104 protein-coding genes, 1 tRNA gene and 2 pseudogenes (2 of these 107 only partly in view) are annotated in these 114550 nt (G+C 65.3%); 28 read left to right on the forward strand and 79 right to left on the reverse strand.

From position 1 onward, the window contains the following. The 7 genes from MFF62_RS13890 to MFF62_RS13920 all read left to right on the forward strand — a co-directional run. Window positions 1–727: the 3' portion of an SDR family oxidoreductase gene (locus MFF62_RS13890; protein WP_238263714.1), read on the forward strand. Its footprint begins 29 nt before the window's first position; 727 of the gene's 756 nt are visible here — the last part of the coding sequence; the start codon falls outside the window, past its left edge; the stop codon is at window positions 725–727. 28 nt (window positions 728–755) lie between these two features. Then, window positions 756–2294, forward strand: coding sequence for a UxaA family hydrolase (locus tag MFF62_RS13895; protein ID WP_238263715.1), 1539 nt, complete (start codon window positions 756–758; stop codon window positions 2292–2294). A gap of 52 nt (window positions 2295–2346) precedes the next feature. Next, window positions 2347–3558 (forward strand): D-mannonate dehydratase ManD, encoded by a 1212-nt coding sequence (gene manD / locus MFF62_RS13900; RefSeq protein WP_238263716.1) that lies wholly within the window; start codon window positions 2347–2349, stop codon window positions 3556–3558. Between the two features lie 74 nt (window positions 3559–3632). Next, on the forward strand, window positions 3633–5177 hold the full coding sequence (locus MFF62_RS13905) for a mannitol dehydrogenase family protein (protein ID WP_238263717.1): 1545 nt from the start codon (window positions 3633–3635) through the stop codon (window positions 5175–5177). A 159-nt stretch (window positions 5178–5336) separates the two neighbouring features. Continuing rightward, window positions 5337–6641, forward strand: coding sequence for an MFS transporter (locus MFF62_RS13910; RefSeq protein WP_238263718.1), 1305 nt, complete (start codon window positions 5337–5339; stop codon window positions 6639–6641). A 14-nt stretch (window positions 6642–6655) separates the two neighbouring features. Continuing rightward, window positions 6656–7882: a metal-dependent hydrolase family protein gene (locus MFF62_RS13915; protein WP_238263719.1), complete on the forward strand. Its 1227-nt coding sequence runs from the start codon at window positions 6656–6658 to the stop codon at window positions 7880–7882. 170 nt (window positions 7883–8052) lie between these two features. Next, the gene (locus MFF62_RS13920) at window positions 8053–8955 is read left to right on the forward strand and encodes a LysR substrate-binding domain-containing protein (protein WP_238263720.1); all 903 of its coding nucleotides are present in this window, start codon (window positions 8053–8055) and stop codon (window positions 8953–8955) included. 20 nt (window positions 8956–8975) lie between these two features. Here the strand turns inward: MFF62_RS13920 and MFF62_RS13925 are convergent, their stop codons facing one another. From MFF62_RS13925 to MFF62_RS13970, 10 genes are all read right to left on the reverse strand, one after another. Then, window positions 8976–10079, reverse strand: coding sequence for a M14 family metallopeptidase (locus MFF62_RS13925; protein WP_238263721.1), 1104 nt, complete (start codon window positions 10077–10079; stop codon window positions 8976–8978). 82 nt (window positions 10080–10161) lie between these two features. After that, window positions 10162–10908, reverse strand: coding sequence for a hypothetical protein (locus tag MFF62_RS13930; RefSeq protein WP_238263722.1), 747 nt, complete (start codon window positions 10906–10908; stop codon window positions 10162–10164). A 240-nt stretch (window positions 10909–11148) separates the two neighbouring features. After that, complete coding sequence (locus MFF62_RS13935; protein ID WP_238263723.1) at window positions 11149–11976, reverse strand: M55 family metallopeptidase; 828 nt, start codon at window positions 11974–11976, stop codon at window positions 11149–11151. Beyond that, window positions 11973–12992: a DmpA family aminopeptidase gene (locus MFF62_RS13940; RefSeq protein ID WP_238263724.1), complete on the reverse strand. Its 1020-nt coding sequence runs from the start codon at window positions 12990–12992 to the stop codon at window positions 11973–11975. The genes MFF62_RS13935 and MFF62_RS13940 overlap by 4 nt, the downstream gene beginning before the upstream one ends. Window positions 12993–12996: 4 nt before the next feature. Further along, a complete protein-coding gene (gene gsiD, locus MFF62_RS13945) occupies window positions 12997–13899 on the reverse strand; it encodes a glutathione ABC transporter permease GsiD (RefSeq protein ID WP_238263725.1) in 903 nt (300 codons plus the stop codon). A 10-nt stretch (window positions 13900–13909) separates the two neighbouring features. After that, window positions 13910–14830 carry a glutathione ABC transporter permease GsiC gene (gene gsiC, locus MFF62_RS13950; protein WP_238263726.1) on the reverse strand — a complete coding sequence of 307 codons (921 nt, stop codon included), beginning with the start codon at window positions 14828–14830 and terminating at the stop codon, window positions 13910–13912. A gap of 338 nt (window positions 14831–15168) precedes the next feature. Beyond that, entirely contained in the window at window positions 15169–16719 is a 1551-nt protein-coding gene (gsiB, locus tag MFF62_RS13955) for a glutathione ABC transporter substrate-binding protein GsiB (RefSeq protein WP_238263727.1), read from the reverse strand. A gap of 66 nt (window positions 16720–16785) precedes the next feature. Continuing rightward, window positions 16786–18678: a dipeptide ABC transporter ATP-binding protein gene (locus MFF62_RS13960; protein ID WP_238263728.1), complete on the reverse strand. Its 1893-nt coding sequence runs from the start codon at window positions 18676–18678 to the stop codon at window positions 16786–16788. A gap of 1 nt (window position 18679) precedes the next feature. Continuing rightward, a complete protein-coding gene (locus MFF62_RS13965) occupies window positions 18680–19657 on the reverse strand; it encodes an isoaspartyl peptidase/L-asparaginase family protein (RefSeq protein ID WP_238263729.1) in 978 nt (325 codons plus the stop codon). A 26-nt stretch (window positions 19658–19683) separates the two neighbouring features. Next, on the reverse strand, window positions 19684–20571 hold the full coding sequence (locus MFF62_RS13970; protein WP_238263730.1) for a MurR/RpiR family transcriptional regulator: 888 nt from the start codon (window positions 20569–20571) through the stop codon (window positions 19684–19686). 272 nt (window positions 20572–20843) lie between these two features. Between MFF62_RS13970 and MFF62_RS13975 the strand changes: the two genes are divergently transcribed. Continuing rightward, entirely contained in the window at window positions 20844–22766 is a 1923-nt protein-coding gene (locus MFF62_RS13975; protein WP_238263731.1) for an ATP-binding cassette domain-containing protein, read from the forward strand. A gap of 90 nt (window positions 22767–22856) precedes the next feature. On the opposite strand, the gene MFF62_RS13980 is transcribed toward MFF62_RS13975, so the two are convergent. From MFF62_RS13980 to alr, 3 genes are all read right to left on the reverse strand, one after another. Then, entirely contained in the window at window positions 22857–23342 is a 486-nt protein-coding gene (locus MFF62_RS13980; RefSeq protein ID WP_238263732.1) for a disulfide bond formation protein B, read from the reverse strand. A 113-nt stretch (window positions 23343–23455) separates the two neighbouring features. Then, window positions 23456–24823, reverse strand: coding sequence for a DNA repair protein RadA (gene radA, locus MFF62_RS13985; protein ID WP_238263733.1), 1368 nt, complete (start codon window positions 24821–24823; stop codon window positions 23456–23458). Between the two features lie 53 nt (window positions 24824–24876). After that, complete coding sequence (alr, locus tag MFF62_RS13990; RefSeq protein ID WP_238263734.1) at window positions 24877–25986, reverse strand: alanine racemase; 1110 nt, start codon at window positions 25984–25986, stop codon at window positions 24877–24879. A 475-nt stretch (window positions 25987–26461) separates the two neighbouring features. On the opposite strand from alr, the gene lplT reads away from it, so the two are divergent. Further along, the gene (gene lplT / locus MFF62_RS13995) at window positions 26462–27781 is read left to right on the forward strand and encodes a lysophospholipid transporter LplT (protein ID WP_238263735.1); all 1320 of its coding nucleotides are present in this window, start codon (window positions 26462–26464) and stop codon (window positions 27779–27781) included. A 33-nt stretch (window positions 27782–27814) separates the two neighbouring features. On the opposite strand, the gene MFF62_RS14000 is transcribed toward lplT, so the two are convergent. The 4 genes from MFF62_RS14000 to tsaB are packed head-to-tail and all read right to left on the reverse strand — an operon-like array spanning window position 27815 to window position 31116. Beyond that, window positions 27815–28906, reverse strand: a complete 1092-nt coding sequence (locus MFF62_RS14000; RefSeq protein WP_404990750.1) for a DUF1853 family protein — start codon at window positions 28904–28906, stop codon at window positions 27815–27817. After that, window positions 28881–29813 carry a uracil-DNA glycosylase gene (locus tag MFF62_RS14005; protein WP_238263736.1) on the reverse strand — a complete coding sequence of 311 codons (933 nt, stop codon included), beginning with the start codon at window positions 29811–29813 and terminating at the stop codon, window positions 28881–28883. Before MFF62_RS14005 ends, MFF62_RS14000 begins: the two co-directional genes overlap by 26 nt. Beyond that, on the reverse strand, window positions 29810–30355 hold the full coding sequence (gene rimI, locus MFF62_RS14010) for a ribosomal protein S18-alanine N-acetyltransferase (RefSeq protein WP_238263737.1): 546 nt from the start codon (window positions 30353–30355) through the stop codon (window positions 29810–29812). The genes MFF62_RS14005 and rimI overlap by 4 nt, the downstream gene beginning before the upstream one ends. Beyond that, a complete protein-coding gene (gene tsaB, locus MFF62_RS14015; protein WP_238263738.1) occupies window positions 30352–31116 on the reverse strand; it encodes a tRNA (adenosine(37)-N6)-threonylcarbamoyltransferase complex dimerization subunit type 1 TsaB in 765 nt (254 codons plus the stop codon). Before tsaB ends, rimI begins: the two co-directional genes overlap by 4 nt. 179 nt (window positions 31117–31295) lie before the next feature. On the opposite strand from tsaB, the gene MFF62_RS14020 reads away from it, so the two are divergent. The 3 genes from MFF62_RS14020 to MFF62_RS14030 all read left to right on the forward strand — a co-directional run bounded on the left by MFF62_RS14020 (window position 31296) and on the right by MFF62_RS14030 (window position 33182). Further along, window positions 31296–31565, forward strand: a complete 270-nt coding sequence (locus tag MFF62_RS14020) for an acyl-CoA-binding protein (protein WP_238263739.1) — start codon at window positions 31296–31298, stop codon at window positions 31563–31565. 130 nt (window positions 31566–31695) lie between these two features. Continuing rightward, window positions 31696–32070 carry a hypothetical protein gene (locus MFF62_RS14025; protein ID WP_238263740.1) on the forward strand — a complete coding sequence of 125 codons (375 nt, stop codon included), beginning with the start codon at window positions 31696–31698 and terminating at the stop codon, window positions 32068–32070. Window positions 32071–32291: 221 nt separating this feature from the next. Continuing rightward, a complete protein-coding gene (locus MFF62_RS14030) occupies window positions 32292–33182 on the forward strand; it encodes an NAD(P)H-binding protein (RefSeq protein ID WP_238263741.1) in 891 nt (296 codons plus the stop codon). On the opposite strand, the gene MFF62_RS14035 is transcribed toward MFF62_RS14030, so the two are convergent. Beyond that, a complete protein-coding gene (locus tag MFF62_RS14035) occupies window positions 33179–34699 on the reverse strand; it encodes a DHA2 family efflux MFS transporter permease subunit (RefSeq protein ID WP_404990751.1) in 1521 nt (506 codons plus the stop codon). The two genes, MFF62_RS14030 and MFF62_RS14035, sit on opposite strands and share 4 nt — an antisense overlap. Next, window positions 34696–35166 carry an SRPBCC family protein gene (locus MFF62_RS14040; protein WP_238263742.1) on the reverse strand — a complete coding sequence of 157 codons (471 nt, stop codon included), beginning with the start codon at window positions 35164–35166 and terminating at the stop codon, window positions 34696–34698. Before MFF62_RS14040 ends, MFF62_RS14035 begins: the two co-directional genes overlap by 4 nt. 207 nt (window positions 35167–35373) lie before the next feature. On the opposite strand from MFF62_RS14040, the gene MFF62_RS14045 reads away from it, so the two are divergent. Beyond that, complete coding sequence (locus tag MFF62_RS14045; protein WP_238263743.1) at window positions 35374–35784, forward strand: VOC family protein; 411 nt, start codon at window positions 35374–35376, stop codon at window positions 35782–35784. Between the two features lie 87 nt (window positions 35785–35871). On the opposite strand, the gene aceB is transcribed toward MFF62_RS14045, so the two are convergent. Both aceB and MFF62_RS14055 read right to left on the reverse strand, forming a co-directional pair. Then, window positions 35872–37455 carry a malate synthase A gene (gene aceB, locus MFF62_RS14050; RefSeq protein WP_238263744.1) on the reverse strand — a complete coding sequence of 528 codons (1584 nt, stop codon included), beginning with the start codon at window positions 37453–37455 and terminating at the stop codon, window positions 35872–35874. A gap of 46 nt (window positions 37456–37501) precedes the next feature. After that, entirely contained in the window at window positions 37502–38227 is a 726-nt protein-coding gene (locus MFF62_RS14055) for a haloacid dehalogenase type II (protein WP_238263745.1), read from the reverse strand. 167 nt (window positions 38228–38394) lie between these two features. Here MFF62_RS14055 and MFF62_RS14060 point away from each other — a divergent pair, with 167 nt between their 5' ends. Beyond that, window positions 38395–39351 (forward strand): LysR family transcriptional regulator, encoded by a 957-nt coding sequence (locus tag MFF62_RS14060; protein WP_238263746.1) that lies wholly within the window; start codon window positions 38395–38397, stop codon window positions 39349–39351. Between the two features lie 148 nt (window positions 39352–39499). Next, window positions 39500–39934: a universal stress protein gene (locus MFF62_RS14065; protein WP_238263747.1), complete on the forward strand. Its 435-nt coding sequence runs from the start codon at window positions 39500–39502 to the stop codon at window positions 39932–39934. Between the two features lie 105 nt (window positions 39935–40039). Here MFF62_RS14065 and aceA read toward each other — a convergent pair whose 3' ends face one another. The 25 genes from aceA to MFF62_RS14190 form a co-directional block, all read right to left on the reverse strand. Continuing rightward, complete coding sequence (gene aceA, locus MFF62_RS14070; protein WP_238263748.1) at window positions 40040–41335, reverse strand: isocitrate lyase; 1296 nt, start codon at window positions 41333–41335, stop codon at window positions 40040–40042. A gap of 320 nt (window positions 41336–41655) precedes the next feature. Continuing rightward, complete coding sequence (locus MFF62_RS14075) at window positions 41656–42075, reverse strand: gamma-glutamylcyclotransferase family protein (protein ID WP_238263749.1); 420 nt, start codon at window positions 42073–42075, stop codon at window positions 41656–41658. 108 nt (window positions 42076–42183) lie between these two features. Continuing rightward, window positions 42184–43041, reverse strand: a complete 858-nt coding sequence (locus tag MFF62_RS14080; RefSeq protein ID WP_238263750.1) for a LytR/AlgR family response regulator transcription factor — start codon at window positions 43039–43041, stop codon at window positions 42184–42186. A gap of 7 nt (window positions 43042–43048) precedes the next feature. After that, window positions 43049–44206 carry a sensor histidine kinase gene (locus MFF62_RS14085; protein WP_238263751.1) on the reverse strand — a complete coding sequence of 386 codons (1158 nt, stop codon included), beginning with the start codon at window positions 44204–44206 and terminating at the stop codon, window positions 43049–43051. Window positions 44207–44453: 247 nt separating this feature from the next. Next, window positions 44454–45401 carry a CysB family HTH-type transcriptional regulator gene (locus tag MFF62_RS14090; protein ID WP_238263752.1) on the reverse strand — a complete coding sequence of 316 codons (948 nt, stop codon included), beginning with the start codon at window positions 45399–45401 and terminating at the stop codon, window positions 44454–44456. Beyond that, window positions 45398–46504 (reverse strand): sulfate/molybdate ABC transporter ATP-binding protein, encoded by a 1107-nt coding sequence (locus MFF62_RS14095; RefSeq protein ID WP_238263753.1) that lies wholly within the window; start codon window positions 46502–46504, stop codon window positions 45398–45400. The genes MFF62_RS14090 and MFF62_RS14095 overlap by 4 nt, the downstream gene beginning before the upstream one ends. After that, entirely contained in the window at window positions 46501–47388 is an 888-nt protein-coding gene (cysW, locus tag MFF62_RS14100) for a sulfate ABC transporter permease subunit CysW (RefSeq protein WP_238263754.1), read from the reverse strand. Before cysW ends, MFF62_RS14095 begins: the two co-directional genes overlap by 4 nt. 1 nt (window position 47389) lies before the next feature. Then, window positions 47390–48325 carry a sulfate ABC transporter permease subunit CysT gene (cysT, locus tag MFF62_RS14105; RefSeq protein ID WP_238263755.1) on the reverse strand — a complete coding sequence of 312 codons (936 nt, stop codon included), beginning with the start codon at window positions 48323–48325 and terminating at the stop codon, window positions 47390–47392. 108 nt (window positions 48326–48433) lie between these two features. Further along, the gene (locus MFF62_RS14110; protein WP_238263756.1) at window positions 48434–49099 is read right to left on the reverse strand and encodes an RBBP9/YdeN family alpha/beta hydrolase; all 666 of its coding nucleotides are present in this window, start codon (window positions 49097–49099) and stop codon (window positions 48434–48436) included. 71 nt (window positions 49100–49170) lie between these two features. Further along, the gene (locus MFF62_RS14115; RefSeq protein ID WP_238263757.1) at window positions 49171–49983 is read right to left on the reverse strand and encodes an EAL domain-containing protein; all 813 of its coding nucleotides are present in this window, start codon (window positions 49981–49983) and stop codon (window positions 49171–49173) included. A 40-nt stretch (window positions 49984–50023) separates the two neighbouring features. Then, window positions 50024–50920, reverse strand: a complete 897-nt coding sequence (locus tag MFF62_RS14120) for an ATP-binding cassette domain-containing protein (RefSeq protein ID WP_238263758.1) — start codon at window positions 50918–50920, stop codon at window positions 50024–50026. Window positions 50921–50958: 38 nt separating this feature from the next. Beyond that, on the reverse strand, window positions 50959–51753 hold the full coding sequence (ssuC, locus tag MFF62_RS14125) for an aliphatic sulfonate ABC transporter permease SsuC (protein WP_238263759.1): 795 nt from the start codon (window positions 51751–51753) through the stop codon (window positions 50959–50961). Window positions 51754–51767: 14 nt separating this feature from the next. Further along, window positions 51768–52931, reverse strand: a complete 1164-nt coding sequence (ssuD, locus tag MFF62_RS14130) for an FMNH2-dependent alkanesulfonate monooxygenase (RefSeq protein ID WP_238263760.1) — start codon at window positions 52929–52931, stop codon at window positions 51768–51770. A gap of 32 nt (window positions 52932–52963) precedes the next feature. Continuing rightward, complete coding sequence (locus tag MFF62_RS14135; RefSeq protein WP_238263761.1) at window positions 52964–54013, reverse strand: sulfonate ABC transporter substrate-binding protein; 1050 nt, start codon at window positions 54011–54013, stop codon at window positions 52964–52966. Window positions 54014–54252: 239 nt separating this feature from the next. Then, the gene (locus MFF62_RS14140) at window positions 54253–55260 is read right to left on the reverse strand and encodes a sulfate ABC transporter substrate-binding protein (RefSeq protein ID WP_238263762.1); all 1008 of its coding nucleotides are present in this window, start codon (window positions 55258–55260) and stop codon (window positions 54253–54255) included. Between the two features lie 382 nt (window positions 55261–55642). Continuing rightward, window positions 55643–56119, reverse strand: coding sequence for an OsmC family protein (locus MFF62_RS14145; protein WP_238263763.1), 477 nt, complete (start codon window positions 56117–56119; stop codon window positions 55643–55645). Between the two features lie 140 nt (window positions 56120–56259). Continuing rightward, window positions 56260–58848 carry an ATP-dependent chaperone ClpB gene (clpB, locus tag MFF62_RS14150; protein ID WP_238263764.1) on the reverse strand — a complete coding sequence of 863 codons (2589 nt, stop codon included), beginning with the start codon at window positions 58846–58848 and terminating at the stop codon, window positions 56260–56262. Between the two features lie 207 nt (window positions 58849–59055). Further along, window positions 59056–61236, reverse strand: coding sequence for a 3-hydroxybutyrate oligomer hydrolase family protein (locus tag MFF62_RS14155; protein ID WP_283205344.1), 2181 nt, complete (start codon window positions 61234–61236; stop codon window positions 59056–59058). A gap of 295 nt (window positions 61237–61531) precedes the next feature. Continuing rightward, on the reverse strand, window positions 61532–61912 hold the full coding sequence (gene crcB / locus MFF62_RS14160) for a fluoride efflux transporter CrcB (RefSeq protein ID WP_238263765.1): 381 nt from the start codon (window positions 61910–61912) through the stop codon (window positions 61532–61534). A gap of 22 nt (window positions 61913–61934) precedes the next feature. After that, window positions 61935–62432, reverse strand: coding sequence for a molybdopterin synthase catalytic subunit MoaE (moaE, locus tag MFF62_RS14165; protein WP_238263766.1), 498 nt, complete (start codon window positions 62430–62432; stop codon window positions 61935–61937). Window position 62433: 1 nt separating this feature from the next. After that, on the reverse strand, window positions 62434–62691 hold the full coding sequence (gene moaD / locus MFF62_RS14170; protein ID WP_238263767.1) for a molybdopterin converting factor subunit 1: 258 nt from the start codon (window positions 62689–62691) through the stop codon (window positions 62434–62436). Window positions 62692–62702: 11 nt separating this feature from the next. After that, entirely contained in the window at window positions 62703–63938 is a 1236-nt protein-coding gene (locus MFF62_RS14175) for a molybdopterin molybdotransferase MoeA (RefSeq protein ID WP_238263768.1), read from the reverse strand. Window positions 63939–64076: 138 nt separating this feature from the next. Continuing rightward, on the reverse strand, window positions 64077–65522 hold the full coding sequence (gene thrC / locus MFF62_RS14180) for a threonine synthase (RefSeq protein WP_238263769.1): 1446 nt from the start codon (window positions 65520–65522) through the stop codon (window positions 64077–64079). Window positions 65523–65546: 24 nt separating this feature from the next. Then, window positions 65547–66857: a homoserine dehydrogenase gene (locus tag MFF62_RS14185; protein WP_238263770.1), complete on the reverse strand. Its 1311-nt coding sequence runs from the start codon at window positions 66855–66857 to the stop codon at window positions 65547–65549. A gap of 52 nt (window positions 66858–66909) precedes the next feature. Next, entirely contained in the window at window positions 66910–68139 is a 1230-nt protein-coding gene (locus MFF62_RS14190; protein ID WP_238263771.1) for a pyridoxal phosphate-dependent aminotransferase, read from the reverse strand. A 274-nt stretch (window positions 68140–68413) separates the two neighbouring features. Between MFF62_RS14190 and MFF62_RS14195 the strand changes: the two genes are divergently transcribed. From MFF62_RS14195 to MFF62_RS14215, 5 genes are all read left to right on the forward strand, one after another. Further along, window positions 68414–68800 carry an Mth938-like domain-containing protein gene (locus MFF62_RS14195; protein WP_238263772.1) on the forward strand — a complete coding sequence of 129 codons (387 nt, stop codon included), beginning with the start codon at window positions 68414–68416 and terminating at the stop codon, window positions 68798–68800. Between the two features lie 166 nt (window positions 68801–68966). Then, a complete protein-coding gene (locus MFF62_RS14200; RefSeq protein WP_238263773.1) occupies window positions 68967–69428 on the forward strand; it encodes a peroxiredoxin in 462 nt (153 codons plus the stop codon). A 394-nt stretch (window positions 69429–69822) separates the two neighbouring features. Beyond that, window positions 69823–71520 carry a PhoH family protein gene (locus tag MFF62_RS14205; RefSeq protein WP_238263774.1) on the forward strand — a complete coding sequence of 566 codons (1698 nt, stop codon included), beginning with the start codon at window positions 69823–69825 and terminating at the stop codon, window positions 71518–71520. Window positions 71521–71688: 168 nt separating this feature from the next. Then, the gene (locus MFF62_RS14210; protein ID WP_238263775.1) at window positions 71689–72192 is read left to right on the forward strand and encodes a hypothetical protein; all 504 of its coding nucleotides are present in this window, start codon (window positions 71689–71691) and stop codon (window positions 72190–72192) included. Window positions 72193–72262: 70 nt separating this feature from the next. Beyond that, window positions 72263–72946 carry a C40 family peptidase gene (locus MFF62_RS14215; protein WP_238263776.1) on the forward strand — a complete coding sequence of 228 codons (684 nt, stop codon included), beginning with the start codon at window positions 72263–72265 and terminating at the stop codon, window positions 72944–72946. 68 nt (window positions 72947–73014) lie between these two features. Here MFF62_RS14215 and MFF62_RS14220 read toward each other — a convergent pair whose 3' ends face one another. The 8 genes from MFF62_RS14220 to MFF62_RS14255 form a co-directional block, all read right to left on the reverse strand. Then, a complete protein-coding gene (locus MFF62_RS14220; protein WP_238263777.1) occupies window positions 73015–74025 on the reverse strand; it encodes an inorganic phosphate transporter in 1011 nt (336 codons plus the stop codon). 13 nt (window positions 74026–74038) lie between these two features. Then, a complete protein-coding gene (locus MFF62_RS14225; RefSeq protein WP_238263778.1) occupies window positions 74039–74665 on the reverse strand; it encodes a DUF47 domain-containing protein in 627 nt (208 codons plus the stop codon). A 150-nt stretch (window positions 74666–74815) separates the two neighbouring features. Next, complete coding sequence (locus MFF62_RS14230; RefSeq protein WP_238263779.1) at window positions 74816–76207, reverse strand: replicative DNA helicase; 1392 nt, start codon at window positions 76205–76207, stop codon at window positions 74816–74818. Between the two features lie 122 nt (window positions 76208–76329). Next, the gene (rplI, locus tag MFF62_RS14235; protein WP_238263780.1) at window positions 76330–76782 is read right to left on the reverse strand and encodes a 50S ribosomal protein L9; all 453 of its coding nucleotides are present in this window, start codon (window positions 76780–76782) and stop codon (window positions 76330–76332) included. A 30-nt stretch (window positions 76783–76812) separates the two neighbouring features. Continuing rightward, a complete protein-coding gene (gene rpsR / locus MFF62_RS14240) occupies window positions 76813–77091 on the reverse strand; it encodes a 30S ribosomal protein S18 (protein ID WP_116320460.1) in 279 nt (92 codons plus the stop codon). 3 nt (window positions 77092–77094) lie between these two features. Then, on the reverse strand, window positions 77095–77394 hold the full coding sequence (gene priB, locus MFF62_RS14245; protein WP_238263781.1) for a primosomal replication protein N: 300 nt from the start codon (window positions 77392–77394) through the stop codon (window positions 77095–77097). A gap of 20 nt (window positions 77395–77414) precedes the next feature. After that, window positions 77415–77789, reverse strand: coding sequence for a 30S ribosomal protein S6 (gene rpsF, locus MFF62_RS14250; protein ID WP_150372059.1), 375 nt, complete (start codon window positions 77787–77789; stop codon window positions 77415–77417). Window positions 77790–77905: 116 nt separating this feature from the next. After that, window positions 77906–78940, reverse strand: a complete 1035-nt coding sequence (locus MFF62_RS14255) for an asparaginase (RefSeq protein WP_238263782.1) — start codon at window positions 78938–78940, stop codon at window positions 77906–77908. A 223-nt stretch (window positions 78941–79163) separates the two neighbouring features. On the opposite strand from MFF62_RS14255, the gene lexA reads away from it, so the two are divergent. Continuing rightward, a complete protein-coding gene (gene lexA / locus MFF62_RS14260; RefSeq protein ID WP_238263783.1) occupies window positions 79164–79820 on the forward strand; it encodes a transcriptional repressor LexA in 657 nt (218 codons plus the stop codon). A gap of 154 nt (window positions 79821–79974) precedes the next feature. Beyond that, complete coding sequence (locus MFF62_RS14265; protein ID WP_238263784.1) at window positions 79975–80139, forward strand: hypothetical protein; 165 nt, start codon at window positions 79975–79977, stop codon at window positions 80137–80139. Window positions 80140–80466: 327 nt separating this feature from the next. On the opposite strand, the gene MFF62_RS14270 is transcribed toward MFF62_RS14265, so the two are convergent. The 6 genes from MFF62_RS14270 to MFF62_RS14295 all read right to left on the reverse strand — a co-directional run bounded on the left by MFF62_RS14270 (window position 80467) and on the right by MFF62_RS14295 (window position 86595). Continuing rightward, window positions 80467–80542: transfer RNA gene (locus MFF62_RS14270), tRNA-His, on the reverse strand. Window positions 80543–80683: 141 nt separating this feature from the next. Then, a complete protein-coding gene (locus tag MFF62_RS14275; protein WP_238263785.1) occupies window positions 80684–80941 on the reverse strand; it encodes a hypothetical protein in 258 nt (85 codons plus the stop codon). A 780-nt stretch (window positions 80942–81721) separates the two neighbouring features. Continuing rightward, window positions 81722–82750, reverse strand: a complete 1029-nt coding sequence (gene dusA, locus MFF62_RS14280) for a tRNA dihydrouridine(20/20a) synthase DusA (protein ID WP_283205345.1) — start codon at window positions 82748–82750, stop codon at window positions 81722–81724. Between the two features lie 406 nt (window positions 82751–83156). Continuing rightward, entirely contained in the window at window positions 83157–83720 is a 564-nt protein-coding gene (locus MFF62_RS14285; protein ID WP_238263786.1) for an NADPH-dependent FMN reductase, read from the reverse strand. A 108-nt stretch (window positions 83721–83828) separates the two neighbouring features. Further along, window positions 83829–84911, reverse strand: a complete 1083-nt coding sequence (locus tag MFF62_RS14290) for an enoyl-CoA hydratase/isomerase family protein (protein WP_238263787.1) — start codon at window positions 84909–84911, stop codon at window positions 83829–83831. 115 nt (window positions 84912–85026) lie between these two features. Next, window positions 85027–86595, reverse strand: coding sequence for a methyl-accepting chemotaxis protein (locus MFF62_RS14295; RefSeq protein ID WP_238263788.1), 1569 nt, complete (start codon window positions 86593–86595; stop codon window positions 85027–85029). A 222-nt stretch (window positions 86596–86817) separates the two neighbouring features. On the opposite strand from MFF62_RS14295, the gene MFF62_RS14300 reads away from it, so the two are divergent. After that, on the forward strand, window positions 86818–87726 hold the full coding sequence (locus tag MFF62_RS14300) for a sterol desaturase family protein (RefSeq protein ID WP_238263789.1): 909 nt from the start codon (window positions 86818–86820) through the stop codon (window positions 87724–87726). A 48-nt stretch (window positions 87727–87774) separates the two neighbouring features. Here the strand turns inward: MFF62_RS14300 and typA are convergent, their stop codons facing one another. Next, window positions 87775–89595, reverse strand: coding sequence for a translational GTPase TypA (gene typA / locus MFF62_RS14305; protein WP_238263790.1), 1821 nt, complete (start codon window positions 89593–89595; stop codon window positions 87775–87777). A 193-nt stretch (window positions 89596–89788) separates the two neighbouring features. Here typA and MFF62_RS14310 point away from each other — a divergent pair, with 193 nt between their 5' ends. The 4 genes from MFF62_RS14310 to MFF62_RS14325 all read left to right on the forward strand — a co-directional run bounded on the left by MFF62_RS14310 (window position 89789) and on the right by MFF62_RS14325 (window position 94869). Continuing rightward, window positions 89789–90304 carry a MarR family winged helix-turn-helix transcriptional regulator gene (locus MFF62_RS14310; protein ID WP_238263791.1) on the forward strand — a complete coding sequence of 172 codons (516 nt, stop codon included), beginning with the start codon at window positions 89789–89791 and terminating at the stop codon, window positions 90302–90304. Between the two features lie 87 nt (window positions 90305–90391). Continuing rightward, on the forward strand, window positions 90392–91921 hold the full coding sequence (locus tag MFF62_RS14315; RefSeq protein ID WP_238263792.1) for an AdeC/AdeK/OprM family multidrug efflux complex outer membrane factor: 1530 nt from the start codon (window positions 90392–90394) through the stop codon (window positions 91919–91921). A 59-nt stretch (window positions 91922–91980) separates the two neighbouring features. After that, the gene (locus tag MFF62_RS14320; RefSeq protein WP_238263793.1) at window positions 91981–93234 is read left to right on the forward strand and encodes an HlyD/EmrA/EmrK family protein; all 1254 of its coding nucleotides are present in this window, start codon (window positions 91981–91983) and stop codon (window positions 93232–93234) included. A 27-nt stretch (window positions 93235–93261) separates the two neighbouring features. Then, window positions 93262–94869, forward strand: coding sequence for a DHA2 family efflux MFS transporter permease subunit (locus tag MFF62_RS14325; RefSeq protein WP_238263794.1), 1608 nt, complete (start codon window positions 93262–93264; stop codon window positions 94867–94869). Window positions 94870–94919: 50 nt separating this feature from the next. Here the strand turns inward: MFF62_RS14325 and truB are convergent, their stop codons facing one another. The 9 genes and pseudogenes from truB to MFF62_RS14365 all read right to left on the reverse strand — a co-directional run bounded on the left by truB (window position 94920) and on the right by MFF62_RS14365 (window position 105959). After that, a complete protein-coding gene (gene truB / locus MFF62_RS14330) occupies window positions 94920–95858 on the reverse strand; it encodes a tRNA pseudouridine(55) synthase TruB (RefSeq protein WP_238263795.1) in 939 nt (312 codons plus the stop codon). A 61-nt stretch (window positions 95859–95919) separates the two neighbouring features. Then, window positions 95920–96291, reverse strand: a complete 372-nt coding sequence (gene rbfA / locus MFF62_RS14335; protein WP_238263796.1) for a 30S ribosome-binding factor RbfA — start codon at window positions 96289–96291, stop codon at window positions 95920–95922. A 66-nt stretch (window positions 96292–96357) separates the two neighbouring features. Continuing rightward, a pseudogene (infB, locus tag MFF62_RS14340) lies at window positions 96358–98592 on the reverse strand (translation initiation factor IF-2); the annotation flags it as partial. Window positions 98593–99048: 456 nt separating this feature from the next. Continuing rightward, window positions 99049–99294, reverse strand: a pseudogene (locus tag MFF62_RS30895) (translation initiation factor IF-2 N-terminal domain-containing protein); the annotation flags it as partial. An 84-nt stretch (window positions 99295–99378) separates the two neighbouring features. After that, window positions 99379–100854, reverse strand: a complete 1476-nt coding sequence (gene nusA / locus MFF62_RS14345; RefSeq protein WP_238263798.1) for a transcription termination factor NusA — start codon at window positions 100852–100854, stop codon at window positions 99379–99381. Continuing rightward, window positions 100851–101339, reverse strand: coding sequence for a ribosome maturation factor RimP (gene rimP / locus MFF62_RS14350; protein ID WP_238263799.1), 489 nt, complete (start codon window positions 101337–101339; stop codon window positions 100851–100853). The genes nusA and rimP overlap by 4 nt, the downstream gene beginning before the upstream one ends. A gap of 339 nt (window positions 101340–101678) precedes the next feature. After that, entirely contained in the window at window positions 101679–103610 is a 1932-nt protein-coding gene (rluB, locus tag MFF62_RS14355) for a 23S rRNA pseudouridine(2605) synthase RluB (RefSeq protein ID WP_238263800.1), read from the reverse strand. Between the two features lie 28 nt (window positions 103611–103638). Further along, complete coding sequence (gene scpB, locus MFF62_RS14360; protein ID WP_238263801.1) at window positions 103639–104649, reverse strand: SMC-Scp complex subunit ScpB; 1011 nt, start codon at window positions 104647–104649, stop codon at window positions 103639–103641. A gap of 542 nt (window positions 104650–105191) precedes the next feature. After that, window positions 105192–105959, reverse strand: coding sequence for a sulfite exporter TauE/SafE family protein (locus MFF62_RS14365; RefSeq protein WP_238263802.1), 768 nt, complete (start codon window positions 105957–105959; stop codon window positions 105192–105194). An 85-nt stretch (window positions 105960–106044) separates the two neighbouring features. Between MFF62_RS14365 and fnr the strand changes: the two genes are divergently transcribed. Then, on the forward strand, window positions 106045–106770 hold the full coding sequence (gene fnr / locus MFF62_RS14370) for a fumarate/nitrate reduction transcriptional regulator Fnr (protein WP_238263803.1): 726 nt from the start codon (window positions 106045–106047) through the stop codon (window positions 106768–106770). A 75-nt stretch (window positions 106771–106845) separates the two neighbouring features. Here fnr and MFF62_RS14375 read toward each other — a convergent pair whose 3' ends face one another. From MFF62_RS14375 to MFF62_RS14415, 9 genes are all read right to left on the reverse strand, one after another. Then, window positions 106846–107091 (reverse strand): hypothetical protein, encoded by a 246-nt coding sequence (locus MFF62_RS14375; RefSeq protein ID WP_124684037.1) that lies wholly within the window; start codon window positions 107089–107091, stop codon window positions 106846–106848. Beyond that, window positions 107088–107297, reverse strand: a complete 210-nt coding sequence (locus MFF62_RS14380; protein WP_238263804.1) for a hypothetical protein — start codon at window positions 107295–107297, stop codon at window positions 107088–107090. The genes MFF62_RS14375 and MFF62_RS14380 overlap by 4 nt, the downstream gene beginning before the upstream one ends. A gap of 47 nt (window positions 107298–107344) precedes the next feature. After that, window positions 107345–108835 (reverse strand): cytochrome c oxidase accessory protein CcoG, encoded by a 1491-nt coding sequence (gene ccoG, locus MFF62_RS14385; protein WP_238263805.1) that lies wholly within the window; start codon window positions 108833–108835, stop codon window positions 107345–107347. Window positions 108836–108897: 62 nt separating this feature from the next. Then, window positions 108898–109824, reverse strand: coding sequence for a cytochrome-c oxidase, cbb3-type subunit III (gene ccoP / locus MFF62_RS14390; RefSeq protein WP_238263806.1), 927 nt, complete (start codon window positions 109822–109824; stop codon window positions 108898–108900). Window positions 109825–109829: 5 nt separating this feature from the next. Beyond that, on the reverse strand, window positions 109830–109988 hold the full coding sequence (locus MFF62_RS14395; protein WP_238263807.1) for a cbb3-type cytochrome oxidase subunit 3: 159 nt from the start codon (window positions 109986–109988) through the stop codon (window positions 109830–109832). A 4-nt stretch (window positions 109989–109992) separates the two neighbouring features. Further along, the gene (gene ccoO, locus MFF62_RS14400; protein WP_238263808.1) at window positions 109993–110688 is read right to left on the reverse strand and encodes a cytochrome-c oxidase, cbb3-type subunit II; all 696 of its coding nucleotides are present in this window, start codon (window positions 110686–110688) and stop codon (window positions 109993–109995) included. Window positions 110689–110707: 19 nt separating this feature from the next. Then, complete coding sequence (ccoN, locus tag MFF62_RS14405) at window positions 110708–112156, reverse strand: cytochrome-c oxidase, cbb3-type subunit I (RefSeq protein ID WP_238263809.1); 1449 nt, start codon at window positions 112154–112156, stop codon at window positions 110708–110710. Window positions 112157–112318: 162 nt separating this feature from the next. Further along, the gene (gene ccoS, locus MFF62_RS14410) at window positions 112319–112483 is read right to left on the reverse strand and encodes a cbb3-type cytochrome oxidase assembly protein CcoS (RefSeq protein WP_238263810.1); all 165 of its coding nucleotides are present in this window, start codon (window positions 112481–112483) and stop codon (window positions 112319–112321) included. After that, a protein-coding gene (locus MFF62_RS14415) for a heavy metal translocating P-type ATPase (RefSeq protein ID WP_238263811.1) crosses the window boundary here: on the reverse strand, window positions 112484–114550 show its 3' portion. Its footprint extends 522 nt past the window's final position; the window shows 2067 of its 2589 coding nt (coding positions 523–2589); the start codon falls outside the window, past its right edge — the gene reads right to left on this strand; it ends in the stop codon at window positions 112484–112486.

Below are 114550 nucleotides of genomic sequence, written 5' to 3' on the forward strand. Positions count from 1 at the left end.
ACTGGTAACGGCAGCGGGCCAGGGTATCGGCCGCGCCACGGCCGAAGCGTTCCTGCGCGAAGGCGCACACGTGTTTGCCGCCGATATCAATGCCGAGGCGCTGGCCGAGCTGGCCGCACTGCCCCACTGCCGGACGCTGCGGCTCGACGTGACCGACGGCGCGGCCGTGGCGGACGCCGCGCGCCAGATCGGGCGTATCGACGTGCTGTTCAACGGCGCGGGCTTCGTGCATCACGGCACGATCCTGGACTGCGACGATGACGCCTTCGACTTTTCGATGAACCTCAACGTGCGCGCGATGTACCGCATGATGCGCGCGTTCCTGCCGGCCATGCTCGACGCCGGCGGCGGGTCGATCATCAACATGGCGTCGGTGGCCGGCAGCATCAAGGGCGCGCCGAACCGCTTCGTCTACGGCGCCAGCAAGGCGGCCGTGATTGGCATGACCAAGGCCGTGGCGGCCGATTTCATCACGCGCGGCATCCGCTGCAATGCCATCTGCCCGGGCACCGTGGAGTCGCCGTCGCTGCGCCAGCGCATTGGCAACCAGGCTTCGGCCAGCGGCCGCACGCTGGCGCAGGTGGAAGCCGATTTCATCGCGCGTCAGCCGATGGGCCGCATCGGCACCGCCAGCGAGATCGCCGCACTGGCCGTGTACCTGGCGTCGGACGACGCGGCTTTCACCACCGGCACCGCGCAGGTCATCGACGGCGGCTGGTCCAACTGAATCTCATCACCCATCCGGGAGCCCACGCATGTCAGCACCGGCAGTGATCCGCATCCATCCCGCCGACGATATCGTCATCGCCTGCCGTCAGCTCTTGCCTGGCACCGTCCTGCACCAGGAAGGCGTGACCGTGGCCAGCATGGTGCCGCCCGGCCACAAGGTCGCGGTGCGCGCCATTGCCGAGGGCGCGCCCGTGCGGCGCTACAACCAGATCATCGGCTTTGCCCGCCAGGCCATCGCGCCGGGCCAGCACGTGCATACCCATAACCTGGCGATGGGCGACTTCGCGCGCGACTATGCGTCGGGCAGCGACGCGCACGCCACCGCCATGGCAACCGACGTGGCCACGTTCGACGGCATCGTGCGCGCCGATGGCCGCATTGCCACGCGCAACTACATCGGCATCCTGACGTCGGTGAACTGCTCCGCCACCGTGGCGCGCGCGATTGCCGATCACTTCCGGCGCGAGATCCACCCCGAGGCGCTGGCGCCCTACCCCAACGTGGACGGCGTGGTGGCGCTGACGCATGGCGCCGGGTGCGCCACCGACAGCGACGGCGAAAACCTGCGCGTGCTGCGCCGCACGCTGGCCGGCTATGCGCGGCACCCCAATTTCGCAGCGGTGCTGGTGGTCGGACTGGGATGCGAGACCAACCAGATCGACGGTCTGCTGGCCGAGCCGGGCCTGTCCACGCTGGCCGATGGTCCGTGCCTGCACAGCTTCAACATCCAGGACACCGGCGGCACGGCCAAGACCGTGGCGCGCGGCATCGGCGTGGTGCAGGCGTTGCTGGAGGATGCCAACCGCGTCACGCGCACGCCGGTACCGGCCCGGCACCTGATGGTGGGGCTGCAGTGCGGCGGCTCCGACGGCTATTCGGGCATCACGGCCAATCCGGCGCTGGGCGCGGCCGTCGACCTGCTGGTGGCCCAGGGCGGCACGGCCATCCTGTCCGAGACGCCCGAGATCTATGGCGCCGAGCACCTGCTCACGCGCCGCGCGGTGTCGGCCGCCGTGGCAGACCGACTGGTCGCGCGCATCCACTGGTGGGAGTCGTACACCGCGCGCAATGCCGGCAGCATGGACAACAACCCGTCGGCCGGCAACAAGGCCGGCGGGCTGACCACGATCCTGGAGAAATCGCTGGGCGCCGTGGCCAAGAGCGGCACGACCAACCTGGTCGACGTGGTCGAATTTGCCGAAGCCGTGCGCGCGCACGGCCTGGTCTTCATGGATACCCCGGGCTATGACCCGGTTTCCGCCACGGGCCAGGTGGCGGGCGGCGCCAACCTGATCTGCTTCACCACGGGCCGGGGTTCGGCCTATGGATGCGCGCCATCGCCATCGCTGAAGCTGTCCACCAACAACGCGCTGTGGCAGCGCCAGTCCGAGGACATCGACATCAACTGCGGCGACATCCTGGACGGCGATGCCACCATCGCCAGCAAGGGCGCGGAGATCTTCCGGCTGATGCTGGAAACGGCGTCGGGCCGCCGCACGCGCAGCGAGCAGCACGGCTACGGCCAGAACGAATTCGTACCCTGGGCGCTCGGCGCCGTGATGTAAAGCCGTGAACCCGTGAAACCGTGAACCCCCGCTGGATCTCCGGAGACCCCGCATGAAGATCACCAACGCGCGCGTCATCGTCTGCTGCCCGGGACGCAATTTCGTCACGCTCAAGATCGAAACCGACGAAGGCCTGACCGGCATCGGCGACGCCACGCTGAACGGCCGCGAGCTGTCCGTGGTCAGCTACCTCGAAGACCACGTGATTCCGTGCCTGATCGGGCGCGACGCGCACCAGATCGAGGACATCTGGCAATACCTGTATCGTGGCGCCTACTGGCGGCGCGGCCCGGTGACGATGAGCGCCATCGCGGCCGTCGACACCGCGCTGTGGGACATCAAGGCCAAGGCCGCCAACCTGCCGCTGTACCAGTTGCTGGGCGGCAAGAGCCGCACCGGCGTGATGGTCTACGGCCACGCCAACGGCAGCGACATCGCCCACACCGTGGAAGAGGTGCTGCGCTACAAGGAAATGGGCTACAAGGCCATTCGCGCGCAGTCGGGCGTGCCGGGGCTGAACAAGGTCTACGGCGTGTCGCGCGACCGGTTGTTCTACGAGCCGGCCGACGCCAACCTGCCGTCCGAACACGACTGGAGCACCGAGCGCTACCTGGACCATACGCCGAAGCTGTTCGACAAGGTACGCGACGCCGTAGGCCCGGACATCCACCTGCTGCACGACGTACACCATCGCCTGACGCCCGTCGAGGCCGGCCGGCTGGGCAAGTCGCTGGAGCCGTTCCGGCTGTTCTGGATGGAAGACGCCACGCCCGCCGAGGACCAGCGCGCGTTCCGCCTGATCCGCCAGCACACGGTGACGCCGCTGGCGGTGGGCGAGATCTTCAACAGCATCTGGGACTGCAAGACGCTGATCGAGGAACAGTTGATCGACTATATTCGTGCCACGGTGGTCCACGCGGGCGGCGTGACCCATTTGCGCCGCATTGCCGACTTTGCGGCGATGCACCAGGTGCGCACGGGCTGCCACGGTGCTACGGACCTGTCGCCGGCCTGCATGGGCGCGGCGCTGCATTTCGATATCTGGGTGCCGAACTTCGGCATCCAGGAATATATGCGCCACACCGAGGAGACCGACGCCGTGTTCCCGCACGCGTACACGTTCCAGGACGGCATGATGTACCCGGGCGACGCGCCGGGCCATGGCGTGGACATCGACGAGAAGCTGGCCGCAAAGTATCCGTATCAGCGGGCATACCTGCCGGTGAACCGGCTGGCCCACGACGGCACGTTGTGGCACTGGTAGCGGACTGATAGCGCACGGATAGCGGGACAGTCCGAAAAACGCCGCGCAGGCAGGCAATCCACGAGGAGACCACGATGAGCGATATCGAACAGTTGCCCCGCCTGCATCCCGGCCGGCTCGGTGCGCTGCCCGCCGACGTGCGGCGCCCCACCTACGCGCGTGACAACCTGCGCGCCGGCATCGTGCACCTGGGCGTGGGCGCCTTCCATCGGGGCCATCAGGCGGAGATCACCGAGGCCGCCATCGAGGCGGCGGGCAAGGTGGGCGACAACGATGGCCTGCACTGGGGCATCATCGGCGTGTCGCTGCGCCGCCCCGACACGCGCGACGCGCTCAAGCCCCAGGATGGCCTGTACACGCTGGCACTGCGCAGCGCCAGCGCCGAGACGCTGCAGGTCATCGGCGCCGTGCTGGACGTGCTCGTAGCCGAGGAAGATCCCGAGATCGTGCTGGACCGCATTGCGCACCGCGACACCCACATCGTCAGCCTGACCGTCACCGAAAAGGGCTACTGCCACGACCCCGCCACCGGCGAGCTGAACCGCACCGATCGCGGCATCGTCGAGGACATTTCCGGGGTGTCGCATCCGGTCACCGCCATCGGCTACCTGGCATTCGGCCTGCGGCGGCGCATGGAACGCGGGCTCGGCCCGGTCACGCTGCTGTCCTGCGACAACCTGGCCAGCAATGGCGACACGCTGCGCCGCGTGCTGCTGGCGTTCTGCGCCGACGTCGACCCGGCCCTGCACGACTGGGTGGCACGCTGCACGTTCCCGAACACGATGGTCGACCGGATCGTGCCCAAGACCACCATCGACGACGTGGCACACGTGTCCCGCGCGCTGGGGCTCTACGATGCCTGGCCCGTGATCGGCGAGCCGTTCTTCCAGTGGGTGATCGAGGACCGCTTTGCCGCCGGGCGCCCGCGCTGGGAAGCCGGCGGCGCGCAGTTCGTGACGGACGCCAAGCCGTTCGAAGTGCTCAAGCATCGGCTGGTCAATGGCAGCCAGTCGATGATGGCGTATATGGGCGTGCTGGCCGGCTGGCAGACCACCGATCGCGTGATCGCGCAGCCGGCCGTGCAGGCATTTATCTCGGAGGCCATGGCACGCGAGACGCAGCCCACGCTGCCGCCGTTGCCGGGGCTCGACGTGGACGCCTACCGCGCCAGCCTGCTGGCACGCTTCAGCAACCCGGCGCTGGGCCATCGCACGCGCCAGATCGCCATGGACGGCTCGCAGAAGATTCCGCAACGGCTGCTGGCGCCGATCCGCGACCGCATCGCGGCGGGGCAACCCTTCACGCGCCTGGCGCTGGGCGTGGCCGCGTGGCTGCACTTCCTGCGCGGCTACGACGAGGCAGGCAACGCGTTTCAGGTGGAAGACCCGTTGGCGCAGCCGCTGGCCGCCGTGATGGCCGACGCCGCGCGCCAGTCCGAAAAACTGTTCGATGCCCGCACACGCGAGCGCATGCGCGTGCAAACCATCACCGGGTTCGCGCCGGTCTTTGGCGATCTGGGCCAGTCGGCGGTGTTCGTCGACAACGTGGCCGCGCAGCTTGAACTGCTGTGCGCGCATGGCGTGACTGGCGCCCTGTCCCGCGTGAACGAGGCGGCCTAGCGCGATACAAGCAGACGCCAGCCGCACCCCACGCATGCGCTGGCGTCATGCGTACATGCGCAGATATCGTTTCTCGCGTCACACCAGACGCCCCTAACATCGGCCAGAGCCTGACATAAAAAGGCTTCCCAGCGTTCTGCCAAACAGGGAGAGAGAGACATGCAAGCCAGCGCCCCCGCCTTTGCGGAGACCGCGCCCACCATCGGGGCCAGTCAACGCCGCCGCGCCATCATCGCCACGGTGATCGGCAACGGACTCGAATGGTTCGACTTCACGGTGTACAGCTTCTTCGCCGTGATCATCGCCAAACTTTTCTTCCCCACCGGGAACGACCTCTCGTCGCTACTGCTGGCCGTGGCCACGTTCGGCGTGGGCTTCTTCATGCGACCAGTGGGCGGCATCATCCTCGGCGTCTACGCCGACCGCGTGGGCCGCAAGGCCGCGTTGTCGCTGACCATCCTGCTGATGGCGGCCGGCACCACGCTGATCGGCATCGCCCCCACCTATGACCAGATCGGCGTGTTCGCGCCGATGCTGATCGTGATCGCGCGGCTGATGCAGGGCTTCTCGGCCGGCGGCGAAATGGGCGGGGCCACCGCATTCCTGACCGAATACGCACCCGAGAAACAGCGCGCCTACTATTCGAGCTGGATCCAGGCCAGCATCGGCGTGGCCGTGCTGCTGGGCGCAGCCGTGGGCACGTTCGTCACGTCCACGCTCAGCACCGAAGCGCTGAATAGCTGGGGCTGGCGCCTGCCGTTCCTGATCGGCATGATCATCGGCCCGGTCGGCTTCTACATCCGGCACAACCTGGAAGAAACCCCCACGTTCCAGGCCACCACCGACAAGACCGATTCGCCGCTGACCGAGGTGCTGCGCGACTATCCGCGCCAGACCGCCGCCAGCTTCTCGATGGTGATCCTGTGGACGGTCTGCACCTACGTGCTGCTGTTCTACATGCCGACCTACGCCGTGAAGGTGCTCAAGGTGCCGCAATCGACCGGCTTCATCGCGGGCATGGCCGGTGGCATGGCGATCATGGTGTTCGCACCCATCGTCGGCATGCTGGCCGACCGCGTGGGCCGTCGCGGCCTGCTGTCGGGCGCTGCCGCGCTGATCTTCGTGCTGGCGTGGCCGATGTTCGCCTACATCAACCACGCGCCGGGCCTGGGCTCGCTGCTGGTGTTCCAGATCGTGTTCGGCGTGCTGATCGCCGCCTACACCGGCCCGATCCTGGCCGCCTTCGCCGAGCTGTTCCCGGCCAAGGTGCTGTCCACGGGCCTGTCGGTGGCCTACAACCTGGCGGTGACCATCTTCGGCGGCTTCGCCTCGTTCTTCATCACGTGGCTGATCGCCACCACGGGCAGCACCATGGCGCCGGCCATCTACGTGATGATCGCAGCCGCCATCAGCTTTGCCGGCACGCGCCTGGTGCGCGAGCCCGCCTACCTGCAACAGAAGTAAAGACGTAACCCACAATGACCCAGATTCTGCTCCAGGGCGGCAACGTCCTCGACCCCGTGCGCGGTGCGCTGCTGCCGCGCCACGATGTGCTGATCGACGGCGAGCGCATCGTCGACGTCAGCCCCACCCCGATCCACGCCCCGCAGGCCAAGGTGGTGGACGTGGCCGGCAAGACCGTGATGCCGGGCCTGATCGACCTGCACGTGCACGTGCTGGCGTCGCTGGCCAACCTGGGCCTGAACGCGGTGCAGCCCAACGTGCTGGTGGCGTTCCGCGCCATGCCGATCATGCGTGGCATGCTGGAGCGCGGCTTCACCACCGTGCGCGATGCCGGCGGTGCTGACTGGGGCCTGTCCCAGGCGGTGGCCACGGGCCTGATTCCCGGCCCGCGCATCTTCCCGTCGGGCAAGGCGCTGTCGCAGACCGGCGGCCACGGCGACTTCCGCCCGCGCTCCGACACGCTGGAGCCCTGCTCCTGCGCGTTCCGTGCCGGTGCCATCGCCCGCGTGGTCGATGGCGTGGACGCGGTGCGTCTGGCCGTGCGCGAAGAAATCCAGAAAGGCGCCACGCAGATCAAGATCATGGCCTCGGGCGGCGTGGCATCGCCGACCGATCCCATCGGCAACACCCAGTACAGCGAAGACGAGATCCGCGCCATCGTGGCCGAGGCGGAAGCCGCGCAGACCTACGTCATGGCCCACGCCTACACGCCACGCGCGATCATGCGTGCCGTGCGATGCGGCGCGCGCACCATCGAGCACGGCAACCTCGTCGATGCCGAAGCCGCCCGCGTGATGCGCGAGCATGGCGCCTACGTGGTGCCAACGCTGATCACCTACGACGCGCTGGCCCGCGACGGCGAGCGCCTGGGCCTGCCGGCCGATTCCGTGGCCAAGATCGAAACCGTGCGCCAGGCTGGCCGCAACTCGCTGGCCATCTATGCCGAAGCCGGCGTGCCGATGGGCTTCGGTTCCGACCTGCTGGGCGAGATGCACCAGTACCAGTCCGAGGAATTCTTGATCCGCGCGGAATTGCTGGGCAATGCGGAAGCCGTGCGCTCGGCTACGTCGATTGCAGCCGAGATTTTGCAGCGTGAGGGTGAGCTGGGCGTGATTGCGGCTGGCGCGATTGCCGATGTGCTGGTGGTGGATGGCGATCCGCTGACCGATATTGGCGTGCTGGCTGGGCCCAATGCGCGTATCGGCATGGTGATGCAGGCTGGACGGATTCATAACGCGTAAGGGTACGAAAGGCTGGCCCTCTCCCCCGCCGTGGGTGTGCTCCCCTCTCCCGCAACGCGGGAGAGGGGCCGGGGGTGAGGGCCAGCCCGCCAATCACCACCAACGTCCCACCTTTGGCACGCCGCTTGCGTCTATCATTGGCTCCAAGTTCCCGCCAATGATTCACGCCAATGCGCATCACCCCGCTCCCGCCGTTGCCCTGTCTGGTCGCCTTTGAATCGGCCATGCGGCACGGCAGCTTCACCAAGGCTGCGGCCGAACTGCATCTGACGCAGAGCGCCATCAGCCGCCAGGTAGCCCAGCTTGAACGCTTCCTGGGCAAGAAACTCTTTATCCGCGAACCGCGCGCGCTGCGCCTGACCGTGAGCGGTCAGCAATATGCCGAGCAGGTGCAACGCCTGCTGGTGCGCTGCGCCGAAGCCACCGAGGACGTGATGAAGCGCAAGGGCCAGGTCGAACTGACCGTGGCCTGCTCGTCCGGCGTGGCCGTGCTCTGGCTCACGCCGCGCCTGGCCGCGTTTCGCGCGCGGCATCCCGACTTTCGTGTGCGGCTCGTGGTCAACGACGGCCTGGCGTCGCTGTCGGGCACCGACTTCGATGTCGGGCTGTACTACCTGCGCGAAGGCGCCCCGAGCGGCATCGCCGCACAACGGCTCTATGACGAGGAAGTCTTTCCGGTTTGCGCGCCGTCGTACCTGAACGGCCGGCAACTGAAGGTATCCGACCTGCCCCGCGAATCGTTGCTGGTGCTGGAAGACGCGCAGCGCATCTGGATGTCGTGGCCGTCGTGGTTTGCCCGCAATGGCTTGCGCGAAACCCGCTTCGAGCGCGAACTCGTGGCCAATACCTACCCCGTGCTGGTCCAGATGGCCATCGAAGGCCAGGGCATCGTGCTGGCGTGGCGCCACATGATCGACCGCTGCCTGGCGGCGGGCCTGCTGGCGCGCGCCTGCGACGCCAGCGCGTCGCTGGGCGGCGGCTACTATGTAGTGTGGCCGCGCGACCGGGCCGAGCCGGCGGCGGCGCGCGCGTTCCGCCAATGGCTGATCGAGGAAAGCGGCGCCGACGCGTGACCGCGTGACTCCATAGCCGGTCAGCCGGCCATGGCCTTGCGCACGGCGTCGGTCACCTGCGTCACCACGCCGTCGCGCCAGTCGTCGGCATCGCCATAGAACGCACGCCACATGGCCTGCCCGATCAGCGAGCGCTGATTCTCGTCGGCTTCCGGATGCACATGCAGCCAGTGGTCGCCGCGCAAGGCATCGAGGACTTCCGGTAGCGGCAGCGTGCCGAATTCGAGCGCGATGCCCGCGTAGTCGACCGACGGCAGCGTCTGCGGCACCGCATGCCAGGCCAGCCCGCTCAGGTTGGCCGAGGTTGACGAGCCATCGTAGATCGACGTGACGCTGCCGCCCCAGATCGCCCGGGTCTTCTCAAGTTGCGCGGGCGCCTGGGGGCCCATGTAGATCGGCTCGCCATAACCCCATGGGCCCAGGCCGGTATGCACGTCGATCCAGCGCAGCGTGGTGCGGCCGGCGCCGAAGCGCGCCAAGATGCGGCGCAGCGTGTAGTTGCTCCACGTGGCTTTCTGGCCGCCGAAGAACATGCCGGCGGCATCCTGATATTGCCCGGCGCTAACCGCCGCCTGGTACCAGGCCATGCCCTTTTGCGCCACGGTGGCCATCAGCGCCGTGTGCTCGTCGCAGGACGGCGGCCATTGTGCGGGTAGCAGCAGCGGCGCCACCTCGGCATAGGCCGGATTGAGCGGCAGCGGACGGTCGAAGTCCATGAAGTTGCGGTTCAGGTCGACGTTGTCCTCGTTCACGCGGCGCAGGTGTGAGAACCCGTACGGATTCACCGCGTGCACGAACATCAGCGCCCAGCCCGCGCGGCGGCAGTCGGCGTGCAGCGTGGTATCGGCCAGCATCGCCACCTGCGCACCCGACCCGCAGAAGCCCTCGGCGCCGTGCGTACCCGACGTCACCAGCAGTACACGCGGCGCATCTTGCGCGCCCAGCCACGCCACGTCCATCGCCAGCGTCTCGCCGTCGCGGCCCACCTCGGTCGGATGCGGAAACTCGGTCAGTGCGGCGCCGCATCCACGTGCGGCATCCAGGAACTTCTGCCTGGCCTCGGCATAACTGCGCGCAAAGTACCGTGCAACGGGCGAAACGTGCGACGTGGAGCTGGCAGGCATGGCGGGAAGTTGGCCTGGGCCGAGTGGGGGTGCTTCCAATGTAACGCCAATCGGCCACCGAATGCCAGCCGGCGCCGCCCGCTCAGAACCGTTCGGCGGGTCCGCCCGGCTCGCCGTCGCTGGGCCAGGCCGACCGGAACGCGTGCGGATGCATGACGATGCCCGCCGCCTCGATCTGCGCGGCGGACAGCACCAGATGTCTGGCCAGCCAGTCATGCAGGCTGCGCAGAAAACGTATGCGGTCATCGCGATTGGCGCTGGCGATCAGCCATTCCAGCTTGACGTGCGCGGTATAGACATCGAGCAGGTTCAGCGCCTTTAGCTTGGGCGGCGTGGCGGCGCTGCGCTCGATGGCCAGCACGCGCTGCACCTGCGCATGCGACAGCGGCCGTGCGGCCAGGATCTGCTGGTAAAGCTCTTCGAGTGCCGGAAACCGCACGGTCGGCTGCACCCGGGGCACGCCGGCCACCTTTTCCATGCGCAGCACGACATAGCGCGTGGCAGCATTGCGGCGCTGCAGCTCAAGCTCGGCCGCTGTGGGCTTGCGGCGCGGCATATCGGCAAACGCCGCATCGACGCGCTTGATCGCATCGCGCTCGGTGTAGTCGGGCACCTGGTCGAGCATACCCGGTACAGCCAGCGTGGCGCGCGCGCATTCCAGGCCGAACGGGTATTCGTGGCCATCCGGTCCACGCAGGATCCAGCCGTGGCCGTCAGGAAAGCCGTGATGGCGACCGCCCTTGGCGCTGCGGGCATGGCACCGCGTGGCGGACGGATCGACGAAGTCCTTGCGAACGGGAATCCAGCTCCCGGGCAGGGGTGCGGTCATTGGAGGGTGATGGTGGGAAAAACGGGGGGTATTGTCCCACTGATTTGACTGCCCACACCGCATGGCCGCCTGATGTCTTTCTCCCCTCTCCCGCTTTGCGGGAGAGGGGTTGGGGGTGAGGGCAATGCGGTTCTGCTTGCCGACAAGTCGCAGTTTGCACCGCCGGCCCTCTCCCCCGCCCCTCTCCCAGAGGGTCTCCCAGAGGGAGAGGGGAGAAAACCAAACAGGTGGATGAAACGCTTACTTCAACATAAACGACATCGCCGAGCAGCAGTTCAACATCCGCACAGCCGCCTGCACGGTCGGGGCCGTGAACGACAGCGTCACCCCATCCACACGTTCAAACGTCGGCCATTGGCAGAACAGGTCGGCATGCGCGGTCGTCTGCGTTTGCAGGCGGCAGGTAACCGGGCCGGACAGTTCCAGGCAGCGGGCCTCAGGATGCGCGATGGCCTGGCGCGTGACGGCCTCGGCGGCCTGGGCGATGGCTTCGCGCGCGGCGGCTGGCGACAGCGTCGTGCCGCTGCCCTGCCCGCCCGCCGTCTTGGTCTGCACGTAGCGCACCCACGGCATCAGCGGTTGGGTTTCGGCGATGAAGACGTCGTCGCCGCTCGCCATCAGCACCGGCACGTCGAACTCGCCGGCCAGTGCCGCGTAGATGCCGGCCTCGCCCAGTTCCAGTCCGTTGAACCAGACACGTGCGAACGCGCCGCTGTTGATCGTATGGGCCAGCACGCCACGGCTCTGCGCGCGGCCGTGGTAGCCGATCATGAACACGCCGTCGCAGTCCTGCTCGACGCCGGCCATCATGCTCAGGTAGCGGGGCTTGCCCAGCACCAGTTGCGCGCGCGGGTCGATCTGGTCGGGCAGCAGGTTACGGAAACCGCCGTGCGAGTCGTTGACCAGCACCGCGGTAGCCCCGCCGGCGAAAGCGCCCTGCACGGCCGCGTTGGCCTCGGCGGTCATCCAGGCGCGGGCGCGTTCGTACTCACCATTGCCGGCGCGCGTCTGCTCGGCGTGGAATACACCGGCCACGCCCTCGATATCAGCGGAAATCAGGATCTTCATGCAGTCAGGTCAGGCAACAGATCGCGCAACGCGCGGCGGGTATGGCCATCGCGGCCGTGAACGGTTTCGGCATGCCACAGCGCATGCACGATGGCCTGCTCGACGCAGTCGGCGGCAGCGCGGAACAGCGGATCGAGCTTTGATTCGTGAACCATCGACACGGCCGGCATCGGCGCATCGGTCAGGTGCGGGACGGTATAGGCAGTGGTGAACGCCAGCGCGATATCGCCCGAGCCATGGCCGTAGATCGATCCGGTGCGCGCCAGCCCGGTGCCGGCACGCATCGACAGGCGGCGCAACTGCCGCGCATCGAGCGGCGCATCGGTGGCCACGATCATGATGATCGAGCCTTTTTCTGGCTCGGCGGGCTGCTTGAGCCGCGCGTCGAGCGCAGCGCCAAGCTGCCGACCGGCAAACACCAGTGACTCCGGGGTGCCGAAGTTGGACAGCACCAACGCCCCGACGCTATAACCGCCGGCCACACGCGAGGCCGTGCCAATGCCGCCCTTGGCGCCAAACGACGACATGCCACGCCCTGCCCCAACCGCGCCCTGCGCCACTTCGGCACCGGCCGCCGCAAGCGCCGCGTCGTAGTGGCGCGACTGCACGGCCATGGCCTGGATGTCGTTGAGGAAGCCGTCGTTGCACTCGAACACGAGCGGATTGACGGTGGGCCACTTGCGGCCGATCTCGGGGTTCTCGGCAATCGCCACGCCGATCTGCGCCTGGGCCAGCGCGCCGACGCTGAACGTATTGGTCAGCGCGATGGGCGTTTCCAGCACGCCAAGTTCATCCACCTGCACCAGGCCGATGCTCTTGCCGAAGCCGTTGAACACCGTGGCCGCGGCCGGCACCTTGTCGACGTAAACGTTGCCGGCATGCGGCCGGATCACCGTCACGCCGGTCTGGCAGGCGCCATCGGCCAGCGTGCAGTGCCCGACCGTCACCCCGGGCACGTCGGTGATGGCGTTGCGCGGGCCGGCCGGAAACGTACCGACGATGGGAGCGTTCGACATGGAATCAGCGGCGGTCGATCTTCGGGTCCAGCGCGTCACGCAGGCCGTCGCCCAGCAGGTTGAACGCCAGCACGGTCAGGAAGATCGCCAGGCTCGGGAAGATGGCCACGTGCGGCGCGGTCACCATGTCGGCGCGCGCCTCGTTGAGCATCGCGCCCCATTCCGGCGTCGGCGGCTGGGCGCCCAGGCCCAGGAACGACAGGCCGGCGGCCGTGATGATCGACGTACCGATCCGCATCGAGAAATACACGACGATGGACGACACGGTGCCCGGCAGGATATGGCGCATCAGGATGGTCCAGTCCGATGCCCCGATGCTGCGCGCGGCTTCCACATAGGTCAGCCCCTTGAGCATCAGCGTATTGCCGCGCACCAGCCGCGCGAACGCGGGCACGCTGAACACGGCCACGGCCATGATCACGTTGACCATGCCGTTGCCGAGGATGGCCACGATGGCAATCGCCAGCAGGATGCCCGGGAAGGCGAACAGCACGTCGCACAGGCGCGTGACGATGCGGTCCCACCAGCCTTCGTAGTAACCGGCCATCAGGCCCAGCACGGTGCCGATGATGGCGCCGAGGATCACCGAGAAGAAGCCGGCGGCCAGCGAGATGCGCGTACCAGCCAGGATGCGGCTGAAGATGTCGCGGCCCAGCGAGTCGACCCCCATCCAGTGGGCCATCGACGGGCCGGCGTTCAGCGCGTCGTAGTCGAAGAAGTTTTCGGGATCGTACGGCGCGATGTGCGGCGCCAGCACGGCGATCACCACCAGCAGCAGCACGAAGGCACCGGCGGCCAGCGCCAGGTGCTGCTTGCGGAATTTGCGCCAGAACTCGGTCCAGGGCGTGCGGACAGCCTCGGGAGCGGCGGCGGGTGTGGGAGTGGCGGACGTGGAAAGCTCGGTCATGTCAGCCTCCTTACTTGTAGCGGATGGTGGGGTTGATCACGGTGTAGAGCATGTCCACCACCAGGTTGATCAGGATGAATTCGAGCGAGAACAGCAGCACTTCGGCCTGGATCACCGGGTAGTCGCGCATCTCGACGGCGTCGACCAGCAGTCGGCCCAGGCCCGGCCAGTTGAACACCTTCTCGACCAGGATCGAGCCGCCCAGCAGGAAGCCGAACTGCAGACCCATCATCGTCACCACGGGAATCATGGCGTTGCGCAGCGTGTGCTTGATCACCACCACGGTCTCGCGCACGCCCTTGGCGCGCGCGGTGCGCACGAAGTCTTCCTGCAGCACCTCGATGAACGACGCCCGCGTGAAGCGCGCCATCACGGCGGCCACGGCGGCACCCAGCGTCAGCGACGGCAGGATGTAGTGCTTCCAGCTATCGGCGCCAATCGACGGCAGCCAGCCCAGTTGCACCGAGAAAACTTCCATCAGCAGCATGCCCAGCGCGAACGCCGGGAACGAGATGCCCGACACGGCCAGCGTCATGCCCAGGCGGTCGGGCCATTTGTTGCGCCACACGGCCGAGCTGATGCCGATGGTCATGCCGAAGATCACGGCCCAGATCATCGACGAGATGGTCAGGTAGAGCGTGGGCAGGAAGCGCTCGCCGATTTCCTCGGAAACCGGGCGCTTGGTGCGCAGCGACGTGCCGAACTCTCCCTGCAGGGCATTCGTGAAGAAGCGCACGAACTGCTCGTGCATCGGGCGGTCGAGCCCGAGGTCCTTGCGCACCAGCTCGACGGTGGCCTGATCGGCTTCCGGGCCTGCGGCCAGCCGCGCCGGATCGCCGGGCAGCATGTGGACGAACAGGAATACCAGCACTGCCACCAGCAGCATTGTCGGTATGACGCCCAGAAATCGTTTGAGGAAGTAATTCAGCATCCTGACACCAGAAAACCAGAGATATGAGACCGGTGGCCGCCCGCCCTTTCACCCCGCATACACGGACAGGCGGCCTCTCGGCTTACCGCTTTATGAACAGCTTGTTATGGGAACTGCTTACCGCGACTGCTACCACTTCAAAGCACTGCTACTGCGGTACTGCCAACTGCTACTGCTTTGCTGCTCCCCTCTCCCGCGTGCGGGAGAGGGGTTGGGGGTGAGGGCCAGGCGGTTCTGCTTGCCAACTAGTCGCAATTTGAGCTGTCTGCCCTCTCCCCCGGCCCCTCTCCCGGAGATAGAGGGGAGAAAACCAAGCGAAGGGGATAACGCTTACCCGCTTACTGCTTGATGTCGATTTCGTCGAAGTTGAACGAGCCGTCGGGCATCACGAAGGCGCCGGACAGGCGCTTCGAGCGGGCGTACAGCACCTTCTCGGTCACCAGGAAGGCCCACGGTGCGTCGTTCCAGATGCGTTGCTGCGCGTCCTTGTACAGCTTGGCCTTCTCGGCGCGGTCGGTCGTGCGCAGGGCGCCGGCGATGTCGGCATCCACCTGGTCGTTCTTGTAGTACGCGGTGTTCAGCAGCTTCGGCGGCATCGATTCCGATGCCAGCAGCGGACGCAGCGCCCAGTCCGATTCACCGGTCGACGACGACCAGCCCACGTAGTACATGCGCACGCCGGCTTCTTCCGGCTTCTGCACCGATTCCACGCGCTCCACGCGCTGGCCGGCTTCCAGTGCCAGCACCTGGGCCTTGATGCCCACCTGCTGCAGCTGCTGCTGCACGAACTGGATCACCTTCTGCGCGGTGGTGTGGTTGTAGGCCGACCACAGCGTGGTCTCGAAGCCGTTCGGGTAGCCGGCTTCCTTCAGCAGCTCACGCGCCTTGGCCGGGTTGTACGGCCACGGGCCCAGCTTCTCGGCATAGTCCACGCCATGCGGCACCACGCCGTCGGCCGGCACGGCATGGCCGGCAAACGCCACCTTGACCAGCGCATCCTTGTTGATCGCGTAGTTGATGGCCTGGCGCACCTTCGGGTCGTTGAACGGCTTGACCGTGGTGTTCAGCGACAGGTAGCGCTGGATGATCGACGGGCCGTCGATCATGTCCACCTTCGCGTTGGCCTTCAGCACGGCGGCCTGTTCGAACGGAATGCTGAACGCAAAGTCAGCTTCGCCGGTCTGCATCACGGCCGAACGCGTGTTGTTGTCGACCACGGGCTTCCAGGTGATCGTGTCGATCTTCGGATAGCCGGTCTTCCAGTAGCCGGCAAACTTCTTGCCCTTCAGGTAGTCGGTCTGCTTCCATTCCACGAACTCGAACGGGCCGGTGCCCACCGGGTGGAAGGCGATTTCCTTGCCGTACTTCTTCAGCGCGGTGGGGCTGATCATCACGGCCGACGGGTGAGCCAGCACGTTGATGAACGGCGAGAACGGCTCCTTGAGCGTCACGCGGGCGGTGTACGGGTCAACCACCTCGGTCTTGGCCACGCGGTTGAACAGCGTGTAGCGCTTGAGCTTGTTGGCCGGATCGGTCACGCGGTCCAGGTTGGCCTTGACGGCCGTGGCGTCGAACGTGGTGCCGTCGTGGAACTTGACGTTCTTCTTGAGCTTGAACGTGTAGACCAGGCCGTCCTTGCTGACGTCGTAGCTTTCGGCCAGCACGTTGACCAGCTTCATGTCCTTGTCGAAGCCGAACAGGCCCTGGTAGAACGACTTGGTGGCGGCCTGCGACAGCGTGTCGTTGGCGTCGTACGGATCGAGCGTGGTGAACGTCGAGTACACGGCCATCACCGCATCCTTGGCGGCAAACGCCGGGGCGGCAGCCAGCATACCCATGGCGCCGACGGCAGCAGCACCGGCCATCAGCCGGAAAGAAACCTTGGACATCTCTTCTCCTCTATCGGGAAAGCAGGAATACACAGAAATACGCAAACTTCGGTACTGCAAGATCCATCAATAGGCGCCGCCAACGGCGTGCCGCGCAACAAAGTGGCCATGCGCGCCAATGCCGGAAACGGCCACCAGCGGCTGCACCACGGGTTCGTCGCCGACCGCGCGGATCGGGCTCGGAATTTCATCGGACAGCGGCTCGCGCTTCATGTGGCGGCGCGCCGGGTCGGCAATAGGCACCGCCGACATCAGCTTCTTCGTGTACGGGTGCTGCGGATTCTCGAAAATGGCGCGGCGCGGGCCGATCTCGACGATCTGGCCCAGGTACATCACCGCCACGCGATGGCTCACGCGCTCCACCACGGCCATGTCGTGCGAGATGAACAGGAACGCCACGCCCAGTTCGCGCTGCAGGTCGAGCATCAGGTTGACGATCTGCGCCTGGATCGACACGTCCAGCGCCGATACCGACTCATCGGCCACCACCACCTTGGGGTTCAGCGCCAGGGCGCGCGCGATGCAGATGCGCTGGCGCTGGCCGCCCGAGAACTCGTGCGGATAGCGCGACGCATGCGCCGCCGTCAGGCCCACCTTTTCCAGCAACCAGGCCACGCGGGCCTCGGCTTCCTTGCCGCTGGCCACCTTGTGCACCATCAGCGGTTCCATGATCGAGTAGCCCACGGGCACGCGCGGGTCCAGCGACGCAAACGGGTCCTGGAAGATGAACTGGATATTGCGGCGCAGCGCCTGCAGCGCCGGGCCCTGCATCTTGCTGATGTTCTGGCCGGCGAATTCGATGGTGCCGCTCTGCGCGTCCACCAGGCGCAGCAGCGAGCGCCCCGTGGTGGACTTGCCGCAGCCCGACTCACCCACCAGCGCCAGCGTTTCGCCCGGATACAGGTCGAAGCTGACCTGCTCCACCGCGTGCACGCGGCGCGTGACCTTGCCGAACAGCCCGCCCGGCACGTCGAAACGCGTGACCAGGTCGCGCACGCGCAGGATCGGCGCCGCGCCGTCCGGCACGGTGTCCTGCGGCACTTCGGCCACCGGCGCGCCAGCATCGTTGGTCTGCACCAGCGGGAAACGCGCGGGCAGGTCCGTGCCCGACATCGCACCCAGCTTGGGCACCGCCGACAGCAGCGCACGCGTGTACGGATGAGCGGGGGCGTGGAACACATCGTCCGACGTGCCCTCTTCCACCTTCTCGCCGCGATACATCACCAGCACGCGGTCGGCCACTTCAGCCACCACACCCATGTCGTGCGTGATGAAGACCACGCCCATGTCCATCTCGGCCTGCAGGTTACGGATCAGCTGCAGGATTTCGGCCTGGATCGTCACGTCCAGCGCGGTGGTCGGCTCGTCGGCGATCAGCAGCGCCGGCTTGCACGACAGCGCCATGGCGATCATCACGCGCTGGCGCATGCCGCCCGAGAGCTGGTGCGGAAAGCGGTCCAGCACGCGGCGCGCTTCGGGAATGCGCACCAGTTCCAGCATGCGCAGCGCCTCGGCGCGCGCGGCAGCCTTGTTCTTGCCCTGGTGCAGGCGGATCGACTCGGCGATCTGCTCGCCCACCGGGAAGACCGGGTTCAGCGACGTCATCGGCTCCTGGAAGATCATCGCCACGTCCGCGCCGCGCACGGTGCGCAGCGTCGACTCCGACGACTTCACCAGGTCCATCACCTCGCCCGAGCGGCGGCGCAGCAGCATGCCGCCGTTGGCGATCTTGCCGCCGCCATGCTCCACCAGGCGCATCAGCGCCAGCGACGTGACCGACTTGCCCGAGCCCGATTCGCCCACCACGGCCAGCGTTTCGCCGCGGTCGACGTGGAACGACAGGTTGCGCACCGCCTCGACGGTACGTTCCGACGTGGAAAAGCGCACGGTCAGGTTGTTCACGGCCACCACGCGCTCGGGTGGCAGCACGATGCCCTGGTTGGAAACAGTACTTGCCATATCAGCCATAGATCCAGACGTTGACCGGTTCGCCGACGCGGGCCACGCCGCGATACATGCCCTCGGTGTTGAACGGCAACGTCACGTTGCCAGCACGATCCACCGCGATCAGGCCGCCGCGGCCGTGGATGGCCGTCAGCTTCTCCATGACCACGCGGCGCGCCGATTCCTCCAGCGACAAACCCGCGTAGCGCATCTGGGCCGACACGTCGAACGCGGCCGCGGTACGGATGAACATCTCGCCGGTGCCCGTGGCAGACACCGCGGCCACGTCGTCGGCATAGCAGCCGGCGCCCAGCACTGGCGTATCGCCCACGCGGCCCACCTGCTTGTTGGTGACCCCGCCCGTCGACGTGGCGGCGGCCAGGTTGCCATTGGCGTCGCAGGCCACGGCGCCGACCGTGCCGAACTTCTTGTCGGCATCGAGCGGATCGGGCTGGGCAGCCTTGGCAGCCTGGGCGGCCAGCGTGGCGGCGTCGTGGTCCAGCAGCGCCATGCCGGCGGTGCCCTGCGCGCGCAGCCACTGGTCGTGGCGTGCCTGCGTGAAGAAGTAGTCAGGTGCTACCAGCTCCAGGCCCTGCGCCTCGGCAAAGGCTTCGGCGCCCTCGCCCGCGAACAGCACATGTTCGCTCTTTTCCAGCACGGCGCGCGCGGCCAGCACCGGGTTGCGCAGGCGCTTGACGCAGGCCACGGCGCCGGCGTTCAGCGTGGCGCCATCCATGACCGATGCATCGAGTTCGTACGTGCCCGCGTGCGTGAGCACCGCGCCCTTGCCGGCATTGAACAGCGGGCATTCTTCGAGCAGGCGCACCGCTTCGGTCACGGCGTCGAGCGCGCTGCCGCCGTCGGCCAGCACGCGCTGGCCGGCCTGCAGCACCTGTTCCAGCGCGGCGGTGTATTCACGCTCGCGGTTGGCGTCCATGGCCGCACGGGTAATCGTGCCGGCGCCACCGTGGATGGCGATAACAGCTTGAGGCATAGGTCCTTCTACTTCCCTTCTTGACTTCAGTCTGAGGATTTCTGCGCGGTGCGGTCGTCGCGCGCAGGCGCGCCGTAGAGCCACGGCAGCAGGAATTCGGTCATTTCGGCGGCGGCCTTCACGGCACGCACCGAGCGATAGGCCACGGCCCCGCACAGCGCTTCGATCAGCGCCAGCACCGTGGCTTCGGAATTGGCCGACAGCCGGTTGCCGGCGTTGGCATACAGCGAGATGTCCGCCAGCGGCGCCAGCGGCGACGTGGGGCCATCGGTCAGCGCCAGCAGCCGGCCGCCGTGTGCCTTGACGCGCTGGGCCAGCTTCATCGAATCAGTAACGTAGCGCGGAAAGGCGATGCACACCACCAGATCCTGCGGGGTCAGCTTGAACAGTTGACGCGCCGCATGCGAGGCGCCGCCCACCGTCGACACCGACGTGACCATGCGGCAATGCATTTCCAGCCCGTGCTGCATCAGACCAGCCAGATAGCCGCTGGCGCCAAAGCCCATCACATAGACGCGCTCGGCGCCCAGGATGGCCTCGACGGCACGCTCGATCGATTCGGCATCGAGGTTGCGGCGCGTGGATTCCAGGTTGCGGGCACCCTCTTCCAGCGACGCGGCAAAGACCTCGGCCACCGTGGTCGGGCGCGCCAGTTCGTCGCGCAGGCGCTCCACCGGCGCCAGCGTGGCCTCGAAGCCGCGCACCAGTTCGGCACGAAACTGCGGATAACCCTCGAAACCGAGCGCCTTGGCAAAGCGGTTGGCCGTGGCCACCGACACGTCGACGGCCGTGGCGAATTCGTCGATACGCATCGTCGCCGCGCGAAACAGGTTGTCCAGCACGTAGTTCGCCATGCGCTGGTGCGCGGGCGTCAGTGTGGGCAAGGCGCGAGCGATGCGTTCGGAAATCGTCATGTCAGGACGTCGGGGGTAGCTGGATGGCACCGCCTTGGAGCATCGGCGATGAAAAGGCACTTACGCAGTGCAGCAATCAATGTAAATAAATTTACACGCAAATGCCATGCCCGCAATACACAAAGTGATCGAATGCGGGAAATCCCTCAATACATGGATGCGGACATGCAAGCCGACTGAAAGCCGGCAAGCCCGCGCGCCGGCCAGCCGCCTGCGGCGCGCTACAATGCCGGCCTGCCGAAGATACGGTTGTCCTGCCTCGAAGCTTCCCCGTGATACGAATCGACCAGCTTGTCCTCCAGCGCGGCACCAAGGTGCTGTTCGACCACACCAGCGTGACGCTCAACCCGGGCGAACGCGTAGGCCTTGTCGGCGCCAACGGCAGCGGCAAGTCCACACTGTTCGCCATGCTGCGTGGCGAGCTGCACGCCGACGGTGGCGACGTAGCGGTGCCCGCCCAGTGGCGCATCGCCCATGTGGCGCAGGAGACACCGGCGGTCAGCCGCACTGCGGTCGAGTACGTGATCGACGGCGACACGCGGCTACGCGACATCGAGGCCGCCATGACCCGCGCGCAGGCCAGCGGCGACGGCTCGGCCGAAGCCGAGGCCCATGCCGCCTATGCCGATGCCGATGGCTACACGGCCGCGGCCCGCGCCGAAGCGCTGCTGCTGGGCCTGGGCTTCACGCTGCCGCAGGTGACGCAGCCGGTCTCGTCGTTCTCGGGCGGCTGGCGCATGCGCCTGAACCTGGCGCAGGCGCTGATGTGCCCGTCCGACCTGCTGCTGCTCGACGAACCGACCAACCACCTGGACCTAGACGCCATCGTCTGGCTCGAAGACTGGCTGGCGCGCTACCCGGGCACGCTGGTGATGATTTCGCACGACCGCGAATTCCTGGACGCGATCTGCACCGTCACGGTCCATATCGAGAACCAGCAGCTCAAGCGTTACGGCGGCAACTACACGCTGTTCGAAACCATGCGGCTGCAGCAGATGGCCCAGCAGGCGGCAGCCTATTCGCGCCAGCAGAAGGAAATCGCGCATCTGGAATCGTTCATCACGCGCTTCAAGGCCAAGGCCACCAAGGCGCGCCAGGCGCAGAGCCGGGTCAAGGCCCTGGAAAAGATGGAGCGGCTGGCGCCAGTGCACGTGGCGGCCGGCTTCGCGTTCGAATTCCGCGAGCCCGACTCCGCGCCCAACCCGATGATGGTGCTGGACAGCGTGGACTGCGGCTATGCCGAGGCCGATCCGCCCGTCACCATCCTGCACAAGCTGGCCCTGTCGATCCAGAACGGCCAGCGCATCGGCCTGCTGGGTGCCAACGGCCAGGGCAAGTCCACGCTGGTGAAGACGCTGGCCGGCACGCAGCCGCCGATGAATGGCACGGTGCGCCTGGGCAAGGGGCTGGTGATCGGCTACTTTGCGCAGCACCAGCTGGAAACGCTGCGCGACCACGATTCGCCGCTGCAGCATCTGGCCCGGCTGGCGCCCGACGTCCGCGAGCAGGAATTGCGCGACTTCCTGGGCAGCTTCAACTTCCGTGGCGACATGGCCACGTCACCGATCGAACCGTTCTCGGGCGGCGAAAAGGCCCGGCTGGCGCTGTCGCTGATCGTCTGGCAGAAGCCAAACCTGCTGCTGCTGGACGAGCCGACCAACCACCTGGACCTGGACACCCGCGAGGCGCTGACCATGGCGCTGGCTCAGTTCGAGGGCACGCTGATCCTGGTATCGCACGACCGCCACCTGCTGCGCGCCACGTCCGACCAGTTCATGCTGGTGGCCAATGGCACGATCCAGCCGTTCGACGGCGACCTCGACGACTACCGCGACTGGCTGCTGCAACAGGCCGCCGCCAAGCGCAACGCCGCCACGGCCGCCCACGCGGACGAGGCCACGCCGGCGGTCAACCGCCGCGACCAGCGCCGCGCTGAAGCCGACGAACGGCAACGGCTGTCGGTACTGCGCAAGCCGCTGACCAAGGAACTGGAAAAGGTGGAAAAGCGGATGTCGACGCTGCAGGCCGACAAGACCGTGATCGACGCCTTCATGGCCGAATCCTCAAGCTATGAGGAAGCCAACAAGACGAAGCTGATGGAAATGCTGAAGCGCCAGGGCGAAGTCACCGGCGAGTTGGATCAGCTGGAAGAGCGCTGGCTCGAACTGCAGGAACAGATCGAGCAGATTGCTTGATCTTGGGGCAGTGAATCCCGCCTGAGGGGATGTTGCTCCCCTCTCCCGCCATGCGGGAGAGGGGAGAAAATCAAGGCAAGAACAGAGCCCTTACCGGAAATTCTTCTCCCGCCGAATCAGCCCCACCGCCAGCGTGAACGTCAGAATCACCAGCCAGATCAGCGACCACGCCGGGATCGACAGGCCGAACAGCGGCGGCAGCGGTGCCGTGCACAGGCCATCCGAATAGAACACTTGGGGCAGCAGCTTGGCCGTGGGCAGCGCGTTGACCCAGTTCTCCAGCGGATCGATACCGCACGACGCCTTGGGGCTCAGCAGCAGCGACACGTGGTAGCCCGCCACCGCGATGCCGGCTACGCCGGACAGCATGCCCAGCCCTTGCCACAGCGTGCGCGTGTTCTGCGCAATGGCGGCCAGCAGCGAAAACACGCCGATGCCCACGAAGGCAAAACGCTGCATGATGCAGAGCGGGCACGGCTGGTAGCCCTCCACGTACTGCATGTACAGCGCGGCGCCGAGCATCGCGAACGAGACGATGGCGATCAGCAGAAAGTAAGCGCGAGAATTGGCTTGCATGAGTGTCCAGGGCAGGATTTGTTTCGACGCGATTATTACCGATTTTCGGCGCGGCCATCGTGACGAAACGCCGCACCCTGCGCAACCAAAGTCCGGGGCGGCGTCGGTCAGCGTTAGTCCAGATTCCGCGCGCGGTCGATGGCCTGCTCCAGGCGGTCCACCGCTATCACTTCCAGTCCGTCGATCTTCTGCTTGGGCGCGTTCGCCTTGGGAATCACGGCCATCGTGAAACCTAGCTTGGCGGCTTCCTTGAGCCGCTCCTGGCCACGCGGGCTGGGGCGGATCTCGCCGGCCAGGCCCACTTCCCCGAACACCACCAACCCACGTGGCAGCGGCTTGTTGCGCATCGACGAATGGATCGACAGCAGCACGGCCAGGTCGGCGGCCGGTTCCGTGATCTTGACCCCGCCCACCGCATTCAGGAACACGTCCTGGTCGAAGCAGGCAATGCCCGCATGCCGGTGCAGCACGGCCAGCAGCATCGCCAGCCGGTTCTGCTCCAGACCCACGGCCAGCCGGCGCGGGTTCGGCACGTTGGCCGTATCGACCAGCGCCTGCACTTCCACAAGCAGTGGGCGCGTGCCCTCCTGGGTCACCAGCACGCATGACCCGGCCACCGGCTCCTCATGCTGCGACAGGAACAGCGCCGACGGATTGCTGATGCCGCGCAGCCCGCGCTCGGTCATCGCAAAAACGCCAAGTTCGTTGACCGCGCCGAAGCGATTCTTGAAAGCGCGAATCAGACGATGCGACGAATGGGTATCGCCTTCGAAGTACAGCACGGTGTCGACGATATGTTCGAGCACGCGCGGGCCGGCCAGGCTGCCTTCCTTGGTCACGTGGCCAACCAGGATGATCGTGATGCCGCTGCTCTTGGCGATGCGCGTCAACTGGGCCGCGCATTCCCGCACCTGGGCCACCGAGCCCGGCGCGGACGTCAGCGCCTCGGAATACAGCGTCTGGATCGAATCGATCACGGCCACTTCAGGCTTGTCGGCTTCCAGCGTGGCCTGGATCTTTTCGAGCTGGATCTCGGGCAGCAGGCCCAGCGTGGCGGCCTCCACCCCCAGGCGCTGCGCGCGCAGCGCAATTTGCGCGCCCGATTCCTCGCCGCTTACATACAGCACGCGCCGGCCGGCCGACAGGTTCGCCAGCGTCTGCAACAGCAGCGTGGACTTGCCGATGCCAGGGTCGCCGCCAATCAGCACCACCCCGCCGGACACCAGCCCGCCGCCCAGCACGCGGTCGAATTCGTCGATGCCGGTGGAAAAGCGCGGCACATCGGACGCCTCGATCTCGCTCAGCTTGCGCACCACGGCCGAATTGGCCAGCGGCTGGAAGCGCCGCGCGGCCGACGAGCCGGAATCGGCCACGGTCTCCACGAGCGTGTTCCAGGCATTGCATTGGGGGCACTGCCCCGCCCAGCGCGGCGTGGTGCCGCCGCATTCGGTACAGGTATAGACGGTCTTGGTCTTGGCCATCGGGATAGTTGGGCAGAAAGGCGCGAACGAAAAAGGCGGCGGTGTGCCTGGGATCAGGCGACCGAATCGTCGGTGGTCAGCGTGGCCACCGTAGTCGGCACGCGCGGCGCCAGCGCGCACATCAGTTCATAGCCAACCGTGCCGCTGGCGGCGGCCACGTCGTCGATCGGCAGCCCATGGCCCCAGAGCGTGACCGGCGACCCGACCTTGGCCTTCGGGCACGGCGTCAGGTCCACGCAGATCATGTCCATCGACACACGGCCCACCAGTTCGGTGCGCACGCCATCCACCAGCACCGGCGCGCGCCGCTCGCCCCAGCCAGCGGCGTGGCGCGGGTAGCCGTCGGCATAGCCACAAGCCACCACGCCAATCCGCATGGCGCGGTCAGCGGTGAACATCGAGCCATAGCCCACGGTGTCGCCCGGCTGCAGGTCCTGCACGCCGATCAGTTCACTGTGCAGCGACATGGCCGGCTGCAGGCCGGTGTCCGAGATATCCGCCGACAGGCCCGTGGGCGAGGCGCCGTACAGGATCACGCCCGGGCGCACCCAATTGCGGTGTGCCGACGGGTGCCAGAGCACGGCCGCCGAATTCGACAGGCTGGCCTCACCCGGCAGGTTGGTCGTGGCCGTCTCGAATGCCTCGATCTGGTGCGCAATGCCGCGCTCGCTGTCGGCATCGGAAAAATGCGTCATGTGAACAATGCTGCCCACGCACGACATCGTGCGGGCGCGCTCCCAGGCTGCACGGTACTGCGCCGGGCGGAACCCCAGGCGGTTCATGCCGGTGTTCAGCTTGAGCTGGATGGCCAGTGGGCCCTTGGGCCGGGCCTGTTCCAGCATGCGCAGTTGTTCTTCGCAGTGGATGGCGGTGGTCAGGCGATATTGCTCGATCAGGGGAACATCCTGCGGCTGGAAGAATCCCTCCAGGAGCAGGATCGGTCCCTGCCAGCCAAGTTCGCGCAACAGCACAGCCTCGTTGAGGTCAAGCAGGCCGAAGCCGTCGGTGCCCTTCAGGCCCGGGAACGCGCGGCGGATTCCGTGGCCATAGGCATTGGCCTTGACCACCGCCCAGACCTTGGCGTTGGGGGCGCGGCGGCGGACCACATCGAGATTGTTGGCAAGTGCGGGCTGGTGGATGACTGCGTGAATAGGTCTAGGCATGGCAATGGCAATGTCTTGCGTGTGGTGCCGAACTAAGGTTCTGCACCGAATTCGGGAAGACCCGGTCGGCACCCCGCTGGATTCGGGCGTTTAGGTGGCACACACTGTGCTCTGGCAGGCATCTGCGACAGACAGGCCCACGCGGCCGGCACCGGACCACCTCACGCAGGCGGTATTTGACCACATCCGTGCGTTTGTTCCGGGAATCCATCCGGGCATGTACTGTCCAATGCGCGTCCGCCGGTGTGCTGAAATGTCGCGGATTCGTGATATAAAGCCGGACGCTACGGCCATGTTTTAAAAGAGAAGCAATATGTCAATGACGGTCAGGCAAGCCGCGCGGCGCGTGAAAGTAACGTCGCCGCCCCACTTTGACAAGGCCGGCGCGACAGGTTCCCTGCAAGCAGCCGCGCTGCCGGCCGGTGCGTTTTTGCCCGTCCAGATGGACGCCCGCGATGGAGACAAAGTCCAAGGTATGAAGAAGGGTTTCTACACGATCATGGCCGCGCAGTTTTTTTCGTCGCTGGCCGACAATGCCCTGCTTATCGCGGCCATTGCCCTTCTGACCGAGTTGCACTCCCCGCAGTGGATGACGCCGCTGCTCAAGCTGTTCTTCGTACTGTCCTATGTGGTGCTCGCGGCCTTCGTGGGCGCCTTCGCCGATTCGATGCCCAAGGGCAAGGTGATGTTGATCACCAATGCCATCAAGATCGTGGGCTGCGCCATCATGATGTTCGGCTTGCACCCGCTGCTGGCCTACGGCGTGGTCGGATTTGGCGCGGCGGCCTACTCCCCCGCCAAGTACGGCATCCTGACCGAGCTGCTGCCCCCTGAAAAACTGGTCATGGCCAATGGCTGGATCGAGGGCCTGACCGTCGGCTCGATCATTCTGGGTACGGTAGTGGGCGGCGCGTTGATCTCGGTGCACCTATCGACGATTTTGCTGCGCCTGGACCTGCCCTACATCGACACCGGCATCAACACCCCCGCCGAAGCGGCGATGGTGGTGATCATGTTCTTCTACTTCATCGCGGCCATCTTCAACGTGTTCATCCCGGACACCGGCGCGCGCTACCCCCAGCAGGAAAAGAACCCCATCAAGCTGATTGCCGAGTTTGGCGACTGCTTCATCGCGCTGTGGCGTGACAAGCTGGGCCAGATCTCGCTGGCGGTGACCACGCTGTTCTGGGGCGTGGGCGCCACGCTGCAATTCATCGTGCTCAAGTGGGCGGAAAAGTCGCTGGGGCTGAATCTGTCGCAAGGCGCACTGCTGCAGGCCGTGGTGGCCGTGGGCGTGGCCGTCGGTGCCATTGCCGCCGCCGCGCGCATTCCGCTGCGCCGCTCGCTGTCGGTGCTGCCGTTCGGCGTGGCCATGGGCGCCACCGTGATCCTGATGGCGTTCTACACCAAGGACACCATGCCGGCCGTGACGCTGGATGTACTGGGCATGGCCATGCCGCTGTACATGGCCATCGCCTATGTGTTCCTGATGATCGTGGGCGCCATGTCGGGCTACTTCGTGGTGCCGATGAACGCCCTGCTCCAGCACCGGGGCCACGTGCTGCTGTCGGCTGGGCACTCCATCGCCGTGCAGAACTTCAACGAGAACGTGTCGGTGCTGCTGATGCTGTGCCTGTACGCACTGCTGATCAAGCTGAACGTGCCGATCGGCTTTGTGATCGTGGCGCTGGGCCTGTTCATCGTGGCCACCATGGCGCTGGTCATGCGCCTGCACAAGCACAACGTCAAGGTCTACAACTCGCTGGCGATGATCGGCGAGGACAAGCACCACTAGCCATCCGGGTGCCTGCCGGGCGCCTACCCTGTCTCAGGGTGCCCCGGCCCGCCGCGCCGCGCGCGACTCCCAGTCGTCCGGCACCACGAAGCCCCGCGAGCATTCGCGCCAGACATCCTGCGCATCCTCCACCTGCACCAGTTCACACACCATGATCGGCGACTCGCGCCGCCATGCGTGCTCCTGATCCGAAAACCGCTCGGCCAGCGCCTCGCGCAACTGCTCGGCGGACTCGGTACCGCTGGTGGGCACGCGGGCGCCTGAGAGCCAGTCCGTCCTGGAAAGCCGGCACCAGCGCACCGGCTGCCGCGCAGGGGCTGACGCCCGGGCATACCAGTTGTCGAGCGTGCGCCACCACCCGTGCAGGTGATCGGGGGCGATGCCCAGCGCATCGAGTCCGGCCGGCTTGTTGCCATCGCGATAGAACAGCCATCCCAGCAGGTAGACCTCGCTGCGGTGGACGGGATGCCCGAGCATGGCCTGCGCCTCGGCGGTGCGGCCCAGCGGCAACTGGCGCCGCACGATGTGGTCGAGCTTGTCGCCCAGCCGGTCGACGAGATTCGGCCCGACGAACGCCCGCTGTTCCACGACGCCGTCCACCATCAGGTAGAACTTGGCCGCCATTTCCCAGTGGACGGTGGCCAGCGTGGCCGGGTCGCGCCAGATCACATCGAGTTCGCCCAGGGTCTGGATGCCATGACCGTTTGCTCGCCGGATCGGCACATTTGCCGCCAGCAGGTCCACTCCCCGCGTGTGTTGCAGTGCAAAGTGCAGCAGCCGTTCGGCATGGCGCCCCAGGCGCAGACTGCGGCTGCCGGACGGATCGGGCAGCCGGCTCAGTTCGGCAATGGTCTCGGGCAAGGCGGCGGGATCGGCGTTTGACAGCCACGCCTGCCATGCGGCCCGCGCCCCCGGCGGCCATTGGGCCAGGCGGGCCGGACCGGCCGGGTAGATATCGGGTAGATGGGAGAGCAGCGCCGGTGCTAGCGAACACCAGGCAAGATCGCGCGTGCGCTGCGACGCCGCGCTGCACCAGAGCGGCAACGGCGCATCGGTTCCGGCCGGCACGCAGCCGCCCGGAAGGTTCACATCCCCGAGATCAGGCTTGAGCTCCCGCACGATCATGGACCTCGCGTGCCAGGCACAGGTCTTCCCAGGCCCGTGCCTTGTCGGTCAGGGTACGCAGCAGGTACGCCGGGTGATAGGTCACCACCACGGGAATGCCTTCGTACGTGTGCACCGTGCCGCGCAACTTGCCAATCGGCGTGGTGGAGCGCAGCAACGACTGCGCCGCAAAGCGGCCCAGCACCACGATGACCTTCGGCCTGATCAGCGCGATCTGGCGCTTCAGGTACGGTTCGCACTGCGCCACTTCGTCCGGCTCGGGATTGCGATTGCCCGGCGGCCGGCACTTGAGCACGTTGGCGATGTAGACGTTGCGGCCGCGCGCCATACCCACGGCCGCCAGCATGTTGTCGAGCAGCTTGCCGGCCTGACCGACGAACGGCTCGCCTTCGAGGTCCTCGTTTTCGCCAGGCGCCTCGCCCACCAGCATCCATTCGGCCTGCTGGTCGCCCACGCCGAATACGGTGTTGGTGCGCGTTTCGCAGAGGCCGCATGCCGTGCAGCCGGCCACGCTATCGGCCAGTTCCTGCCAGGGCATCGCGGCGATGGCCGCCTCGCGGTCGGCCTGGGCCGGCAGCCGTGCCACCGGACGCTCGGCGGGCCGGGCAGGATTGGGTGCATCGAACGCGTCGACGGTCTCGGCCAGTTCTGCCAGGTCGGCAAGTTCAGCGGCGTCCGCCTCGGCCGGCGTGGCGGGCATGGCCCGCGCCGGCTCGACGGCCGCCTCACGGGCGACCACCGGTGCGACGGCTGCGCGCGCCTCCGGCACCTCGGCTACCTGTGCGGGCTCGGCAAGGACTTGATGGGCCTGCTCGGCCGGCTCGACCGACTCGGCTTGATCAGCCTGCCGCGGCACCCATTCAGCCGAAATGCCCAGCACCTCCAGGAACATCGCGCGGCGATTCATGTGGATTCTCCGTCGCCCGTGGCGGGCCAGGCGCGACGCAGCACCAACGCGTCCTCGCGTCCGAGCGCGGTGGCCGGGTAATAGCCCTTGCGGCGGCCAATCTCGGCAAACCCGGCCTCAACGTACAGTGCCAGCGCGCCAAGGTTCGAAGGCCGTACCTCCAGCAGCATGGTGTGCAGCCGGTGCGCATGCGACGTTGCCAGGGCGATGGCCAGCATCAGCCGTCCATAGCCCTGCCGCTGGTGGGTGGGGTCGATCGTGATATTGAGCAGGTGCATCTCGTCGACCACCGGCATCAGCATCGCGTAGCCAATCAACGCAGTGGACGGGTCGCGCAGCGTCAGGCCGAAATGCCCGGCCTTCAGCGAATTCTCGAAATTGCCACGGGTCCACGGGTGGCTGTAGGCGCGCTGTTCGATCTCGGCCACTTCCGCCAGATCGCGTGCGGTCATGTGATCGAGCATCCAGCCGCGTGCCAGCGTGGGCATGACCGGCACGTCTGGCCAGTCCGGGCGCTCGGCCGGCAACAGCGCGGCGCTCATTTGGACGCCCCTGCGGCGGCCAGCGCGGCCGCCTTGGCCGCTGCCACGGCTTCGCGCTCGACGATGGTCTGCGCAACCTTGTCGCGGACGTAGATCGGCATGGCATCGGCGGCGGCAATCGTCTCGCCACGGGCCAGCGCGCGCCCGGCAATCGACACCATCGTGCGGGCGTCGGGCAGCGCTTCCGGCACCGTGCGCGCGGCTCGGGCGGCGGCGGTCAGCCGGTCACCAAAGACAGTGATGGCGTTGCCGGCCAGCCAGAATTCGCCGTTGGGCGCCACGATCGATTCCGGCGCGCCTACCTGCATGGCACCGTCCATTTGCCATTCGCCGGCAGCCGCGTCCCAGCGGAACGTGGCGGCGTAGGCTTCATCCATGCGGGCGTCGATGGCCACCAGGACCGACGCGCCCTGGGGCAGCGCGGGCGTGCCGGTGCGGACGCTCTCGGCGCACGCCATCAGCACGTTCACCGGAATCACGGGCAGGTCGGCGCCGAACGCCAGGCCCTGCGTCACGCCGCAAGCGGTGCGCAGGCCGGTAAACGACCCCGGGCCGGCGCCAAAGGCAATGGCGGCACAGTCCGCCAGGCGGATGCCGGCTTCGGCCAGCACCTCGCCAGCGGCGGGCAGCACGCGCGACGACGAACGCGCGCCCGTGTGCTCATGACGGGAGAAACACTCGATGGCGCCACCTTGCGTGGCGCGGCCGAGTGCGACGGAACACCACTCTGTGGAGGTCTCAACAGCAAGAATCCAGGACATGGCAGCGATTGTATCCGTTGCCGGGGCAAAGCTGTATTGGCCAGGGCACGCTGGCGCACCGGGCCCGCCGGCCGCAACCGAAGGCTTCCTCGATTTTTTTGGGCTGAAACGGACGGCCGGGGCGCTTATCATCGGCCCTCTCAATGCCCCTCTAATCGCACTGCCACTCCGGAGACACCATGAGCGACCTGCAGGCCCGTTTCGACCAGGCCCAAATCGACGTCAAGACCCTGTCCGAGCGTCCCAACAACATGACGCTGCTGCGCCTGTACGCGCTGTACAAGCAAGGTGCCGAGGGCGACGCCCACGGCGACAAGCCGGGCATGACCGATTTCGTCGGCCGCTACAAGTTCGAAGCCTGGGAAGCCATCAAGGGCACCAGCCAGGACGACGCCAAGCTGAAGTACGTGGAACTGGTGGAAGACCTGGTGGCCGGCCGCGCCAGCTAACGCCATCTGGCGTCCGGCTTGCCTCCCTGGGGCGTGCCGGCGCCAGCCGATCTGACACTCCGACTCAGCACTCGGACATTTCCTGCCGATAACCAGGCTATCCGCAATGGTGTCGTATCCCCAGGAAGACATGAAGACATCCCGAGTGCTGATCAGTGCATGTGCGCTGATGCTGTCGACGGCCGTCATGGCCGCGCCACGCGCGCCAGCCAGGTCCGCCGAACCGGCCGTCCCCGCCTATGATCCGGTGCGCTACAAGTCGTGCACGGTCTATGCCGCGACGGCGCTGTCGGCCGCCGTGGAGATGCGCACCAACGGCTACAGCGCCAAGCGCGCCCTGTTCGAAGGTGGCAACCCGCCCTCCCCGCCCATGGTGGCGCTGACCGAATTCGCGGCTTCCGCCATCCAGGCGCGCTCCACCACCGGCCGCGACGCGGCCTCCACGCTGAGCGGCTTCCTGGCCGGAGTCTGCTACCACCGCCACGACCTGCCCACACTCCAGTAAACGTGATGCCGGCGTGGTGCATGCCCCAGCGCGCCGCAGCGCCGAAGCGCCGCAAAACGCGCTACCATCCGCACCCATGACATCGGTCTTCCTTGCCTCCCGCTAGGGATTTCAAGCATTCCCGCATGGCACGCCTGCCCTGACACGCGTGCCGGAACCGCGCGCGCCGGCCGGCTGAAGCAGGCCCCAGGCGCCGCGCCATGTTTGGCAAGGAAAACCTCATGCAGACCCAGTCTCGCCTGGTAGTGACCGGTGTATCCGGGCACTACGGCCGCGCAGCGGCCAATCATCTACTCGGGGCACCCGCCCTTCACCTGACCGGCACCACACGCACACCCTCGCACGTCCAGGACCTGGCCGAGCAAGGCCTGGACGTGCGGCACGCCGATTTCGACGAGCCGGACGGACTTGTCAACGCGTTCCAGGGCGCGCAGCGCCTGCTGCTGACCAGTACCGGGGCGGAACATGCCGGCCCGCGCCGCGTACGCCAGCATCGGCACGCTATCGATGCCGCCCGCGCTGCCGGCGTGGCGCACATCGTCTACACATCATTCCTCGCCGGCTCTGACTCGCCGCTGGCTGCCATGGCTGGCGATCATGTCGCCACGGAGCAGGCGCTGCATGCATCCGGCATGCGCCATACGGTCCTGCGGCACGCGTTCTATATGGAAATGCTGCTGCCCGCGGTGCGTCAGGCGCTGGCGTCCGGCGTGATCAGGACGCTCGATGCCGAGGCAGGCGTGGCCTATGTCGCCCGGGATGACTGTGCGCTGGCAGGCAGCCACGCGCTGCGGACCTGCCACGGCAACGGGGTGTTCGATGTCACGGGACCGGAGGCAATAACGCCCACCCCGCTCGCTCGCATGGTTCAGGCGTGCCTGGGGGTCGAGGTCAAGGTCGTGGAGCTATCGCCAGACAAGTTGCTGGCAAGCCTGCTGGCCGATGGCGTGGGCGAGCCCATGGCCAAACTGATGGTCTATCTGGAGCGCGGCATGGCGCAGGGGGCGATGCAGTCCGTCAGCCAGGACTTCCGACAACTGACCGGCCGCCAGGCCCGCGGTGTCGAATCATTCCTGAAGCAACACCGCGACCGCCTGCTGGCCAGGCCCTAGGCCACCGCCGCTGGCCGGTGGCGGATGCGCCACGCGGCCAGCATGGCCGTGGCAATCACCACGCCCACGGCCAGGAACGTCTCGTCGAAGGCGCGGATGCGCGCCGCCTGTACAGCCTGCCCGGCGACCTGGCCGCCCGCGCCCAGCATCACGCCGTGCTCGGCCAGCCGCCATTCCAGCCCGACGCCCGCCAGGCTCACGCCGATGGCGCCGCCCAGCTGGCGCAGGAAGTTGATGCAGCTCGATCCTTGTGCGATCAGCGAGAAATCCACGCCGCGCATCGAACCCATCGTCAATGAAGGCAGGATGCACCCCAGGCCAATGCGCCCGATCACCGCGTACAGCACGATGAGCAGGTAGGGCGTAGCCATCGAACCGGTAGCCATCAGCAGGAACGATCCGGCCAGCAGCGCCAGCCCGAATGACACCTGCTTGTGCGGCAGGATGCGGCCGGTCAGGCGCCCGGCCACGGCAATCGTCACGGCCAGCGCGATGCCGGCCGGCATCAGCACCAGGCCCGCGGCCGAAGGCGTGTAGGCCAGCGCGGTCTGCATGTAGACCGGCAGCAGGTAGGTGGACCCGAACAGACCCGCGCCGTAGATGAACGCCACCACGGCGCCAGCCGAGAACTGGCGATAGCTGTAGAGCCGCATGTTCATCAGCGGATCGGGTGCGCGCAATTGCCACGCCACGAACACGGCCAGCATGAACACGCCGAACAGCGCCAGCCCCACCCCTTCGCCCGTGCTGTTGCGCATGGCCACCAGCCCGTTGAGCAGGCTCACCGTCGCCACGCCCACCAGCACCAGGCCGCGCCAGTCCAGCGGCTTGCGCTCGCCGATCATCGCCGAATCCACGGCCATGTACCGGCGCGCCATCCACCAGCCGGCCAGCGTCAGCGGCACCACCACGAAGAAGATCGAGCGCCAGCCGAACAGCTCGACCAGAAACCCGCCCAGGCTGGGGCCGATGGCAGGTGCCAGCACCACGCCAAAACCGAATAGCGACAGCGCCTTGCCCTGCTCGCGTTCCTCGAAGGCGCGCAGGATGAAGATGTTCGGCAGCGGCTGCATGATGCCGGCGGCGATGCCTTCGGCCACGCGCATGGCCAGCATCACGCCAAATGTGGGGGAGAAGCCGCCAATGAACCCGCCGCAGCCCAGCAGCACCAGCGTGCCCATGAACGTGCGCCGCAGCCCGTAGCGGTTCAGCAGCCACGGCGTCAGCAGCATCGACATCGTCATGGCGATCATGAAGCTGGCCGCCACCCATTGGGCGCGCTCCTGCCCCAGCACGAAATGCCGGCTCAGGTCCGGAATGGCGACATTGACGATGGTTGACGACACGATGGACGACATCGCGCCCAGCATCAGCGTGATCAGGATCAGCCAGCGCAGGCGGTCACCGTATCGCGCGCGCAGTTCGGCCCGCGTGGGGCCGCTGCCCTTCGGCTTGTCTCCTCCCTCGGGATCTTCCCCGCTGCCGGTACGTGCCGGCGCAGTGGAATCGCGGCTCACCCGAGCCGCCCTGTCTCGGCAATCTCGCGGATCTTGCGCACGGTGTCGAGGTCGGCCTCGTGGTAGGCCGACTTGACGATTTCCGCATAGCGGTCGTCGCCACTCTCATCCACGTTCGGCTGCGTGGTCTCGTAGATGAAGCGCGCCAGCAAGGCGCCCGGCACGGGTGTTTCGATGATCATCGTCAACGACCCGCCCGCGTGTTCGGCTGTTGCGGCCGATTCGTAACGCACGGCGCTGCGCGGTTCGTACACCACCCGGTCACTGATCTTGGCCTTGCCAAAATGCAGGACGCGCTCGATCCAGCCGTCGCCCCGCGCCACGATCTCGGCACGGTCCAGACCCAGGATGAACAATTCCGGCGACTCCGCCCGCAAGACCAAACCCTGCCAGAGCTGGTCGGCCGTCAGCGGCACCAGCGTGGGGTCGGCTGGGTCATTGATTTCCACCAGGTGTTCGAAGCGCAACTTGACTCTCCAGATCGTAGATTTCCGTATTATGAGCCCTCCCACGTGCAACTGTCCCCCCGGTTTCGGGCGGGTCGCGCACATCACTGCTGACAGCACGTGTCAGGAGCCCGGGCGCACAATGCTCGCCCGATGTATGTCAGGCGTCAGGAGCCGTCAGGAGCGGCTGCCGACCGCCGGCATCGGGAGAACGCTCAGGAGGCACGCATGGAGTTGCTGATCAACATCGACGTCGATGACCTGGAACGCGGCATCGGTTTCTATGAAGCAGGACTGGGATTGCGGCTCAACCGCAAACTGTTCGACGGCACGGTAGCCGAGTTGCACGGCGCCTGCGCGCCGGTCTACCTGCTGGCCAAGGCCGCCGGCTCGGTGGCCACCACCCGCGCCGACACCCGGCGCGACTACGCACGGCACTGGACGCCGGTGCACCTTGACTTCGTGGTCGAAGCCCTGGAGCCCGCCATCGAACAGGCGCTGGCCGCCGGCGCCGAACTGGAAGACTGGCCCCGGGAATTCGACTGGGGCCGCCAGGCCATGCTGTCAGACCCGTTCGGGCATGGGATCTGTTTTATTGAGTGGAAGGGTGAGGGGTATGGGGTGCGCGAGGGGGTGTGAGGGAGTCGCCCGCCCCAACAAAAAACCCCCAGGGCTCACACCCTGGGGGTTTTCTTCATCCTGAACCTCAACGAACCGTAGCTACGCTCAGACTTCCTCGTACAGCGGCAGCGTCAGGAATTCAGCGAAGTCTTCGGACGTCGACATCTGTTCGAAGATCTGCGCGGCGCGGTCGTACGTCGGGCCGTTGCCTGCGATTTCCTTCACCTTGGCCAGTTCTTCCGGGATCAGCGCGCGGACCATCTCGGCGGTGACCTTGCGGCCGTCTTCAAGCTTGCCCTTCGGCGAGCGGATCCACTGCCAGACCTGCGAGCGCGAGATCTCGGCGGTGGCGGCGTCTTCCATCAGGTTGTGGATCGGCACGCAGCCGTTACCGGCCAGCCAGGCGCCCAGGTAGTGGATGCCGACGTTGATGTTCATGCGCAGGCCGTGTTCCGTGATCGGCGTTTCCGGCTTGAAGTCCAGCAGGTCGGCGCCCTTCACTTCCACATCCATGCGTTGCTTCTCGAACTGGTTGGGCTTGTCGCCCAGCACGGCCACGAATTCCTTCATTGCCGGTTCGACCAGGCCCGGGTGAGCCACCCAGCCGCCGTCGTAGCCGTCGGTGGCATCGCGACGCTTGTCGCTGATGATGCCTTCCATGGCGATGGCGTTCTTTTCCGGATCGTTTTTGATCGGAATCAGTGCGCTCATGCCGCCGATGGCCGGTGCGCCACGCTTGTGGCAGGTCTTCAGCAGCAGCAGCGCGTACGAACGCATGAACGGCGCGGTCATCGTCACCTTGGCGCGGTCGGCCAGGCAGAAGTCCTTGTCCACCTTGAACTTCTTGATGCACGAGAAGATGTAGTCCCAGCGGCCGGCGTTCAGGCCAGCGCTGTGGTCGCGCAGTTCATACAGGATTTCTTCCATCTCGAACGCGGCCAGGATCGTTTCGATCAGCACCGTGGCCTTGATGGTGCCTTGCGGCAGGCCAACTTCGTTCTGGGCCATCACGAAGATGTCGTTCCACAGGCGTGCTTCCTGATGGCTTTCCATCTTCGGCAGATAGAAGAACGGGCCGGCGCCGCGTGCGATCTGCTCTTTGCCGTTATGGAACAGGAACAGTGCGAAGTCGAAGATGCCGCCCGACACGCGCTTGCCGTCGATCGTGACGTGCTTTTCGTCCAGGTGCCAGCCGCGCGGACGCACCTGCAGCGTGGCGATCTTGTCGTTGAGCTTGTAGTGCTTGCCGTTGCTGTCCAGCGTCAGCGTGCGGCGCACGGCGGCCTTCAGGTTGACCTGACCCTGCATCTGGTTGTGCCAGTTCGGGGTGTTCGAATCCTCGAAGTCGGTCATGTAGCTGTCAGCGCCCGAGTTGAAGGCGTTGATCACCATCTTGGCTTCGACCGGGCCGGTGATTTCCACGCGGCGGCATTGCAGCGCCGGGGGTACCGGGGCCACTTTCCAGTCGCCTTCGCGGATGTTCTTCGTTTCAGCCAGGAAGTCGGGCAGTTCGCCGGCGTCCAGGCGCTTGGTGCGCTCTACGCGCGCGGCCAGCAGTTCCTGGCGGCTCGCCTCGAAGGCGCGGTGCAGCTTGTCGACCAGGGCCAGGGCTTCCGGCGTGAGGATGTCTTCGTAAGCCGGCAGGATCTCGCCGGTAATCTTCATGCCCGCGGGCAGCGTGATAGCCATCAGTCTTCTCCTGTAGGTGCGATGGTGTATTAAGGGGGCCTGCTCGTCAGGACGCCGCGCCCGGTGCGGCAGCCAGGGCGGCTACCGACGGGGCGACGAAAGCAAGCAGGTCGTTCATGTCGTGCCCGGTGCCAGTGGGCGCCACGTCCAGGCGCTCCACCGGATGGCCGGCACGGTTGATCCAGAAAGTCGTGTAGCCAAACCACGTGGCCCCGCATGCGTCCCAGCAATTCGACGAGACGAACAGAATCTCGCTCGCAGGCAGGTCGAAAGCCTTGGGGCCCATGGCGTAGGCGGCCGGCGCGGTCTTGTACTGCCGCACGGCGTCCACCGACAGCACGTGGTCGAACAGACCATGCATACCGGCGCTCTTGACCGCGATATCCAGCATCTCCGGGTTGCCGTTGGACAAGATGCCCAGCGGCAGATTGGCGCGCCGCAACCGCTTGAGCGCTGCCAGGTTCTCCGGAAAGGCCGACAGGCAGGCGTATTCCTTGAGCAGCTGCGCCTGCGTCGCATCATCGAGATGCAACCCCAGGCGGTCGGCCGCATAGCGCAGCGCGTCAATCGTGATGTCCCAGAAAGGCTTGTAGCGTGCGCCGTCGGGGGCCGCCAGCGAACGCAGGCGCGTGTAGTCGATCTGCCGCTCGCGCCAGAGCAGCGCAAGCGCCTCGCCCTTGCCCGGAAACAGCTGCTCCGCGCGCGCCGTGACCGAATACACGTCGAACAGCGTGCCGTAAGCATCGAATACAACTGCGCGGATTTTGTTCATCTGTCAAAACGCCAAGGACTGAATGGACCTGTACACGATTGAATGCATGGAATTCTAGTGATGCGCTGCAGTGCGGCAAATAGGGCCGCTGTCACTTGATCTTTTACTTTTGCACTACTAATCTTGGCCATCCTTATCAAGACTTGTGTTACAGCAAGCGGACTTTCGTGGACCACTTCAAGCAACTTGAGACTTTTGTGTCTGTCGCGTCACGTGGCAGCCTCTCCGCCGCCGCAGCCGCCGAAGGCGTGGCGCCGGCCATCATCGGGCGCCGCATCGATGCCCTGGAAGAGCGGCTCGGCGTGAAACTGCTGGTACGCACCACACGCAAGATCACGCTCACGTTCGAAGGCTCCGCGTTCCTGGAAGACTGCCAGCGCATCCTCAACGACCTGCACAATGCCGAAGCCAGCGTCTCCGCCGGCGGGGTCAAGGCCAGCGGCCACCTGCGCGTCACCGCGCCGGCCGGCTTTGGCCGCAAGCATGTGGCGCCGCTGGTGCCGCTGTTCATCGAATCGCACCCCGACGTCACGCTGACCCTTGACCTGTCCGACCGCGTGGTCGATCTGGTCAACGAAGGCTTCGACTGCGCCATCCGGCTGGGCGACCTGCCCGACTCCAGCCTGGTATCGATCCGCCTGGCCGAAAACCGCCGCGTCGTGGTGGCCTCGCCCGAATACCTGGCGCGTGCCGGCACGCCGCAACTTCCCGAAGACCTGTCGCGCCACAACTGCCTGGCCTTCGGCGCCAGCGCCAACGTGCAGCGCGGCTGGGTGTTCCAGCAGGACGGCCGCGCCGTCACCGTCAAGGTCGGCGGCACCATGGAATGCACCGACGGCGCCGTGCTCCATGCGTGGTGCCTGCAGGGGCACGGGCTGGCCTGGCGGTCCTGGTGGGAAGTGGGCCAGGAAATCGTCAGCGGCCGTCTGGTGACCGTGCTCGACGAATTCCAGGCGCCGCCCATCGGCATCCACGCCGTCTTTCCCCAACGCAAGCACCTGCCGCTGCGCGTGCGTCTGTTCATCGACCATCTCAAGAACACCTACGGCAACCCGGCCTACTGGCGCCGCGCCGAGCAGGCGCCCAGCAGCGCCGCCGCCGAAGTCCACGCCGTGGTGGCCTGAACACCCGTTGCTACCGCGCGCGATCGGTTCGGCATCGCACAATCTTGATATTTCGCAATGGCGCACACTCCACACTGACTACAATCAAATCAGACAGGCGCCATCTGGCCTGCCCCCTTTCCCATAGTAAAAGTTAAGGAGGTCCGGCATGTTCAAGCACATCCTGCTACCCACCGACGGCTCGGAGCTGTCCAAGAAGGCCATCGACGGTGGCCTGGAACTGGCCAAGGTCATCGGCGCACGGGTTACGGCCTATGTCTGTCTTGAGGAATATCCGTACACGCCCTTCAGCGAGATCGTGGTCGAGGCCCCGCAGGCGTTCAAGGAACGCATCGAGAACCAAGCCCGGCTCTACCTGAAGGAAATCGAGAGCGCGGCCGTCAATGCCGGCCTGCCGTTCGACGCCGACATGACCACCTTCGCGGTGCCCTACCTGGGCATCATCGACGCGGCGGAGCGCCATGGCTGCGACGTGATTTTCATGGCCTCGCACGGCCGGCGCGGGCTATCGGGCCTTCTGCTCGGCAGTGAGACGCAGAAAGTGCTCACGCATACGGATATTCCCGTCATCGTCTATCGATAACCGGAGAAAAAATCCGCGCCGTGGGTTGCACGGCGCGGAGCCAAACTGACGGCACGATGGTCGCGCGCCGTCCCCGAATCCCCTTATCGGTTCGATCTCAATCCTTCAGGCCACCTTCTTGTCGAAGAACTGTTCGTCTTCGGTCGAGCCCTTCAGCGCGGTCGTCGACGACTGGCCGCCTTCGATGGTCTGCGTCACGGCGTCGAAGTAACCGGTGCCCACCTCGCGCTGGTGCTTGACGGCGGTGAAGCCCTTCTCTGCGGCCGCAAACTCGGCTTCCTGCAGTTCCACGAATGCCGACATCTGGTTGCGGGCGTAGCCGTAGGCCAGGTTGAACATCGAGTAGTTCAGCGAGTGGAAGCCGGCCAGCGTGATGAACTGGAACTTGTAGCCCATGGCGCCCAATTCGCGCTGGAACTTGGCGATGGTGGCGTCGTCGAGGTTCTTCTTCCAGTTGAACGACGGCGAGCAGTTGTAGGCCAGCATCTTGCCCGGGAACTTGGCGCGCACGGCTTCGGCAAACTTCTTCGCAAACTCCAGGTCCGGCTTGCCGGTCTCGCACCACACCAGGTCGGCCACTTCGGCGTAGGCCAGCGCACGGGCGATCGACTGGTCGATGCCTGCCTTGGTGCGGTAGAAACCTTCCACGGTGCGCTCGCCGGTCAGGAACGGCTGGTCACGCTCATCGACGTCCGACGTCAGCAGGTCAGCGGCTTCGGCATCGGTACGGGCGATCACCAGGGTCGGCACGCCCGAGACGTCGGCGGCCAGGCGCGCGGCGGTCAGCTTGGCCACCGCCTCGCGGGTGGGCACCAGCACCTTGCCACCCATGTGGCCGCACTTCTTCACCGATGCCAACTGGTCTTCGAAGTGCACGCCAGCGGCGCCCGCTTCGATCATCGACTTCATCAGTTCGAACGCGTTCAGCACGCCACCAAAGCCGGCCTCGGCGTCGGCCACGATCGGTGCAAAGAAATCGGTTTCGCCCTTGCCTTCGCTCCACTGGATCTGGTCGGCACGCTGGAACGTGTTGTTGATGCGCTTGACCACCATCGGCACCGAGTTGGCCGGGTACAGCGACTGGTCGGGGTACATTTCGCCGGCCAGGTTGGCGTCGCCAGCCACTTGCCAGCCCGACAGGTAGATGGCCTTCAGGCCGGCCTTCACCTGCTGCATGGCCTGGTTGCCGGTCAGCGCGCCCAGCGTGTTGACGAACGGCTCGGTGTTCAGCAGGTGCCAGAGCTTTTCCGCACCACGGCGGGCCAGCGTGTGCTCGATCTGGACCGAACCGCGCAGCTTGACCACGTCCTCGGCGGAGAAGTGCCGTTGCACGCCCTTCCAGCGCGGGTTGGTGTCCCAATCCTGTTGCAGGGCTTCGATCTGTTGTTGGCGCGTCGTCATGTCCACTCTCCTATCGCAATTTCGAGATGACTTTGAAATTGAGTGACACCCCCGAGCCGCTGTGTCTCCGGCGCCTCAAGTCATGTGTCTTATATAAGAGTGTAGAGAAGCTTCCCGCATTGCAACAAGCCACAATTGTCGCCAGCCGACAGTTTTTTATTTATTTAAAATCAATGGCTTGTGAATTTATTTCACGATACGGCACGGAATCTTTCATGATGAGAAATGCCACCCCTCTCGGGGTGGCATGTATTTTTGCGCCACAAAACATCATTCCGCATCGTGAAATTTTGGCAGCCTTAGGGGCTACCCGGCCAGTTTCACGCGGCTGCGGCAGTATCGCGCGCCTGTCGGTAGGCCACCCAGTCACCGCTGTCGATCAGGGCCAAGCCGGCCACCGCGCCATCGGCCACGGGATAGAGCAGGCAGTCCACCGCCGTGCCATCGAGCGACACCACTTGCGATTTGCGAATGAATAGCGTGGCCTGCCCCGGATAGACCTCTTCGATCTCGTCCAGTACGGGCAGCAACGCATCGGGGATGTCGTAGATATCGCCCAGCACCGGGCCGGCCGTGCTGTCGAGCACGAGTCCCGGGTAGGTGCCGAAGTCATACAGGCGTCCGGCAATACTTGCCGTGCCCAGCAGCGTGGCGGCGGCGATGCCGTGGCGCTCGGCCGCACGGTTCAGATCATTGACCTCGCCGGCACGGAGCGTGCCGTAGACGAATACACGGGGCATGACGCAATCCTTCACTGACTGAAAGCGACCATGTTAGAGGAAGAAAAACGGCGGTGAAACTGGCGCGTCGGGTTTCCCCACGGTGGTGCAATCCGCGGCGCAAACCGGCTACATCTGCTTGAACAGGTGCGCGTACTGCCTGGCGACGGGCAGCGATTCCGGGCGGTCGCGCAGCTTCAGCGACAGGCGGCCCAGCGACTGATTCACGGCACTCGCCACGCAGTCGATGTTGACCACCGTGCCCCGATGAATCTGCCAGAAGCGGTCGGGGTCCAGTTGCTGCGTCAGTTCGCGCAGGCTGGTGCGGATCAGCGCTTCGCCGCTGGTGGACACCACGTTCACATACTTGTCCGTGGCTTCGAGGTAGACCACTTCGTCCACCGGGATGATGCGCACCTCCTGCCCCACCAGCGCCTTGATGAAGCGCAGGTACTGCCCGCGCTGCGCGGCCACTGGGCGGTCGAGCGATTCCAGCCGCTGCAGCAATTGCGCCAGCCGGTCAGCGTCGACCATCGTGCCGATGTCGGACACGCCGTCGTCACCCTGCTCCCCTTCCTCGCCGAGCTCCCCACTTTCGGCGGCCTCGGCCGCCTTGGTGCTCAGGCGCGCCTTCAGGCGCCCGACCGTGGCTTCCAGCCGCTCGTGCTGCACGGGCTTGAGCACGTAGTCGACGGCAGCGCGTTCAAACGCCTCCAGCGCGAACTGGTCGTAGGCGGTGACGAACACCACTAACGGCGGCCGGTCGAATTCGATCATCTCTCGCGCCACGTCCATGCCGCTCATGCCGGGCATGCGGATATCGAGAAACGCCACGTCCGGCTGGTACTGGCGGCCGGCATCGAGCGCGGCCATGCCGTCGTGCACGACGGAGACAATGGTGGCTTCCGGCCACAGGACTTTCAGTTCGGATTCGAGCACGCGCGCAAGCAGCGCCTCGTCGTCGGCGATCAGCAGGGTCGGGGACATGGGGGCTTCAGGTGCGTGAAATCGCCGGGGCTACGGACGCGTGCGCAGCCGCACGGGGCTCCTGCGCGGTGCGCATCGGGGCAATCGTCGGCTCGGTGCTGCGCGTCAGCGGCAAGGTCAGCCGCACCACCACGCCGCGCGGCGCATTCTCCTCCATCTGCATGGTCGCCGCCGCGCCGAAAATACGCGCCAGCCGCTCCCGCACATGGGTCAGGCCCAGGCCCGAGCCGCCCTTGCTGCTCTGGCAAAAGCCCACGCCGGTATCGGCGATGATCACCTGCAGGTTGCCGCCTTCGGCCTCGCGGGCCGACAGCACGATCTTGCCGCCGCGCATGCACGGCTCGATGCCGTGCGTCACGGCGTTCTCGACGATGGGCTGGATCAGCATGGGCGGAATCTCGGCGTCGGCCAACGCCGGCGGCAGGTCCACCTCATGATCGAGCCGCGACCCGAAGCGCATGGCCTGGATATCGAGATAGCTGCGCAGCAGCTCGAATTCCTGTGCCAGCGTGCAATGCTCGGCGCGCGTGTGCGACAGCGACATGCGCAGGAAGCCGATCAGCCGCTGCAGCAGTTGGCGCGCCGCGCGCGGATCGGTGGCGATCAGCCCGTCGAGGTTGGCCAGCGAGTTGAACAGGAAGTGCGGTTCGATCTGCGCCTGCAGTGCCATCAGCTGGGCGCGCACGAGTTGCTTCTCGGCTTCCTCGCGCTGCAACGCGTCCAGCGCTGCCTGACGCTCCAGGTAGGCGAGCTTTTCACGCGACCAGTAGAAATAGATCATGCTGGCGGACGCGAGCATGCCGACGATCAGACACATACGCAGCATGTCGCCGGTGGCGGCCGAGGATTTCTCGGGCAGGTTCAGCAGTTCGCGCGTGGCCCAGCTACCCAGCACCACGCCCATCGGCACGGCTACCACGGCCAGGCACATGAATGGCCAGCGGCGTGGCCGGTCGTTCCACCAGATCAGCACGCGTGGCACGTCGATCAACACCCAGATCGACAATCCGATCAGCTGGCTGTAGACAAAGTTCTGCGCCAGCGTGCCACCAGTCTGGAAGCCATAATTGAGGCTGACCGCGATGACGGTGTTCATGCAGAGCACGAACAGCAGGTCTCGCGCAAGAATATTGAGCCGCGACGGCACCGCGCATGACATGCGCATATCTCTCTCCCTCCTTCTGCTTCGCAAACCGCGTGCAAATCTGTGATGCACTGCAGCATAGGCAGCGCCCCGGGCATTCGGTGTTTTCGGGGCACCGCGATGAAGGGCACTTTACGCCGGAGCGGGACGAGAGAGAAGCGCCGTGCGACGAACTGGCGGCAGACGGCGCCAGAGGTTCAGGATTCCGACTGGCAGGTCGTACGCGTGTTTGAACTCACACGGCCTGCCAGGCGGTGCGACCGGGGCTTCAGGCGGCTACCGCCAGCCGGCTGGTTGCCTCGGCCAGCGCCGTGGATACGGTGTCGCGCGACAGGTGCGGCGCGAACATGTTGATGAACGCATGGGCGTAGCCGCGCAGGTAGGCCCCGCGCCGCACGGCCACGCTGGTCGTATTCGGCTCGAACAGATGATCGGCCGCGATGCACGTCAGGGTGGCGTCCTTGCGGGGGTCGTACGCCATCGACGCGATGATGCCCACGCCCAGGTCCAGCTCGGCATAGGTCTTGATCACGTCCGCGTCCATGGCGGTCAGCACGATCTCCGGCTGCAGGCCCGCCGCGGCAAACGCACCGTCGATCTTGCGGCGCCCCGTGAAGCCGGCGTCGTACGTGATGATCGGGAAATTGCTCAGGTCTTCGAGCGTGGGCTCGGGCAGGCGCGTCAGCGGGTGGTCCTGCGACACCACGATCACGTGCCGCCAGCTATACGCCTCGAACGACGTCAGCCCGGCCTCGCTGGCCACGGCCTCGGTGGCGATGCCGATATCGGCCTGCCCCGTCAGCAGCAGCTCCACGATGTGCGACGGCGACGCTTCCTGCAGCGCCAGCGTGACGTGCGGATACTCGCGCCGGAAGCTCTGCACCACCTTGGGCAGCGCATAGCGTGCCTGCGTGTGGGTGGTGGCCACGGTCAGGCGGCCCGTATGGCGCCCGGCAAACTCGTCGCCGGCCTGGCGCAGGTTCTCGGCTTCAAGCAGCAGCCGTTCGACGATGCGCACGATCTCGCGGCCCGGCTCGGTCAGGCCGGTCAGCCGCTTGCCGTAGCGCTCGAAGATTTCCACGCCGAGCTCTTCCTCGAGTTCGCGGATCTGGCGCGACACGCCCGGTTGCGACGTGTACAGCGCGTTGGCCACTTCGGTCAGGTTGAACTGGCGGCGCACCGCCTCGCGAATCGATCGCAGTTGCTGGAAGTTCATCGTGCCGCCCCTTTGTCCTGTGTTGTTGTCTGGTTGCGGTTGAACACGCGCAACTGGCGCGGCCGCACCGCCAGCAGCTCGCCCTCGCGGAAGCCCTGATGCCGGAAGCGCTCCAGCGGCAGCGCCACCTCGATCACGTCCTGGTTGTCCTCGCGTTCGAGTTCGAGCTGGGCCACCGGACCCAGCGCCAGCGCGCGGCGCAGCGTCACGGCGATGCCGTCTGTGCCCGGCGCGTAGCGTTCCAGCTCCAGGTCGTGCGGACGCACATAAGCCACCGCATCGCCGGCCGTCTCATGGCCGCTGCCCACCACGGGCAGCACCGCCTCGCCCGTATGCAGCAGGCCGCCGCTGTCGCCCACTTCCAGCCGGCCGTGGAACAGGTTAACGTTGCCCAGGAAGCCAAACACGAACGGCGTGGCCGGATGGTTGTAGACCGCCTCGGGTGTGCCGAACTGCTCCACGTTGCCACGGTTCATCAGCACGATCTGGTCGGCCACTTCCAGCGCCTCTTCCTGGTCGTGGGTCACGAACACGCTGGTCACGTGCAGTTCGTCGTGCAGGCGACGCAGCCAGCGGCGCAGTTCCTTGCGCACCTTGGCGTCGAGCGCGCCGAACGGCTCGTCCAGCAGCAGCACGCGCGGCTCCACTGCCAGCGCGCGGGCCAGTGCAATGCGCTGGCGCTGCCCGCCCGACAACTGCGCCGGATAGCGGTCGCCCAGCCAGTCAAGCTGCACCAGTTCCAGCAGCGACTTCACCTTCTCGCGGATCTTCGCCTCGGACGGCCGCTCGCTGCGCGGCTTCACGCGCAGGCCGAACGCCACGTTCTCGAACACGGTCATGTGCTTGAACAGCGCATAGTGCTGGAACACGAAGCCAACGTTGCGCTGGCGCACGTGCTGCGTGGAGGCGTCCTGCCCGGCCAGCACCACGCGGCCCGCGTCGGCGCGCTCCAGCCCGGCGATGATGCGCAGCAGCGTGGTCTTGCCGCAGCCGGACGGCCCCAGCAGCGCCGTCAGTTCCCCTTCGGCAAAGTCCAGCGAGACGTCGTTGAGTGCCACGAAATCGCCAAAGCGCTTCTGCACGTTCCTGACCTGAATGCTCATGATGGCTGTCCTTCCGATGCGTGTTCCCGGCTGGCGCGAATTTCCACCAGCGTCTTGATGCCAAGCGTGACCAGCGCCAGCAGCGTCAGCAGCGACGCCACGGCAAACGCGGCCGCGAAGTTGTATTCGTTGTAGAGAATTTCCACGTGCAGCGGCATGGTGTTGGTCAGGCCGCGGATATGGCCCGATACCACCGACACGGCGCCGAATTCGCCCATGGCCCGCGCGTTGCACAGGATCACGCCGTACAGCAGGCCCCAGCGGATGTTGGGCAGCGTCACGTGCCAGAACGTCTGCCAGCCCGACGCACCCAGCACGATGGCCGCCTCTTCCTCTTCGCTGCCCTGCGCCTGCATCAGCGGAATCAGCTCGCGCGCCACGAACGGGAACGTCACGAAGATGGTGGCCAGCACGATGCCCGGCACGGCGAACATGATCTTGATGTCGTGGGCTTCCAGCCAGGGGCCGAACCAGCCCTGCGCGCCGAACATCAGCACATAGATCAGGCCCGAGATCACCGGCGACACCGAGAACGGCAGGTCGATCAGCGTGATCAGCAGGTTCTTGCCACGGAAATCGAACTTGGCGATGGCCCAGGCCGCCGCCACGCCGAACACCACGTTCAGCGGCACGGCAATGGCCGCCACGGTCAGCGTCAGCTTGATGGCCTCGACGGCGTCGGGCTCGATCAGCGCGGCCAGGTAGGTATCGACGCCCTTGCGCAAGGCCTCGTAGAAGACAGATGCCAGCGGCACAAACAGGAACAGCGCCAGGAACAACACCGCCACGGTAATCAGCGTGTAGCGCACCCAGGGCGATTCGCCGGTGGCGTCGTGCGGATGGTGCGCGGCGCTGGCGCCCAGTCGAGAAACGGCTCCGGCCATATCAGTTTGCCTCCGGGTTGCCGTCGGGCAGTGCCGCTGCGCGGGCACCGGACTGGTGGCGGCGCGTCCAGGCCTGCAGCAGGTTGATCAACAGCAGCAGCACGAACGAGATCACCAGCATCACCACTGCCACTGCCGTGGCGCCGGCATAGTCGTACTGCTCCAGCTTCGAATAGATCATCAGCGGCGCGATTTCCGACACCATCGGCATGTTGCCGGAGATGAAGACCACCGATCCGTACTCGCCGGTGGCACGCGCGAACGACAGCGCAAACCCGGTCAGCAGCGCCGGCAGGATGGCCGGCAGGATCACGCGGCCGAACGTCTGCAGCCGCGTGGCACCCAGGCTGGCCGCCGCTTCCTCCAGTTCGCGCTCCACGTCTTCCAGCACCGGCTGCACCGTGCGCACCACGAACGGCAGGCCGATGAACGTCAGCGCCACCACCACGCCCAGCGGGGTGAATGCCACCTTGACGCCGAGCGGCTCCAACCAGCGGCCAATCCAGCCGTTGCCGGCGAACAGCGCGGTCAGCGCGATACCGGCCACGGCGGTGGGCAGCGCGAACGGCAGGTCCACCAGCGCATCGATGAACCGCTTGCCGAAGAACCGGTAGCGCACCAGCACCCAGGCCACGACCAGGCCAAACGCGGTGTTGACGATGGCGGCCACCAGCGATGCGCCGAAGCTCAGTTCCAGCGATGCCACCACGCGCGGATTGGTAACGGTGGTCCAGAAACCGTCCCACGTCATCGTGAACGTCTTCAGGAACACCGACGACAGCGGAATCAGGACGATCAGCGTCAGGTAGAAGATCGTGAAGCCCAGCGACAGCCCGAAGCCCGGCAGCACGGTAAAGCGCTGGCTGGCAGTGGCTGGCTGCTGCACGACGGGCGCCGTGGGCGGCGGCGCGTCCGCCAGGGAAATCGAGGGTGGCATGCGTGTCTCGTCTTATGAAACCGGCGCATAAGGCGCCGGTGTACGAGACAAATTTTGCAGATGCGCCCTTATAAACAGAACGAATCTTTCCGAATTTTCTTAGACGTTTTAGATATAAGGCGTGGACTGCGCGACCTCGGCGGATGCTTCCCAAGTGTCTGAACCATCGCCAAGGTGGTGAATACGTCCCTCAGACTCGATCCGCTGGAGCAATGTGGCCAGAAGTGCCTGGCCTTGCTGCCATTCATCCAGGCGGGAATCGGCATTGATATGGCCGAGCGCGCCGGCATCGACCAGTTCGCTGCCCCACAACGTGCCCCAACTGAACGCCGTGCGCTGCGACATCCACGGGTCATTGGTGCTGGCCACGAGCACCGTCGGAAACGGCAGCCGCCAGGTGGGCAGCAAGGCACCCACGCCGAACTTGTCGGGGTCGGCCGGGGCCACCAGCAGCACGCCGGCAATGCCTACCGGATCGAGTGCTGCCTGGCGCAACGTGGCCAGGCAGCCAAAACTGTGCGCCACCAGCACCGCGCCGCACGATGCCACGCGCAGTGCCCGCGATACGCCTTCGGACACACGCTCGGCCCAGAGCGGCAGGCTCGGCCGGCCCCAGTCGTGCTGTTCGATGCGCTGCCAATCCGGATACAACCCTTCCCAACGGCTCTGCCAATGCGCTGGTCCGCTGCCATGCAAACCCGGTACGGTCAGGATCTGCAGGCCACGCGGCACTTCCAGCCGCGCGATGCCGCCCGATAGTGTCGATGCCACCATACGCTCTCCTCTCTTCTCCAATCCCTTGGCCAATCGTTTCGCCGTACGGCGTTGTTCACTACGTATTTATTTCAGGTACCACCAACAGCCACCGGCTCATGCAACTGTCGTGCCGACACCGGCCCGCCCGCCACCGCCTGGCCCTGCCCCAGCGCGATACCGGCGTTCTGCAGCCGCTCCACGGCGGTGTCGTCCTGCAGCCGCCGGCCGATCAGCGTGACCCCGGCGCCGTCGGCGCTGGCGCGCAGACCGGCCAGTTGGCGATCGGTCCAGATACGGCGCATGTCGAGCTTGAGCCAGTCGGGCAGCGCATGGGCCATCAGCGCACCGGCCTCGGCCGGGTCCGACGCCTGCAGGCTTACGGCAAAACCGTTGCGGCGATAGTTGCCCACCACGTGCAGCAGCAACGGCAGGTCGTCATTGGCGCTGGCAGGCACCTGGATGACGAAACGATTGACCGGCAGGCCCAGCGATTCCAGCGCGCGCCGGAACGCTGCGCCATGGTCGTCGGCCACGGCGGCCAGCAGGCGGTTGTGCACGTTGAGCACCAGCTTGTGTTCGCCTTGCGCCGCGAAGTAGTTCATCGCGTGCACCAGCCGCGACAGGCGGTCCAGCGACACCAGTGACGCATCGTCGGCCGCCATCGCAAACAGTTTCCACGCGGCCAGCCCCACGCCGTCGTCGGCATAGGTGCGGATCGAGCCTTCGTGCGCCACCACCTCGCGGTCGGCCAGCGTCACAAGCGGATCGAACGCACTGGTCAGCGAGCAGTTGAAATACTGGCCCTGCACCTGGCCGCGTGCGTCGCGCCACAGTTCGCGGCCGGCCACGGGCTCGCGCGGCAGCGTTTCAAGATAGCGTTCGAGTGCGGAAGCGTGGTTCATGGTGAGAGTCCATGTCGGTACGCGCGGTTCGCCTGATTGCTCATGATAGAAGCTCCTCGGCGGGCCGGGCATGAAGATTCGTTGATGGTTCCGAGACTGACGGGGGCTGCCGCATCACCCGGCGCAGCACCGTGTCCTCGAGTTGCGCGAACGCCGCCGAGCCACGCTGGCGCGGTCGCGCCAACGGCACCCGCTGGTCCAGCGCAATGCGGCCGTCCTCGATCAGCACCACGCGGTCGGCCAGCGCAATGGCCTCGGACACATCGTGTGTGACGAGTAGCGCCGTGAAACCGAGTCGGTGCCACAGCGATTCGATCAGCGCCTGCATGTCGATGCGCGTCAGCGCATCGAGCGCGCCCAGCGGCTCGTCCAGCAGCAGCAGGCGCGGATGGTGGACCAGCGCCCGCGCCAGCGCCACGCGCTGGCGCTGGCCACCCGACAGGCGCGCCGGCCATTCGTCGGCACGCTCGGCCAGGCCCACCTGGGCCAGCACGGCGGCGGCATCGGCGCGGCGGTCACGCGGCAAGCCCAGCGCGACATTGTCGAGTACACGCTTCCAAGGCAACAATCGCGCATCCTGGAACATCACGCGGATGCTGTCTCGCTGGGCGCGGTCCAGTTGACGCTCGTCGCGGCGGTCGAGCAGCACGGCGCCCTCGTCCACCGGCTCCAGCCCCGCCACCAGCCGCAACAGCGTGCTCTTGCCGCAGCCGCTGCGGCCCACGATGGCCACGAACTCGCCCGGCGTCACGTCGAGGTCGATGCCGTGCAGTACCTCGCGGCCGTCGTAGCGCTTGATGACCTGCTGCACGCGCAGCGCGATGCCGCCACCGGCCACCGGGGCCGACCGTTCTTCGGCACGGGCCGCCTCGCGCCGGGCAAGGTCACGCTCCGCCCAGGCCAGGGCCGCCTGTTCCACGGGAAATAGTGTTTGCATGAGAATCTCCGGGATCATTGAGGGGGATCGGTGATCGATCAGTGGGCCTGGTAGCCCGGATGCCAACGCAGCCAGAACCGCTCCAGCGCGCGCGATAGCACATCGGCCAGCTTGCCCAGCAGCGCATAGAGCAGGATGCCCACCAGCACCACGTCGGTCTGCAGGAATTCGCGCGCGTTCATCGTCATGTAGCCAATGCCCGACTGCGCCGAGATGGTCTCGGCCACGATCAGGATCACCCACATCAGCCCCAGCGAGAACCGCACGCCCACCAGGATGTTCGGCAGCGCGCCGGGCAGGATCACCTCGCGATACAGGCGCCAGCCCGACAGGCCGTAGCTGCGCGCCATCTCCACCAGGCCCGGGTCCACGGCGCGAATGCCGTGGTACGTGTTCAGGTAGACCGGAAAGAACACGCCCAGCGCCACCAGGAACAGCTTGGCCGTCTCGTCGATGCCAAACCACAGGATCACCAGCGGAATCAGCGCCAGCGTGGGAATGTTGCGCACCATCTGCAGCGTGCTGTCGAGCAGCGTGGCCGCCGTGCGGAACGTGCCGGTCAGCAGCCCCAGCACCAGCCCCAGCCCGCCGCCCACGGCCAGGCCGATCAGCGCGCGCCAGGTGCTGACCCAGACGTGGCGCCACAGCTCGCCCGACACCGCGAGCGACCATGCGGCCTCCACCACGGCCAGCGGCGCGGGCAGCACGCGGTTCGACAGCCAGCCCAGTTGCGAAGCGGCCTGCCAGCCCACGATCAGCAGCACCGGCACGATCCAGGGCGCAATGGCCTGCGCCACCGTCTTGTTGGCACGCGCGGATGAGGATGCAGTCATGAAACGTTCCTCCTTCAGCTCTGCGAGGCGCGCGGCACGATGCCCGTGGCCATGACTTCGCCGAACGGCCCGGACAGCACCTGCCCCGGCAGCTTGTCACGCACGGTGCGCGGCAGCAGCGGAAACACCAGTTCGGCAAACCGGTACGCCTCTTCCAGATGCGGGTAGCCCGAGAAGATGAAGGTGTCGATGCCCAGCGCCGCGTATTCCTCGATGCGCGCGGCCACGGTGCGTGGGTCGCCCACCAGCGCGGTGCCGGCACCGCCGCGCACCAGGCCCACACCCGCCCACAGGTTCGGGCTGATTTCCAGCGCCTCGCGCGTACGGCGCGCGCCGCCCGCGTGCAACGCAGCCATGCGGCGCTGCCCTTCCGAATCCATCTTGGCGAACACGGCCTGGGCGCGCGCCACGGTCTCGTCATCGAGCCGGCTGATCAGTTGTTCGGCGGCGGCCCATGCCTCGTCTTCGGTTTCGCGAACGATCACATGCAGGCGGATGCCGAAGCTGACCTGGCGGCCATGCTTTGCGGCACGAGCGCGCACGTCGGCAACCTTCTTCGCTACCTCGGCCGGCGGTTCGCCCCATGTCAGGTATTTCTCCACCTGTTCGGCAGCCAGGTCGTGCGCCGCCGCCGACGATCCGCCAAAGTAGACCGGCGGATGCGGATCCTGGATCGGCGGGTACAGCACGCGCGCACCCTTCACGGTGATGTGCTTGCCCTCGAAGCTGATCTCGCCGCTTTGGTGGCTGGCGGCCAGCACGTCGCGCCAGACGCGGATGAATTCAGACGATGCCTCGTAGCGCTCGGCATGATCGAGGAACAGCCCGTCGCCTTCGAGTTCGGCCACGTCGCCGCCCGTCACCAGGTTCACCAGCAGGCGGCCGCCCGACACGCGGTCGAACGTCGCGGCCATGCGTGCGGCCAGCGTGGGCGTCATCAGTCCGGGTCGCACGGCCACCAGGAACTTGAGCCGCTGCGTCACGGCGGCCAGCGCCGACGCGGCCACCCAGGGGTCTTCGCACGAGCGGCCAGTGGGAATCAGCACGCCTTCATAGCCAAGCGTGTCGGCGGCCACGGCGATCTGCTTCAGGTAGTCGAAACTGACTTCGCGCGCGCCTTCGGAGGTGCCAAGGTAACGGCTGTCGCCGTGGGTGGGGATGAACCAGAAAACCTGCATGTCGGGCCTCTTGTGTCGGGGTTTCGTAGGGGTCAGCGTTGCGCCGTGGTGGGCGTGGCGGGCGGCGTGGTGGCTGCGGCCGCCGGGGCCTGCCAGGCGGCGTCAGCGACCTTGATCGGCTTGGGAATCAGCTTCAGCGTCACAAACGCGTCGGCAATGCGCTGCTGCTCGGCCAGCACTTCGGGCGTCACCGGCTTGGCGCCATAGGCAAACCGCGAGACGGCCAGGTCCAGCACCTGCGTATCGAGCCCGGTTTCCTTGGCCAGGAACTGCGTGGCGTCCTTCGGATGCTTCTCGGCCCACTGGCCAAGTTGCACGAGTTCGTCGAGCACCGCGTTCACCACGTCGGGCCGCGCGTTCGCATAGGGGCGCGACGCCAGGTAGAACTGGTGATTGCTGACCACGTTCTTGCCGTCGGCGGTACGGCCATCGGCCAGCACGCGGGCGCCGAGCTGCTTTTCGGCGGCGGCCAGGAACGGGTCCCAGATCACCCAGGCATCCACGGCACCCCGCTCGAAGGCCGCACGGGCATCGGCGGGCGGCAGGTAGACCGGCTGGATCTCGTTCCACGCGATGCCGGCCTTCTCAAGCTGCCGCACCAGCAGGTAATGCACGTTCGAACCCTTGTTCAGCGCCACGCGCTTGCCGCGCAGGTCGGTCACCGATTTCAGCGTCGACGTTTTCGGCACGACGATGGCCTCGGACGTCGGCGCGGGCGGTTCATTGCCGATGTACGCCAGTTGCGCGCCGGCGGCCTGCGCGAAGATCGGCGGGGCCTCGCCCACGGTGCCGAAATCGATGGCCCCCACGTTGAGCCCTTCCAGCAACTGCGGCCCGGCCGGAAACTCGGTCCACTTGACGGTAATGCCCTGCGGGGCCAGGCGCTTTTCCAGCGTGCCGCGCGCCTTGAGCAGCGTCAGCGTGCCGTACTTCTGATAGCCGATGCGCAACAGCTTCGGGTTCACGGTCTGCGACTGGGCACGGGCGGGCTGTGCCAGCAGGCCATACGTGAGGCCAGTGGCCACGACCAGCGCGCCCAGCAGCAGGCGTCGACGCAAGGAAAGAGGTTTGAACGACGTCATATCGGGGTCCTGAAGAATGAGAATTCGAAATCGAGGGCGGCACGACGCCCTGCCGGCTCCACGAGCGGCATGTGCAAGCGTCATGCGGTTGGGAAAACTTCAGGTCAGACGGGACATCGCGCCATGGCGATGCGGGACGGCAGGACGGCGGGCAGAACAGCGCGAAGCGCGGACATCTCGGGCTCCTTCCTCAGGCGCGCCGGGCGGCATGCAGGTTTGCACGCCGCCCGGCACTGTGTTTACCGCTTGCCGGGCTGGTACACCTGGTCAAACGAACCGCCATCGGCGAAGTGGGTCTTCTGGGCCTTGGCCCAGCCGCCGAACACTTCGTCGATCGTGAACAGCTTTACCTTCGGGAAGTTGGCGGCGTACTTGGCGGCCACCTTTTCCGAGATCGGACGGTAATAGTTCTTGGCCGCGATCTCCTGGCCTTCGTCGGTGTACAGGAACTGCAGGTAGGCCTCGGCGGCCTTGCGCGTGCCCTTCTTGTCCACCACCTTGTCCACCACGGCTACCGGCGGCTCGGCCAGGATCGACACCGACGGTGCGACGATGTCGAACTTCTCCGGACCCAGCTCCTTGATGGCCAGGATCGCCTCGTTTTCCCAGGCGATCAGCACATCGCCCAGGCCACGTTCCACAAACGTCGTGGTGGCACCGCGCGCGCCCGAATCGAGTACCGGCACGTTCTTGAGCAGTTGACCGACGAACTCGCGTGCCTTGGCGTCATTGCCGCCCGGCTGGCGCAGCGCATAGCCCCACGCGGCCAGGTAGTTCCAGCGCGCACCGCCCGACGTCTTCGGGTTGGGCGTAATCACCTGCACGCCCGGCTTCACCAGGTCGTTCCAGTCCTTGATATGTTTCGGATTGCCCTTGCGCACCAGGAACACGATCGTCGACGTGTACGGCGACGCGTTGTGCGGCAGGCGTTTCTGCCAATCCGGCTTGATCAGGCCCTTCTCGGCGATGGCGTCGATGTCGTAGCCCAGCGCCAGCGTGACCACGTCGGCGTCCAGGCCATCGATCACCGAACGCGCCTGCTTGCCCGAACCGCCATGCGACTGGCGGATCTGCACGGTGTCGCCACCCTGAGCCTTGTAGGCCTTGGCAAACGCTGCGTTCACGTCCACATACAGTTCGCGCGTGGGATCGTAGGAAACGTTCAGCAGGTTGGTATTGGCCAGGGCGGCCGGTGCGGCGCCAATTGCGGACAGTACTGCGAGGCCCAGGGCCAGCTTGCGAATCATCGTGATTGCTCCCGTCAGAGATGTCGTGAAATGTCCCCGCCTTGGTCGACGGGGTTTCTGTCAGGGAGAAAGGCTACCGGCCGGGCTATCTGAACGGAACGAATGGTTTCGCCGATCCAAGCACGTTTTCTGCATAAGATCGGACGGGAATATGGGCATGCCGAAAACGACGCCCAAAAGAAAAAACCCGCAGCGCCGGAGTTGCGCTGCGGGTTAAGTTTCCATTCCGGAAACGGGTAGACAAGTCATGAAGAGCGCCCCCGCATCTCCATGACGAGTCAAATATTAGCGAGCCGCTCTCATTCGCAGGTTGACACAGGTCAACCTGCGAGCAATGACGGGCAAACTGATGTCTTTTGGCATCGCCGCCTTCACCTGCGGGTCAGGCGGTGGCCGCTTCGATCACCGGTTCGCAGCGGATCGGGAATTTGACCGAGTTGGCGATATAGCACTTCTCGTGGGCCACGTGGTGCAGGTGCGCGGCCTGTTCGGCGTCGTCCCCCGCGCGGATCGTCACATGCGGGCGCAGCACGATTTCCGAGAACTGGCCGCCCGACGGCCCGTCGGTCATCGTGCCTTCGGCCTCGTCGACATAGGCCAGCACGGCGATACCGGCGTCCGAGCACAGGTGCAGGTACCAGAGCTTGTGGCAGGCCGATACCGACGCCACCAGCAGGTCTTCGGGATTCCAGCGCTTGGGGTCGCCCAGGAACGCGGGATCGGAAGAGCCGGGGATCTCGGGCTTGTCGCCGGCGCGGATCGCGTGGTCGCGTCCGTAGGCGCGGTAGCCGGAGGTGCCGGTGCCGCGGTTGCCGGTCCATTCCACGGTGACGTGGTACTTGTGCTCGCCATGAGCCATGGGATCGCTCCAGGGTGGGAAAAACCTGACGGAGCCGACATTGTGACGAAAAAAAAGGACCTCCGGGTGGAACCCCCGGAGATCCTTTTCCTGTAGCGCGCCGGCCGGCACGCCCGGCTTGATGGGCGCTTGGTGAGCCCTTAGTCGATGTTACGGCCGAACGTGAATTCCCCGTCCTCGTAGTCCACCGGCACCACATCCTTGGCGGCGAACTTGCCTTCGAGGATGGCCCGCGCCACCGGGTTCTCGATCTGCTGCTGGATCGCGCGCTTGAGCGGACGTGCCCCGAACACCGGGTCGTAGCCCGCGCTGGCGATCTTCTCCAGCGCCCGTTCGCTGATTTCCAGCACCATGTCCATGCGGGCCAGACGCGACTGCAGGCGCTGCAGCTGGATCCGGGCGATGGACTCGATGTTCTTCTGGTCCAGCGAATGGAACACCACCACCTCGTCGATCCGGTTCAGGAACTCGGGCCGGAAATGCGTGCGCACCTCCTGCCAGACCGCGCCCTTCACCGCTTCCTGCGGCTCGCCGGACATCGACTGGATGATGTGCGAACCCAGGTTCGACGTCATCACGATCACCGTGTTCTTGAAGTCCACGGTACGGCCCTGGCCATCGGTCAGCCGGCCGTCGTCCAGCACCTGCAGCAGCACGTTGAACACGTCCGGGTGGGCCTTTTCGACTTCGTCGAGCAGGATCACCGCGTACGGCTTGCGGCGCACGGCCTCGGTCAGGTAGCCGCCTTCGTCATAGCCCACGTATCCCGGCGGCGCGCCGATCAGCCGGCTCACGCTGTGCTTCTCCATGAATTCGCTCATATCGATGCGGATCAGATGCTCCTCGGAATCGAACAGGAACTCCGACAGCGCCTTGCACAGCTCGGTCTTGCCCACACCCGTCGGCCCCAGGAACAGGAACGACCCGTACGGCTTGTTCTCGTCCGACAGCCCGGCACGCGAGCGGCGGATGGCGTCGGACACCAGCCGCACGGCCTCGTCCTGCCCCACCACGCGCTTGTGCAGGCGGTCTTCCATCTGCAGCAGCTTCTCGCGCTCGCCCTGCATCATCTTGGCGACCGGAATACCCGTGGCACGGCTCACCACCTCGGCAATTTCCTCGGCGCCCACCTGGGTGCGCAGCAGCTTGTTGGGCTGCTTCTGCTCGTCCGCCTCGGCCTTGTTGGCGGCCTGCAGCTTTCCTTCCAGCGCCGGCAGCTTGCCGTATTGCAGCTCAGCCACCTTGTCGAGCTTGCCTTCACGCTGCAGGCGCGAGATGTCGAGCTTGATCTTCTCGATCTCTTCCTTCAGCGCGGCAGCGCCCTGCGCGGCGCCCTTCTCGGCACGCCAGATCTCGTCCAGGTCCGCGTACTCCTTCTCCAGCCGCGTGATTTCCTGCTCGATCAGCTCCAGGCGCTTGCGCGATGCCTCGTCGGTTTCCTTCTTCACCGCCTCGCGCTCGATCTTGAGCTGGATCGTGCGGCGCTCCAGCTTGTCCATCGCCTCGGGCTTCGAGTCGATTTCCATCTTGATGCGCGCCCCCGCCTCGTCGATCAGGTCGATGGCCTTGTCCGGCAGGAAGCGGTCGGTGATGTACCGGTGCGACAGCTCCGCCGCCGCCACGATGGCCGGATCGGTGATCTCCACGCCGTGGTGCAGTTCGTACTTTTCCTGCAAGCCGCGCAGGATGGCGATGGTCGACTCCACGCTCGGCTCTTCGACCAGCACCTTCTGGAAGCGGCGCTCCAGCGCGGCGTCCTTCTCGATATACTTGCGGTACTCGTTCAGCGTGGTGGCGCCGATGCAGTGCAGCTCGCCGCGCGCCAGCGCCGGCTTGAGCATGTTGCCCGCGTCGATCGCGCCTTCGGCCTTGCCCGCGCCCACCATCGTGTGGATCTCGTCGATGAAGACGATGGTCTGGCCTTCGTCCTTGGCCACGTCGCTGAGCACCGCCTTCAGGCGTTCCTCGAACTCGCCGCGATACTTGGCGCCGGCCAGCAGACCGGCCATGTCCAGCACCAGCACGCGCTTGTTCTTGAGCGTCTCGGGCACTTCGCCGTTGACGATGCGCTGCGCCAGCCCTTCGACGATGGCGGTCTTGCCCACGCCCGGCTCGCCGATCAGCACCGGATTGTTCTTGGTCCGGCGCTGCAGGATCTGGATCGCGCGGCGGATTTCGTCGTCACGGCCGATCACCGGGTCGAGCTTGCCCGCGCGGGCCCGCTCGGTCAGGTCCACGGTGTACTTCTTCAGCGCTTCGCGTTGCGATTCGGCATCGGCACTGTTCACGCTGTCGCCGCCGCGCACGGCCGTGATGGCCGCTTCCAGCGACTTGCGCGACAGCCCATTCTCGCGGGCAATGCGCCCGATATCGCCCTTGTCGTCGGACACGGCGAGCAGGAACAGTTCACTGGCGATGAACTGGTCACCGCGCTTGATCGCTTCCTTCTCGGTGGCGTTGAGCAGGTTGTTGAGGTCGCGTCCTACCTGGACCTCGTTGGTGCCCTGCACCTGCGGCAGACGGCTGATGGCCGCGTCCAGCGCGGTCTGCAGGCCGCCCACGTTGACGCCGGCGCGCGACAGCAGCGTGCGGGCCGAGCCGTCGTCCTGCGCCAGCAGCGCGCGCAGCAGGTGCTGGGGTTCGATGTACTGGTTGTCGTGGCCCAGGGCCAGGCTTTGCGCCTCGGCCAACGCTTCCTGGAACCGGGTGGTGAGTTTGTCAATTCGCATCAGGCGCCCTCTCTCTTGAACGATGAGTGTGTCCTGCTGCGGGGCGGCGACGTTGCAGCACTGCGGCTGTCTTTTCGCATGGGCCCTGCCGGACACGGTACTCCCGAAAGATAGGGTTTTGCGGTGACATTTCAAGACACCCGCCACACAACTTGTACAGACTGCAAGTGCATGGCGGGATACCCGATGCTGACGGAGCGAAAGCGGCTAGTTCGGCACGTTGACGGTGGTGCCGGTGACCGTGATGGCGTCACCGGCCGCCGGAGTGGCCGCGATCGGGGGCACGTTGGACGGCAGGATCTGCGGGCCGATCGCCGGATTGCCCGTGCCGCCCCGCGGCGTGGTCCGTACCACCTGCGACGGCGGCAGCGCAGTGCCGTTCTTGAGGTTGGCATAGACCGAGTCGAGCGCCCGGTTCAGGTAGACGTGCATCGGGATGTATCGCGCCGCATACCCGCCGATTACGTCGATGAAGCCATCGAAGTGCTGCCCGTTGGTCACCTCGATATATGACAGCTTGCTGACGCCGCCCTCCACCGACTTGTTCAGCCCAAGGTACGGCCGCGAGGTGTGGTTCACCGGCAGCAGCGCGTCGCTGCGGCCGTGGACGATCATCGCCGGCTTGCCGCGCAGGTTGCCATTGCGGTACGTCTGGCCGATGCCGGCCATCAGCGCCGCGTTGCTGGTATCGAGCAGGTTGCGCAGGCACAGCGCGCCGTCGATATTGGCGTCGGTCCGGTTGGTGGATGGCGAGGTCGACGCATAGTCACGCATCGCGCCGGCCACGTTGGCATCGTTCATCAGGGTGACCTGGTTCGGCGCCGTACCGGTTGGGGGGATGCCGTTGCCGGACGAGAACAGCCCTGCCAGGAATGCTGCCGGTACGGTGGTGGGCACCGTCGTAGTCGGCGCTGGCGCCGCAAAGCTGTAGCTGCACAGCCGGTCGGTAACGCTGGCGCGCGAATACGAGTTGGCGTAGGTGACGGAGATCGAGCTGGCCACTTCCAGGAACGACAGCGAGGCGTGCAGCTCGTCCGATTCGGTTTCCCATCCCGCCGCATGCAGCGCGTTCAGCGCCGCCAGCGTCTGGTCACTGGTCGAGGCGCCCGCAATCTTGCCCTTGTCGACCAGCGAAGCGCACCGGTTCAGGCCGGTCTGCCCGGGCAGCGCCGCGAACGGTGCATTGACGAGTGAGGTGTCCTGGCTGGCACACAGTTGCAGCAAGTTCGCCGTCGTCGTGTAGTCATACAGGTGCTTGCCGGATGCCGCCACCTGCACGCCGCCCCGGCGCACGGTGATGGCCGGCGTCGGCGGCATTTCCACATTCGGCTCGCCCACCGCCACGCCATCGATCAGCCCGGTGGTGTCCTGCTCGGCCGCCGCGATGGCCGCCCCGCCGCCATTGGAGATGGCCGACGCGATGATCAGCACCTTGTCCTGGGTGAACGTGTTCTGGCGTACGCCGTCGGAGCCCACCGTGCCGAACTTGTCGTTGATCGCGAACAGCGCGAACTGGATGGCCTGCAGCGTGTTCTTGCCCCAGTCGGCCTCGGGATTCTGCTGCGAATGCGCGTGCTTGAAGGCCAGCCGGTGCGGATTGGCCGTAGTGAAATCGGCCAGCGACTGGGCGCCCGGCTGGGCAGCGAACTGGGCCAGCTTGCCCGCGCCGCGCCGGTCGGCGCGGGTGCCGTCGATCAGCGGCACGGTGTCGGTGTCCAGGTCATGCGGCGCGGCGCCCGTGCCCTTGTCCGTATAGGCCACCGCACAGCCGCGCTTCAGGCCCCACTCGCCCACCGCGATGCCGCCGTAGACCCCGCGCGACCCCGACGATGTGGCCGAGATGATGCAGGGGTTGTTCCGGTCGAACGAGTCCGGCACCTGGGCCATCATCGTCACGTTTTTCGTGCCGGTACCGTCATCGGCATAGGCGATGTATTCCACCCCCGGCACCTTGCCCTGGCTGCCCGTGACATTGCCCTGCGCGTCGACATTCGGCCCGTACAGCGAGCCATAGCCGCCCGCCGCCTGGACATCGACGATGGCGCGGTAATTGTTATAGATCGCGTTGCGGCGCAGTTCGGCAGCCGTGGGCACGTTCGGATTGGCGAAGACCGGCGCCGTGCCGGCCAGCCCATCCTTGCCCAGACCCGCCGTGAGCAGGTCGTCCGAGTTGCCGTCGTACGATTGGATCGCGATCGTGCCGACGATGAAGTCGGGGCGGTTGTTCGGATTCTGCGTGCTGCTGCCACCCCCACCAGGGGTGCTCGACGAGTCGCCGCCACCACAGGCCGACGTGAGCAGGGTGACGGCTGCCGCCGCGAAGGCGGTCTGCCGAAGGCGTCGGCGCAGGCGTGGGGCCGCGAAACGCGAGGCGTGGATGGGCTGCATGGGGATGTCTCCTTGTTATGAACGATCGTGAACGCCGTGAAGAAACGTTAAGGCCGTGAGAACACAAGGACTGCTGGATGCCGAACGGAGCGCGCCGGATTCTTGGAAGCCACGGCGGGCCGGCAAGCGACCGTGACTGCACTTGAATGTTCTTGAAATCAGACAGGCGAACGAAGCAAGGTGCGTTGCACACCTCAATGCCCATGCGGGGAATAGTAGACGGTCCCGGGCAGTCCGACAGTGCCAAAAGTATCGGTACTGTTACCTATGCCCGGTTAATCGCGCAGAAATGTGATCAGGAGAGCGCGCGGTAGGTCCAGATGCCGAATGCGGTCAGCATCAGCGAGCCACCCAGGTGCAGCACCACGTGCGCCAGCGCCCAGCGGTAGTCGCCGGCCAGCAGGTTGCCTACCGCCTCGCTGGAGAACGTCGAAAACGTGGTCAGCCCCCCGAGGAAGCCAGTCACCGCCAGCAGGCGCCATTCGGGCGGTAGCGACGGATGGGTCTCGAAGAACGCCACGGCCAGCCCGATCAGGTAGCCGCCCACCAGATTGGACGCCAGCGTGCCGTACGGCAGCGCCGGATTGGCGGCATTCCACGTCACCGAAAAAAACCAGCGCAGCCATGCGCCCACGGCGGCGCCCACGCCTACCGCGACAAACCCCAAAGGAGCCATAAAGAAGCCTTCGACCTTTTTCTTATTGGGAGGAATCGGACTCGGGGGACGCTTCCGCGTTGAACGACTCGATGCCCCAGCGGCGCAGCGCCGCATCGTCCGACACCCGCGCATCCACCCAGCGTGCGCCTTCCGGCGTGGCTTCCTTCTTCCAGAACGGGGCTTCGGACTTCAGGTAGTCCATGATGAACTCGCACGCGGCAAACGCGTTGCCGCGATGGGCGGACGACACTGCCACCAGCACGATCTGGTCCAACGGTTGCAACAGCCCCACCCGGTGCACGATCGTCACGCCCAGCAGGTCCCAGCGCTGGCGCGCGGCTGCCTCGATCTTCTCCAGCGCCTTTTCGGTCATGCCCGGATAGTGTTCCAGTTCCATCGTGCTGACGCGCGTGCCGTCGCTGACGTCGCGCACGGTGCCGATGAAGCTGGCCACGGCGCCCACGCCAGGATTGTCGGCACGCAGCGCGGCCACTTCGGCGCCGAGATCGAAATCCTCCAGTTGCACGCGGACGCTCATCTCAGCCTCCAGTCACGGGCGGGAAGAACGCCACCTCGCAGCCATCGGCCAGCGGCGTGTCGGCACGTGCCACGGCGTGGTCCACGGCCATGCGCAGCGCGCGGCCATCGGCCAGCGTCTCGGCCCACACACCGCCGCGCGCACGCAGCCAGCCGCGCAGGTCGCCGACGGTGCGCACGTCGGCAGGCACCTCGGCGCGCTCGGCGCCCTGCCCCAACTGCTCGCGCACGCTGGCGAAGTATCGAAGTTCGAGTTGCATCGGAATAAGACCTAGGCCAGCAGGCTGGCAAACGGGATGAACCGCACGGTATCGCCGCGCGCAATGGCCTGGTTTGGCGGATTGTCGATCAGGCCGTCGCCCCAAACCGTGGATGTCAGTACGCCCGAGCTCTGGTTCGGGAACAGGTCGAGCCCGCCCTCGTCGTTCAGGCGCGCACGCAGGAATTCGTTGCGGCGGTCGCCGCGCGGCAGATCGAAATCGGCACGCATGGCGATGCGGCGCGGCGTCACGTCCGCCACGCCTTGCAGGCGCAGCAGGAACGGCCGCACGAACAGCAGGAACGTGACAAAGCTGGACACCGGGTTGCCCGGCAGCCCGATGAAAAACGTCGGCTTGTCCGTGCCGTTGGCCACCTGGCCAAACGCCAGAGGCTTGCCCGGCTTGATGGCGATCTGCCACAGGTCCAGGCGCCCTTCGGCGGTGACTGCCGGGCGGATATGGTCCTCTTCGCCCACCGACACACCGCCCGACGTGATGATCAGGTCGTTGCCCTCGGCGGCCCGCCGCAGCGTGTCGCGCGTGGCTGCCAGCGTATCGGGCACGATGCCGAAGTCGCTCACCTCGCAGCCCAGGTTTTCAAGCAGGCCGCGCAACGTGAAACGGTTGGAGTTGTAGATGGCGCCCGGCTTGAGCGGTTCGCCCGGCATCGTCAGTTCGTCGCCGGTAAAGAACACGGCCACGCGCACGCGGCGGATCACGTCGAGCGACGCCTGTCCCACCGATGCCGCCAAACCCAGCGCCTGCGGCGACAGCCGTGCGCCCACGGGCAGGATCTGGCTGCCGGCCTCGATATCCTCGCCGGCCCGGCGAATCCACTCGCCCGACGCCGGCACATGGTTGACGATCACGGCGTCGCCATCGGCCTGGCATTGCTCCTGCATGACCACGGCATCGGCACCGGGCGGAATCAGGCCACCCGTGAAAATGCGTGCGGCGGTGCCCGGCGCCAGTTCACTGCCGACATGGCCGGCAGGAATGCGCTGCGACACCGGCAGGCGCGTGCCCGCCGCCGGCACGTCGGCCGCGCGCATCGCGTAGCCGTCCATCGACGTATTGTCGGCCGGCGGCACGCGCAGCGCGCTGGTGACCGGGGCGGACAGCACGCGGCCGTTGGCATCCAGCGTGGCGACGGTTTCAGTGTCGGTGATCGGGCGAACGCCGGCCATCAGCGCCTCCAGGGCCTGGGCCATCGTCAGCATGGGGGGACGCGCTGCGGATTGGGTCATGTGAGTCTTCGGAAACTAGGTTGGCCCCAAGCAAAAGGCCCCCGGCAGAAAAGCCTGGGGGCCGTGGCGGCGGGACCCGGCAAACCCGATTGTAGCGAGTTGGCGCCGGGACCGTGGGGGTCTGGGGCAGATGCCCGGTCAGAGCCCGGTGTGCTGCGCGATGTACGCCTTGACCTTGTCGGCATCGGCCGGCATGACCTCGAAGCGCTGTGGCAGGCGCTCGATGCCGTCGAACGCGGCCGGGCGCTCGGGCTCGTGGCCCAGTGCCTCGCGGATCGTGTCGGCAAACTTGGCCGGCAGCGCGGTTTCCAGCACCACCATCGGCACGCCGGTCGACAGGTATTCGCGCGCCACCTTCACGCCGTCGGCGGTATGGGTGTCGATCGTCACGCCATAGCGCTGGTTCACGTCGCGGATCGTCGCCAGGCGGTCTTCATGCGTGCTGCGGCCCGACACGAAGCCGAACTCGCGGATGCGGTCAAATTCGGGCTTGCCGGCAAAGTCGAAGCCGCCCTTGGTATCGACATCGCGGAACAGCGCCGCCAGCTTGCCGGCGTCCTGGCCCAGCAGGTCGAACACGAAACGCTCGAAGTTCGACGCCTTGGAGATGTCCATGCTCGGGCTCGACGTATGGTACGTCTGCGCCGACGTGCGCACGCGGTAGGTACCGGTGCGGAAGAACTCGTCGAGCACGTCGTTTTCGTTGGTAGCCACCACCAGCTTGTCGATGGGCAGGCCCATCATGCGCGCGATATGGCCGGCGCAGACGTTGCCGAAGTTGCCCGACGGCACGCAGAACGAGACCTTCTGGCCCGGGCCATCGGTCGCCAGCAGCCAGCCCTTGAAGTAGTACACCACCTGGGCCACCACGCGCGCCCAGTTGATCGAGTTCACGGTGCCGATTCGCTGGCGAGCCTTGAACGCGTGGTCGTTCGACACGGCCTTGACGATGTCCTGCGCGTCATCGAACACGCCTTCCACCGCGATATTGAAGATGTTCGGGTCCTGCAGGCTGAACATCTGCGCGGTCTGGAACGCGCTCATCTTGCGGTGCGGGCTCAGCATGAACACGCGGATACCTTCCTTGCCGCGCATCGCATATTCGGCCGCGCTGCCGGTGTCTCCCGACGTGGCACCCAGGATGTTGAGATTCAGCCCGGCACGCTTGAGCGCGTACTCGAACAGGTTGCCCAGCAACTGCATGGCCATGTCCTTGAAGGCCAGCGTCGGGCCATTCGACAGGCCCAGCAACTGCAGCTTCGTGCCACCTTCCTCGCCCAGCGTGCGCAGCGGCGTGATATCGGCCGTGTTGTCGCCGGGGCGGGCGTTGCAGTACACCTCGGGCGTGTAGGTCTTGCGCGTCAGCGCGCGCAGGTCTTCGGCCGGGATGTCGTCGCAGAAGCGCGACAGCACTTCGAACGCCAGGTCCGCGTACGGCAGGCGGCGCCAGGCTTCGAGTTCGTCGGCCGTGACTTGCGGATACTGCTTCGGCAGGTAAAGGCCACCGTCCGGGGCCAGGCCGCCGAGCAGGATCTCGGAAAACGATTGCGGCATGTCATGGCCGCGCGTCGACTGGTATTTCATAGCAATTCGTCCAGTTTCGGCGTCTTAGTTCAGCTCTTCCATGCGCAGGCGCGTGACCGGCGACAGCACGGTCTGCAGCGCCTCGATGCTGGCGATGGCGACGTTGATCTGCTTTTCGCGCGTCAGGTGCGTCAGGATGATGATGTCGGTCTGCGGCTCGCCCTCGCGCGATTCCTTCTGCAGCATCGCGTCGATGCTGATGCCGCCTTCGGCCAGGATGCGGGTGATCTCGGCCAGCACGCCAGTCTGGTCGGCCACGCGCATGCGCAGGTAGTACGAGCTGGTGACTTCGTCGATCGGCAGCACCGGCACGGTGGACAGTTCGTCCGGCTGGAACGCTAGGTGCGGCACGCGATGGTTCGGATCGGCCGTGTGCAGGCGCGTCACGTCCACCAGGTCCGCAATCACGGCCGAGGCGGTCGGCTCGGCGCCGGCGCCCTTGCCGTAGTACAGCGTAGCGCCCACGGCGTCGCCCTGCACCAGCACGGCATTCATCGCGCCTTCCACGTTGGCGATCAGGCGCGAAGCCGGCACCAGCGTCGGGTGCACGCGCAGTTCCACGCCCTCTTCACGGCGGCGCGTGATGCCCAGCAGCTTGATGCGGTAGCCCAGTTCCTCGGCGTACTTGATGTCGATGGCGGCCAGGCGCGTGATGCCTTCCACGTGCGCGCGATCGAACTGCACCGGCATGCCGAACGCGATGGCGCTCATCAGCGTCACCTTGTGCGCGGCGTCGATACCTTCGATGTCGAACGTCGGGTCGGCTTCGGCATAGCCCAGCTGCTGCGCTTCCTTGAGCACCGTATCGAAGTCCAGGCCCTTGTCGCGCATCTCGGACAGGATGAAGTTCGTGGTTCCGTTGATGATGCCGGCGATCCACTGGATGCGGTTGGCCGTCAGGCCCTCGCGCAGCGCCTTGATGATGGGGATGCCGCCGGCCACCGCGGCCTCGAACGCCACGATCACGCCTTTCTTGCGCGCGGCTTCGAAGATTTCGTTGCCGTGCACGGCCAGCAGCGCCTTGTTGGCGGTGACCACGTGCTTGCCGTTCTCGATGGCCTTGAGCACCAGCTCGCGCGCGATGCCGTAGCCGCCGATCAGCTCGACGACGATGTCGATGTCCGGGCGCGTCACCACGTCATTGGCGTCGCTGACCACATCCACGGTGCCACCGGTCAGTTCGCGGGCGCGCTCGGTGTTGAGGTCGGCCACCACCGCAATCTCGATGCCGCGACCTGCACGGCGGCGAATTTCCTCCTGATTGCGCTTGAGCACGTTGAACGTGCCGCTACCGACGGTACCGATGCCGAGAAGGCCGACTTTGATGGGATTCATGGACGTCTGACTCTGGGTTGCTTGATACGGAAATGGGGGCGCCCCGGCGGCTTCAGGCCGTGCCGTGACGTTTGCGATAGTTTTCCAGGAAGCGCGCCACGCGGGTAATAGCCTCGCGCAGGTCTTCCTCGTGCGGCAGGAACACGATCCGGAAATGGTCCGGTGCGTCCCAGTTGAAGCCCGTGCCCTGCACCAGCAGCACCTTCGACTCCTGCAGCAGCTCGTAGATGAATTCCTGGTCGTCCTGGATCGGGTACATCGCCGGGTCCAGCTTCGGGAACAGGTACAGCGCCGCCTTGGGCTTCACGCAGGTCACGCCGGGAATCTGCGTGATCAGTTCGTAGGCCAGGTCGCGCTGGCGACGCAGGCGGCCGCCTTCGCCCACGAGGTCGTTGATGCTCTGGTAGCCGCCCAGGGCGGTCTGGATCGCCCACTGGCCCGGCACGTTGGCGCACAGGCGCATCGACGACAGCATGTTCAGGCCTTCGATGTAGTCCTGCGCCGGGCGCTTGTCGCCCGACACCACCATCCAGCCGGCACGGTAGCCGCACGAGCGGTAGTTCTTGGACAGGCCGTTGAAGGTCACGGTCAGCACGTCGGTGGACAGCGATCCGATCGAGGTGTGCTCGTTGCCGTCGTACAGGACCTTGTCGTAGATCTCGTCGGCAAAGATGATCAGGCCGTGTTCCCGCGCGATGACGACGATTTCCTGCAGCAGTTCGTCGGAATACAGCGCGCCGGTCGGGTTGTTGGGGTTGATGACCACGATGGCACGCGTGTGCGGCGTGATCTTGCGGCGGATGTCGTCCAGGTCCGGCATCCAGTCGTTGGCCTCGTCGCACACATAGTGCACGGGCGTACCGCCAGACAGGCTCACGGCGGCCGTCCAGAGCGGGTAGTCGGGCGCCGGCACCAGCACTTCGTCGCCGCTGTTGAGCAGCGCGTTCATCGACATCACGATCAGCTCGGACGCGCCGTTGCCCACGTAGATGTCGTCCAGCCCCACGCCCTGGATGTTCTTTTCCTGGGTGTAGTGCATGATCGCCTTGCGCGCGGCGAAGATGCCCTTGGAATCCGAGTAACCGGCCGAATTCGGCAGGTTGCGCATCATGTCCTGCTGGATTTCCTCCGGCGCATCGAACCCGAACACGGCCAGGTTGCCGATGTTCAGCTTGATGATCTTGTGCCCTTCCTCCTCCATCTGCTTGGCCTTTTCCAGCACCGGGCCGCGGATGTCATAGCAAACGTTCTGGAGCTTGTTCGATTTCTGGATGGGTTTCACGACGGTGTTGGCTTATGTCAGGGCAAGCTGCCGGTCTCGGCGGCAGCGGTCTTGGGAGTGTTCTGGATTGTCCTGGACGTCTGGCGGCGCGCGTCGCTGGGCAGCAGTCGAGCGTGGCAGAGCGGGAGGCAAAAGCTATAAGATATCGGATTATGACAGACTTCGGCATGGATTCTTGCATTGCAGCGAGCCTTTTGGCCCCCAGCGCGCACGATCCTGCCACCAACCCGCCGCCCGCCCCCTCCGACGGCCCGGGCGGCAAGAGGCCCCCGTCTTGAAACTCCACGCCGACCAACCCCAGAACCTGAACACCGTGACCGGCTACGGCCCCGGCTATATCGAAATCAACGCAGTGCGCCATGACCAGGCCGTCCTGGTCATGCCCGAGGGCGAGGTCACGCCCTGGCCAGCCGGCCGCTTCGAAGACCTGGAACCCGCGCATTTCGAGGCCTTGCTGGACAGGAAGCCAGAAGTCGTGCTGCTGGGCACCGGCAACCGGCTGCGCTTTCCGCATCCGCGCCTGACCGCGGCCCTGGCCAGCCGGCATATCGGCGTCGACGCCATGGACCTGCAGGCCGCATGCCGCACCTACAATATCCTGATGGCCGAAGGCCGCCGGGTGGCGGCAATTCTGATGGTGGAGCCCGCCGCACAGGGTTGAGCCGTCCGGCCGGGAACATTTTTCCGCCAGGTTGAGCCGACGCCACGCTTGAAGTCCGGCTGACCGCCCCAATCTGCACCCGCCATGGCGCAGGTCCGGGCGCATATACCAAGAATGGGCCGCCGCCATCACCGATGATGCACCGCCATCCAGGAGAGCCACCAGCATGACCGTCAGTCTCAACAAGGCCGTTCCCGACTTCCAGGCACCCGCTACCGGCGGGGATTTCCGTCTTGCCGACCATCGCGGCAAGACCCTGGTGCTGTACTTCTACCCGAAGGACAACACGCCGGGTTGCACCACCGAGGCCATGAACTTCCGCGACCAGTACGATGCATTCGAGGCAGCCGGCGTGGCGGTCTTCGGTCTTTCGCGCGACAGCATGAAGTCGCACGAGAACTTCAAGGCCAAGCTGGAACTGCCCTTCGAACTGATCTCCGATGCGGACGAAGCCATCTGCAATATCTTCGACGTCATCAAGATGAAAAAGATGTATGGCAAGGAAGTGCGCGGCATCGAGCGCAGCACCTTCATCCTGGACGCCAAAGGCGTGCTGCGCCATGAAATGCGCGGTATCAAGGTGCCGAACCACGTGGATGAAGTGCTCGAGATCGTCAAGGGGATGTGAACCGCAACATCCTCGGCACAGCCGCACCGGCACCGTGCGCCCTGTCGACAGTTGCGCAATCGCGACGAGAATTTGACCGATTGCAAAACGGAAAACGATCGGGTAGATTGGGCCTCAATGCGTTCAGATCCCAGTTGCCACGCTGCAGTAACGTCCCGGCCCAACAGGCACAGTCCCAGGGCTGGTAGCGGACCTGCCGCGTCGTGGGTTCGCAAGCAAGCCGCCACACCTGTTCACCAGGCCTGGCGGCTTTTTTGTTTCCCGCGCAACGATTGTCCAACCGCCTCGCGCCCTACCCCTTCGGTTTTCCGGTTTTTTGCCGTCCCGCGCCTGTACGCCAGCCCGTACGCGCGCATTCTCGCCCCCGTTAGTTTCCCTGAAAGGAAAGCCAAGCATGCCGCTGCCTACCATGCCCGCCAAGCCTGCCCAACTGCTGGACCCGAGCGAATTCGCGCCGGTTGCAAGCTCCAAGGCCCAAGCCGCGCAGGGTAAGAAACCTGTGCCGGTCCTGGAGCGCGTGGCTTTGCTCGAGACCGGCGACACCCAGGCCCCGGCCACCCGCGCGCGCGCCGGCAGCACGACCCGCGCCAAGACCGCCGATGCCCCGGCACCGGCCACCGTCACGCCCGCGTCGCCGGCCGTCAGCCTGGTCAAGCCGGCCGCCGGCCCCGCGCGCCGCCCGCGCAAGTCGACTGGTCCGAGCAAGCTGTTCGTGCTCGATACCAACGTGCTGATGCACGACCCGAGCTCGCTGTTCCGCTTCGAAGAGCACGACGTCTATCTGCCGATGATGACGCTCGAGGAGCTGGACAACCACAAGAAGGGCATGAGCGAAGTGGCCCGCAACGCGCGCATGGTCAGCCGTACGCTGGACCAGCTCGTGGGCGGCACCGACGGCGTGCTCGACGAGGGCCTGCCGCTTGCCAAGCTGGGCAATCGCGACGCAGCCGGCAAGCTGTTCTTCCAGACCCGGCTGAACGACATCAAGCTGCCCGAGGGCCTGCCGCAGGGCAAGGCCGACAACCAGATCCTGGGCGTGGTCAGCGCGTTGCAGCAGCAGTATCCGGAGCGCCAGGTCGTGCTGGTGTCGAAAGACATCAACATGCGCATCAAGGCCCGCGCGCTGGGCCTGCCCGCCGAGGACTACTTCAACGACCAGGTCCTGGAAGACAAGGACCTGCTCTACTCGGGCGTGATGCAGTTGCCCAACGACTTCTGGGCCAAGCACGGCAAGGGCGTGGAAAGCTGGCAGGACCCGAAGTCCGGCGCGATGTTCTACCGCCTGACTGGCCCGCTGGTGCCGTCGTTCCTGGTGAACCAGTTCGTCTACCTGGAGCCGATGGACGGCAGCCTGCCGCTCTACGCGCAGGTCAAGGAGATCAACGGCAAGACCGCCCTGCTGCAGACGCTGAAGGACTACACCCACAACAAGAACAACGTGTGGAGCGTAGTGGCGCGCAACCGCGAGCAGAACTTCGCGCTGAACCTGCTGATGAGCCCGGACGTCGACTTCGTGACGCTGCTGGGCCAGGCCGGTACCGGCAAGACGCTGCTGGCACTGGCGTCCGGCCTGGAGCAGGTGCTGGACCAGAAGCTCTACAACGAGATCATCGTCACGCGCGCCACCGTGCCCGTGGGCGAGGACATCGGCTTCCTGCCGGGTACCGAGGAAGAGAAGATGCAGCCGTGGATGGGTGCATTCGACGACAACCTCGAAGTCCTGCAGAAGAGCGACGACAGCGCCGGCGAATGGGGACGCGCGGCCACGCAGGAACTGATCCGCTCGCGCATCAAGGTCAAGAGCATGAATTTCATGCGCGGCCGGACCTTCGTAAACAAGTTCGTGATCATCGACGAAGCGCAGAACCTGACGCCCAAGCAGATGAAGACGCTGGTCACGCGTGCCGGCCCCGGCACCAAGATTGTCTGCCTGGGCAATATCGCGCAGATCGATACGCCGTACCTGACCGAAGGCTCGTCGGGCTTGACCTACGTGGTGGACCGTTTCAAGGGCTGGAGCCACAGCGGCCACGTGACGCTCGCCCGCGGCGAGCGCTCGCGCCTGGCCGACCACGCGGCGGACGTCCTGTAACCGGGACCCCGTCTGAGACCTGCAGCACCCCGGGCGGCCTGTTCCATGGCCGGCCCGGGGCCGTCTCGCGTACTGTGCGGCTACAGACGGCGTCGGCATTTGCCCGACAGCCAGCGTCGCGCGGCCCGGCTATGATGTCCGGGTGTTCATGTCGATACGGAGGCGTCGATGAACAGGCAGCAATCATTCAACCGATACCTGTCTACCAGCAGGACCTTGTTTTCACACAGCGCCCGCAGCACGCGGCGCAAGCGCATTGCCGTGGCCGCCGTGATCGGCGCGACGGTGCTTGTCGCGGCTGCACTGCAACCGGCCAAGGCGCAATCGGCCAGCGCGGCAACCGTGGGCAACGAAATGGTGATCCGCACCATGGGCCCGGTCAGCTACGTCTGCGGCGGCATCGCCGAGGATGAACGCGCCCGGCTGGCGGCACAGGAGAAGAACTTCAACATGGGCATCCTGTTCACGCGGGGTACCGATGGCGAGTACCTGGCCGACGTTGATGTAAAACTGACACGCGACGGCCAGAATGTGGCTGATTTCCGCGCTGGCGGCCCGCGCTGCCTCATACGTGCGCCAGAAGGCAGCTACAATATCGAGGCCAGTTACAAGGGTCAGCCGAAGTCCATCAAGATCAGCACCGGCACACGCAACGCGCAACTACGCTGGTAGTTTTCCCTGGCAAGTCCACCCAATGCATGAAGCGGGCGGGCGCTGACCCGGCAACCTAACGACAAGAAGGATGCCGCAGCGCCCGCTTTTTTCGCCGCCCTCTCCGCCAGCCAGCCTGGGCTCCGCGCGGAATTCGTCCCGCCTCGCCCTCACCGCGCTGTGCGCGAGCGCCCTGCTGCTTGCCGCCTGCGCAGGCGGGCCGCCTGCTCGCAATACGTCCTCGCTGCCCCGCACGCCGGGCAAGCCCATGATCGACCCAAGCGCTGGACTGGAGGAAATCTCGATCCAGGCCATGTCGCTGGTTGGCACGCCCTACCGCTACGGCGGTAACACACCGGATTCCGGATTCGACTGCAGCGGATTGGTCCGCTACGTGGTGTCGCGCGCAGCCAACGTGAACCTGCCGCGCACCACCGACCAGATGGGTCAGCGCGGCGTATCGCTCGACCGCAGCGAAGTGGCATCGGGCGACCTCGTATTCTTCAATACCACAGGCCGCGCCAACTCCCACGTCGGCATCTACGTGGGCCAGAACCGCTTTGTCCATGCGCCGGCCACCGGCGGCACCGTACGGCTGGAAGACATGGGCAAGTCCTACTGGGCATCGCGCTACAACGGCGCGCGGCGCGTGGTGGCGGCCAGCAACCTGCCGATGACGCCAGCGCCGGTGCAGCCCACACCAGCCCCCACGCCAGCGCCGGCCGTTCCCGCACCTGTCGACGATGATCCGATCGCCGCATTCGCCAACCAATAGCACCGGGCCTTGAGCCATAAAAAAAGCCAGGCAAATGCCTGGCTTTTTCATTGCGGAGGTACGCTGGCTTACAGGATCTGCTTGCCGATCCACCAGGCAATCGCCGACATGAACGCCGATGCCGGAATCGTCAGCACCCACGCCCACACGATATTGCCCGCCACGCCCCAGCGCACGGCCGACATCTTCTGCGCGGAACCCACGCCGACGATGGCACCCGTAATCGTGTGCGTGGTCGACACAGGCACGCCCAGCGCCGAGGCGATGAACAGCGTGATCGCGCCGCCGGTCTCGGCACAGAAGCCGCCCACCGGTTTCAGCTTGGTAATCTTCTGGCCCATGGTACGCACGATCCGCCAGCCGCCGAACAGCGTGCCCATGCCGATCGCCACATAGCAGCTCACGATCACCCACATCGGCGGCTCTGCCCCGCCCACGGCCACATGGCCGCTGGCGATCAGCAGCATCCAGATGATGCCGATGGTCTTCTGCGCATCGTTGCCGCCGTGCCCCAGGCTATAGAGCGACGCCGACACCAGCTGCAGCCGGCGGAACCAACGGTCCACGCGCGACGGCGGCGTACGGAAGAACGTCCAGCCCACGATCACCATCATGATCGAACCCAGGATGAAGCCCAGCAGCGGCGAGATCAGGATGAACGCCACGGTCTTCAGCAGGCCGTTACCCACCAGTGCGCCGGTACCCGACTTGGCCACCGCGGCACCCACCAGCCCGCCAATCAGCGCGTGCGACGACGACGACGGAATGCCATACAGCCACGTGATCACGTTCCAGGCGATGGCCCCGACCAGCGCCCCGAAAATCACGTAATGGTCGACGATATTGACGTCGATGGTTCCGGTCCCCACCGTGGCCGCCACCTTCAGGTGGAAGATAAAGATCGCCACCACGTTGCACATCGCCGCCATGGCTACCGCATGGTGCGGCTTGAGCACGCCCGTGGAAACCACCGTGGCAATCGAGTTGGCCGCGTCGTGGAAGCCGTTCATGAAGTCGAACAGCAACGCCAGCGCCACCAGCAGCCCGATGACCCACAAGCTCATTTGAACAGTTTGCATGCCAGTGCGAGCCTCAGGCGTTTTCCAGGACGATACCTTCGATGATGTTCGCTACGTCCTCGCACTTGTCGGTGATGGACTCCAGCTGCTCGTAGATCGCCTTCAGCTTGATCAGGCGCTTGACGTCGGTTTCCTCGCGGAACAGCTTCGACATCGCGGCACGCATCACACGGTCCGCCTCGGATTCGAGCTGGTCGATCTGCTGGGCGGTCTTCAGGATGGTGCTGGCATTGCCCATGTCTTCGAGCAGCGCCACCGCGATCTTGACGGCGTCGCAGCACTGCACGCAGATCGTGGCCAGGCGGCGCGCCTCGTCGGTCAGGTGCGTCACGTCGTACAGCGAGATGGTCTCGGCCACGTCTTCCATCAGGTCCAGGATGTCGTCCATGGTCGTGATGAGCTTGTGGATCTCGTCGCGGTCCAGCGGCGTGATGAACGTCTTGTGCAGCAGGTCGATCGTATCGTGCGTGATGCGATCGGCCTTCTTTTCCGTGGCCTGCACGCGGCGGGCGTGGGCTTCGGCGTTGGGCAGATCGTTCACCAGCGCTTCCAGCTCGTGCGCGGCGGTCACGGCGCAATCAGCGTGCTGGTTGAAGTACTCAAAGAACTTGCCCTCGGTGGGCATGAAGCGACCGAACATGAAATGTCCTTGTGGCGCAGCCTCACGGCAGCGCTCGGTTTATGGCAAAGGGGAGACAGCGCAAGTACGCGACAGCCGCCTCATGGGCGGCTGTCATCAAAGCGCAATATTTTACAGGGTTGCACCGCGCAGCGGTGTAACTGCAACCGATCAGTTGTCGTTGTCGAAGAACGCCGGGCCGCCACTGAAGTTATCGAACTTCGTAAATTGACCCAGGAACGTGAGCCTAACGGTGCCGATCGGGCCGTTACGCTGCTTACCGATGATGATCTCGGACGTACCCTTGTCCTGCGAATCGGGGTTGTACACTTCGTCGCGATAAATAAACAGAATCACGTCGGCATCCTGCTCGATGGCGCCGGATTCACGCAGGTCGGACATCACCGGGCGCTTGTTCGGCCGCTGTTCCAGGCTTCGGTTCAGCTGCGACAGTGCGATGACCGGGCAGTTGAGTTCCTTGGCTAGGCCCTTCAGTGATCGCGAGATCTCCGAGATCTCGGTCGCGCGGTTCTCACCACTACCCGAACCCGACATCAGCTGCAGGTAGTCGATGATGATCAGGCCAAGCTGGCCGCACTGGCGCGCCAGACGACGCGAGCGCGCGCGCAACTCCATCGGATTCAGCGCCGGCGTCTCGTCGATGAACAACTGCGCATCGTTCATGCGCTGGATCGAGTGCGTCAGACGCGGCCAGTCCTCGTCGAGCAGCCGGCCGGTACGCAGACGGTGCTGGTCGAGGCGCCCCACCGAGCCCAGCATACGCATGGCCAGTTGCACGCCCGCCATTTCCATCGAGAACACCGCCACGGGCAGGCCCTGCTCCACGGCAACATGCTCGCCAATGTTCAGCGAGAAAGCGGTCTTACCCATCGATGGCCGGCCAGCCACGATGATCAGGTCGCCCGGCTGCATGCCGCTGGTCATGCGATCGAGGTCGATAAACCCGGTCGGCACACCCGTCACATCGGTAGAGCTGTCGCGATGGTAGAGCTCGTCGATCCGTTCCACCACCTGCGTCAGCAGCGGCTGGATTTCCTGGAAGCCCTTCTGGCCGCGCGAGCCCTCCTCGGCGATAGCAAAAACCTTGGATTCTGCCTCGTCCAGCAGTTCGCGCACTTCACGCCCCTTCGGCGCGAAAGCCGCCGAGGCGATGTCATCGGCCACCGTCACCAGCTTGCGCAGCACCGACCGCTCCCGCACGATTTCGGCGTAACGGCGGATGTTGGCCGCACTTGGCGTGTTTTGCGCGAGGGAGTTCAGATAGGCCAGGCCACCCACCTCCTCGGCCTTGCCGGACACCTGGAGCATTTCGAAGACCGTGATCACGTCCGCCGGCTTCGTGGCGGAGATCAGCCGCGCGATGCTCTGGAAGATCATGCGGTGGTCAAAGCGATAGAAATCGGCTTCGGACAGGAAGTCGGCGATACGGTCCCAGGCGGCGTTATCCAGCAGCAACCCGCCGAGCACCGATTGTTCGGCCTCGATCGAGTGTGGGGGAACCTTGAGACTGTCGAGTTGGGGATCTGCGGCGGGCGCGTTCATGGGGGGCAATTATAACGGCGCCGGGCGCCACGCAAAAAACAAAAAAGGCAGGAGCTTGGCCCCTGCCTTTTTCATGCATCGGATGTGCCGGTCCGGACCGGCACATCGTCGGCGGATACAGCTTAGACGTGTTCGCCCAGCACCGAGACGGTGATGTCGACCAGCACGTCGGTGTGCAGCGACACGCCAACGGTGTAGTCGCCAACCATCTTCAGCGGGCCGTTCGGCAGACGCACTTGCGACTTTTCAACCTTGAAGCCTTGACCTTCCAGGGCTTGGGCGATGTCGGCGTTGGTCACCGAACCGAACAGACGGCCGTCCACACCCGACTTCTGGGTGATCTGGACGGTCAGGCCGTTCAGCTTTTCGCCTTCGGTTTGCGAGGCAGCCAGCTTCTCGGCGGCGGCCTTTTCCAGCTCGGCGCGCTTCACTTCGAATTCGGCGATGGCGGTTTGGGTAGCACGGCGAGCGCGCTTGGTCGGGATCAGGAAGTTACGTGCGTAACCGTCCTTCACGCGAACGATGTCACCCAGGTTGCCCAGGTTGATGACTTTTTCCAGCAGAATGACTTGCATCGTGTATTTCTCCTTGCGGTCCTGGGACTATCAGTTCTTGTGCAGGTCGGTGTACGGCAGCAGCGCCAGGAAGCGGGCGCGCTTGATGGCCGTATCCAGCTGACGCTGATAGTGAGCCTTGGTACCGGTCAGACGAGCCGGCGTGATCTTGCCGTTGTCGCCGACGAAATCCTTCAGCGTGTCCAGATCCTTGTAGTCGATCTGTTCGACGCCAGCCACGGTGAAGCGGCAGAAGCGCTTGCGCTTGAACAGCGGGTTCTGTTGCTGGAAGCGCTTCTTGTTCTTGTTGTCACGTTTGACGAATGCCATGATTCAATCCTTTTCGAATGCTTTACATCGAGTGATGTGAAAGACCAGTGTCTTGCTGTTCCGGTGCTTGCGGGCCAGAAAGCCCTCGCAATCGAGCAGCGTACCGAGCGGGGTCCGCTCCAGCCGCTGGCCAATGGGGCCAATGCCCATGGCAACGATTGCGAATTCCACCTGCCGGGGCGTTTCCGCCTCGGTCACCTCGCCGCCGTGCTGCAGGATGCAGTTGACGACGGGGACACCGGCTGGCGTATAGCGCAGCGTGTCCCGCTCGGCGAGAGTGGCGGTCAGCCGAAGCTGGTTCACCGCGACACAGCAGTCCGCACTCAGGCGGCCTGACCTTCCGTGGTCGTTTGCGCGGCCTTGCGGGCTTCTTCGCGCTGGACTTCCTTCATCATCGGCGAAGGAGCGGTTTCGGCCTTCTTGGTCTGGACGATCAGGTGGCGCAGCACCGCGTCGTTGAACTTGAACGCGTGTTCCAGTTCAGCCAGCGTTTCCTTGCCGCATTCGATGTTCAGGCAAACGTAGTGGGCCTTGGCCAGCTTCTGGATCATGTAGGCCATCTGACGGCGGCCCCAGTCTTCCACGCGGTGGATCTGGCCGTTCTGCGACGTCACGAGCTGCTTGTAGCGCTCGATCATCGCCGGAACTTGTTCGCTTTGGTCCGGGTGGACGATAAATACGATTTCGTAATGACGCATTGACGCTCCTTCTGGATGAGCCACCCGGGCGTCAAGTCCGGTGCGGCAAGGTTGAATAGCCCGTGAGTATAGCCCGAACCCCTGCCACTCCGCAAGAACCCGTCACTCGCCCGCACTCAATGCGCGGCAAACAGCGCTTGCAGCCGCGCCGCGTCGGTTCCCAGCGCGGGATCGGCGGCCAGCGCGAGCATCAGCAACACCCTGGCCTTGTACGGGTTCAGGTCGGCCGCCGATAGGAAAGCGCCAGCCCGCGGCGACATTCGTGCCGGAATCGCCACGTGCCCTGCACCGGTACGTGAACTGCGCACGACCGCCACACCGGCATCGGCGGCATCGGCCAACGCGCCAGACAAGGTTTCATGCACGGACCCGTTACCCGTGGCCGCCACCACCACCCCCTTCACCCGCGCAGCAACCAGCGCATCCACCATGGCCCTGCCCGGCTGGGCATAACTGGCCACGATCTCCACCATCGGCCATGTCGTGGGCACGGGAAGCCGTGCCGCCCCGGACATCGCCGGTGCGCGTGCGAACCGGATATAGGCGTCCTGCATGAAGCCGAGCGGGCCAGTCATCGGCGACACAAAGGCGTCGACGGCCGATGTGTGCGACTTCGTGACATCGCGTGCAGCATGGATCTGCTGGTTCAGCACAACCAGCACCCCCCTGCCCCGCGCCTCTGGACTGACAGCCACGCGCACGGCATCGAGCAGATTCAGCGGACCGTCGGCGGATAGCGACGTCGACGGACGCATTGCGGCGGTCAGCACCACCGGCACGGGGCATGCCTGCGTCAGATGCAAGAACATGGCTGTTTCTTCAAGCGTATCGGTGCCGTGCGTGATCACGATGCCAGCCACGTCGGGCTGCAACGACCAGTGCGTCACGCGCGCTGCAAGTTGCTGCCACAGGCTGAACATCATGTCCTTGCTATCCACCTGCGCCACCTGCTCAGTTTCCACGCGCGCCACATCCGCCAGTACCGGAACGGCCTGCACCAGGTGCGACACCGGGACGGTGGCCGCCTGGTACTGCGCACTGCTGGCTGCACTGCCGGATGACCCGGCAATGGTGCCGCCCGTGGCGAGCACGACAACACGGGGCAATGCCTGGGACGACTGGGACGATTCGGAAGACGAGGACGCTGACATATATAGGGCGCTGATATGTAGTGCGGGCCGAAGGGAGTTCGCGGCGCCGATTGTAACTGCCGCTGTTGCGTGGGCGCACCCCGTGGCAACCCGCTGGCTCGGGGTGGCGCGATCCGTCATGTAGAGCGCGCTGCGCAAATTGTGCTTGCACTTCACACGATACTGTATAAAATCACAGCATACTGTTTAAACATACAGTGCTTCGGCACGAGACCGGCGAACCATGGCGACCCTGACACCCCGGCAGCAGCAGATTTTCGACCTGATCCGCAATACGATCCGGCACACCGGTTTTCCGCCGACGCGCGCCGAGATCGCCGCCGAGTTCGGCTTTTCCTCGCCCAATTCCGCCGAGGAACACTTGCGAGCGCTGGCACGCAAGGGTGTGATCGAGTTGACGCCCGGCGCGTCGCGCGGCATTCGACTCAAGGTGTCGCGCAGCGATTCCGAACAGGCTGACCAGTTCTCGCTGCCGATGGCCGGTGTGTTGCAGTTGACGCTGCCACTGGTTGGCCGGGTCGCGGCAGGCAGCCCGATCCTGGCCGCCGAGCACATCGACCGCCAGTATCAGGTCGACGCATCGGTCTTCGACGAGCGCCCTGATTACCTGCTGCGCGTACGCGGCCTGAGCATGCGTGATGCCGGCATTCTCGACGGCGACCTGCTCGCCGTGAAGAAAGCCAGCGAAGCCGCCAACGGCAAGGTCGTGGTGGCGCGCATTGGCGAGGATGTCACCGTCAAGCGACTGAAGAAACGCGGCGACACCATCGAGCTGATTGCCGAGAATCCCGATTTCCAAAACATCGTGCTCCACTCGGGGCGCGACGAGTTCTCCCTGGAAGGTATTGCTGTTGGCCTGATTCGATCGTCAGGCTTCTGACAGCGAGCGGAGGCGCCCAGCGCCTCCGTGTCCCGAGACTTCGGCAGCACGGCCGTCTGCCCTGGTCACCCGCTTTGCTTTGCCCATGCCGCCCCGTCCATTTGCTGGACGACGGGTGCGGACCACTGCTGAACGCAAATTACGAGGTGTTGCCATGCTGCAAACGAATTCAGTCGCTTCCCGTCGCCCGGTCAAGCCTGTCCCCTTCCGCCAAATCAAGGGTGTGCGTGTCTACCAGGGCGCGCAACGCCGCACGATGGTCGGCAACATGGCCGCCATCTGCCGCATGCTCGAACTCGCCGAGCCGAGCCCCAAGTGATCGACTTAGGAGCTCTTCGCCAGAGCGTCCTGATCGCAAGCCGCAACGCCAATTTCATACGGCCAAGCCTGGCATTGTAAAAAGTGCAGTTGCGTGCTCACAACGTGTAATTAAGGCTTCATTTAAAACTGCCTGAAGCCTGATTAAACTCACTGGCGCGCATCGCAACACTGGCGCAGTTGACGCCATGCGCATGACCGGACCTTGTCGACCCCGCCAAGGTCCGGTTTTTTTCGTGCGTGCGAAGATGCGCGCGAGAACACGTTGAACCCAACGAACGCACAAAGCAAAAAGGCCGCTCGAATGAGCGGCCTTCTGCTGAATTCTTGGGGTGGCTGACGGGACTCGAACCCGCGACAACAGGAATCACAATCCTGGACTCTACCAACTGAGCTACAGCCACCGTAGAGATTTCTTCGCTGCCCGGTGTGCCGTTCAGCGAAGAACAAGACTATACAAGGTATCTGGGTAGATGGCTAGTATTCCGCACAAAAAAATCTCAGAGCACCTGACGGACTTCGATACGATTTCTTGTGCGGCTTCCTCATCGCCCGACCCACTTCGCCTCGAGCAGCACAGCCTCCTTGATCGCGGCGATCGTATCCGCCTCGCTGGGGAACAGTCCAAGCAAGCGCTTCGACTTGCCGTTGAGGACATCGCGCTGGAGCGCCTTGCCCGCGTCGATTGATGTGCCTGGGTGCCAGCAATAGCGCGCAGTCCACTTGCCGTCCTGCAGTTGCTCGGCCACCCAGATCACCCGGTAGTCTTCGAAGACTTCACCGAATGCTTCTTCCGCTTCCATTTGATTTCCTTCAGGGCTTGCTTCCGCTCGGCATGCGAGTCAGCCAGCCCCCACCTGCATCCCCCCCTCTTCAAGCCCTGCCTGACTGCATAGGGCTCTTCCACGCGCCGACTTACGCGGCTTTATGTGGCGCATCCTAACATGACCTTCACGTCGCTCGACAGCCGCGCGGATTGTTGGACGCCACAATCCAGTATCGGTCTATTAGCCAAAAAGCGGAGGCTTTGCCCCACCAACGCAGGGTTTTTCCGCAAATGGTGCTGTTGGATACTCTTCCCCGAGGGACATTGACCCCCTCGACATTCCCGACAGGCGATCACTCCCGACGAGCATCGCCTGCTTTTTTTTGAGCGCCGGATTCGATGGCCGCATTTGCCCTGCAACGGGGACAAACGCACATAAAAAAAGAGCCCGCTCACGAGCGGACTCTTAAATTAGCGATCTCAATGCCCTGAAGGCCCATTCAATGTAGTCGGCAAAATCGGACCACACCATCGGGGCAAACCCACGGGTGCTGTCGCAACCGAGCGACGACGCAGAAAAAAAGCCCGCACACGGCGGGCTCAAAAATCAGTTGAAGAAAGCCCTGTATTCGAGGGCAGGCACAGTGTAAGAACATGGCCCGGCCCTGGCGAATTAGGGGAATCCCTTTGCAGGTGCGGGTTTCCAGCTACCCCGACTGCCGCAAACGCCGCTGGAGCATACATTTGCGGCATCCTGCATAGAACGATCGTTCGGAATTAGAGTTTTTCTTCCAGAACGAATACGCATGATTGTCACTCAGGCGGCCTCGAGGAGGTCCGGGCGCAGGTGCGAACGCGCCTCGACGAAAAGTGCGTCGACATCCGCGCGGGTGCGCGCGGCGTTCATCCGGCGCGCGTCGGACAGCACGCGGCGCCAGCCACGGCCGCCGTAGACGCCACGGTGCAAACCGAGCATATGGCGCGTGGCCGCGCCCATATATCCCCCCCGCTCCACCATTTCCCCGATATACGCCTGCATGGCAAGCTCCGCGTCTTCTCGTGACGGGATTGCCGTTTCGGCACCGTAAAAACGGGTATCCATTTCCGCCAGGATATAGGGGTCGTGATAAGCCTGACGCCCGATCATCACGCCATCGACGTGGCGCAAATGCTCTTCCATTTCGTCGTACGAAACGATCCCGCCGTTAATCAGGATTTCCAGTGAGGGGAATTCCTTTTTCAACTGATAGGCAACTTCATAACGGAGCGGCGGAATCTCGCGATTTTCTTTCGGGCTCAAACCCTTGAGAATCGCGTTTCGCGCATGCACGATAAATGTTTCGCACCCGGCCTCGGCGATCGTGCCGACGAAATCGCGCACGAAGTCGTAATGCTCGATGGTATCGATGCCGATCCGATGCTTGACGGTCACCGGCACGGAAACCACGTCGCGCATCGCCTTCACGCAATCGGCTACCAGTTGCGGTTCGGCCATCAGGCACGCGCCAAATGCACCGCGCTGCACCCGCTCGGATGGGCAGCCGCAATTCAGATTGATTTCCTTGTAGCCCCACTGCTCGCCCAGCTTCGCGGCCTGCGCCAGATCGGCCGGCTCGCTACCGCCCAACTGTAGTGCCACGGGCTGCTCCGCCGCAGCGAAATCCAGATGCCGCGCCACATCGCCATGCAGCAGCGCGCCCGTCGTCACCATCTCGGTATAAAGCCAGGTGTGCCGGCTCAGCGAGCGGTGAAACGCGCGACAATTTCGGTCAGTCCAGTCCATCATGGGGGCCACGGAGATGCGCCGGGCGTTGATGGGTGCGGGTTTAGCGTGCAAGTCAGTCATGTTCTGCCGAATCGGCCATGCCGATTCCTACCTCGAATTTCCAAAGCTGCACCTGAGGCATCAACACGCCATGCGCGACGCCAGCCAGGAAGCTCGCGGAGTTTACCATTCGCGGGCTTTTCCAGCGGGAGCGCCAACAATGGAAACGGCGCCCGCAGGCGCCGTTTTTCTCTTGCGTTGACTGCACACACCTTAGTGCATGAACAGCCAGATCAGGACCAGGACGAAGGCCGGTACTCCGAGCAGCCAGGCGACGATATACGGCATGGTGTTCCTCCTTTCTGAGATGTGACGACCATGCATCCACTATAGAAAGGAGGGGTCTCGGCCGGTGTCGGGTCGCTTCCGCTTCGCCTTGTAGGACAGGGCTTACCAGCGTTTGATCCGGCTTGCGCGCCGGGGTGCTTTACCGGCTGGCGGCGTTGCGGTCGACCCAGGCGGCAAACGTCGTCAGGTACTTGCTCAGGAAGCCACGGGTGGAATCATTGGCAATGGCGCCCTGCTCGTCGAAGAGCTTGTCGGCCCCGCTGAGATACGCCTCGGGCTGCTGCAGAACCGGGATGTTCAGGAATACCAGCGACTGGCGCAAATGGTGATTGGCACCGAAACCGCCGATATTGCCCGGCGAGGCACTGATCACCCCGCCCGGCTTGCCGTCCCAGGCGCTCTGGCCGTAGGGGCGCGAACCGATGTCGATGGCGTTCTTCAGCACGCCGGGCACCGAACGGTTGTATTCGGGCGTGATGAAGAGCACGGCGTCGGCACGACGGATGCGGTCGCGGAATGCCTTCCACTCGGCCGGCGGGTTTTCGTCGTCGTCCTGGTTGTAGTGCGACAACTGGCGAATCTCGACGATGTCGAGCTTCAGTTGCGGCGGCGCCAGCGCGGCCAGGGCCTTGGCCAGTTTCAGGTTCACGGATTCCTTGCGCAGGCTTCCCACCAGTACGGCGACATCACGAGGATTGCTCATTACGGTTCCTTTCACTGTTCACGTGTTGGAAGTGAAGCGAAGGCCGGCCCGGCGTGGGGCCAGTCCAGCTGACACTCTACTCGACTTGGCCCGCGCCTGCCCCGCAAGCTAGCTGCCCAGGCCCGCCAGCGGATGCGCCTCGTGCCGCCACTTGCCGTCGAAGAACGCGCGCACACGAGCCAGGGTCACTTCGTCCAGCCGGGCCGGGTTCCACTTCGGTTGGTGATCCTTGTCGATGACCAGCGCGCGGATGCCTTCGATGCCGTCGCCATGGCGGAACACGTCGTGCATCATGTCCAGCTCCATGCGCAGCTCGTCTTCCAGCGACATCGTGCGGGCACGGCGGATCTGTTCGAGTGTCACGCACAGCATCAGCGGCGAACGGCTGCGCAGCGTAGCGGCGGTCTGCGCGGCCCAGTCGCCGGCGGTGTCGCTGATGGCGTGCAGGATGTCCTGCGCCGTGGCCTTTGCGAACATCTCGTCGATCAGCGACGCCTGGCGCGCCAGATTGCTTTCCTGCGGCACGCAGGCGTCCGCATGCTGGCGCGTGAAGGTGGCGATGTGCGCCAGCACGGCGTCGCTGCCCTGGAAGGCGTTGGCTTGCAGCGAGGCCACCAGTTCGGCGACGGCATTCGACGGCAGGTAGGCATCGGCCAGCTTTGCGAACAGCGCATCGGCCGCGTGGATCACGGCACCGGTCAAACCCAGGTACTCGCCGATGCGGCCCTGCGTGCGCGCCAGGAACCAGCCGCCGCCCACATCGGGAAACAGGCCGATATTGGTTTCCGGCATGGCCATCTTCGTGCGGTCCGTGACGATGCGCAGCCGGGCGCCCTGCGAGATACCCATGCCGCCACCCATGACCACACCGTCCATCAGGGCGATGTAGGGCTTGGCGTAACGGTGAATCAGGTGGTTGAGCGCGTATTCCTCGACAAAGAACTGGTCGAGCAGCGGATCGTTGGCATGAAACGCCTGGTGGAACCAGCGGATGTCACCACCCGCGCAGAACGCCTTGCCGCCGGCGCCGGCCACCACCACGGCGTGCACCGCCGGATCGGATTCCCAGCGGTGCAACGCATCGGTCATCGCGCGAATCATGTCGAGCGACAGCGCGTTCAGGGCCTGCGGCCGGGTCAGCGTCAGATATGCCACACCGCCCTGCACCGAGGTCGATACAAACTCCGTCATTTCCGTCTCCATTCTTGTAGCCGGCAATTTTACGCCAGCTACCTTGCCCGGATTCGATGACGGCGTCTTTTCAGAATCGGCTCAAGCCCGCGCCGCGTACCCTCACGCGCTCATGTCACGCCAGGCGGAACGCCGACATCAGGCCGGTCAGACGCTGCGCCTGGTCTTCGAGCGACCCGGCTGCTGCTGCAGCTTCCTCCACCAGTGCCGCGTTCTGCTGGGTCATGCCGTCCATGTGCGAGACCGCCACGTTCACCTGCTCGATGCCGCGCGACTGCTCGTCCGATGCCGAGCTGATGCCGCCCACGATGTCGCTGACCCGGCGCACCGCGTTGACGATGTCCTGCATGGCCCGCTCGGCATCGTCCACCAGCGACGTCCCATCGCGCACGTTCGATACTGATTTGCCGATCAGCGCGCGGATCTCCTTCGAAGCCGCGGCGCACCGTTGCGACAGGTCGCGCACGTCGCCCGCCACTACCGCGAAACCGCGTCCGTGCTCGCCGGCCCGCGCAGCTTCCACGGCGGCATTCAGCGCCAGGATATTGGTCTGGAACGCGATCTTCTCGATCACCTCGATGATGTCGACCACCTTGTTCGCGCCGGTGTCGATCTGCTGCATCGTGCTCTGCACGCGCGACACGGCCTCGCTGCCGGTCTCGGCCAGCCGGCGGGCATCCACGGCAAGCGTACTGGCCTCGCGCGCGCTGTCCGCGTTGTGGCGCACCGTACTGGTCAGTTCCTCCATGCTCGACGCGGTCTCTTCCAGCGAAGCGGCCTGCTGCTCGGTACGTTGCGACAGGTTGGCATTGCCGCTGGCGATCTGCTGGCTGGCCGCCGCGATGGAATCGGCACCGCTGCGCACCTCGCCCACCATATCGGCCAGCCGCGCCTGCATACGGCCCAGCATGCCGAGCATGCGGCTGGTTTCGCTGCGCGCGTGCTCGTCGGCCGCCACGTCCGCGTCGCGAATGACGGAAATACTCAGGTCGCCGTCGGCCATGCGCGCAAAGCGGGCAATCGCCACATCGAGCGGCTTGACGATCGATGCGCGCAGGCGCCACGCCACCACGGTGCTGAACACCAGCCCGAGCACCAGCACGCCGATGGACACCGTCAGCAGGCGGTCGTAGCGGTCTTGCGAGCTTTCGTAGACGGCCTTGGCGCTTTCCACCTGCAGGCGTCCCAGTTCGGTGTTGACGGCCGTGAACTGGATATCGAGCTTGGGGATGGTCTCCATGACGGCCGTCATCATGGCGTCGCGGTTACCGGCGTGGAGCGCGGCGATCATCGGCGCCACGCCGTCCCGGAACAACGCCTTGCGCTTGTCCGACACGTTCTCGGTGGCGCGCGTCTGTTCCTCCGTGCGCGGGATGGCCAGGTACGATTGCCACGCGGCATCGGACTGGCGCGCGAAGTCCTGCGCCGTGGCGGCGCGGGCCTTGGCATCGGCCGCGTCGGTGGCAAAGGCGGCCTGGTCCAGCAGCACGCGCACGAGCAACTGGTTCGAGCGGGCTTCGGCCAGATGGGTAGCCGCCGACAATTGCTGCTGATAGATCTGGCGCGTGGCATCGTTGCTGCGCGACATGCCGATCCAGCCGACGACACCGACAATCAACAGCAACAAGTTTGTGACAATCGTGAGGAGCCACAAACGGGCTCCAATCGTAGTGTTGCGAAACATGGGGGCAGTCTCTCCGTAACGTGAAAAACGGCCACTCCTCCATGGCCGTCAATCTCATTTGACGGCATGCCTGAACACGGACTTGATTGCCTTGCGGTGATAGTCAGTCCTTCGTTTTTGTGATGAAACGCCCGGCGCGCAGCATGCTTCACTTGGTCGACCTGGCGCGCGTATGGAGGAAATCCTCAGTGTGATTTCCGCATAAATGTGCACACTTGCGGGATGACACCAACCGCCCCCGCCTCCGCAGGTTTCGACCCCGGCTTGATCCTGATGGCCTTTGCGCCCGTCTTCCTGCTGACGATCGGCTGGGAGGCCTGGTACTGGCGCAGGCGCGCCCCGTCGATCTACAGCTGGCGCGACACACTATCGAACGCCACGCTGGCGCTGATGCACCAGGCGTCGGACGCCTTCTTCCTCTGGCTGATGATCCGCACGGTCTACACGTGGGGTTACATGCATGGCCTGCGCGCGGTGCCCGAGACCTGGTGGTCGTTCGCGCTGCTACTGCTGCTGCAGGACTTTCTCTACTACTGGTTTCATCGGGCCAGCCATCGCGTGCGCTGGATGTGGGCGTCGCACGTGGCGCACCACTCGTCGGAAGGCATGAACTTCTCCACCGCGTTCCGCCAGAGCCTGACCTATCCGATCTCCGGCATGTGGATCTTCTGGATACCGCTGGCGTGGATCGGATTTACGCCAGACTGGGTGATCCTGGCCGTGGGGCTGAACCTGGCGTTCCAGTTCTTCGTCCACACGCGGCTGGGCCGGCGCTGGCCTGTGGTCGAATTGCTAGTCAACACGCCGAGCGTGCATCGCGTGCACCACGCGAAGAATCCGCAGTACATCGATCGCAACTACGCCGGTGTGCTGACCATCTGGGACCGGATGCTCGGGACGTTCGTGCCGGAGGCGGAGGCGCCGCAGTACGGCATCACGCGCCAGATCCGCACGCACAATCCGCTCACGCTGACGTTTCACGAATGGCGCGACATGTTTGCCGATGCCTGGCGCGACCGGGATTTGCGGTATTTGTGGAAGCCGCCGGAGTGGCGGAGTCCGCGGGCTGTGTCGGCCCTCTCCCCCGGCCCCGCTGCCGGAAGAGCGGAGCAGCAAACCGAAGGGGCATAAAAAAACCGCGCCACATGGGCGCGGTTTTTTTGTCCGACCGAAGCCGGATCAGTTCGCGTCGCGCGAAGCACGCTTGCGCTCGTGCTCCTTCAGGTGACGCTTGCGCAGACGGATGCTCTTCGGCGTGATTTCCACCAGCTCGTCGTCGGCGATGAATTCCACCGCGTATTCCAGCGACATCTGGATCGGCGGCACCAGGCGCACCGCTTCGTCGGTACCCGACGCGCGCACGTTGGTCAGCTGCTTGCCCTTGATCGGGTTCACGACCAGGTCGTTGTCGCGGCTGTGGATACCGATGATCATGCCTTCGTACAGCGCATCGCCCGGCTTCACGAACATGCGGCCGCGATCCTGCAGCTTCCACAGTGCGTAGGCCACGGCGTCGCCGTCGTCCTGCGAGATCAGCACGCCGTTGTGGCGCTCACCCAGGCCGCCTTCGCGCAGCGGCGCGTAGTCGTCGAAGATGTGGCTGATCAGGCCGGTGCCGCGCGTCAGCGTCAGGAATTCACCCTGGAAGCCGATCAGGCCACGTGCCGGAATGCGGTACTCCAGGCGGGTACGGCCCTTGCCGTCCGATGCCATGTCCAGCAGTTCGCCCTTGCGGCGGCCCAGTTCTTCCATGACCGCGCCCTGGTGACCGTCTTCAACGTCGACGGTCAGCAGTTCGAACGGCTCGTGCTTCACGCCGTCGATTTCCTTGAACACCACGCGCGGACGCGACACGGCCAGCTCGTAGCCTTCACGGCGCATGTTTTCCAGCAGAATCGTCAGGTGCAGTTCGCCACGGCCCGAGACTTCGAAAATGGTGTCGTCGCCGGTATCGGCCACGCGCAGCGCCACGTTCGACTTCAGCTCACGGTCCAGACGCTCGCGCAGCTGGCGGCTCGTCACGAACTTGCCTTCACGGCCGGCCAGCGGCGACGTGTTGACGCAGAAGTTCATCGTCAGCGTGGGCTCGTCCACCTTCAGCATCGGCAGCGCGTCCGGGGCGTCCGGGGCGCACACGGTGCAGCCGATGCCCAGTTCTTCGATACCGTTGATCAGCACGATGTCGCCGGCTTCGGCTTCGGCCACGATCTCGCGCTCCAGGCCGCTGAACTTCAGCACCTGGTTGATACGGCCCTTGATCGGGTTGCCTTCCGGACCGAACTTGACCACCACGTCCTGCAGCGGCTTGGCGCGGCCACGCGAGATGCGGCCCACGCCGATCTTGCCGACGTAGCTCGAGTAGTCCAGCGAGATGATCTGCATCTGCAGGGGACCATCCGGATCGTCGTTACGCACCGGCACCTTGTTCAGCACGGTTTCGAACAGCGGCTTCATGTCGCCTTCGCGCACGTCTTCGGTCAGGCCGGCGTAGCCGTTCAGGCCCGAGGCGTAGATCACGGAGAAGTCGAGCTGCTCGTCGTTGGCGCCCAGCTTGTCGAACAGGTCGAACGTCTGGTTGATCACCCAGTCCGGACGTGCACCCGGGCGGTCGACCTTGTTGATCACGACGATCGGCTTCAGGCCCAGGGCCAGTGCCTTGCGCGTCACGAAACGCGTTTGCGGCATCGGGCCTTCCACGGCGTCCACCAGCAGCAGCACGCCGTCGACCATCGACAGCACGCGTTCCACTTCACCGCCAAAGTCGGCGTGGCCCGGGGTATCGACGATGTTGATGTGCGTGCCGTTGTACTCGACGGCACAGTTCTTCGCGAGGATGGTGATCCCGCGTTCCTTTTCCAGGTCATTCGAATCCATCACGCGTTCAGCAATCTGCTGATTGTCACGGAAGGTGCCTGCCTGGCGCAGGAGTTGGTCGACCAGAGTGGTCTTGCCATGATCGACGTGAGCGATGATGGCGATATTACGGATGGCGCGGGTCATTCGGCGTCCCCTGAAGGCGGAGCTATCGGAAAAATTAACCCGACATTCTAGCATGTTGCAGCGCAGAACACTCTGTCGCTGTTCAGCATAGACCAGGAAACTCATTGCGGTTTGCGCAATGGCGAATTGCGGTACTTGCCGATCACTTGTCACATGCTTATATTTGCCCAGGCAAAGATTGCAATGACAAGAGATGAAGTCCACGACACCCAACGCGGCGTCCGCTGACCTGTTCGACCCGGCCGACTACCAGATTGGCGAAAGCATCGGCTACCTGCTGGCGCGCGCCAAGAACACCCTGTCGCAAGGCGTGGAGCAGGAAGTGGGTGCGCTGGACATGACGCACGCGCAGGCCAGTTGCCTGATGATGCTGGCCAAGGGCGAGGCCACGACGGTCACCGACCTCGCCCGCAACCTGAACACCGATGCCGGCTCCGTCACCCGCCTGCTCAACCGCATGGAAAAGCGTGGCCTGATCGCCCGCACGCGCCGCGACGACGATCGCCGCGTGGTGGAACTGTCGATCACGCCGGAAGGCAACACCATGCTCGACAAGCTGCCCGCCGCCTTCTGCAACGTGATGCGGCGCCATTTCGAAGGCTTCACCCAGGCCGAGATCGACACGCTGCGCGGCATGCTGCTGCGCGTGATCGCCAACAACCAGGGGGGTGGGCAGGACGGCTGCCCGTTCGATCGGAATACCGGATAGGCACGGCGTACCAGACACCGAAGAAGAATTCCAAATCGTCAGATGCGTTGTTCCTGAAAACGCCAGACCGCGTCACAGTTCACACCCATGACTACCGACCTCTCCTTTCCGCCCCGCCGCGTGCGCGCGGACGCCCTGCGCCGTACGGGCACGCTGGCCCTGACGGTGCTGGCTGCCGCCGTGCTGGCCGGATGCGCCGTGATGGGCAATTCGCACAGCACACAGACCATGGCCGATGCCGGCACGCTGGCGTCGCCGCAAACGTTCACCAACGAGCAAGGCCAGTGGCCGTCGCAGGACTGGGTCGACCAGTTCCACGATCCGCAACTGCGCACGCTGGTGGATGAAGCCGTCAAGGACAATCCCAACCTGCAGGTAGCCATCGCGCGCCTGCAGGCATCGCGCGCCATGGCCGACGCCACGCGCGCCGCGCTGTATCCGGGCATCGATTTCGAAGGCAGCCTGGTACGCCAGCGCTTCTCCGAAACCGACCTGTTCGAGGGCACGCCGCTGGCCGGCTCCTGGCAGAACCAGTCGCGCCTGCAACTGGGCCTGTCCTGGGACCTGGACTTCTGGGGCAAGAATCGCGACGCGCTGGAAGCCGCGCTGTCCGAAGACCGCTCGATGGAGGCCGAAACGCAGGCCGCCCGCCTGATGCTTACCACATCGATCGCGCGTGGCTACAACCGCCTGGCCGCGCTCTACGCCCAGCGCGATGTGGCCGAGCGCGCTATCGCCCAGCGCCGCGACCTGACCGACCTGTCGCGCCAGCGACTGGCGGCCGGCCTGGACACCCAGGTGGAAACCACCCAGGCACGCGGTACGGTGGCCGCCGCCCAGACCGACCTGCAGCGCGTGGACGAGGAAATCGCACTGGCGCGCAACCAGCTTGCCGCACTGCTGGGCAAGGGTCCGGATCGCGGCCTGCAGATCGCCAAGCCGACGCTGCTGGCCAATGCCACGCCGCAGTTGCCCGACAACCTGACCATCGGCCTGCTGGCCCGCCGCCCGGACATCGTTGCCGCGCGCTGGCGCGTGGAAGCGGCATCGCAAGACGTCACGGTGGCCAAGAAAGAATTCCTGCCCGATATCACGCTGACGGCGTTCGCGGGCTACGCGTCGCTCGATCCGTCGAACCTGCTGATGGGTATCAGCCGCACGTTTGGCGTGGGCCCCACGCTGAAGCTGCCGATCTTCGCGGGCGGCCGGCTGCGCGCGAACCTCAAGGGCAAGTACGCCCAGTACGACATTGCCGCGGCCAGCTACAACCAGACGCTGGTCGACGCGCTGCGCGAGACCGCCGACACCGTGACCAGCATCCGCAGCGTGGATCGGCAGATCCAGACGCAGCGCGAGGCGCTGGACCTGGCCGAGCACGCCTACGCGCTGGCCACCACGCGCTACAAGGCGGGCCTGGGCACGCAACTGACGGTGCTCAATGCCGAAAGCAACGTACTGCAGCAGCGCCGCCTGGCCACTGACCTGCAGGCGCGCCGGCTGGACCTGCAGATGGGCCTGATGAAGGCGCTGGGCGGCGGGTATCAGGAAACCGACGCACCTGCCGCACAGGGCAGCGCAAATCCGAACACGGGCACGGCCCAGGGCGCCCAGGGCTGACACGCGCCGGGCAAATACCGATAACAAGAGAAATCGTCAGAGATTCGAGAGATTCGACCATGAGCAACAACCAGCAAGCAGCCCCCGCGGCTGACAACAACGGCAAGCGCCGCCGCCTGCTCGTCTCGCTGACCGCCGCCGTCGTGGTGGCCGGCATCGGCTATGGCCTGTACTGGGGCCTGTACGCGCGCCACTTCGAAAACACCGACGACGCCTACGTGGCCGGCAACGTGGTCCAGGTGACGCCCCTGGTGGGTGGCACCGTGGTGTCGATTGCCGCCGACGACACACAACTGGTAACGGCCGGTCAGGCGCTGATCCAGCTTGACCGCGCCGATACCCAGGTGGCGATGGAACAGGCCGAAGCCCAGCTCGCCCAGGCCGTGCGCGAGGTGCGTACGCTGTACGTCAACAACGGTTCGCTGGCCGCCCAGGTGGCGCTGCGCGATGCCGACGTGGCCAAGGCGCGCGACGACCTGCGCCGCCGCCAGGCCATCGCCAGTTCCGGCGCGGTATCGAGCGAAGAAATCTCCCACGCCCAGACCGCGCTCAAGGCCGCCGAGTCGGCGCTGGTCGCGGCCAGGGAACAACTGGCATCGAACCAGGTGCTGACCGATCAGACCACGGTGGAGAAGCATCCCAACGTGCAGCGCGCGGCGGCCAACCTGCGCTCGGCCTATCTGGCGTTTGCGCGCTCGACCATGCCGGCGCCGGTTACCGGCTACGTGGCCAAGCGCTCGGTGCAGGTGGGCCAGCGTGTGGCGCCCGGCACGCCACTGATGGCCGTGGTGCCGCTGGACCAGGTCTGGGTCGATGCCAACTTCAAGGAAGTGCAGATCACGCATATGCGGATCGGCCAGCCGGTGGAGCTGGAGGCCGATGTCTATGGCTCGAAGGTGAAGTACACGGGCCATGTGGAAGGCTTCTCGGCCGGCACCGGCGCCGCGTTCTCGCTGCTGCCCGCGCAGAACGCCACTGGCAACTGGATCAAGGTGGTGCAGCGCCTGCCCGTGCGTATCGCGCTGGATCCGCAGCAACTGAAGGATCATCCGCTGCGCGTGGGCTTGTCGATGAACGTCACCGTCGACGTGCGCAAGGAAGAAGGCGCCTCGCTGGTATCGGCCAAGTCGGCCAAGCCGCTGCAGACCGATGTCTATGACAAGGTGGCACAGGACGCCGACGCACTGATCGCCCGCATCATCGCCCTCAATAATGGTGGCCGGACCGCGCCCGCCGCCCCGGCCGGCGCGGCCAGTGCTGCGAGCGCAGCCAGCGCGGCGCGTGCGGCAGCCGCCAAGCCCGCCCGCACCTGACACGACCGCTTGACTGGCTGACTGCCCATGGCAAATTCCACCACTGCTACGCCGGACTCCGGCGCGCCGCCGGCACCGAAGCCGGCCGCCGCCCGCCCCGGCGCGCCTCCGCCGCTCACGGGCGGCAAGCTGATCCTGGGCACCATCGCGCTATCGCTGGCCACGTTCATGAACGTGCTCGATTCGTCGATTGCCAATGTGTCGATCCCGGCCATCTCGGGCGACCTCGGCGTTTCGCCAAACCAGGGCACCTGGGTCATCACGTCGTTCGCGGTGGCCAATGCCATCTCGGTGCCGCTCACGGGCTGGCTGACCACGCGCTTTGGGGCGGTGCGGCTGTTCGTGCTGTCGATCCTGCTGTTCGTGGTGTCGTCGTGGCTGTGCGGCGTGGCGCCCAATCTGGAAACGCTGCTGGCCGCGCGCGTGCTGCAAGGCGCCGTGGCCGGCCCGATGATCCCGCTGTCTCAGGCGCTGCTGCTGGCCAGCTATCCACCGGCCAAGAGTTCGATGGCGCTGGCGCTATGGGGCATGACGACGCTCGTGGCGCCGATCATGGGGCCGCTGCTCGGCGGCTGGATCTCGGACAACATGACGTGGCCGTGGATCTTCTACATCAACGTGCCCATCGGCATCCTGACCGCCTACGTCACGTGGGCCATCTACCGCGAGCGCGAAACGCCCACGAAGGTGCTGCCGATCGACCGCATCGGCCTGGCGCTGCTGGTGATCTGGGTAGGTTCGATGCAGCTGATGCTCGACAAGGGGAAAGAACTCGACTGGTTCCATTCCGCAGTGATCGTGGCTCTGGCCGTGACTGCCGTGGTGGGCTTCCTGTTCTTCCTCGCATGGGAGCTCTATGAGAAGCACCCGATCGTCGACATCCACCTGTTCAAGGGCCGCAACTTCGCGGCCGGCGTGGTGGCGATATCGGTGGCGTACGGCCTGTTCTTCGGCAACCTCGTGATCCTGCCGCTGTGGCTGCAGACAATCGTTGGCTACACCGCGACCGATGCCGGCCTGGTGACGGCGCCGGTGGGCATCTTCGCCATCATCCTGTCGCCAATCATCGGGCGCGCGCTGCCCAAGGTAGATGCGCGCTGGGTGGCCACCACCGCCTTCATCACATTCGGTGTGGTTAGCTTCATGCGGGCGGGATTCACAACCGGCGTGGATACGCGTGCGCTGGTCATTCCCACGCTGATTCAGGGCGCGGCGATGGCGATGTTCTTCATCCCGCTGACGTCGATCATCCTGTCGGGCCAGCCGCCCGAGAAGATTCCAGCCGCGTCGGGGCTGTCAAACTTCGTGCGGATCACGTTTGGCGCGATCGGCGCATCGATCTCGACAACGATCTGGGAAAACCGCTCGGCGCTGCATCACGCGCAGCTGGTCGAGCAGATCAATCCCTACAACCCGGCCTACCAGGCACAGCTCGATCACCTGATGCAGCTAGGCATGACGAAGATGCAGGCCAACGGCCTGATCGAGCGAAACATCTCGCTGCAGGCGTCAATGCTGGGCGCCAACGACATCTTCTGGATCTCGGGCGTGCTGTTCTTCGTGCTGATTGTGTTTGTGTGGCTGACCAAGCGCGCCCAGGGTGGCGGTGGTGCCGATGCGGCGGGAGCGCATTGATTTGGTGCTCCCCTCTTCCGTGCGCGGGAGAGGGGCGTAGGGCTAGCGCCTCAAAGCTTGACGAGACGCTCGGGCCGCAAGGCCCCTTCCTTCATCCGGGCGACGCCCAGCAGCTTTCCTTCCGCATAAACGCGCGCCAGCGTCTCTTCCTCCGGTACTTCGCCTTCCGGCAGATCGCGTCGCGCAATCCGCTGGCCTTGCAGGAAGCGCGCCGTGGCGGCCGCGTCCAGGTGCACCGACGGGCAACGTTGCAGCAGCGCGTCGACCGGCGCCAGCAACGTGGGCCGGACTTCATCGGCCTGCGCGTCGATCTGTTCCAGCGTCACCGCGCCATCGAGCGTCAGATCGCCAACCGCGGTACGGCGCAGACCGGTCAGGTGTGCGCCACAACCCAGCGCCTCGCCGATGTCCTCGGCCAGCGTGCGGATGTACGTCCCCTTGCTGCAGGTCACGCGCATCGTGAACCGGGCGTTTTCCAGATCGACGTCGAGCAGCGTGATGGCGTGAATCGTCACGCGACGTGCCGCGCGTTCCACCGTCTGCCCGGCACGGGCATATTCGTAGAGCGGCTTGCCGTCCTTCTTCAGTGCCGAATACATCGGCGGCACCTGCTCGATCTCGCCGGTGAACCGCACGATGGCCGCATCCAGGGCCGCGCGATCGCACGTCACCGGGCGCTCGCTCACGATATCGCCCTCGGCATCACCCGTGGTGGTCGTGGCGCCCAGGCGCACCGCCGCCTCGTAGGTCTTGTCGGCGTCGAGCAGATCCTGCGAGAACTTGGTGGCTTCGCCAAAGCACAGCGGCAACAGGCCGGTGGCCAGCGGATCGAGCGTGCCGGTGTGCCCTGCCTTGTTCGCGCGCAGCAGTCGCTTGGCGCGCACCAGCGCATCGTTGGACGACAGGCCCAGCGGCTTGTCGAGCAGCAGCACGCCATGCACGTCGCGACGCGGCAGCCGGGGCGGACGGGTGGCTTGGGAATCGGTCATTGCGGGGAAAGAAGATGGCGGCGCCGGCACCATGGCCGGCGCGCCGAGTTACGCCGACGACTTACTCGTCGTCCTTGGAGCGCGTCGAATTCGCTTCGTTGATCAGCTTCGACATTTCGATCGCATGTTCCACCGACGTATCATGATGGAAATGCAGCGTCGGCACGGTATGGATGTGCAGGCGCTTGAACAACAGGGAATGCAGGTAGCCCGCCTTTTCCCTGAGGATGCCGGCGGCCACTTCAGGCTCGGCACCGAGCACCGTGAAGTACACCTTTGCGTGCGCGTAGTCCGGCGTCAGCGCCACCGACTGCAGCGTCACCAGCCCCAGGCGCGGATCACGAAGCTCGCGCTGGATCATCTCGGCCAGTTCCTTCTGGATCTGGTCGGACAAGCGCAGGTTACGGGAGGAGATATTGCCTTTCTTGGCCATTCAAAACTTTATGCGTTACCAGATGGAAAAACGGCAGGCCGGAGCCTGCCGTTTTTGCGTATCGCCTTACAGCGTACGCGCCACCTCGGTGATTTCGTACACCTCGAGTTGGTCGCCTTCCTGAACGTCGTTGAAGTTCTTGATCGACAAACCGCACTCGAAGCCCTGCTTGACTTCCTTGACGTCGTCCTTGAATCGCTTGAGCGAGTCCAGTTCGCCGTCGTGGATCACCACGTTGTTGCGCAGCACGCGGACCATCGAGTTCCGCTTGACCAGGCCGTCGGTGACCATACAGCCGGCCACGGCGCCAATCTTCGGCACGCGGAAGACCTGGCGAACTTCCACCTGGCCAATCGTCGTCTCGCGCTTTTCCGGCGCGAGCATGCCCGACATCGCCGCCTTGATCTCGTCCACAGCATCGTAAATGATGTTGTAGTAGCGGATGTCGATGCCGTTGTGCTCGGCCAGCTTGCGCGCACCAGAGTCGGCGCGCACGTTGAAGCCGATGATGACAGCCTTCGAAGCGGTCGCCAGGTTGACGTCCGATTCCGAGATGCCACCCACGCCACCGTGCACGATCTGCACGCGCACTTCGGCGGTCGACAGCTTCTGCAGCGACTGCACCAGTGCTTCCTGCGAACCCTGCACGTCGGCCTTCACGATCAGCGGCAGCGTCTGGACTTCGCCTTCGGCCATCTGCTCCAGCATCGTTTCCAGCTTGGCCGCCTGCTGCTTGGCCAGCTTCACGTCGCGGAACTTGCCCTGACGGAACAGCGCGATTTCGCGCGCCTTGCGCTCGTCCGGCAGCACCAGCACTTCTTCGCCGGCGGCGGGCACTTCCGACAGACCCTGGATTTCCACCGGGATCGACGGACCAGCTTCCTTGGCCGGCTTGCCGTTTTCGTCCAGCATCGCGCGGACACGGCCGTAGGCGCTACCAGCCAGCACCACGTCGCCGCGCTTCAGCGTACCGCTGCTGACCAGGATCGTGGCGATCGGGCCCTTGCCCTTGTCGAGCTGGGCTTCCACCACCAGGCCCTTGGCCGGTGCGTCGACCGGAGCCTTCAGCTCCAGCACTTCGGCCTGCAGCGAAACCTGCTCCAGCAGATCGTCGATACCGAAACCGGTCTTGGCCGAAACCGGCACGAACGGCGAATCGCCGCCGTACTCTTCCGGCAACACCTGCTCGGCCACCAGTTCCTGCTTGACGCGGTCCGGGTTGCCTTCGGGCTTGTCGATCTTGTTGATCGCCACCACGATGGGCACGCCTGCAGCCTTGGCGTGCGCAATCGCTTCCTTGGTCTGCGGCATCACGCCGTCGTCAGCCGCCACCACCAGGATGACGATGTCGGTGGCCTTGGCACCACGGGCACGCATGGCCGTGAAGGCCTCGTGACCCGGGGTATCCAGGAACGTGATCACGCCACGGTCGGTTTCCACGTGGTACGCGCCGATGTGCTGCGTAATACCACCGGCTTCTCCCGCCGCCACCTTGGTGCGACGGATGTAATCCAGCAGTGACGTCTTGCCGTGGTCGACGTGACCCATCACGGTCACCACCGGCGGACGCGGCAGCAGTTCGGCGTCGGTGTGATCCTCGCCATCCACCACCAGCAGCGCTTCCGGATCGTCCAGCTTGGCGGCAAACGCCTTGTGGCCCATTTCTTCCACCACGATCATGGCGGTTTCCTGGTCCAGCACCTGGTTGATCGTCACCATCTGGCCGAGCTTCATCATCTGCTTGATGACCTCGGATGCCTTCACGGCCATCTTGTGGGCCAGATCGGCCACCGAGACGGTCTCGGGCACGTGCACTTCACGCACCACCGGCTCGGTCGGGGCCTGGAAGTTGCTGCGGGCGTCGTCGGCGTGTTGCTTGCCGCCACGGCCACGGCCACCACTGCGCCAGCCACCGGTACCGCCCGACGAATCGCCGCGCGTCTTCAGGCCACCGCCCTTCTTGCCACGGCTGTCGTCCTGCCAGCCACTCTTCGTACCCTTCGCACCCTTCTTGTCGGCCGTAGCCGTGGTGGTCGTGGTAGTCGTCGTGGTGGTGGTCTTCTTTTCGTCCTTCTTTGCCTCGGTCGTGGCACCGGCCGGCTTCACCGGCTTGTGCAGCGTACCGGTCTGCTCGGCCTTCTTTTCCTCGGCCTTGCGCTCGGACGGTGCCTTCAGCACGCGGGGCGGCGCATTCAGCATCTGCTGGATGGCGCGGGCCTCGGCCTCGGCAGCCTCGCGGCGACGGCGGGCGGCAGCATCCTGCTCCGCACGCGCCTTGTCGGCGGCGGCCTTGGCGCTGTCCTGCTCGGCGCGCGCCTTGTCGGCGGCAGCCTTGGCGTCGTCGACGTTCTTCTGGGCCTGCACGCGTTCGGCAGCCAGACGCGCCTTGTCCTCTTCGGCCTTGGTGCGAGCGGTTTCCTCGGCGGCGTCGGCGGCAGCCTGCGTGGCAGCGGCTTCTTCCGCGGCCTTCTGGGCCAGCAGTTCAGCCTGGCGGCGCTGTTCGGCCTCCAGGGCTTCCTGCTTGGCGCGACGCTCGGATTCCTCGCGCTCGGCGGCCTCGCGGGCTGCCTGGGCTTCGGCTTCCTGGCGGGCCAGGGCCTCGGTCTGCTCGCGGCGTTGTTCCTCGTCGCGGCGCGCCTGCTCGGCGGCAGCGTCCACCGCAGCCTGGTCGTCGCCTTCGTCGCCATGCGACTCGACGTCGTCACGCTTGACCAGCACGCGCTTCTTGCGCACTTCGACCTGTACCGTGCGCGTCTTGCCCGTGGAATCCGATTGACGGATCTCGGACGTCTCGCGCTTGGTCAACGTGATCTTCTTGCGTGCGCTGTCATCGGCCTGACCGTGCGACCGCTTCAGGTAATCCAGCAGTCGGGTCTTGTCCGATTCGGTAATGATGTCTTCAGGCTTTGCCTTGCCCACCCCAGCTGCCTGCAATTGTTCCAGCAGTGCAGCAGGGCTGCGGCTCAGTTCTGCGGCCAGTTGGGCAACTGTTGTGCTTGCCATTCAAACCCTTTCAATGCTCGGTTTCTACGTCGGGACAATTCGTGTGTGGAAAGCGCGTCCGGGCGCAAGGCCCGGACGTGTCCCTCAGTTAAACCAATGTTCCCGTGCTTTCATGATCAGCGCCTTGGCGTCGTCCTCGCTGACGCTGGCCATCTCGACCAGTTCGTCCACGGCCAGTTCGGCCAGGTCGTCACGCGTGTGGATATTGCCTTCAGCCAGCTTGCCGATCAGCTCGGGGGTCAGGCCGTCGAGCGATCGCAGATCCTGCGACACCTCTTCCACCTTTTCTTCCCGGGCCAGTTCCATCGTCAGCAGCGCATCGCGGGCGCGATTGCGCAGCTCGTTGACGGTATCTTCATCGAAGGCCTCGATCTCCATCATTTCGCTGATGGGTACATAGGCCACTTCTTCCAGCGTGGAGAAGCCTTCCTCGATCAGGATGTCCGCCACTTCCTCGTCCACGTCCAGCTTGGCCATGAACAACTTGCGTACCACTTCGCTTTCCTCGGCCTGTTTCTGCGCCGATTCTTCCTGCGTCATGATGTTGATCTGCCAGCCGGTCAGCTCCGACGCCAGGCGTACGTTCTGACCGCTGCGACCAATGGCGACGGCGAGGTTTTCCTCGTCGACCACCACATCCATGCTGTGCTTCTCTTCGTCGACCACGATCGACTGCACCTGTGCCGGTGCCAGCGCGCCGATCACGAACTGTGCCGGATCTTCCGACCACAGCACGATGTCCACGGCTTCGCCGCCAATCTCGTTACGCACCGCCGTGACACGCGTGCCACGCACGCCCACACAGGTACCGATCGGGTCGATACGCTTGTCATGGGCCACCACGGCGATCTTGGCGCGCACGCCGGGGTCGCGGGCAGCCGCCTTGATTTCCAGCAGGCCCTGTTCCATCTCGGGCACTTCGTTCTCGAACAGCTTGATCAGGAACTCCGGCGCGGTGCGCGACAGTTCGATCTGCGGTCCGCGAGCGGCGCGGTCGACATTCAGGATGTACGCACGCACACGGTCACCGGTGCGCAGGTTTTCCTTCGGAATGATCTGATCGCGGGCCAGCAGCGCTTCCACGCGGCCGGATTCGACGATCAGGCCCTTCTTGTCGGCGCGCTTGACCGTGCCGGTCATGATCTTCTCGCCGCGATCCAGGTAGTCGTTCAGGATCTGCTCGCGCTCCGCATCACGGATACGCTGCAGGATCACCTGCTTGGCAGCCTGGGCGCCAATGCGGCCAAACTCCACCGACTCGATCTGCTCTTCGATGAAATCGTCGAGCTCGATATCGGCGCTCTGATCACGGGCTTCGAACAGCAGGATCTGCTTGTCCGGTTCCTGCAGGCCCTGTTCGTCGGGGACGACAAGCCAGCGACGGAACGTTTCGTGCTCACCGGATTCACGGTCGATATGGACGCGGATATCCACGTCTTCCTCGAAGCGCTTCTTGGTGGCGGATGCCAATGCGGCCTCCAGCGCGCCAAAGACCACATCCTTGTCGACGTTCTTCTCGCGCGCTAGCGCATCGACGAGCAACAGAACTTCGCGGCTCATTGCTTGTTCCCTTTTCTTTGATTTCCCTTGAAGTCGATCACAGGCACGAGACGTGCCTTGTCGACATCGGATATGGCGAATTCCAGCAGTGCCGGGCCGTCCTTGCCCTCGAATTCCAGACCGATTTTCTCGGTTCCGGCATCGCCCGCGGGTTCGCGCAGGATGCCGACGAAATTCTTCTGGCCATTGACCGGCAGGCGCAGCGTGACGCGGGCTTCTTCACCGGCGAAACGCACAAAATCAGCCAGCTTCTTGAGCGGACGGTCCAGGCCGGGCGACGATACTTCGAGGCGCTCGTAGTCGACGTTCTCGACCGTCAGCACGTGCGTGAGCTGGCGGCTGACTTTTTCGCAATCCTCAATGACGATGCCGGTTTCAGGCTGATCGATGTAGACACGCAGAAGTCCGGCCGGGGCACGCTCAAGCTCAACCAACTCGTAGCCCATGCCGATAAGGGTGGTTTCGATCAAATCTGCCAGATGCACTGTAATCCCGAGTAGTGGCTTTCAATACCTTGGCAGTCACCGGACAACACAACGTTCTGAAATCGAGGTTCCGAAACGACCTGTAAGCCCTGCCTGCCCCATCATCCCCGCTCCGGGCAGACGCGCCATGTGACGCAATCCAGCCGCAAACACAAACGGGCGAACCAAAAAAAAATGGGCGCAATGCCCATCATTCGCCCATCCTCGCCGAGGATGATACTTTTGAATAGACTTTGATTATACGCGGATTATGCCTAAAAGGCAAAAGCCACCTTGGATCCGCGCCGAAGGGGGCGATGGCCGGACGCATCCGGCATCGACCCACCCCGCTTGCGTACGTCAGCGATGACCGCCGCGCCCGCCGCCGCCGCCGCTACCACCGCCGCCACGCGGACGGCGATTGCCACCACCGGCCTTGCCGGCCTTGGGCATCACATTGCCGTTGGCATCGCCACCACCACGGCGCTGGCGATTGCCACCACCGGCGTTGCCTGCGTTCCCGGGGTTTCCGCCACGGCCACCGCGACCGCCGCCGGCACCCTTCCCGCCGCCCATACCACCCATGCCACCCATACCGCCCATGCCACGTGCGCCGCCACCCATGCCGCCGCCCATCTTGGTCGTGTGCGACGTCAGTGGTGCCGGACCCGACGGGATGTAACCCATCGAGGTCTGCATCGGATCGGGCTGGCCGCCACGGCCGCCGCCACCGGCACCGCGATTGCCACCGGCCTTCTCGAAGCGCGGCAGGCCATCCATGCCCGTGTGCATCGGCATGCCGGCAATGGCAGCCTCGGTGCGTGCCTTGCGGCCGCCCACCTTGGTTGCACCACCCTTGCCGCCGGTCTGCTCGCTCTTGGCCGGCGCTTTCAGGCCGATGTTGGCCATCAGGGTACGAACTTCAGTGGCTTCCAGCTCCTGCCAACGACCGCGCTTGAGGCCGCGCGGCAGCAGGAATTGACCATAGCGGGTACGAATCAGGCGCGACACGGTCAGGCCCACGGCCTCGAACATGCGACGCACTTCGCGGTTACGACCTTCGGTCAGCGCCACGTGGTACCACTGGTTCACGCCTTCGCCACCACCGTCCGCGATACGCAGGAAGTTGGCTTCGCCATCGTCGAGCTCGATACCGTGCAGCAACCGCTGCCGATCGGACTCGGACAGTTCGCCCAGCGTACGCACCGCATATTCACGTTCCACGCCATAGCGCGGGTGCATGAAGCGGTTGGCGATGTCACCGGAGGTGGTGAAGATCAGCAGGCCTTCGGTATTGAAGTCCAGCCGCCCCACGGCCACCCACTTGCCGCTCTTGATGCGCGGCAGGCTGTCGAACACGGTCGGACGGCCTTCCGGATCCGACTGGCTGACGATTTCGCCCGACGGCTTGTGATACAGCAGCACGCGCGGCGGCTTGGTCGACACCTTGCGGTGGATCAGCTTGCCGTTCACGCGAACCTGGTCCGTCGGCAGAATGCGCTGGCCGATATGGGCGGGCAAGCCATTGACGGACACGCGGCCCTGCAGGATCAGTTCTTCCATCTCGCGACGCGAACCGAGACCGCCTTCGGCCAGCACCTTGTGCAGCTTGGGCGCGTCGTCGTCCGACGTCAGCTCGCGCACCGGCTTGGCCTTGGTACGCGGCACGACCATGTCTTCCTGGTCGAACTGCTCGGAAATCACGAAGCGGAACAGATCTTCGGCACCGGCCGCCTTGGGAGCGGCTGCCTTGCCGGGCTGCTTGTTGCCCGCCTTGTCGCCCTGGCGCTGTTCACCCCGGGCACCGGGCCTGCCGGCGCCAGCCTGATTCTTGCGCTGGCCGTTATTACCGTTATTACGGTTGCGCTTGCCAGCCTGCTCGGCCGCCGGCTTGTTATCACCATCGACCAGGGCAGCCTTGCGTTGCGGCTGCTGACGGCGCTTGCGCTGGCCCTGGCCGGGCTGCGCCGGCTGGGCGTCGCCGGCGTCGGCCTGCAACGCTTCCGGGGCGCCAACCTCGGCGGCAGGTGCCGGCTTGCGACGGCCCCGACCGCGCGGTGCCGCCGGCTGGGAACCTGCCCCAGCCTCGGCCGGCGCGGCGGCGTCGGCATCCGTGCGAGGCGCATCGCGATCCTGCGCGGACTGGCGGCGTGACGCCACCAGGTTGCGCAGACCGCGGCGAAGCCCCTTGCGGCGCGGCGCGCCGTCGGCATCATTTCCCGTATCAGGGGCTGCGCCGGTATCGCCCGGCACGTCCGGCTGGCGGACGTCTTGCTCAGCGGAATCAGACAAAGTATTCACTATCGATGTTGCATGTTGTTCAGTTGGACACGCGCTCGTCGTCGTCCTCGGTCGGGAACAGCGTGTCGCCATCCTGATCATCGGTACGTTCGGCGGCCTCCGCGTCGGGAGCCTGTGCGTCCATGTGGAAGCCGTTGGCATGTGCCACCGGCGCATCGTCCTGCCCATCCTCCGCGGGCGCCGGGGCGACGCTGGTAGTGCTTTCCGGCAATTCTTCGCTCTCGCCCTCACCAGCCGGCGCTTCCTGCCCGGCAGGTTCGGCGGAAATTTCGGCGATATCGGCAGGCGCGAAAGACTCGGTGTCGTCGCGCTCTGCGTCGGCCTGGGTCATTTCGGCGGGTTCTGGCGCGCTCGTCGTGGCGGCTTCGACCGGGGCGCCAGGGGCTGCCACCGCATCGGTCACCACCGCCGCGGCCGCGAATGCCTCTTCGTCGCCATCGCCGACCGGCGGGTTGGCCGTGGCGATTTCCTCAAAATCTATTGCCTGTTGATCGAGCAACGCGGCTTGCGCCTGCGCCTGGGCATCTTCCAGCGGCGGCAGTTCGTCTAGCGAACGCAGCCCCAGGTCGTCCAGGAACGCCTTCGTTGTAGCGTACAACGCGGGGCGTCCGGGCACGTCGCGATGGCCGATGACCTCGATCCACCCTCGATCCTCGAGCTTCTTGACCACGTCCGTACTGACGGTCACGCCGCGGATTTCCTCGATATCGCCCCGTGTGACAGGCTGGCGATACGAGATGATCGCCAGCGTCTCCATGACGGCGCGCGAGTACTTCGGCGGCTTTTCCGGGTTCAAACGATCCAGGAATTCGCGCATCTCGGGACGGCTCTGAAAGCGCCAGCCACTGGCCAGCGCCACGAGTTCGACCCCGCGCTGCTGCCAGTCCTGCCGCAGCTCTTCGAGCAACACCCGGATGGTGTCGGCGCCGACATCGTCGGCAAACAACCGCCGCAGATCGCCAACGCGCAGTGGCTCCTGCGCACAGATCAGCGCGGTCTCGAGGACGATCTTCGCCTCTTGGGTATTCATGTGATTGCGTGCAGCCTGTCTTTGCACCTGCTCCCGGACGAATCCCGGAGCACTGGAGATTGCAGATACAGCGAGGCCGAAGCCACCGCCATTTCATCGCGCAGCCAACTCGCATGCCTTTGCAGCGCAGCCGTGCACATCGTTCTTTGCATCGAATTGCCGGGTCGATCCGGCAGGAGATCGTCCAGGGCTGGCAAGAATCACCAGTCGACGGACCTCTTGCGTCGCGCCTTCTCCCTTCGGGGCGGACATTCGCCTGGGCCACCGGATGGCCAAGACGGCAAGAAACAAACCGGTACCGGCGCAGGAAACATCACCTGCGCGGCATCACTACCCAACTGCCGCCGGTCTTTTAACCAGATCTTTTGAACCGGATGACTTGTGGAGACGTTCCCGACGCACCGGAGTGGCCCGAAACCTGGACACGCACCCCAGATCGGGGTTGCGGCCTGGCGACGCCGAACTTGGTGCGGCGCGATACCGTGGTTCTGGCGATTGTATGGCATTCCCGGCCCCGCCTGCAACCCGGCGCTGTGGCCGATTCAGAACACCAGGCAAAACCCATGCTGCGCGAGCGTGTCCGGCAGCCATATTGCCCGGGCCACCCCGAGGGCGCCAAATCCAATGACGATCAGCCCTGACGCCACCCGCACCGCCGGTTTGCGCGACAGTTGGCGCAAATATCCCGACAGCCCGGAAATCACCAGCAGGTTGGGCAACGTGCCCAGACCGAAGGCGCCCATCACCAGTGCGCCTGATACGGCATTCCCCGCCAGGAGCGCCATGGCGAGTGCACCATAGACCATGCCGCACGGGACGAGTCCCCAGGCCAGACCCATACCATAGCGGCGCGCCATCGGCATGACGGATGGGCGGCTTCGCAGACGCGCGGGCATGTATCGACTCACCGCGCGCGCACGTTGCACGACGTGCGCGGCCGCGAGCGATGCGAGCCGCTCGATCCAGTCGGCTTTCATGACGCGACCACGCAGCAACCATATGCCCGCGAACACGAGCATCCCACTGCCGAATGCAAAGAGCCATCGCTGCAACGGCAGATACTCCTGTCGCCATACCGTCGCACCCACCGCACCCATCACAGCACCGAGCAACATATACGTCGTCACGCGACCCGCATGCATGACGCAAAGCTCCAGCCACCAGCGACGCGTCGATCGATGGATGACAACAGCCACTGCGCGGGTCTGTTTCTGCTCCGCAGCAATAGCAATTCCTCCACACATGGCAGCGCAATGCATGCCACCAAGCAGAGCTACCAGAAAAACGCTTAAAAGCACACCAAATGGCAACTGTTCCTCGCTTCTGCGTCACTTGACGCTGTAAAATGCACGCATCGCGCCCTCACTGCAAGCGCATTCAAAACGAGCACTTCAATTGTTGACTTCCATTCCCGTCACCGAGATGTCGCCCCGTTGCTCCACGTGTGCCATGGGTCAACTTTGCCTGCCGGTGGGCATGTCGCAACAGGACCTGACGAAGATGGACACGCTCGTGCAAGAACGCGTGCGTGTCCACAAGGGCGAAACGCTTTACCGCATGGGCGAGCCGCTTACCGCCGTCTATGCCATTCGCTTCGGCACACTGAAGACGCACGTCACCATGGAAGACGGGCGCACGCAGATCACCGGCTTCCACCTGCCTGGTGAAGTCATCGGCCTCGACGGTCTCAGCGAGATGCAGCACGCATCCGATGCCACCGCGCTGGAAGACGCCGAAGTCTGCGTCGTGCGCTACGACGACCTGCAATCGCTGTCGAGCCATCTGCCCTCGCTGCAAGGCCAGTTCCTGCGGCTGATGAGCAAGGAAATTTCGCAAGATCAGGTCATGCTCATCACGCTTGGTTCGATGCGTGCGGAAGAGCGCCTGGCTGCGTTCCTGATCAACATGTCCGAGCGTCTGTCCGCACGCGGTTACTCGTCCACCGAGTTCGTGCTGCGCATGAGCCGCGAGGAAATCGGCAGCTACCTTGGCCTGAAACTCGAAACCGTCAGCCGCCTGTTCTCGCGCTTTGCCGAGGCCGGCCTGATCCAGATTCGTCAGCGTCATGTCAAGCTCGTGGATATGGCGGGTATCAAGCAGGTGTACAGCCGTTCCTGCTGACGCAAGCGCAGCCACTCGATACGCGACAAAGGCCGCGCCGGAAATTTTCCGGTGCGGCCTTTTTCATTGTTCCGATTATTCCAGCTCATCGGTATCGCTCAGCTTCACAGGCATCGTGTAGAGCGTGAGCCCGCTGGACAACGCGCAGAACAGCCACGCCACAAGGAATCCCACGGTGTACACCGCCTGGCGCGACGCCTCCACCGGGTGCCCGAAGAAACTGAGGTCGCCAGGATCCACCACCGAGAACACCACCGCCGTGGCCGCGCCACCCATCAGGAACGCCGGCCATAGCACCCACATCAGCCAGCGTAACCTCATGGGCGCCTCGCCGTCGGATCTGCCTGGCCCGCGCCTATCCTCTCCACAACCAGGCCGTGCCGGGTTGCATCGCCGACCGGCATGTCGGCATGGCTGCTAGCCAGCCAGATCGTGACGCCACAGCCGATGATTGCCAGCAACGGGCCGCTCATCAGAATCCAGGGCCATGGCTCCCTGTACCAGGGCTTTGCGGGGTGTTGGGTCATTGCGCTCTCCTGTTTGCCTGCATTCCTCGACGCCGTTCACGACAGCGTCACAGATCGCGAGGAACGATAAAACTCGTGCTTTGCCGGATATCCACCTTGCGCTGCGAATCCGTCTCGGCAGTGACCGATATCTCGATCTTGTGCGTGCCTTGCGTGGCATCGTCGATCGGCACACGAATCCGGATCGGCAGCAACCGGTTCGACGTGGGCAACAGCGCTTCGGCAGCGTGGTCGTACTCGACCGTCAGCCCCTTCAATTCGCTGCTTTGCGCCTGCACATGGATCTTCATCGGCGCCTCGGTCGCGTTGATCAACTGCAGCCGGTACACGTTCTCGATCCAGCGCCCTTCCACCTCGCGCCCGAGTGCACCGCGATCGCGAATGATGTCGACCTTGAGCGGCGTACGCATGGCCAACGACGCCACGAATCCTGCCGTCAGCGCAAGCCAGATCAGCGTGTAGACGATGGTGCGCGGCCGCAGCAGCCGCTTGCGGGCATCGGCCACCGACAGCTTCTTGCGCATGGCGTTCTCCGATGTGTATCGAATCAGCCCACGCGGATACTCCATCTTGTCCATGACCTGGTTGCATGCATCGATACATGCACCGCAGCCGATGCACTCGTATTGCAGTCCATCACGGATGTCGATGCCAGTCGGACACACCTGCACGCAGATGCTGCAGTCCACGCAGTCGCCCAGCCCTACCGCATGGTGGTCGGTCTTGCGTGAACGGCTGCCACGCGGATCGCCACGCCCGACGTCGTAGGTCACGACATAGGTGTCGCGGTCCACCATCACGCTTTGGAAACGCGCGTAGGGGCACATGTACTTGCAAACCTGCTCGCGCATGAACCCGGCGTTGCCCCACGTCGCAAACGCGTAGAACAGCATCCAGAACGCTTGCCACGGGCCGAGCGTCCAGTGCAGGACCTCGCCGCCCAGTTCGCGGATCGGCGCAAAGTAGCCGATGAACGTGAAGCCAGTCCACAGCGCGATGGCTACCCACAACGTGTGCTTGGTGGCCTTGAGCCGAATCTTGCGCAGGCTCCACGGGTCGCCATCGAGCCGGATGCGTGCGATGCGGTCGCCTTCGACCCGACGCTCGATCCACATGAATATCTCGGTGTAGACCGTCTGCGGACACGCGTAGCCGCAGAACAGCCGCCCCGCAATGGCTGTGAACAGAAACAAGGCCAGTGCCGAAATCACCAGCAGAACCGCAAGGTAGATCACGTCCTGCGGCCATAGCACGAGGCCGAAGATGTAGAACTTGCGGGCGCCGAGGTCGAACAGCACGGCCTGGCGACCATTCCATTGCAGCCAGGGCGTGCCGTAGAACACCAGTTGCGTCAGGATGACGAGCCAGACACGCCAGCTCGAAAAGGCACCCGTGACTGAACGGGGATAGATCTTGCGCCGGACTTCGTACAGCGCTTCTTCGGTAGCCTCCGACGCTGCTTTGGGCGGAGGCGCGGGCCGCCATTCGGCCTCGCGGGGTTCGCGGATCGTGGGGGGAGATTCCAGGGGCGCGTTCATTATTCAGCCCTCATGCCCCCGGGCGGACGGCGCGCGCCGTCCTTGCGCCGGGGGACGGTTTGTCATTGCCCTGCCGGTGCTGCGGGTGCGCCCGAATTCGACAGGCCCCAGATATAGGCTGTCAGCATGCGGATACGCTCGGGCGTGAGGATTTCCTCGTGCGCCGGCATATGGCCGTTGTGGCCCTTCAGGATGGCGTCGACGATCGAGCCTTCCGAACTGCCATACAGCCACACCTTGTCGGTCAGGTTCGGCGCACCCAGTGCCTGGTTGCCCTTGCCGTTCCCGCCATGGCATGCCACGCAGGTCGACTTGAACGTGCTCTCGCCACGCGATGCCCGGATCGGGTCGTAAGTCAGTCCCGACAGCGAACGCACGTATTGAGCGGTGTCGCCAGCCTGCTTCCCGTCGACGGCGCCGGCAAACGGCGGCATCATGCCGTTGCGGCCTTTCGTGATCGACTGGCGGATCGTATCGGGGTCGCCACCATAGAGCCAATCGTCATCGGTCAGGTTCGGAAAGCCCCGGCTGCCGCGCGCATCGGATCCATGACATTGCGCGCAGTAGTTCAGGAACAGCCGCTGGCCGATCTCTCGCGCATCGGGGTCCGCCGCCACCTGCTTGACGTCCATCTTCAGGTACTTGGCGTAGATCTCCTGCTGCATCTTCTCGGCGGCCTGCCGATGCGCGGCAAGTTCGTCCTGCGACGAGAATTTCAACGCACCCGCGTAGGAGCCCAGCCCCGGGTACAGCGCCAGGTAGCCCACGCTGAAAATGCACGCCAGCAGGAACATCCACATCCACCAGCGCGGCAGCGGATTGTTCAGCTCGCGCAGGTCATCGTCCCATACGTGCCCGGTATCGTCGGTGGTGCTGACGCCCTTGGGCATCTTGCGTTGAGAGAACAGCAGCCACACGCACCAGGCGATACCGATGAGCGCGATGGCAGCAATGTAGTAGCTCCAGAAATCGGAAATGAAATCGCTCATGGTTACTAATTCCGGCTTGGATTGTTATGTTCGTCCGGCAAGGCAAACGGCAGCAGCGCCGATTCCTCGTTGGCCGCCTTGCGGCCAACCGACCACGCCCACCAGCAGATGGCGAGGAACGTCAGCATCGACAGGACGGTAGCGACGGAGGTCACGATCACCATGGCATCACTCCTTCGCGGGCGCGGCGGATTGCTCTGCCGGCGCGGCCGCAGCAGGCTCGGCGGCAGGTTCCAGCCGCACGTTGCGGCGGTTCAGGCCGAGCCCCTGCAGGTACGCCACCATCGCGTCCTCCTCGGTCTTGCCCACGAGTTCTTCCGGTGCGCGCGAGATTTCGTCGTCGGTGTATGGCACACCCAGGCGCTGCAGCGCCCGCATGCGCGCCTGCACCGAATCGGTGGCCAGTTGCGTCTTTTCAAGCCACGGATACGACGGCATCACCGATTCCGGCACCACGTCGCGCGGGTTGCGCAGGTGGATGCGCTGCCAGTCGTCGGAATAACGGCCGCCGACGCGAGCCAGATCAGGACCGGTGCGCTTGGAGCCCCACAGGAACGGGTGGTCGAACACCGATTCGCCGGCCGTGGAGAAATGGCCATAGCGTTCCGTTTCGGCCTGCAGCGTACGTACCTGCTGCGAGTGGCAGCCCACGCAACCTTCGCGGATATAGATGTCGCGCCCCATCAGCCGCAGCGGCGAATATGGCGTGACGCCCGGGTCGGGCTGGGTGGTCGAATGCTGGAAGAACAGCGGCACGATCTGCACCAGACCGGCAATGCTCACCACGATGATCGTGGCGATGATCAGCCAGCCGACGTTCTTTTCCAGCGTCTCGTGCTTGAAGAAACCTTGATTCTGAGACATTGTTTGCGTCCTCGGCGGGTCAGTGGGCGGAAGCCGGCAGCGTGGCCGGAATCGGCGCGTCCACCGCTGGCTTGCCGGCGATCGTGCGGAACACGTTGTAGGCCATGATGAACATGCCACCCAGGAAACACAGGCCGCCCAGCAGACGGATCAGGTAGAACGGATACTTGGCCTTGACCGCTTCCACGAACGTGTAGGTCAGCGTGCCGTCGGGCTGCGTGGCACGCCACATCAGGCCTTCCATCACACCGGCGATCCACATCGAGGCGATGTAGAGCACCACGCCAATCGTGGCGACCCAGAAGTGCAGTTCGATCAGGCGCGTGCTGTACATCTGCTTTTCGCCGAACAGGCGCGGAATCAGGTAGTACAGCGAGCCGATGGAGATCATGGCGACCCAGCCCAGCGCGCCCGAGTGCACGTGGCCGATCGTCCAGTCCGTGTAGTGCGACAGCGCGTTCACAGTCTTGATCGACATCATCGAGCCTTCGAACGTGGCCATGCCGTAGAACGACAGCGCCACCACCAGGAACTTGAGGATCGGATCGGTACGCAGCTTGTGCCAGGCACCGGACATGGTCATGATGCCGTTGATCATCCCGCCCCACGACGGCGCGAGCAGGATCAGCGAGAACACCATGCCCAGCGACTGCGCCCAGTCCGGCAGTGCCGTGTACTGCAGGTGGTGCGGGCCCGCCCACATGTAGGTGAAATTGAGCGCCCAGAAGTGAACGATCGACAGGCGATAGGAGTAGATCGGGCGTTCGGCCTGCTTGGGGATGAAGTAGTACATCATGCCCAGGAAGCTCGTGGTCAGGAAGAAGCCCACGGCGTTATGGCCGTACCACCACTGGATCATGGCGTCCTGCACGCCCGCATACGCCGAGTACGACTTCCACATCGACGCCGGCATCTCGATGTTGTTGACGATGTGCAGAATCGCGATGGTCAGGATGTACGCGCCGAAGAACCAGTTGGCCACGTAGATATGGCGCGTCTTGCGCTTGACGATCGTGCCGAAGAAGACAATGGCGTAGGCCACCCAGACCAGCGTGATCAGGATGTCGATCGGCCATTCGAGCTCGGCATACTCCTTGGAACTCGTGATGCCCATCGGCAGCGTGATGGCCGCTGCCACGATGACGATCTGCCAGCCCCAGAACGTGAAGGCCGCGAGCGGGCCGCAAAACAGGCGTGCCTGGCAGGTACGCTGCACCACGTAGTACGACGTGGCGAACAGCGCGCTGCCGCCAAACGCGAAGATCACCGCGTTGGTGTGCAGCGGGCGCAGTCGGCCGAACGACAGCCACGGCGTGTTGAAATTCAGATCCGGCCAGATCAGTTGCGCCGCAAGCAGAACGCCTACGGCCATGCCGACGATACCCCAGACCACAGTCATGACGGCAAATTGCCGCACGACGCCGTAGTTGAAGGTGTCGACGCGTGGAGACGCGGTGGTGACAGCCATTCAGACCCCCAAGCTAAGTAAGAATAAACCTATTGACTGTGTGACTTTAGAAAAACAACCGGGCTGCCGCGTTGACTTGAATCAATCCTTGCGCACCAAGCACGAACTGTTTTTCCGAGGCAATGTCAGTAGCGCCCACACGCGACGTCCGCTATGCACTCGCTACGTAGGTTCCGGACCTTGCGGCTTGTCGTTATCGAGCAGAATGGCTTCGCCAGGCCGGTCCAAGTCGTCGTACTGCCCTGCCTGCAACGCCCACCACAGCACCCCTGCGATCAACGCCACCAGGACCAGGCTCATCGGCACCAGCAGATAGAGCGTTTCCATTTACCGCTCCCGAGACGGCTGTTGCCGCGCCGCCCCCTTGACGCGCAGCAGCCGCCATGCGTTGGCCACCACCAGCAATGAGGACACCGACATGCCAATGCCCGCCATCCACGCCGTCACATGGCCCGTGGCGGCCAGCGGAATGGCCACGACGTTGTAGGCAAACGCCCAGCCCAGGTTCTGCCGCACCACCCGGCGCGCGCGCCGCGCGGTGGCAACGGCAGTGGCAATCTCGGCTATGCCGCCGTGCGTCAGCACGGCATCGGCCCCGGCCTGCGCGAGCGGCGCACCGCTGCCGATGGCGATCGACACCTGCGCTTGCGCCAGCACCGGGGCATCGTTGATACCGTCGCCCACGGCCAGCACGACCGCCCCATCGCGTTGCAGAGCCGCCACGTAGTCGCGCTTGCCCTCCGGCGTCACGGCGCCGACGGCAGTCGTCATGCCGAAGCGGTCCGCCCACCAGCGCACTGCCGCCTCGCCATCGCCTGAAACCAGATGGCAGCGAACGCCGAGCGAGGCAAGCTGGCGCAGCAGTACAGGGGTCTGGGCGCGTTCGATATCGGCCAGTTGGAAACAAGCAAGGAAGCCGGCGGCGTCGCCCAGCCATACCTGGGTGGCGCCGGGATGAGTTTCGTGGCCATGCGCCACCGGACCCGGGTGCGCCGCCAGCGCGGCCACGAACTCGCGGCGCCCCAGTCGAAACCGGCGGCCTTCGACTTCCGCCTCGAGGCCTTGCCCGGGCACGTTGCGCAGGTCGGTTGCCGTGGGCGCTTCGTCAGCGCCGCCAAGGTCGCCGAGATCGCCGAGGGCTCGGGCGATCGGATGCTCGCCACCTCGCTCCATGGCAGCGGCCACGCGCCGGCAGTCCCACGCATCGAGCGCGCCGAATGTCTGGGTCGATGCCAGCGCGAAGCGTCCTTCGGTCAGCGTGCCGGTTTTGTCTAGAACGACGTCTGTCACGCGGGACAGCGCCTCCAGCGCATGCGCACGCGTCAGCAACACGCCCCGGCGCGACAGCGCGGCGCCAGCGGCCGCCAGCGCGGCGGGTGTGGCCAGCGACAATGCGCAAGGGCAACTCACCACCAGCACCGCCACCGTGACCAGCAGCGCGCGCGACGGATCGAGCCATAGCGCCCAGACGATGCCAGTGACCACGGCCATCAAGAGCAGCGTGCCGACGAACCAGCCGGCCACGCGATCCGCCAGTTGGGCGAGCCTGGGCTTGTCCGCCAGTGCGCGATCGAGTACGGCCACGATTTCCGCCAGCCGGGTCTGCGCGCCAATCCGGTCGATACGCACTTCCAGCGGACTGGCTGCGTTGAAGCAGCCCGCCAGCACGCTGTCGCCTGCCGCGCGCTTCACCGGACGCGCCTCGCCCGTCAGCATCGATTCGTCGAGTTCGCTGGCGCCAGCCAGTACCACGCCGTCGGCCGGCACGATTTCGCCCGCCTTGACCCGGATACGGTCACCGGGCTGCAGGCGCGCCACCGGCACCCGCTCGCCTGCCCCGCCGGCCTGCGCCAGGCGCTCGCAGGTCGCGGGCAACTGCCGCGCCAGCATCTCTGCCCCGCTGCGCGATGCCTGGCGAACGTACAGTTCCAGGTAGCGCGCCAGCAGCAGGAACGCCACGAACATCGTCACAGAGTCGAAATAGACCTCGCCGACGCCGCGCACGGTGGCGACAGCGCTGGCCAGGAAGCCCGCCACGATGCCGATGGCGACCGGCACATCCATACCCATATGGCGCTGGCGCAACGACCGCCACGCGCCCGCGAAGATCGGCCAGGCGGAATAAAGAACGACCGGAATGGTCAGCGCGAAGCTGGCCCAGCGCATCAATTGCAACTGGCCAGGATCAATCGTGGCTTCATGGGTGTAGAGCGGCCACGCGTACATCATGACCTGCATCATGCCCAGCATGGCCACGGCCATGCGCATCAGCAGGCTGCGCCGCTCCCGTCGGTCCTGCTGGTCGGAGCGCGATACCTCGAACGGCCATGCCTCGTAGCCGATATCGGCCAGGCTGGCCAGCAGATCGGCGACGCCCTGCGAAGCGACCTGCCA

Source organism: Cupriavidus pauculus (assembly GCF_022179805.1).
Classification (GTDB): Bacteria; Pseudomonadota; Gammaproteobacteria; order Burkholderiales; family Burkholderiaceae; genus Cupriavidus; species Cupriavidus pauculus_E.

Excerpts from the sequence above, each read along its gene's own strand:
- MFF62_RS13895 (WP_238263715.1), top strand. The coding sequence starts at position 756 with ATGTCAGCACCGGCAGTGATCCGCATCCATCCCGCCGACGATATCGTC.
- manD (WP_238263716.1), top strand. The coding sequence starts at position 2,347 with ATGAAGATCACCAACGCGCGCGTCATCGTCTGCTGCCCGGGACGCAAT.
- MFF62_RS13905 (WP_238263717.1), top strand. The coding sequence starts at position 3,633 with ATGAGCGATATCGAACAGTTGCCCCGCCTGCATCCCGGCCGGCTCGGT.
- MFF62_RS13910 (WP_238263718.1), top strand. The coding sequence starts at position 5,337 with ATGCAAGCCAGCGCCCCCGCCTTTGCGGAGACCGCGCCCACCATCGGG.
- MFF62_RS13915 (WP_238263719.1), top strand. The coding sequence starts at position 6,656 with ATGACCCAGATTCTGCTCCAGGGCGGCAACGTCCTCGACCCCGTGCGC.
- MFF62_RS13920 (WP_238263720.1), top strand. The coding sequence starts at position 8,053 with ATGCGCATCACCCCGCTCCCGCCGTTGCCCTGTCTGGTCGCCTTTGAA.
- MFF62_RS13925 (WP_238263721.1), bottom strand. The coding sequence starts at position 10,079 with ATGCCTGCCAGCTCCACGTCGCACGTTTCGCCCGTTGCACGGTACTTT.
- MFF62_RS13930 (WP_238263722.1), bottom strand. The coding sequence starts at position 10,908 with ATGACCGCACCCCTGCCCGGGAGCTGGATTCCCGTTCGCAAGGACTTC.
- MFF62_RS13935 (WP_238263723.1), bottom strand. The coding sequence starts at position 11,976 with ATGAAGATCCTGATTTCCGCTGATATCGAGGGCGTGGCCGGTGTATTC.
- MFF62_RS13940 (WP_238263724.1), bottom strand. The coding sequence starts at position 12,992 with ATGTCGAACGCTCCCATCGTCGGTACGTTTCCGGCCGGCCCGCGCAAC.
- gsiD (WP_238263725.1), bottom strand. The coding sequence starts at position 13,899 with ATGACCGAGCTTTCCACGTCCGCCACTCCCACACCCGCCGCCGCTCCC.
- gsiC (WP_238263726.1), bottom strand. The coding sequence starts at position 14,830 with ATGCTGAATTACTTCCTCAAACGATTTCTGGGCGTCATACCGACAATG.
- gsiB (WP_238263727.1), bottom strand. The coding sequence starts at position 16,719 with ATGTCCAAGGTTTCTTTCCGGCTGATGGCCGGTGCTGCTGCCGTCGGC.
- MFF62_RS13960 (WP_238263728.1), bottom strand. The coding sequence starts at position 18,678 with ATGGCAAGTACTGTTTCCAACCAGGGCATCGTGCTGCCACCCGAGCGC.
- MFF62_RS13965 (WP_238263729.1), bottom strand. The coding sequence starts at position 19,657 with ATGCCTCAAGCTGTTATCGCCATCCACGGTGGCGCCGGCACGATTACC.
- MFF62_RS13970 (WP_238263730.1), bottom strand. The coding sequence starts at position 20,571 with ATGACGATTTCCGAACGCATCGCTCGCGCCTTGCCCACACTGACGCCC.
- MFF62_RS13980 (WP_238263732.1), bottom strand. The coding sequence starts at position 23,342 with ATGCAAGCCAATTCTCGCGCTTACTTTCTGCTGATCGCCATCGTCTCG.
- radA (WP_238263733.1), bottom strand. The coding sequence starts at position 24,823 with ATGGCCAAGACCAAGACCGTCTATACCTGTACCGAATGCGGCGGCACC.
- alr (WP_238263734.1), bottom strand. The coding sequence starts at position 25,986 with ATGCCTAGACCTATTCACGCAGTCATCCACCAGCCCGCACTTGCCAAC.
- lplT (WP_238263735.1), top strand. The coding sequence starts at position 26,462 with ATGAAGAAGGGTTTCTACACGATCATGGCCGCGCAGTTTTTTTCGTCG.
- MFF62_RS14000 (WP_404990750.1), bottom strand. The coding sequence starts at position 28,906 with ATGATCGTGCGGGAGCTCAAGCCTGATCTCGGGGATGTGAACCTTCCG.
- MFF62_RS14005 (WP_238263736.1), bottom strand. The coding sequence starts at position 29,813 with ATGAATCGCCGCGCGATGTTCCTGGAGGTGCTGGGCATTTCGGCTGAA.
- rimI (WP_238263737.1), bottom strand. The coding sequence starts at position 30,355 with ATGAGCGCCGCGCTGTTGCCGGCCGAGCGCCCGGACTGGCCAGACGTG.
- tsaB (WP_238263738.1), bottom strand. The coding sequence starts at position 31,116 with ATGTCCTGGATTCTTGCTGTTGAGACCTCCACAGAGTGGTGTTCCGTC.
- MFF62_RS14020 (WP_238263739.1), top strand. The coding sequence starts at position 31,296 with ATGAGCGACCTGCAGGCCCGTTTCGACCAGGCCCAAATCGACGTCAAG.
- MFF62_RS14025 (WP_238263740.1), top strand. The coding sequence starts at position 31,696 with ATGAAGACATCCCGAGTGCTGATCAGTGCATGTGCGCTGATGCTGTCG.
- MFF62_RS14030 (WP_238263741.1), top strand. The coding sequence starts at position 32,292 with ATGCAGACCCAGTCTCGCCTGGTAGTGACCGGTGTATCCGGGCACTAC.
- MFF62_RS14045 (WP_238263743.1), top strand. The coding sequence starts at position 35,374 with ATGGAGTTGCTGATCAACATCGACGTCGATGACCTGGAACGCGGCATC.
- aceB (WP_238263744.1), bottom strand. The coding sequence starts at position 37,455 with ATGGCTATCACGCTGCCCGCGGGCATGAAGATTACCGGCGAGATCCTG.
- MFF62_RS14055 (WP_238263745.1), bottom strand. The coding sequence starts at position 38,227 with ATGAACAAAATCCGCGCAGTTGTATTCGATGCTTACGGCACGCTGTTC.
- MFF62_RS14065 (WP_238263747.1), top strand. The coding sequence starts at position 39,500 with ATGTTCAAGCACATCCTGCTACCCACCGACGGCTCGGAGCTGTCCAAG.
- aceA (WP_238263748.1), bottom strand. The coding sequence starts at position 41,335 with ATGACGACGCGCCAACAACAGATCGAAGCCCTGCAACAGGATTGGGAC.
- MFF62_RS14075 (WP_238263749.1), bottom strand. The coding sequence starts at position 42,075 with ATGCCCCGTGTATTCGTCTACGGCACGCTCCGTGCCGGCGAGGTCAAT.
- MFF62_RS14080 (WP_238263750.1), bottom strand. The coding sequence starts at position 43,041 with ATGTCCCCGACCCTGCTGATCGCCGACGACGAGGCGCTGCTTGCGCGC.
- MFF62_RS14085 (WP_238263751.1), bottom strand. The coding sequence starts at position 44,206 with ATGCGCATGTCATGCGCGGTGCCGTCGCGGCTCAATATTCTTGCGCGA.
- MFF62_RS14090 (WP_238263752.1), bottom strand. The coding sequence starts at position 45,401 with ATGAACTTCCAGCAACTGCGATCGATTCGCGAGGCGGTGCGCCGCCAG.
- MFF62_RS14095 (WP_238263753.1), bottom strand. The coding sequence starts at position 46,504 with ATGAGCATTCAGGTCAGGAACGTGCAGAAGCGCTTTGGCGATTTCGTG.
- cysW (WP_238263754.1), bottom strand. The coding sequence starts at position 47,388 with ATGGCCGGAGCCGTTTCTCGACTGGGCGCCAGCGCCGCGCACCATCCG.
- cysT (WP_238263755.1), bottom strand. The coding sequence starts at position 48,325 with ATGCCACCCTCGATTTCCCTGGCGGACGCGCCGCCGCCCACGGCGCCC.
- MFF62_RS14110 (WP_238263756.1), bottom strand. The coding sequence starts at position 49,099 with ATGGTGGCATCGACACTATCGGGCGGCATCGCGCGGCTGGAAGTGCCG.
- MFF62_RS14115 (WP_238263757.1), bottom strand. The coding sequence starts at position 49,983 with ATGAACCACGCTTCCGCACTCGAACGCTATCTTGAAACGCTGCCGCGC.
- MFF62_RS14120 (WP_238263758.1), bottom strand. The coding sequence starts at position 50,920 with ATGCAAACACTATTTCCCGTGGAACAGGCGGCCCTGGCCTGGGCGGAG.
- ssuC (WP_238263759.1), bottom strand. The coding sequence starts at position 51,753 with ATGACTGCATCCTCATCCGCGCGTGCCAACAAGACGGTGGCGCAGGCC.
- ssuD (WP_238263760.1), bottom strand. The coding sequence starts at position 52,931 with ATGCAGGTTTTCTGGTTCATCCCCACCCACGGCGACAGCCGTTACCTT.
- MFF62_RS14135 (WP_238263761.1), bottom strand. The coding sequence starts at position 54,013 with ATGACGTCGTTCAAACCTCTTTCCTTGCGTCGACGCCTGCTGCTGGGC.
- MFF62_RS14140 (WP_238263762.1), bottom strand. The coding sequence starts at position 55,260 with ATGATTCGCAAGCTGGCCCTGGGCCTCGCAGTACTGTCCGCAATTGGC.
- MFF62_RS14145 (WP_238263763.1), bottom strand. The coding sequence starts at position 56,119 with ATGGCTCATGGCGAGCACAAGTACCACGTCACCGTGGAATGGACCGGC.
- clpB (WP_238263764.1), bottom strand. The coding sequence starts at position 58,848 with ATGCGAATTGACAAACTCACCACCCGGTTCCAGGAAGCGTTGGCCGAG.
- MFF62_RS14155 (WP_283205344.1), bottom strand. The coding sequence starts at position 61,236 with ATGCAGCCCATCCACGCCTCGCGTTTCGCGGCCCCACGCCTGCGCCGA.
- crcB (WP_238263765.1), bottom strand. The coding sequence starts at position 61,912 with ATGGCTCCTTTGGGGTTTGTCGCGGTAGGCGTGGGCGCCGCCGTGGGC.
- moaE (WP_238263766.1), bottom strand. The coding sequence starts at position 62,432 with ATGAGCGTCCGCGTGCAACTGGAGGATTTCGATCTCGGCGCCGAAGTG.
- moaD (WP_238263767.1), bottom strand. The coding sequence starts at position 62,691 with ATGCAACTCGAACTTCGATACTTCGCCAGCGTGCGCGAGCAGTTGGGG.
- MFF62_RS14175 (WP_238263768.1), bottom strand. The coding sequence starts at position 63,938 with ATGACCCAATCCGCAGCGCGTCCCCCCATGCTGACGATGGCCCAGGCC.
- thrC (WP_238263769.1), bottom strand. The coding sequence starts at position 65,522 with ATGAAATACCAGTCGACGCGCGGCCATGACATGCCGCAATCGTTTTCC.
- MFF62_RS14185 (WP_238263770.1), bottom strand. The coding sequence starts at position 66,857 with ATGAATCCCATCAAAGTCGGCCTTCTCGGCATCGGTACCGTCGGTAGC.
- MFF62_RS14200 (WP_238263773.1), top strand. The coding sequence starts at position 68,967 with ATGACCGTCAGTCTCAACAAGGCCGTTCCCGACTTCCAGGCACCCGCT.
- MFF62_RS14205 (WP_238263774.1), top strand. The coding sequence starts at position 69,823 with ATGCCGCTGCCTACCATGCCCGCCAAGCCTGCCCAACTGCTGGACCCG.
- MFF62_RS14210 (WP_238263775.1), top strand. The coding sequence starts at position 71,689 with ATGAACAGGCAGCAATCATTCAACCGATACCTGTCTACCAGCAGGACC.
- MFF62_RS14215 (WP_238263776.1), top strand. The coding sequence starts at position 72,263 with ATGCCGCAGCGCCCGCTTTTTTCGCCGCCCTCTCCGCCAGCCAGCCTG.
- MFF62_RS14220 (WP_238263777.1), bottom strand. The coding sequence starts at position 74,025 with ATGCAAACTGTTCAAATGAGCTTGTGGGTCATCGGGCTGCTGGTGGCG.
- MFF62_RS14225 (WP_238263778.1), bottom strand. The coding sequence starts at position 74,665 with ATGTTCGGTCGCTTCATGCCCACCGAGGGCAAGTTCTTTGAGTACTTC.
- MFF62_RS14230 (WP_238263779.1), bottom strand. The coding sequence starts at position 76,207 with ATGAACGCGCCCGCCGCAGATCCCCAACTCGACAGTCTCAAGGTTCCC.
- rplI (WP_238263780.1), bottom strand. The coding sequence starts at position 76,782 with ATGCAAGTCATTCTGCTGGAAAAAGTCATCAACCTGGGCAACCTGGGT.
- rpsR (WP_116320460.1), bottom strand. The coding sequence starts at position 77,091 with ATGGCATTCGTCAAACGTGACAACAAGAACAAGAAGCGCTTCCAGCAA.
- rpsF (WP_150372059.1), bottom strand. The coding sequence starts at position 77,789 with ATGCGTCATTACGAAATCGTATTTATCGTCCACCCGGACCAAAGCGAA.
- MFF62_RS14255 (WP_238263782.1), bottom strand. The coding sequence starts at position 78,940 with ATGTCAGCGTCCTCGTCTTCCGAATCGTCCCAGTCGTCCCAGGCATTG.
- lexA (WP_238263783.1), top strand. The coding sequence starts at position 79,164 with ATGGCGACCCTGACACCCCGGCAGCAGCAGATTTTCGACCTGATCCGC.
- MFF62_RS14265 (WP_238263784.1), top strand. The coding sequence starts at position 79,975 with ATGCTGCAAACGAATTCAGTCGCTTCCCGTCGCCCGGTCAAGCCTGTC.
- MFF62_RS14275 (WP_238263785.1), bottom strand. The coding sequence starts at position 80,941 with ATGGAAGCGGAAGAAGCATTCGGTGAAGTCTTCGAAGACTACCGGGTG.
- dusA (WP_283205345.1), bottom strand. The coding sequence starts at position 82,750 with ATGACTGACTTGCACGCTAAACCCGCACCCATCAACGCCCGGCGCATC.
- MFF62_RS14285 (WP_238263786.1), bottom strand. The coding sequence starts at position 83,720 with ATGAGCAATCCTCGTGATGTCGCCGTACTGGTGGGAAGCCTGCGCAAG.
- MFF62_RS14290 (WP_238263787.1), bottom strand. The coding sequence starts at position 84,911 with ATGACGGAGTTTGTATCGACCTCGGTGCAGGGCGGTGTGGCATATCTG.
- MFF62_RS14295 (WP_238263788.1), bottom strand. The coding sequence starts at position 86,595 with ATGTTTCGCAACACTACGATTGGAGCCCGTTTGTGGCTCCTCACGATT.
- MFF62_RS14300 (WP_238263789.1), top strand. The coding sequence starts at position 86,818 with ATGACACCAACCGCCCCCGCCTCCGCAGGTTTCGACCCCGGCTTGATC.
- typA (WP_238263790.1), bottom strand. The coding sequence starts at position 89,595 with ATGACCCGCGCCATCCGTAATATCGCCATCATCGCTCACGTCGATCAT.
- MFF62_RS14310 (WP_238263791.1), top strand. The coding sequence starts at position 89,789 with ATGAAGTCCACGACACCCAACGCGGCGTCCGCTGACCTGTTCGACCCG.
- MFF62_RS14315 (WP_238263792.1), top strand. The coding sequence starts at position 90,392 with ATGACTACCGACCTCTCCTTTCCGCCCCGCCGCGTGCGCGCGGACGCC.
- MFF62_RS14320 (WP_238263793.1), top strand. The coding sequence starts at position 91,981 with ATGAGCAACAACCAGCAAGCAGCCCCCGCGGCTGACAACAACGGCAAG.
- MFF62_RS14325 (WP_238263794.1), top strand. The coding sequence starts at position 93,262 with ATGGCAAATTCCACCACTGCTACGCCGGACTCCGGCGCGCCGCCGGCA.
- truB (WP_238263795.1), bottom strand. The coding sequence starts at position 95,858 with ATGACCGATTCCCAAGCCACCCGTCCGCCCCGGCTGCCGCGTCGCGAC.
- rbfA (WP_238263796.1), bottom strand. The coding sequence starts at position 96,291 with ATGGCCAAGAAAGGCAATATCTCCTCCCGTAACCTGCGCTTGTCCGAC.
- nusA (WP_238263798.1), bottom strand. The coding sequence starts at position 100,854 with ATGAGCCGCGAAGTTCTGTTGCTCGTCGATGCGCTAGCGCGCGAGAAG.
- scpB (WP_238263801.1), bottom strand. The coding sequence starts at position 104,649 with ATGAATACCCAAGAGGCGAAGATCGTCCTCGAGACCGCGCTGATCTGT.
- MFF62_RS14375 (WP_124684037.1), bottom strand. The coding sequence starts at position 107,091 with ATGAGGTTACGCTGGCTGATGTGGGTGCTATGGCCGGCGTTCCTGATG.
- MFF62_RS14380 (WP_238263804.1), bottom strand. The coding sequence starts at position 107,297 with ATGACCCAACACCCCGCAAAGCCCTGGTACAGGGAGCCATGGCCCTGG.
- ccoG (WP_238263805.1), bottom strand. The coding sequence starts at position 108,835 with ATGAACGCGCCCCTGGAATCTCCCCCCACGATCCGCGAACCCCGCGAG.
- ccoP (WP_238263806.1), bottom strand. The coding sequence starts at position 109,824 with ATGAGCGATTTCATTTCCGATTTCTGGAGCTACTACATTGCTGCCATC.
- MFF62_RS14395 (WP_238263807.1), bottom strand. The coding sequence starts at position 109,988 with ATGGTGATCGTGACCTCCGTCGCTACCGTCCTGTCGATGCTGACGTTC.
- ccoO (WP_238263808.1), bottom strand. The coding sequence starts at position 110,688 with ATGTCTCAGAATCAAGGTTTCTTCAAGCACGAGACGCTGGAAAAGAAC.
- ccoN (WP_238263809.1), bottom strand. The coding sequence starts at position 112,156 with ATGGCTGTCACCACCGCGTCTCCACGCGTCGACACCTTCAACTACGGC.
- ccoS (WP_238263810.1), bottom strand. The coding sequence starts at position 112,483 with ATGGAAACGCTCTATCTGCTGGTGCCGATGAGCCTGGTCCTGGTGGCG.